At 60.3% G+C, this 105667-nt stretch carries 92 protein-coding genes and 4 tRNA genes; 55 read left to right on the forward strand and 41 right to left on the reverse strand.

Annotated features, from left to right (window positions below; translation table 11 throughout):
• Positions 1-777, forward strand: a 777-nt coding sequence (locus tag QK296_RS17470) for a M10 family metallopeptidase C-terminal domain-containing protein (protein WP_282391127.1), incomplete at its 5' end; no start/stop codon positions are given.
• 110 nt (positions 778-887) lie between these two features.
• Here the strand turns inward: QK296_RS17470 and QK296_RS17475 are convergent.
• The 9 genes from QK296_RS17475 to gcl form a co-directional block, all read right to left on the reverse strand.
• Positions 888-2093, reverse strand: coding sequence for an MFS transporter (locus QK296_RS17475; protein ID WP_057711605.1), 1206 nt, complete (start codon positions 2091-2093; stop codon positions 888-890).
• Between the two features lie 582 nt (positions 2094-2675).
• Positions 2676-3677, reverse strand: coding sequence for a sulfate ABC transporter substrate-binding protein (locus QK296_RS17480; RefSeq protein WP_169855549.1), 1002 nt, complete (start codon positions 3675-3677; stop codon positions 2676-2678).
• A 94-nt stretch (positions 3678-3771) separates the two neighbouring features.
• Positions 3772-4596, reverse strand: a complete 825-nt coding sequence (locus QK296_RS17485) for an ion transporter (RefSeq protein WP_003189978.1) — start codon at positions 4594-4596, stop codon at positions 3772-3774.
• Between the two features lie 31 nt (positions 4597-4627).
• Complete coding sequence (locus QK296_RS17490; RefSeq protein ID WP_034135174.1) at positions 4628-5503, reverse strand: urea transporter; 876 nt, start codon at positions 5501-5503, stop codon at positions 4628-4630.
• Between the two features lie 131 nt (positions 5504-5634).
• On the reverse strand, positions 5635-7050 hold the full coding sequence (gene pyk / locus QK296_RS17495) for a pyruvate kinase (protein WP_057711602.1): 1416 nt from the start codon (positions 7048-7050) through the stop codon (positions 5635-5637).
• Positions 7040-8320: a glycerate kinase gene (locus tag QK296_RS17500; protein WP_003189983.1), complete on the reverse strand. Its 1281-nt coding sequence runs from the start codon at positions 8318-8320 to the stop codon at positions 7040-7042. The genes pyk and QK296_RS17500 overlap by 11 nt, the downstream gene beginning before the upstream one ends.
• A gap of 176 nt (positions 8321-8496) precedes the next feature.
• Entirely contained in the window at positions 8497-9387 is an 891-nt protein-coding gene (locus tag QK296_RS17505) for a 2-hydroxy-3-oxopropionate reductase (RefSeq protein ID WP_094774993.1), read from the reverse strand.
• 69 nt (positions 9388-9456) lie between these two features.
• Positions 9457-10239 (reverse strand): hydroxypyruvate isomerase, encoded by a 783-nt coding sequence (gene hyi, locus QK296_RS17510; protein ID WP_003189985.1) that lies wholly within the window; start codon positions 10237-10239, stop codon positions 9457-9459.
• A 10-nt stretch (positions 10240-10249) separates the two neighbouring features.
• Positions 10250-12025, reverse strand: a complete 1776-nt coding sequence (gene gcl / locus QK296_RS17515; protein WP_003189987.1) for a glyoxylate carboligase — start codon at positions 12023-12025, stop codon at positions 10250-10252.
• A 256-nt stretch (positions 12026-12281) separates the two neighbouring features.
• Here gcl and QK296_RS17520 point away from each other — a divergent pair, with 256 nt between their 5' ends.
• A complete protein-coding gene (locus QK296_RS17520) occupies positions 12282-12722 on the forward strand; it encodes a heme-binding protein (protein ID WP_003189988.1) in 441 nt (146 codons plus the stop codon).
• 110 nt (positions 12723-12832) lie between these two features.
• Here QK296_RS17520 and QK296_RS17525 read toward each other — a convergent pair whose 3' ends face one another.
• Both QK296_RS17525 and QK296_RS17530 read right to left on the reverse strand, forming a co-directional pair.
• The gene (locus QK296_RS17525; protein ID WP_094774996.1) at positions 12833-13291 is read right to left on the reverse strand and encodes a transposase; all 459 of its coding nucleotides are present in this window, start codon (positions 13289-13291) and stop codon (positions 12833-12835) included.
• Between the two features lie 204 nt (positions 13292-13495).
• Positions 13496-14101: a TetR/AcrR family transcriptional regulator gene (locus tag QK296_RS17530; RefSeq protein WP_003189991.1), complete on the reverse strand. Its 606-nt coding sequence runs from the start codon at positions 14099-14101 to the stop codon at positions 13496-13498.
• A 134-nt stretch (positions 14102-14235) separates the two neighbouring features.
• Here QK296_RS17530 and QK296_RS17535 point away from each other — a divergent pair, with 134 nt between their 5' ends.
• Positions 14236-15150 (forward strand): DUF808 domain-containing protein, encoded by a 915-nt coding sequence (locus QK296_RS17535; RefSeq protein ID WP_282391128.1) that lies wholly within the window; start codon positions 14236-14238, stop codon positions 15148-15150.
• A gap of 56 nt (positions 15151-15206) precedes the next feature.
• On the opposite strand, the gene QK296_RS17540 is transcribed toward QK296_RS17535, so the two are convergent.
• Positions 15207-15995 (reverse strand): VacJ family lipoprotein, encoded by a 789-nt coding sequence (locus tag QK296_RS17540; RefSeq protein WP_003189993.1) that lies wholly within the window; start codon positions 15993-15995, stop codon positions 15207-15209.
• Positions 15988-17286 (reverse strand): serine/threonine protein kinase, encoded by a 1299-nt coding sequence (locus QK296_RS17545; RefSeq protein WP_034135177.1) that lies wholly within the window; start codon positions 17284-17286, stop codon positions 15988-15990. The genes QK296_RS17540 and QK296_RS17545 overlap by 8 nt, the downstream gene beginning before the upstream one ends.
• Positions 17287-17520: 234 nt before the next feature.
• On the opposite strand from QK296_RS17545, the gene QK296_RS17550 reads away from it, so the two are divergent.
• Positions 17521-17889, forward strand: coding sequence for a hypothetical protein (locus QK296_RS17550; protein WP_014717724.1), 369 nt, complete (start codon positions 17521-17523; stop codon positions 17887-17889).
• A 106-nt stretch (positions 17890-17995) separates the two neighbouring features.
• Here the strand turns inward: QK296_RS17550 and QK296_RS17555 are convergent, their stop codons facing one another.
• A complete protein-coding gene (locus tag QK296_RS17555; protein ID WP_282391129.1) occupies positions 17996-19549 on the reverse strand; it encodes a glycosyl hydrolase family 17 protein in 1554 nt (517 codons plus the stop codon).
• Positions 19550-19881: 332 nt separating this feature from the next.
• Here QK296_RS17555 and QK296_RS17560 point away from each other — a divergent pair, with 332 nt between their 5' ends.
• The 3 genes from QK296_RS17560 (at position 19882) to QK296_RS17570 (ending at position 22932) form a co-directional block, all read left to right on the forward strand.
• Complete coding sequence (locus QK296_RS17560) at positions 19882-20733, forward strand: glycine betaine ABC transporter substrate-binding protein (RefSeq protein ID WP_003189999.1); 852 nt, start codon at positions 19882-19884, stop codon at positions 20731-20733.
• Between the two features lie 232 nt (positions 20734-20965).
• Positions 20966-21277: a DUF485 domain-containing protein gene (locus tag QK296_RS17565; protein ID WP_003190001.1), complete on the forward strand. Its 312-nt coding sequence runs from the start codon at positions 20966-20968 to the stop codon at positions 21275-21277.
• A complete protein-coding gene (locus tag QK296_RS17570) occupies positions 21274-22932 on the forward strand; it encodes a cation acetate symporter (protein ID WP_003190002.1) in 1659 nt (552 codons plus the stop codon). Before QK296_RS17565 ends, QK296_RS17570 begins: the two co-directional genes overlap by 4 nt.
• A 237-nt stretch (positions 22933-23169) precedes the next feature.
• Here QK296_RS17570 and gltA read toward each other — a convergent pair whose 3' ends face one another.
• Complete coding sequence (gene gltA, locus QK296_RS17575) at positions 23170-24459, reverse strand: citrate synthase (protein ID WP_003190003.1); 1290 nt, start codon at positions 24457-24459, stop codon at positions 23170-23172.
• 365 nt (positions 24460-24824) lie between these two features.
• Here gltA and sdhC point away from each other — a divergent pair, with 365 nt between their 5' ends.
• The 11 genes from sdhC to QK296_RS17630 all read left to right on the forward strand — a co-directional run bounded on the left by sdhC (position 24825) and on the right by QK296_RS17630 (position 38939).
• The gene (gene sdhC, locus QK296_RS17580; protein WP_003190005.1) at positions 24825-25199 is read left to right on the forward strand and encodes a succinate dehydrogenase, cytochrome b556 subunit; all 375 of its coding nucleotides are present in this window, start codon (positions 24825-24827) and stop codon (positions 25197-25199) included.
• Complete coding sequence (gene sdhD / locus QK296_RS17585) at positions 25193-25561, forward strand: succinate dehydrogenase, hydrophobic membrane anchor protein (RefSeq protein WP_003172805.1); 369 nt, start codon at positions 25193-25195, stop codon at positions 25559-25561. Before sdhC ends, sdhD begins: the two co-directional genes overlap by 7 nt.
• A 3-nt stretch (positions 25562-25564) precedes the next feature.
• Positions 25565-27337: a succinate dehydrogenase flavoprotein subunit gene (gene sdhA / locus QK296_RS17590; protein WP_034135179.1), complete on the forward strand. Its 1773-nt coding sequence runs from the start codon at positions 25565-25567 to the stop codon at positions 27335-27337.
• An 11-nt stretch (positions 27338-27348) separates the two neighbouring features.
• Positions 27349-28053 (forward strand): succinate dehydrogenase iron-sulfur subunit, encoded by a 705-nt coding sequence (locus QK296_RS17595; protein ID WP_003172807.1) that lies wholly within the window; start codon positions 27349-27351, stop codon positions 28051-28053.
• A gap of 261 nt (positions 28054-28314) precedes the next feature.
• Positions 28315-31146 carry a 2-oxoglutarate dehydrogenase E1 component gene (locus QK296_RS17600; protein ID WP_003190008.1) on the forward strand — a complete coding sequence of 944 codons (2832 nt, stop codon included), beginning with the start codon at positions 28315-28317 and terminating at the stop codon, positions 31144-31146.
• A 44-nt stretch (positions 31147-31190) separates the two neighbouring features.
• Positions 31191-32411 (forward strand): 2-oxoglutarate dehydrogenase complex dihydrolipoyllysine-residue succinyltransferase, encoded by a 1221-nt coding sequence (gene odhB, locus QK296_RS17605; RefSeq protein ID WP_003190009.1) that lies wholly within the window; start codon positions 31191-31193, stop codon positions 32409-32411.
• A 99-nt stretch (positions 32412-32510) separates the two neighbouring features.
• Positions 32511-33947 (forward strand): dihydrolipoyl dehydrogenase, encoded by a 1437-nt coding sequence (gene lpdA, locus QK296_RS17610; RefSeq protein ID WP_003190010.1) that lies wholly within the window; start codon positions 32511-32513, stop codon positions 33945-33947.
• Positions 33948-34151: 204 nt separating this feature from the next.
• On the forward strand, positions 34152-35318 hold the full coding sequence (gene sucC / locus QK296_RS17615; RefSeq protein WP_003190011.1) for an ADP-forming succinate--CoA ligase subunit beta: 1167 nt from the start codon (positions 34152-34154) through the stop codon (positions 35316-35318).
• Positions 35318-36199, forward strand: a complete 882-nt coding sequence (gene sucD / locus QK296_RS17620; RefSeq protein ID WP_003190013.1) for a succinate--CoA ligase subunit alpha — start codon at positions 35318-35320, stop codon at positions 36197-36199. Before sucC ends, sucD begins: the two co-directional genes overlap by 1 nt.
• 428 nt (positions 36200-36627) lie before the next feature.
• Positions 36628-37941: a branched-chain amino acid transport system II carrier protein gene (brnQ, locus tag QK296_RS17625; RefSeq protein ID WP_003190014.1), complete on the forward strand. Its 1314-nt coding sequence runs from the start codon at positions 36628-36630 to the stop codon at positions 37939-37941.
• 257 nt (positions 37942-38198) lie between these two features.
• Positions 38199-38939, forward strand: a complete 741-nt coding sequence (locus tag QK296_RS17630; RefSeq protein ID WP_137205078.1) for a DUF599 family protein — start codon at positions 38199-38201, stop codon at positions 38937-38939.
• 84 nt (positions 38940-39023) lie between these two features.
• On the opposite strand, the gene QK296_RS17635 is transcribed toward QK296_RS17630, so the two are convergent.
• Complete coding sequence (locus QK296_RS17635) at positions 39024-39281, reverse strand: hypothetical protein (protein ID WP_003190018.1); 258 nt, start codon at positions 39279-39281, stop codon at positions 39024-39026.
• 157 nt (positions 39282-39438) lie between these two features.
• On the opposite strand from QK296_RS17635, the gene QK296_RS17640 reads away from it, so the two are divergent.
• From QK296_RS17640 to QK296_RS17655, 4 genes are all read left to right on the forward strand, one after another.
• The gene (locus QK296_RS17640; protein ID WP_003190020.1) at positions 39439-39915 is read left to right on the forward strand and encodes a PaaI family thioesterase; all 477 of its coding nucleotides are present in this window, start codon (positions 39439-39441) and stop codon (positions 39913-39915) included.
• On the forward strand, positions 39912-40364 hold the full coding sequence (locus tag QK296_RS17645) for a PaaI family thioesterase (protein ID WP_137205077.1): 453 nt from the start codon (positions 39912-39914) through the stop codon (positions 40362-40364). Before QK296_RS17640 ends, QK296_RS17645 begins: the two co-directional genes overlap by 4 nt.
• Positions 40365-40453: 89 nt before the next feature.
• A complete protein-coding gene (gene htpG, locus QK296_RS17650) occupies positions 40454-42358 on the forward strand; it encodes a molecular chaperone HtpG (RefSeq protein WP_003190023.1) in 1905 nt (634 codons plus the stop codon).
• Positions 42359-42544: 186 nt separating this feature from the next.
• Complete coding sequence (locus tag QK296_RS17655) at positions 42545-43273, forward strand: dienelactone hydrolase family protein (protein ID WP_169855555.1); 729 nt, start codon at positions 42545-42547, stop codon at positions 43271-43273.
• Between the two features lie 99 nt (positions 43274-43372).
• Here the strand turns inward: QK296_RS17655 and QK296_RS17660 are convergent, their stop codons facing one another.
• Together QK296_RS17660 and QK296_RS17665 are read right to left on the reverse strand one after the other, a co-directional pair.
• The gene (locus QK296_RS17660) at positions 43373-44239 is read right to left on the reverse strand and encodes a pirin family protein (RefSeq protein ID WP_282391130.1); all 867 of its coding nucleotides are present in this window, start codon (positions 44237-44239) and stop codon (positions 43373-43375) included.
• A 63-nt stretch (positions 44240-44302) separates the two neighbouring features.
• Positions 44303-44719, reverse strand: a complete 417-nt coding sequence (locus QK296_RS17665; protein WP_003190027.1) for an OsmC family protein — start codon at positions 44717-44719, stop codon at positions 44303-44305.
• Between the two features lie 138 nt (positions 44720-44857).
• Here QK296_RS17665 and QK296_RS17670 point away from each other — a divergent pair, with 138 nt between their 5' ends.
• Positions 44858-45880 (forward strand): amidohydrolase family protein, encoded by a 1023-nt coding sequence (locus tag QK296_RS17670; protein WP_169912228.1) that lies wholly within the window; start codon positions 44858-44860, stop codon positions 45878-45880.
• Positions 45881-45976: 96 nt separating this feature from the next.
• Entirely contained in the window at positions 45977-47602 is a 1626-nt protein-coding gene (locus QK296_RS17675; protein ID WP_282391131.1) for a methyl-accepting chemotaxis protein, read from the forward strand.
• Between the two features lie 174 nt (positions 47603-47776).
• Here QK296_RS17675 and fabB read toward each other — a convergent pair whose 3' ends face one another.
• From fabB to QK296_RS17700, 5 genes are all read right to left on the reverse strand, one after another.
• Positions 47777-48997 carry a beta-ketoacyl-ACP synthase I gene (fabB, locus tag QK296_RS17680; RefSeq protein WP_003190033.1) on the reverse strand — a complete coding sequence of 407 codons (1221 nt, stop codon included), beginning with the start codon at positions 48995-48997 and terminating at the stop codon, positions 47777-47779.
• 11 nt (positions 48998-49008) lie between these two features.
• Positions 49009-49524 carry a 3-hydroxyacyl-[acyl-carrier-protein] dehydratase FabA gene (gene fabA, locus QK296_RS17685; protein WP_003190035.1) on the reverse strand — a complete coding sequence of 172 codons (516 nt, stop codon included), beginning with the start codon at positions 49522-49524 and terminating at the stop codon, positions 49009-49011.
• A 249-nt stretch (positions 49525-49773) separates the two neighbouring features.
• Entirely contained in the window at positions 49774-51675 is a 1902-nt protein-coding gene (locus QK296_RS17690; RefSeq protein ID WP_094775003.1) for an ATP-binding protein, read from the reverse strand.
• Positions 51672-52601: an ABC transporter substrate binding protein gene (locus QK296_RS17695; RefSeq protein WP_120247735.1), complete on the reverse strand. Its 930-nt coding sequence runs from the start codon at positions 52599-52601 to the stop codon at positions 51672-51674. The genes QK296_RS17690 and QK296_RS17695 overlap by 4 nt, the downstream gene beginning before the upstream one ends.
• Before the next feature lies 1 nt (position 52602).
• Complete coding sequence (locus QK296_RS17700) at positions 52603-54723, reverse strand: TonB-dependent receptor (RefSeq protein ID WP_144401865.1); 2121 nt, start codon at positions 54721-54723, stop codon at positions 52603-52605.
• Between the two features lie 195 nt (positions 54724-54918).
• On the opposite strand from QK296_RS17700, the gene QK296_RS17705 reads away from it, so the two are divergent.
• The 9 genes from QK296_RS17705 (at position 54919) to QK296_RS17745 (ending at position 63060) form a co-directional block, all read left to right on the forward strand.
• Positions 54919-55944 carry an NAD(P)H-dependent glycerol-3-phosphate dehydrogenase gene (locus tag QK296_RS17705; RefSeq protein ID WP_003190045.1) on the forward strand — a complete coding sequence of 342 codons (1026 nt, stop codon included), beginning with the start codon at positions 54919-54921 and terminating at the stop codon, positions 55942-55944.
• A gap of 10 nt (positions 55945-55954) precedes the next feature.
• Positions 55955-56302, forward strand: a complete 348-nt coding sequence (locus QK296_RS17710; RefSeq protein ID WP_003190047.1) for a DUF4389 domain-containing protein — start codon at positions 55955-55957, stop codon at positions 56300-56302.
• Positions 56299-56748, forward strand: a complete 450-nt coding sequence (gene sixA, locus QK296_RS17715; protein WP_169912224.1) for a phosphohistidine phosphatase SixA — start codon at positions 56299-56301, stop codon at positions 56746-56748. The genes QK296_RS17710 and sixA overlap by 4 nt, the downstream gene beginning before the upstream one ends.
• A gap of 378 nt (positions 56749-57126) precedes the next feature.
• Complete coding sequence (locus QK296_RS17720; RefSeq protein WP_282391132.1) at positions 57127-58776, forward strand: AMP-binding protein; 1650 nt, start codon at positions 57127-57129, stop codon at positions 58774-58776.
• Positions 58777-58806: 30 nt separating this feature from the next.
• The gene (locus tag QK296_RS17725) at positions 58807-59250 is read left to right on the forward strand and encodes a hotdog fold thioesterase (protein ID WP_014717751.1); all 444 of its coding nucleotides are present in this window, start codon (positions 58807-58809) and stop codon (positions 59248-59250) included.
• Between the two features lie 97 nt (positions 59251-59347).
• The gene (locus tag QK296_RS17730) at positions 59348-60151 is read left to right on the forward strand and encodes an alpha/beta hydrolase (protein WP_137205073.1); all 804 of its coding nucleotides are present in this window, start codon (positions 59348-59350) and stop codon (positions 60149-60151) included.
• A complete protein-coding gene (locus QK296_RS17735; protein WP_034135192.1) occupies positions 60148-61002 on the forward strand; it encodes an alpha/beta hydrolase in 855 nt (284 codons plus the stop codon). The genes QK296_RS17730 and QK296_RS17735 overlap by 4 nt, the downstream gene beginning before the upstream one ends.
• 102 nt (positions 61003-61104) lie before the next feature.
• Positions 61105-61923 carry a DUF4892 domain-containing protein gene (locus tag QK296_RS17740; RefSeq protein ID WP_034135193.1) on the forward strand — a complete coding sequence of 273 codons (819 nt, stop codon included), beginning with the start codon at positions 61105-61107 and terminating at the stop codon, positions 61921-61923.
• 72 nt (positions 61924-61995) lie between these two features.
• On the forward strand, positions 61996-63060 hold the full coding sequence (locus tag QK296_RS17745; RefSeq protein ID WP_003190063.1) for an AI-2E family transporter: 1065 nt from the start codon (positions 61996-61998) through the stop codon (positions 63058-63060).
• Between the two features lie 147 nt (positions 63061-63207).
• Here QK296_RS17745 and QK296_RS17750 read toward each other — a convergent pair whose 3' ends face one another.
• Both QK296_RS17750 and QK296_RS17755 read right to left on the reverse strand, forming a co-directional pair.
• Positions 63208-64239 carry a HAMP domain-containing sensor histidine kinase gene (locus QK296_RS17750; protein ID WP_003190064.1) on the reverse strand — a complete coding sequence of 344 codons (1032 nt, stop codon included), beginning with the start codon at positions 64237-64239 and terminating at the stop codon, positions 63208-63210.
• Positions 64239-65003, reverse strand: a complete 765-nt coding sequence (locus tag QK296_RS17755; RefSeq protein WP_003190066.1) for a response regulator — start codon at positions 65001-65003, stop codon at positions 64239-64241. Before QK296_RS17755 ends, QK296_RS17750 begins: the two co-directional genes overlap by 1 nt.
• A gap of 259 nt (positions 65004-65262) precedes the next feature.
• On the opposite strand from QK296_RS17755, the gene pyrF reads away from it, so the two are divergent.
• A complete protein-coding gene (gene pyrF / locus QK296_RS17760; RefSeq protein ID WP_003190068.1) occupies positions 65263-65961 on the forward strand; it encodes an orotidine-5'-phosphate decarboxylase in 699 nt (232 codons plus the stop codon).
• Between the two features lie 124 nt (positions 65962-66085).
• On the opposite strand, the gene QK296_RS17765 is transcribed toward pyrF, so the two are convergent.
• On the reverse strand, positions 66086-67093 hold the full coding sequence (locus QK296_RS17765; RefSeq protein ID WP_047710438.1) for an NADP-dependent oxidoreductase: 1008 nt from the start codon (positions 67091-67093) through the stop codon (positions 66086-66088).
• 228 nt (positions 67094-67321) lie between these two features.
• On the opposite strand from QK296_RS17765, the gene QK296_RS17770 reads away from it, so the two are divergent.
• The 3 genes from QK296_RS17770 (at position 67322) to QK296_RS17780 (ending at position 71777) form a co-directional block, all read left to right on the forward strand.
• The gene (locus QK296_RS17770; protein WP_003190072.1) at positions 67322-68083 is read left to right on the forward strand and encodes an SDR family oxidoreductase; all 762 of its coding nucleotides are present in this window, start codon (positions 67322-67324) and stop codon (positions 68081-68083) included.
• Positions 68084-68283: 200 nt separating this feature from the next.
• Entirely contained in the window at positions 68284-69696 is a 1413-nt protein-coding gene (locus QK296_RS17775) for a PLP-dependent aminotransferase family protein (protein ID WP_137205072.1), read from the forward strand.
• A 113-nt stretch (positions 69697-69809) separates the two neighbouring features.
• Positions 69810-71777 carry a methyl-accepting chemotaxis protein gene (locus QK296_RS17780; RefSeq protein ID WP_192001928.1) on the forward strand — a complete coding sequence of 656 codons (1968 nt, stop codon included), beginning with the start codon at positions 69810-69812 and terminating at the stop codon, positions 71775-71777.
• 36 nt (positions 71778-71813) lie between these two features.
• On the opposite strand, the gene QK296_RS17785 is transcribed toward QK296_RS17780, so the two are convergent.
• Together QK296_RS17785 and QK296_RS17790 are read right to left on the reverse strand one after the other, a co-directional pair.
• Positions 71814-72626, reverse strand: coding sequence for an alpha/beta fold hydrolase (locus QK296_RS17785; protein WP_094775071.1), 813 nt, complete (start codon positions 72624-72626; stop codon positions 71814-71816).
• Positions 72627-72996: 370 nt separating this feature from the next.
• Positions 72997-73767 carry a hypothetical protein gene (locus QK296_RS17790; protein WP_032900506.1) on the reverse strand — a complete coding sequence of 257 codons (771 nt, stop codon included), beginning with the start codon at positions 73765-73767 and terminating at the stop codon, positions 72997-72999.
• 359 nt (positions 73768-74126) lie between these two features.
• Here QK296_RS17790 and QK296_RS17795 point away from each other — a divergent pair.
• The 4 genes from QK296_RS17795 (at position 74127) to QK296_RS17810 (ending at position 74541) form a co-directional block, all read left to right on the forward strand.
• Positions 74127-74202, forward strand: a tRNA-Glu gene (locus QK296_RS17795).
• 3 nt (positions 74203-74205) lie between these two features.
• Positions 74206-74281 (forward strand) — tRNA-Gly (locus tag QK296_RS17800).
• Between the two features lie 105 nt (positions 74282-74386).
• Positions 74387-74462 (forward strand) — tRNA-Glu (locus tag QK296_RS17805).
• Between the two features lie 3 nt (positions 74463-74465).
• Positions 74466-74541, forward strand: a tRNA-Gly gene (locus QK296_RS17810).
• 79 nt (positions 74542-74620) lie between these two features.
• On the opposite strand, the gene QK296_RS17815 is transcribed toward QK296_RS17810, so the two are convergent.
• Positions 74621-75412: a LuxR C-terminal-related transcriptional regulator gene (locus QK296_RS17815; protein WP_120247743.1), complete on the reverse strand. Its 792-nt coding sequence runs from the start codon at positions 75410-75412 to the stop codon at positions 74621-74623.
• A 137-nt stretch (positions 75413-75549) separates the two neighbouring features.
• On the opposite strand from QK296_RS17815, the gene QK296_RS17820 reads away from it, so the two are divergent.
• The 3 genes from QK296_RS17820 to gltS all read left to right on the forward strand — a co-directional run bounded on the left by QK296_RS17820 (position 75550) and on the right by gltS (position 78561).
• Complete coding sequence (locus tag QK296_RS17820) at positions 75550-76653, forward strand: polyamine ABC transporter substrate-binding protein (protein WP_003190082.1); 1104 nt, start codon at positions 75550-75552, stop codon at positions 76651-76653.
• 28 nt (positions 76654-76681) lie between these two features.
• Positions 76682-76969: a hypothetical protein gene (locus tag QK296_RS17825; RefSeq protein WP_032892595.1), complete on the forward strand. Its 288-nt coding sequence runs from the start codon at positions 76682-76684 to the stop codon at positions 76967-76969.
• Between the two features lie 380 nt (positions 76970-77349).
• Positions 77350-78561: a sodium/glutamate symporter gene (gene gltS / locus QK296_RS17830; RefSeq protein ID WP_003190086.1), complete on the forward strand. Its 1212-nt coding sequence runs from the start codon at positions 77350-77352 to the stop codon at positions 78559-78561.
• 5 nt (positions 78562-78566) lie between these two features.
• Here the strand turns inward: gltS and QK296_RS17835 are convergent, their stop codons facing one another.
• Positions 78567-80057 carry a PLP-dependent aminotransferase family protein gene (locus QK296_RS17835; protein WP_003190087.1) on the reverse strand — a complete coding sequence of 497 codons (1491 nt, stop codon included), beginning with the start codon at positions 80055-80057 and terminating at the stop codon, positions 78567-78569.
• Positions 80058-80134: 77 nt separating this feature from the next.
• On the opposite strand from QK296_RS17835, the gene QK296_RS17840 reads away from it, so the two are divergent.
• Positions 80135-81796, forward strand: coding sequence for a M24 family metallopeptidase (locus QK296_RS17840; RefSeq protein ID WP_282391133.1), 1662 nt, complete (start codon positions 80135-80137; stop codon positions 81794-81796).
• Positions 81797-81981: 185 nt separating this feature from the next.
• Here QK296_RS17840 and QK296_RS17845 read toward each other — a convergent pair whose 3' ends face one another.
• From QK296_RS17845 to QK296_RS17875, 7 genes are all read right to left on the reverse strand, one after another.
• Positions 81982-83721 carry a dipeptidase gene (locus tag QK296_RS17845; protein WP_003190089.1) on the reverse strand — a complete coding sequence of 580 codons (1740 nt, stop codon included), beginning with the start codon at positions 83719-83721 and terminating at the stop codon, positions 81982-81984.
• Positions 83722-83887: 166 nt separating this feature from the next.
• Positions 83888-84316, reverse strand: coding sequence for a hypothetical protein (locus QK296_RS17850; protein ID WP_232964720.1), 429 nt, complete (start codon positions 84314-84316; stop codon positions 83888-83890).
• A 155-nt stretch (positions 84317-84471) separates the two neighbouring features.
• Positions 84472-85689 (reverse strand): phospholipase D-like domain-containing protein, encoded by a 1218-nt coding sequence (locus QK296_RS17855; protein ID WP_003190093.1) that lies wholly within the window; start codon positions 85687-85689, stop codon positions 84472-84474.
• Between the two features lie 56 nt (positions 85690-85745).
• Entirely contained in the window at positions 85746-86393 is a 648-nt protein-coding gene (locus QK296_RS17860; protein WP_094775077.1) for a MotA/TolQ/ExbB proton channel family protein, read from the reverse strand.
• 25 nt (positions 86394-86418) lie between these two features.
• Positions 86419-88698: a TonB-dependent receptor gene (locus QK296_RS17865; protein WP_003190098.1), complete on the reverse strand. Its 2280-nt coding sequence runs from the start codon at positions 88696-88698 to the stop codon at positions 86419-86421.
• Between the two features lie 24 nt (positions 88699-88722).
• The gene (locus tag QK296_RS17870; RefSeq protein ID WP_003190100.1) at positions 88723-89451 is read right to left on the reverse strand and encodes an energy transducer TonB; all 729 of its coding nucleotides are present in this window, start codon (positions 89449-89451) and stop codon (positions 88723-88725) included.
• Between the two features lie 2 nt (positions 89452-89453).
• Positions 89454-89861: a biopolymer transporter ExbD gene (locus QK296_RS17875; RefSeq protein WP_034135199.1), complete on the reverse strand. Its 408-nt coding sequence runs from the start codon at positions 89859-89861 to the stop codon at positions 89454-89456.
• A gap of 190 nt (positions 89862-90051) precedes the next feature.
• Between QK296_RS17875 and QK296_RS17880 the strand changes: the two genes are divergently transcribed.
• Positions 90052-90606: a GNAT family protein gene (locus QK296_RS17880; RefSeq protein WP_282391134.1), complete on the forward strand. Its 555-nt coding sequence runs from the start codon at positions 90052-90054 to the stop codon at positions 90604-90606.
• Positions 90603-92174: an alkaline phosphatase D family protein gene (locus tag QK296_RS17885; protein ID WP_282391135.1), complete on the forward strand. Its 1572-nt coding sequence runs from the start codon at positions 90603-90605 to the stop codon at positions 92172-92174. The genes QK296_RS17880 and QK296_RS17885 overlap by 4 nt, the downstream gene beginning before the upstream one ends.
• Positions 92175-92264: 90 nt before the next feature.
• Here QK296_RS17885 and QK296_RS17890 read toward each other — a convergent pair whose 3' ends face one another.
• Positions 92265-92906 (reverse strand): serine-tRNA(Ala) deacylase AlaX, encoded by a 642-nt coding sequence (locus QK296_RS17890; RefSeq protein WP_047712126.1) that lies wholly within the window; start codon positions 92904-92906, stop codon positions 92265-92267.
• A gap of 89 nt (positions 92907-92995) precedes the next feature.
• Here QK296_RS17890 and QK296_RS17895 point away from each other — a divergent pair, with 89 nt between their 5' ends.
• Positions 92996-93928, forward strand: a complete 933-nt coding sequence (locus QK296_RS17895; protein WP_282391136.1) for a LysR family transcriptional regulator — start codon at positions 92996-92998, stop codon at positions 93926-93928.
• A 139-nt stretch (positions 93929-94067) separates the two neighbouring features.
• Here the strand turns inward: QK296_RS17895 and QK296_RS17900 are convergent, their stop codons facing one another.
• Complete coding sequence (locus QK296_RS17900; RefSeq protein WP_003190109.1) at positions 94068-94475, reverse strand: PA2817 family protein; 408 nt, start codon at positions 94473-94475, stop codon at positions 94068-94070.
• A gap of 75 nt (positions 94476-94550) precedes the next feature.
• Positions 94551-96998: an acyl-CoA dehydrogenase gene (locus tag QK296_RS17905; RefSeq protein WP_282391137.1), complete on the reverse strand. Its 2448-nt coding sequence runs from the start codon at positions 96996-96998 to the stop codon at positions 94551-94553.
• A 190-nt stretch (positions 96999-97188) separates the two neighbouring features.
• On the opposite strand from QK296_RS17905, the gene QK296_RS17910 reads away from it, so the two are divergent.
• From QK296_RS17910 to QK296_RS17925, 4 genes are all read left to right on the forward strand, one after another.
• A complete protein-coding gene (locus QK296_RS17910) occupies positions 97189-97848 on the forward strand; it encodes a transglutaminase family protein (protein ID WP_003190111.1) in 660 nt (219 codons plus the stop codon).
• A 56-nt stretch (positions 97849-97904) separates the two neighbouring features.
• Positions 97905-98522, forward strand: coding sequence for a glutathione S-transferase (locus QK296_RS17915; protein ID WP_003190113.1), 618 nt, complete (start codon positions 97905-97907; stop codon positions 98520-98522).
• A gap of 135 nt (positions 98523-98657) precedes the next feature.
• The gene (locus QK296_RS17920) at positions 98658-99590 is read left to right on the forward strand and encodes an ABC transporter ATP-binding protein (protein ID WP_282391138.1); all 933 of its coding nucleotides are present in this window, start codon (positions 98658-98660) and stop codon (positions 99588-99590) included.
• Positions 99587-100366 (forward strand): ABC transporter permease, encoded by a 780-nt coding sequence (locus QK296_RS17925; protein ID WP_003190115.1) that lies wholly within the window; start codon positions 99587-99589, stop codon positions 100364-100366. Before QK296_RS17920 ends, QK296_RS17925 begins: the two co-directional genes overlap by 4 nt.
• Positions 100367-100498: 132 nt before the next feature.
• Here QK296_RS17925 and QK296_RS17930 read toward each other — a convergent pair whose 3' ends face one another.
• The gene (locus QK296_RS17930) at positions 100499-101038 is read right to left on the reverse strand and encodes a TetR/AcrR family transcriptional regulator (RefSeq protein ID WP_034135205.1); all 540 of its coding nucleotides are present in this window, start codon (positions 101036-101038) and stop codon (positions 100499-100501) included.
• Positions 101039-101129: 91 nt separating this feature from the next.
• Here QK296_RS17930 and QK296_RS17935 point away from each other — a divergent pair, with 91 nt between their 5' ends.
• From QK296_RS17935 to QK296_RS17945, 3 genes are all read left to right on the forward strand, one after another.
• Positions 101130-102317: an MFS transporter gene (locus QK296_RS17935; RefSeq protein ID WP_282391139.1), complete on the forward strand. Its 1188-nt coding sequence runs from the start codon at positions 101130-101132 to the stop codon at positions 102315-102317.
• 112 nt (positions 102318-102429) lie between these two features.
• A complete protein-coding gene (locus QK296_RS17940) occupies positions 102430-103578 on the forward strand; it encodes a TDT family transporter (RefSeq protein WP_034135207.1) in 1149 nt (382 codons plus the stop codon).
• Positions 103579-103637: 59 nt separating this feature from the next.
• On the forward strand, positions 103638-105512 hold the full coding sequence (locus tag QK296_RS17945; RefSeq protein ID WP_057711562.1) for an MFS transporter: 1875 nt from the start codon (positions 103638-103640) through the stop codon (positions 105510-105512).
• Positions 105513-105667 lie beyond the last annotated feature (155 nt).

Consider the following 105667-nt stretch of genomic DNA (forward strand, 5'->3'; position numbering starts at 1 on the left):
GGCACCAAGCAGCCAGTGGTAGATCAGCCCAAGCCAGAAGGCACCAAGCAGCCAGTGGTAGATCAGCCCAAGCCAGAAGGCACCAAGCAGCCAGTCGTTGACCGGCCCAGGCCAGGCGGCGACCCCCGGACCGATGACACCACCTACGGATTCAATTCAAATACTGGCAAGCGGGAAACCACCCTGACGTCCGCGTCCGATAAGCCAGAGTTCAACATCTGGGATGAGCGTGGGAACGATACGTTTGATTTCTCTGGCTTCAAGCAGGATCAAATCATCAACTTGCGTGGCGGTGCGTTTTCCAGTGTAGGAGGGATGAGGGAAAACGTTCGCATCGGTGAGAAGACGGTGATCGAAAATGCCGTGGGTGGCCACGGTAACGACCGCATCATAGGTAACAGTGCCGATAACGTGCTTACCGGTGGCGCGGGAGCCGATACGTTGGTGGGCGGCGGCGGCTGGAATACCTTCAAGTTCAATGCCTTTAGTGATTCAACCCGCGCCAATGCCGACTTGCTGTTGGACTTCAACACAGGGCAAGACAAGATCGACCTCTCGCAGATGGCGCTCGACGGCAAGGTATCGTTGAACTTCGTCGATAACTACACGGGGAAGGCGGGCGACACCATCATCAAGTTTAACCCGCTGTCTGGCCGTTATTTACTGGCGATAGACTTGGACGGAGATGGCAAGACCGACTTCCTGATCAAGAGTACCCGAATGATCAGTCCGGAAGATGTCATAGGGCTCAACATTAAAGATGGCGGTTATCTTTGAGGGTTTGATCCACTGTACTAAGTAAGGCTGGGCGGGACTTATTCAACGGTTGATTAAGTCCCGCCCCTTTTTGCGTTGTGAAACCCCGTGATGTGCGGCTCAAGGGCCTGTCAGGGCGCGTGGAGGGCGGCCGACGAGGCTTTACGTGACACAGTCCAAAAGCGCAACAGAGCGACCAGTGCAAACGCACTGCCCACCAGCATTACACCCAACCAGCCGCCGTGTTCATACACGCTGCTGGCAATCGCCGAACCGAATGCTCCGCCAATGAAGATGCTGGTCATGTACAGCGCGTTCAGACGGCTGCGGCTGTGGGCGTCGAGGGCGTAGATGGCGCGTTGGCCGAGGACCATGTTCATCTGCACGCAGAAATCCAGGACCACCCCGGTGATTGCCAGGCCGATCACGCTGTAGAGCGGGTGCACCAACGCCGGCAGGAAGCTCAGCGCACCAAACAGCATCGCCAGCAGCGAGGCGCGGTGGGTATGGCCGGCATCGGCCAGGCGACCGGCCATGGGTGCAGCGATGGCACCGAGGGCACCGACCAGGGCAAACAGTGCGATTTCGCTTTGGCTCAGGCCGTGGTTACGTGCCAGTTCCAATGGCACGGCGGTCCAGAACAGGCTGAAGGCGGCGAACATGCAACCCTGGTAGAACGCCCGCTGGCGCAACAGTGGTTGCTCACGCAGCAGAGTGCCCAGGGAGCGCAGCAACTGGCCGTAGCTGGCACTGTGATCGGGTTGGCGCTTGGGGATGGTCAGCATCAGCACCACGCTGATAAACGCCATCAGCGCCGCGGCCGCCATGAACATCGCCCGCCAGCCGAAGTGGTCGGCCACCACGCTCGACACCGGCCGTGCCAGCAGGATGCCCAGCAGCAGGCCGCCCATGATACTGCCGACCACCCGGCCACGAGACTCGGCCGGCGCCAGGTGTGCGGCCAGCGGAATCAGGATCTGCACCGAGACGGAACTGAAACCGATCAGTAACGACACCAGCAGGAACAGGTTCGGCTGTTCGATAAACGCCGCACCCAACAGGCTGGCGATCGCCACGACGGTGGTGGCAATCATCAGCTTGCGGTTTTCCAGCAGGTCGCCCAGGGGCACCAGAAAGAACAGGCCCAGGGCATAGCCGATTTGCGTGAGGGACACGATCAGGCTGGCCATTGCCGGCGTCAGGCCAATGTCTGGGGCAATCAGCTCGATGATCGGTTGCGCGTAGTAGATGTTGGCGACGATGGCGCCGCAGCAAAACGCGAACAGCATGACCATGCCCCGGGTCATGGTGCCAGCAGCGGGAGAGGTTGCGTTCATGGTGTACTCATAAAGGCGAAGGACGATGAGGTGGGGAGAGTAAAGACAAGGCCTGCAAGTGAGTAGGTTGCTTGTGGTGATATCACTTATGTCGGCTGATGATACATTCAGACACATCTGCTTCGCGCAAAAAAGTGGGAGCTGGCTTGCCTGCGATGACAGCCTGGCAGCCGCCCCCTATCTACCTGACACCCCACGATCCAACTGTGGGAGCGGGCTTGCTCGCGAAGGTGGTCTGGCAGGCGACACAGTTGGACCGGGTACATATCCGTTATTTAGGTAACGGCCACTTAGGGTTCCGCCCTGACGGCGGCTCACCCGGCGTCCTGCCGGGTTACCCACGAATTCAAGCCTGCGTTCGGCCAGTGTGGTTTAACGGGGCGCCTAAGATCAAAAGCCAGATCAAGATCAAGAGCGGCTCGCTTCGCATCGTGGTTAGCGTTGGCTGCTGCAACCTACAAAGTTGTGTAGATACCTATGCTGCGATGGCGGGGGATCAGCCGCTCATGTGCAAGCTGACTCGCCGTCATCGCAGGCAAGCCAGCTCCCACAGGTTTGACCGAGTTGATTCAGTCAGATGGGTTATTGGCCAGAGTAGATCTGGTCGAACACGCCGCCATCATTGAAGTGGGTCTTTTGCACCGTGCGCCAGTCGCCGAAGGTCTTCTCCACCGACAGGAAGTCCACCTTCGGGAACCGGTCGGTGTACTTGGCCAGTACCTTCGGGTCCCGTGGGCGCAGGTAATTGTTGGCCGCAATTTCCTGGCCTTCGGGCGACCACAGATACTTGAGGTAGTCCTCGGCCGCAGCACGGGTGCCTTTTTTCTCGACCACTTTATCCACCACTGACACCGGCGGTTCGGCTTCGGCGGAGACGCTTGGGTAGACCACTTCGAACTGATCACGGCCAAATTCACGGGCGATCATTTCGGCTTCGTTTTCAAAGGTCACCAGCACGTCGCCAATCTGGTTGGTCATGAAGGTGGTGGTGGCGGCGCGGCCACCGGTGTCCAGTACTGGCGCTTGCTTGAACAACTTGCCAACGAAGGTCTTGGCCTTATCTTCATCGCCACCGTTCTTCAACACGTAGCCCCAGGCCGAGAGGTATGTGTAGCGGCCGTTACCCGAGGTTTTCGGGTTGGGGACGATTACCTGCACGCCGTCCTTGAGCAGGTCGGGCCAGTCTTTCAACGCCTTGGGGTTGCCTTTGCGCACGATAAACACCGTGGCGGAGGTGAACGGCGCACTGTTGTTCGGCAAGCGCGTTACCCAGTTGTCCGGCACCAGTTTGCCGTTGTCGACCAAGGCATTGATGTCGGTGGCCATGTTCATGGTGATCACGTCGGCGGGCAGGCCGTCGATCACCGAGCGCGCTTGTTTGCTGGAGCCGCCGAAGGACATCTGCAATGTCAGCTTGTCGTCTGGGTGCTCGGCTGCCCAGTGCTTCTGGAAGGCGGCGTTGTAGTCCTTGTAGAAATCGCGCATCACGTCGTAGGAGACGTTGAGCAGGGTGGTCGCTGCCTGGGCGGAGCCCGCCAGGGCCAGGCCGGCGGCCAGTAGGGAGGCGCTGAGGATTTTTTTCACTGCTCATTCCTTGTTGTTCGAGAAGAGGGGAGGCAATTTGCCAGCGACTATAGCCGGGCCCGCATAGAGCTTTAAAGATTAAAAAGAACTTTGCTTATTCCAGTTTGCGAAACAGATTGCTGCCACAGCGCGCGCAAAATGCGGCGTTGGGTTCATGGCTGTCCTTCTTGCACGCTGGGCATTCAGTGTGCAGCTGTTCGCCGCGCATGGCACTGGCCAGCTCGGCGGTAAAAATACCTGTTGGCACGGCGATGATCGAGTAACCGGTGATCATCACCAGCGACGAAATCACCTGGCCCAAGGGCGTCTTGGGCACGATATCGCCGAAGCCCACGGTAGTCAGGGTGACGATGGCCCAGTAGATGCCCTTGGGAATACTGGTGAAGCCATGTTCCGGGCCTTCGATCACGTACATCAAGGTGCCGAACACCGTCACCAGGGTGCACACGCTGACCAGGAACACCACGATCTTCTGCTTGCTGCCGCGCAGCGCGGCCATCAGGTAGTTGGCCTGCTTGAGGTACGGGCTGAGCTTGAGCACGCGGAAGATACGCAGCATGCGGATGATGCGGATGATCAGCAGATACTGGGCGTCGCTGTAGTACAGCGCGAGGATGCCGGGGACGATGGCGAGCAGGTCCACCAAGCCATAAAAACTGAAGGCATAGCGCAGCGGCTTGGGCGAGCAATACAGGCGCAGGCCGTACTCGATGGCGAAGATCAGCGTGAAGCCCCACTCGATATAGGCCAGCACGTCGGCGTAGTTCTGATGGATTGTGTCGATGCTGTCGAGCATCACGATCACCAGGCTGGCGAGGATGATCAGCAGCAGGATGCCGTCAAAGCGCCGCCCGGCGACGGTGTCGCTTTGGAACACCATGATGTAGAGGCGCTGGCGCCAGTCGTTGTTGCTGTCCATAAACCCTGCCTGAAACGAATATCGAGCAAGCCTAGGGCGATTCGAACGGGCTGTCCATGTGAGGCTTGTGCAGCATTCGCTGACCGGCGCGCACCAGCCAGCACGCGAGGATAAACGGCGCGGTCAGCGCGGGCAGGTGTAGGCCGGCAAAGCCCGGGGTGAGCAGGATGGCCAGGCCAATGCCCAGCAGTGGCAACCAGGGCTGGCGACGTGACGAGCACAGGGCCAGGGCGGCCAGCGCGGGGTTATAACTGTGCAGGCCGAGCAGGGCGCCAGTGGGGTCATTCAGCCACCAGCCGGCCAGCATGCCGAGAGTGGCGCCGCCCAAGGCCCACGCGGCGGCGCGGCGGTCGGCCAGCAGCAAGCCCAGGGCGATCAGTACACCCGCCAGGGGCTGGTCCAGCAGCATGATTTGCCCAAGGCCGGCGAAGGGCGCGGCCACTACAGCGACAGTGTCGGGCTCGATCAGTGCAAGGGTGTTTTCAGGACTCTGGCCGAGCAGCAACCAACCCAGACCCACAAAGGGCGCGGTATAGGCCGGTAAATCCTGGGGCTGGGTCGCGTGTTTCAACCAGTGCCGGGTGAGGATGGCACTCAAGCCGCCGCACGCCAGGATCAGCGGCGGCACCAGCGCCGACCAGGCAAAGTGCTGGCTGATCAACAGGCCCAGCAGTACGCCGTTGTAACTATACAGCCCGGCCTGGCGCTCGGCCTTGGGATACCCCCGGCGCTGGGCCGTGAGCAACCCTGCGACTCCCCCCAGCAAGGCCCCGCCAAGCAAGGCCGGGGCGCCGATCAGAATCGCCAGCAGACACAGCAGTCCGCACAGCGGATGGCGCTGCAGGAAGATTTGGCTGAAGCCGTTGAGCAGGGCTTCGGCCCAGTCGGGGCAGGTTGGGTTGTGCATTTGGGTTGAGTCAATAAGACCGAGTTGCCCTCATCGCAGGCAAGCCAGCTCCCACATTTGATTGATGTTCGACATGCAAACTCGATCAAATGTGGGAGCCGGGCTTGCCCGCGATGAGGCCCTGACAGGCGCTAAATCAGCGTCTCTATGCGCAGCGAGTTGGTCGACCCCGGCTGCCCGAACGGCACCCCCGCGGTAATCACCAAGGTATCGCCACGCTGCGCCATGCCCTGGGCCTGGGCAATTTCCAGCGCGGTGGAACACACCTCATCCACCTGGCGCAGCCGATCATTGACCACCGAGTGCACGCCCCACGCCACGCTCAGGCGTCGCGCCGTGGACAAGTTGGGCGTGAGGTTGAGGATCGGCGCAACCGGCCGTTCCCGCGCCGCGCGTAAGCTGGAACTGCCGGACTCGCTGTAGTTCACCAGCACCGCCACCGGCAGGATGCTGCTGATGCGGCGGATCGCACAGCTGATGGCGTCCGACACCGTGGCATCCGCCTTGGGCCGGCTGACATCCAGCTGCGCCTGGTAGTCCGGGCCGTTTTCCACTTGGCGGATGATCTTGCTCATCATCTGCACCGCTTCCAGCGGGTACTCGCCCGAGGCGGTTTCCGCTGACAGCATCACCGCATCTGCACCTTCGGCCACCGCGTTGGCGACATCGGTGACTTCGGCGCGGGTGGGTGCCGGCGAGAAGCGCATGGATTCGAGCATCTGCGTGGCCACCACCACCGGCTTACCCAGTTGGCGGCAGGTGCTGATGATGTCTTTCTGGATCTGCGGCACGCTCTCGGCCGGCACTTCCACACCCAAATCACCCCGGGCCACCATGATCGCGTCGCTCAGTTCGGCGATTTCTTGCAGCCGCTGCACCGCCGAAGGTTTCTCGATCTTGGCCATCAGAAACGCTTTATCGCCGATCAGTTCGCGGGCTTCGCGAATGTCTTCCGGGCGCTGCACAAACGACAGCGCCACCCAGTCCACACCCAGCTCCAGGCCGAAGCTCAGGTCGCGACGGTCCTTGGCGGTGAGTGGGCTCAGTTCCAACAGCGCTTGTGGGACGTTCACACCTTTGCGGTCAGACAGTTCGCCGCCATTGAGCACGGTGGTGTCGATGGCGTCGGCATGCTTGGTGATCACGCGCAGGCGCAGCTTGCCGTCGTCGAGCAGCAGGTCCATGCCCGGCTCCAGGGCCGCGATGATTTCCGGGTGGGGCAGGTTGACCCGGCGTTGGTCGCCCAGGGTTTCATCCAGGTCCAGGCGCAGGGCCTGGCCGCGCACCAGTTGCACCTTGCCCTCGGCAAAGCGTCCCACCCGCAGCTTCGGCCCTTGCAGGTCCATGAGGATACCGAGCGGGTAGTTGAGCTGGCGCTCGACCTGGCGAATCCACTGGTAGCGCTGGGCATGGTCGGCGTGGTCGCCGTGGCTGAAGTTGAGGCGGAAGATATTCACCCCGGCCTCCACCAGCTCAAGGATGTCGTCGATACCGTCGGTGGCCGGGCCCAGGGTGGCGAGGATTTTGACCTTCTTGTCAGGCGTCATGGTTGGCAGTCTCAAGGATCAGGATGGCGCGCAAGTCGTTGACGTTGGTGCGCGTCGGCTCGGTGACGATCAAGTCGCCCAGGGCGGCGAAATAGCCGTAGCCGTTGTTGTTGTCCAGCTCATCACTGGCCGACAAGCCCAGGGCTTCGGCACGGCGGTAGCTGCAGGGGGTCATGATCGCGCCGGCGTTGTCTTCTGAACCGTCGATGCCATCGGTATCGCCGGCCAGGGCGTACACGCCGGGCAGGCCCTTGAGGCTGTCGGTGAGGCTCAAGAGGAATTCCGCATTGCGCCCGCCACGGCCGTCGCCGCGTACGGTGACGGTGGTTTCGCCCCCCGAAAGAATCACGCACGGCGCCGCCAATGGCTGGCCGTGCTGCACGATCTGCCGGGCGATGCCGGCGTGTACCTTGGCCACATCGCGGGCTTCGCCTTCAAGGTCACCGAGGATCAGCGGGCTGAAACCGGACTGGCGTACTTTGACCGCCACCGCTTCAAGCGATTGCTGCGGGCGGGCGATCAATTGGAAGTGGCTGCGAGCAAGCACCGGGTCGCCGGGCTTGACGGTTTCCGAGGCGGGGTTGTTAAGCCAACTGCGCACCGAAGCGGGGGCGTCGATGTGGTAGCGCTTGAGGATCGCCAGGGCCTGTTGCGAGGTGCTCGGGTCGCCGACCGTCGGGCCCGAGGCAATCACCGTGGCCTGGTCACCCGGCACGTCGGAGATCGCGTAGGTGTACACCGTGGCCGGCCACGCGGCCTTGGCCAAGCGCCCGCCCTTGATCGCCGAGAGGTGCTTGCGCACGCAATTCATCTCGCCAATGGTGGCGCCGGATTTAAGCAGGGCTTTGTTGATGGCTTGCTTGTCCGCCAGGGTGATGCCCTCGGCGGGCAGGGCGAGTAGTGCCGAGCCACCGCCGGAGAGCAGGAAGATCACGCGGTCGTTTTCGCCCAGATGGCTGATCAGTTCCAGCACGCGCTGGGCCACGGCAAGGCCGGCTGCATCCGGAACCGGGTGGGCGGCTTCGACTACTTCGATTTTTTTGCATGGCGCGCCGTGGCCATAGCGGGTGACCACCAGGCCCGAGACTTCGCCCTGCCAACAGTCTTCGACAACCAGCGCCATGGCGGCCGCGGCTTTGCCGGCGCCGATCACGATCACACGGCCACTGCGGTCGGCAGGCAGGTAGGGTTCGAGGACTTGCCGGGGGTGGGCGGCGTCGATGGCTGTGGCAAACAGCTCGCGAAGCAGGTGTTGCGGATCGACCGACATAAGCGGGCTCCCGGGGGATTCTTGTTATTAGAGGTGCAGCGATCGTTCCCACGCTCTGCGATCGTTCCCACGCTCTGCGTGGGAATGCAGTCCGGGACGCTCTGCGCCCAAAGCGTGACGCGAAGCGTCACAAGAGGCATTCCCACGCGGAACGTGGGAACGATCAGCGGTGTGGGTTATTTATCGCGAATCGAGAAGTTCGCCATATGCTCCAGGCCCTTGATCAGTGCCGAGTGGTCCCAGTTGCCGCCGCCAATTGCGGTGCAGGTGCTGAACACTTGCTGGGTGCCGGCGGTGTTCGGCAGGTTGATCCCCAGTTCCTTGGCGCCGGCCAATGCCAGGTTCAGGTCCTTCTGGTGCAGGTTGATGCGGAAACCCGGGTCGAAGGTGCCCTTGATCATGCGCTCGCCGTGCACTTCCAGGATCTTGGACGATGCAAAGCCACCCATCAGCGCTTCACGCACCTTGGCTGGGTCGGCGCCGTTTTTGGAGGCGAACAACAACGCTTCGGCCACCGCCTGGATGTTCAGGGCAACGATGATCTGGTTGGCCACCTTGGCGGTCTGGCCATCGCCATTGCCGCCCACCAGGGTGATGTTCTTGCCCATGCTCTGGAACAGCGGCAGTGCGCGTTCAAAAGTCTGCGGCTCGCCGCCGACCATGATGCTCAAGGTGCCGGCCTTGGCGCCGACTTCACCACCGGACACCGGGGCGTCCAGGTACTGCGCGCCGGCCTGGTTGACCTTGGCGGCGAACGCTTTGGTGGCGGTCGGGGAGATCGAGCTCATGTCGATTACCACCTTCTTCGGTGACAGGCCCGCAGCCACGCCGTCGGCGCGAAACAGCACGTCATCGACTTGTGGGGTGTCGGGCACCATGACGATGATGAACTCGGCTTCCTGGGCCACTTGTTGCGGGTTGGCCAGGGCCACGGCGCCGGCGCTGATCAGTTCAGCCGGTGCCTTGCCGTGATGTTCGGAGAGAAACAGTTGATGGCCTGCTTTCTGCAGGTTGGCGGCCATGGGTTGGCCCATGATGCCGGTGCCGATAAATCCGATTTTAGCCATGATCAAAATCCTCTTTTAATGTGGGAGCTGGCTTGCCAGCTCCCACATTGTTTGGTGTCGTGTCTGTTGTCAGATGGCGTTATGGGTCTTGAGCCAACCCAAACCCGCCTCGGTGGTGGTCAACGGCTTGTACTCACAGCCGACCCAACCCGCGTAACCAATGCGGTCCAGATGCTCGAACAGGAAGCGGTAGTTGATCTCACCGGTCCCTGGCTCGTTGCGCCCTGGGTTGTCCGCCAGTTGGATGTGGTTGATCTCGCCCAGGTGCGTCGCCATGGTCCGCGCCAGGTCGCCTTCCATGATTTGCATGTGGTAGATGTCGTATTGCAGGAACAGGTTGGCGCTGCCCACTTGCTCGCGAATCGACAGGGCCTGCGCCGTGTTGTTGAGGTAGAAGCCCGGAATGTCGCGGGTGTTGATCATCTCCATCACCAGCTTGATACCCGCTGCCTGCAGCTTTTCGGCGGCGTACTTGAGGTTGGCGACGAAGGTCTTTTCTACGGTCTCGTCATCAACGCCTTGTGGCCGGATACCCGCCAGGCAGTTGACCTGGGTGTTGCCCAATACCTGGGCATAGGCGATAGCCAGCTTGACCCCGGCACGGAACTCCTCGACCCGGTCCGGGTGGCAAGCCAGGCCGCGTTCGCCCTTGGCCCAGTCACCGGCTGGCAGGTTGAACAGCACCTGGGTCAGGCCGTTGGCGTCCAGCTGCGCCTTGATGTCGGCAGAGCTGAATTCATACGGGAACAGGTACTCCACGCCTTGGAAACCGGCATCGGCAGCCGCTTTGAAGCGAGCAAGGAAATCCTGTTCGGTAAACAGCATGGACAGGTTGGCAGCAAAGCGCGGCATAGGGTTCTCCTTAATCGAGCAGGGAAATGGCAGTCGGCGCATCGTTGCCGACCAGGGCCAGATCTTCGAATTCATTGACGGCGTTGATCTCGGTGCCCATGGAAATATTGGTCACCCGTTCCAGAATAATCTCAACGATCACCGGCACCTTGAATTCTTCGATCATCTCTTGGGCGCGGCGCAAGGCCGGTTGGATCTGGCCTGGCTCGAACACACGCAGCGCCTTGCAGCCCAGGCCCTCGGCAACCGCCACATGGTCGACGCCATAGCCGTTGAGTTCCGGGGCGTTGAGGTTGTCGAAGGACAGCTGCACGCAGTAGTCCATCTCGAACCCACGCTGGGCTTGGCGGATCAGGCCCAGGTAAGAGTTGTTTACCACCACGTGGATGTACGGCAGCTTGAACTGCGCGCCCACCGCCAGTTCTTCGATCATGAACTGGAAGTCATAGTCGCCCGACAAGGCCACCACTTTGCGGCTCGGGTCGGCCTTGACCACGCCCAGCGCTGCCGGAATGGTCCAGCCCAATGGGCCGGCTTGGCCGCAGTTGATCCAGTGACGTGGCTTGTACACATGCAGAAATTGCGCGCCGGCAATCTGCGACAGGCCGATGGTGCTGACGTAGCAGGTGTCTTTGCCGAACACCTGGTTCATCTCTTCGTACACGCGCTGCGGCTTGACCGGCACGTTGTCGAAGTGAGTCTTGCGGTGCAGGGTGGCCTTGCGCTGTTGGCAGTCATGCAACCAGGCACTGCGGTCCTTGAGCTTGCCGGCGGCTTTCCACTCGCGGGCCACTTCGATGAACATTGTCAGCGCGGAGCCGGCGTCGGAAACGATGCCCAGGTCCGGCGTGAACACGCGGCCAATCTGGGTCGGCTCGATGTCGACGTGAATGAATTTACGGCCCTCGGTGTACACCTCGACCGAACCGGTGTGACGGTTGGCCCAGCGGTTGCCGATGCCCAGCACCACGTCCGACTTGAGCATCGTGGCGTTGCCGTAGCGGTGCGAGGTTTGCAGGCCGACCATGCCCACCATCAGCGGGTGGTCGTCCGGGATCGTGCCCCAACCCATCAGGGTCGGGATCACCGGGATGCCGGTCAACTCAGCGAACTCCACCAGCAACTCGCTGGCGTCGGCGTTGATCACGCCGCCACCGCTCACCAGCAGTGGGCGTTCGGCTGCATCGAGCAGGGCCAGGGCTTTTTCCACCTGCACACGGGTCGCCAGCGGCTTGGCCAGAGGCAGCGGCTGGTAGGCGTCGATGTCGAATTCGATCTCGGCCATCTGTACGTCGAACGGCAGGTCGATCAGCACCGGGCCCGGGCGGCCGGAGCGCATTTCATAGAAGGCTTTCTGGAACGCGTAAGGCACTTGGCCGGGTTCCAGCACCGTGGTTGCCCACTTGGTCACCGGTTTGACGATGCTGGTGATGTCCACGGCCTGGAAGTCTTCCTTGTGCATCCGGGCGCGAGGGGCTTGGCCGGTGATGCACAGGATCGGGATCGAGTCGGCCGAGGCGCTGTACAGGCCGGTGACCATGTCGGTACCTGCCGGGCCGGATGTGCCGATGCACACGCCGATATTGCCGGCCTTGGTGCGGGTGTAGCCCTCGGCCATGTGCGAGGCGCCTTCAACGTGGCGAGCAAGGACGTGATCGATGCCACCCACCTTCTGCAAGGCCGAATACAGCGGGTTGATCGCGGCGCCTGGGATGCCGAAGGCGGTATCCACACCTTCACGGCGCATCACCAGGACGGCGGCTTCGATTGCTCTCATTTTGCTCATGGTTTTGGTGCCTCTTGCGTTTTGTAATTGTATACAAGTGGTGTCTGTCCAAAGTGTATTCACGGCGAGCGGCGTTGGTCAATGCCTTTCGTAAACTGACCTTTGCATTCGTCGGAAGCGCTTTTTTCGACGTATGGAGCCTTTGTTGGAAAATATTGTATACAAAAACAAATATCATTGTGTTCTATTTGTGTGATCGAGCATCTGATCAAACAGACCTCACCGCGTTACCCATAACAAGATAAGGACGGCACCTATGAGCGCTTTAACCTTGAAACTCGCCACCCAACTGGCCACCCAGGCCCTCACCGCAGGCCGCACCATTTCGGCTGCGCCACTGACCATCGCCGTGCTCGACAGCGGCGGCCACCTGGTCGCCCTGCAGCGCGAAGACGGCGCCAGCCTGCTACGCCCGCAAATCGCCATCGGCAAGGCCTGGGGCGCCATCGCCCTGGGCAAGGGTTCACGTTTGCTGGCGCTGGACGCCCAACAGCGCCCGGCGTTTATCGCGGCGTTGAACAGCCTGGGGCAGGGCAGCGTCGTGCCGGCGCCGGGTGGGGTGTTGATTCGGGATCAGAGCGGCATGGTGCTGGGCGCAATCGGAATCAGCGGGGACACGTCCGATATTGACGAGCAGTGTGCGATCACGGCGATAGAGGGAGTGGGGTTGATGGCGGATGCGGGGGTGTCGGCTTGAATCTGGGCTGATGGATAGGGCCTCTTCGCGAGCAAGCCCGCTCCCACAGGTGAATGCATTCCAAATGTGGGAGCGGGCTTGCTCGCGAAAGGGGCGCCTCGGTCTTGACCCTATACCCAAACAGCATCCCACAGCGGATAGTCGCCAATCCGCTTCACCAGCCCAGCTCTCAGCGGGTTAGCAACCACATACCTGGCCATTTTCACCAAGTCATCGTCCTTGCGCAGAGCCCGGTCATGAAAGCTGGTTTGCCATAGCCGCCCCTTGCGGCCAGTAGCACCGTTTACGCTCCGGGTACTTTTGGATTTCACCTGACACATCAGATCTCCCAGCGAACCTTGTTGCAGTTCGATCAGCCAGTGGAAGTGGTCGGGCATCACCACCCAAGCCAGAGAATGTGCCAGCCCTTGGTATTGGGCGAGTCTGAATTGCCAGACGACCAAGCGACCCAGATGAAAGTCATTGAACATCGGCACACGTTCATGAGTGTTGGTGGTGATCAGATAGATGCGGTTGGACTCGCTGAATCTGCCGATACGCAGGCGGTGCGATGTAGCTCGATCAGGCATTCCTTGGCCTCTCTTCAGATGGGGTTCTGAGAGGCTAGATCTCGGTGGCTGAGGCTGTTCTGTGAGCTTTTGGCAGGATGTTTCTGGGAGGGCGCTATCGCGGGCAGCCCGCTCCCACAGGGGCTTTGCGGTGTTCATACATAGTGTGTACGACGCTGGACGATGTGGGAGCTGGCTTGCCTGCGATAGCCTCTGCGCGGTCTATCAATCCGGCTCACACCCCTTGAGCACCAACCGAATAATCGTCTGCGCCGCCGCCTCATAATCGGCTTCATCCAGCTTGGCCTTGCCGGTCACTGCCGAGATCTGCCAGTCGAAATCGGCATAGGTCTGGGTGGCTGCCCAGATGCTGAACATCAGGTGGTTGGGGTCTATCGCTGCGATCAGGCCACGGTCAACCCAGCTCTGGATGCAGTCGATATTGTGCTTGGCCTGGGCATTGAGCTGTTCAACCTGGTCGGCGCTCAGGTGTGGGGCGCCGTGCATGATTTCGCTGGCGAACACCTTGGAGGCGAACGGCAGGTCGCGGGAGATGCGGATTTTGGAGCGGATGTAGTTGCTCAACACCTCCTTGGGCTCACCGTCGGGATTGAACGGCGTAGAGGCGGCCAGGATCGGCTCGATAATGCTTTCGAGCACCTCGCGGTAGAGGTTGTCCTTGGACTTGAAGTAGTAATAGACGTTGGGCTTGGGCAGCCCGGCCTTGGCGGCGATGTCGCTGGTTTTGGTCGCGGCGAAGCCCTTGTCGGCAAACTCCTCGCTCGCCGCCCGCAGGATTTTTTCTTTGTTGCGCTCGCGAATGCTGCTCATAAACCAGACGTTTCCTTGCCATGACAGGCGGTTGCGCATGGTAGCACCGGCCATCCGCAGGCCTCAACAATCTGCCCACAAGGCCTTGCGCCGCGTTATGCTCGCGCCATCTCTCTCTAATGGAAGTCCGGTTCATGGCAGGAAGCAGCTTGTTGGTGTTGATCGACGATATCGCCGCGGTACTCGATGACGTCGCGCTGATGACAAAAATGGCCGCCAAGAAGACATCGGGCGTGCTCGGCGATGACCTTGCGCTGAATGCCCAGCAGGTCTCCGGCGTGCGCGCCGAGCGGGAAATCCCCGTGGTGTGGGCGGTGGCCAAGGGCTCGTTTATCAACAAATTGATCCTGGTGCCGATGGCCCTGTTGATCAGCGCCTTTGCACCCTGGGCGGTGATACCGCTGTTGATGCTCGGCGGCGCCTATCTGTGTTTCGAGGGCTTCGAAAAACTCGCCCACAAATTCTTGCACAGCAAGGCAGAAGACCAGGCCGAACACGCACAATTGACTGAGGCGGTAGCCGACCCGGCAACCGATCTGGTGGCGTTCGAGAAGGACAAGATCAAGGGCGCGATCCGTACCGACTTTATTCTGTCGGCCGAAATCATTGCCATCACCCTCGGCATCGTCGCCGACGCGCAGCTCACGCAGCAGGTGATCGTGCTGTCGGGTATCGCCATTGTCATGACCATCGGCGTATATGGATTGGTGGCCGGTATCGTCAAGCTCGACGACCTGGGGCTGTGGTTGACGCAGAAGCCGGGTCAGGTGGCGCGAAGTATTGGCGGCGCGATCCTGAGCGCGGCCCCCTACATGATGAAGAGCCTGTCAGTGATCGGCACCGCGGCGATGTTCATGGTCGGTGGCGGCATCCTCACCCATGGCGTGCCTGCGGTGCATCATTGGATCGAAACCGTGAGCCAGAGCACCGGCGCGTTCGCGTGGCTGATGCCGACGCTGCTTAATGCGGTAGCGGGGATCATTGCCGGCGCTGTCGTCCTTGCAGTGGTCAGCGTGGCAGGTAAAGGTTGGAAAGCACTGCGAGGGTGAAACCGCAGGCATAAAAAAGGCCATTCAATCGAATGGCCTTTTTTTATCGCTGCTGTTTACTCGGCGATCTGCAACTTGCGCGATTCGGTGTAGATATACCGCACCTTCTCATACTCGAATGGCGAGTTCATCTGGCCGTAGCGGAAGCTGGTCTGGTAGCGCTTGTCCACGGCGCGCAGGGCCCAGACTTCCGGGTGGTTGGAGCTGACTTCAGACACGTTGAGGAAGTTGATCTGCGATTCGGCGCTGTAGTCCACCAGCAGGCCGCCGGTGTCACGCAGGTTCGACGGGCCGAAGATCGGCAGCATCAGGTAAGCACCCCCCGGTACACCGTAGAAGCCCAGGGTCTGGCCGAAGTCTTCGCTCTGGCGCGGCAGGCCCATGGCGGTGGCCGGGTCCCACAGGCCCGCGATGCCAATGGTGGTGTTGACCAGCAGGCGCCCGGTGGTTTCCAGGGAGCGGTGGCCCTTGAGCTGCAACAAGCTGTTCATCAGGTTAGGCACATCGCCCAGGTTGTTGAAGAAGTTGCTCACGCCGGTGCGCAGAAAGCTCGGCGTGACATAGCGGTAACCGTTCACCACCGGCAGGAACACCCACTGGTCGAAGCGATAGTTGAAGTGGTACACGCGGCGGTTCCACGACTCCAGTGGGTCGTAGACGTTGAGCGCGGTGAGCGTGGAACGCTCGAATTCGCGCTGGTCCAAGCCTGGGTTGAACTTGAGCTTGGTCAGCGGCTCCTTGAAGCCGTCGGCATCGACCTTGACGGGTTCTTGGGCCTTGCTGTTGTCGGCATTGGCCACGCCTGCGCACATCAGTGCGGCGAGCAGCAGAAGATATTTAGCCACGGAAGAACTCCAGCATGGCGTCGGCGTTGACGCGGTAATTAAGGTTGCCGCAGTGGCCGCCCAGCGGGTAGACGGTCAAGCGATCGCCGAAAGTTTTACGCAGGAAGCCCAGGTCGCCAGGGCCGAGGATCACGTCGTCGGCGTTATGCATCACGGCGATTTTCGGGCTGTCGCGCAGGTAGTCCTTGAGGGCGTAGAGGCTGACCTGGTCGATCAGTTGCAGCAGGCTGCCGCCATCGGAACGCGCGCGCCACATTGGGATCACTTGTTCGGTGAGGTAGCAGTCGAAGTCGCACTGCAGGGCACGCTTGAGGAACGGCGTGAGGCTGGTGCCTTCGGTAATCGGGTACTTGGGCGGAATAATCAGGCCACGTCGGTTGATCAAGTCCGAAGTGAAGGCAATGTCGGCGGCCGAGAAGCGGAACGAGGTGCCGATCAGCATGGCCATCTGTTCATTGGTCAGGTGCTGCTTGGACTGCTGGAAGTCATAAAGCAGGGCATCGTTAAGGTCGATATAGCCTTTTTGCTGGAAGTAACGTGTCAGTTTGCTCAGCACCAACTCATAGAAAGTGGTGCTGTTGTTGATGCCCTTGACCTCGGTCTGTACCAGCTTGTCGAGGTTGGTGATCGAGGTGTAGAGGTTGACCGGCGGGTTGAGCAGCAGCACTTTCTTGAAGTTGAAGCTGCGGCGGGTCTCGTCCAGCTTGCTGACAAACGCCGCATCCAGGGCGCCCAGGCTGTAGCCGGTGAGGTAGAAATCGGTCACGGGCAACGAGGCGTTCTGTGCGCGCACGGCCTGCATCACGCGGTACATGTCTTCGGCGTCTTCCTGGGTGATGCCCGGGGTGGCGAAGCGCGAAGCGGCGCTGATGAAGTCGAAGCTGGTCGGCGAGGACAGCTGCACCACATGGTAGCCGGCCTGGTAATACAGTTTTTTCAGGTATTCGTTGATGCTGCTGTCAAAGCGTGCACCGGTGCCGGCGATGAGGAAGATCAAAGGCGCGGCGCGGTCCTGCTTGGCAATGCGGTAGGTGAGTTTCTTCACCGCCCAGAAATTGTCCGGCAGGCTGAACTCGCGCTCGGGGCGCATCGTCAGGGTGTAGTCGGACTGGTTGATCTCGTCATCGGTCGGCAGGGTTGGCCGCAGATCGGGAGGTGTGGTGGCGATGGTCGCTTCGAACGGGTTGGTCAAAGGGTAGCCATAGCTGGCTTGGTCGATATCGACGGCCAGTGCTGACGCACTCAAAAATAGGCTGCCCAGCAAGGCAGCACAGCGCAAGGAACGGAGCATGACTTAATCCCTAAGAGGAACGGGCTGAATGAAGTTCGCAGGCTATGACCACCGCCTTGTCACCGAAGTGCCAGCACTCGGCACGAAAAGTCGGAAAAAAACGTCGGAATCGGGGTAATAGTAGCGAGACGATACACTTTGCCATGCTTTGTTGAACAGATATCTGTGCGAACACCTTGCTAACGGCCGCCGTGGGATTAAGCTGGGCGCCGTTTTTGCCTATCGGAGTGCCCCATGTCCCGTCGTTTGCCGTTGATCCTGCTGCTTATTGCCCTGCCGTTATGGCTGGCCGCCAGTTATGCCGCACGCTATGGCTTTATGGAGGATGGGCAATGGGTTGGCATCTGTGCGGATGAGGCCAGCCGCTGGGAGTGCCAGGTGCGTTCGAATTTGGGTTTGATGATTCATTTCAAGCTGCTGGGGTGGGCGGCGTTGATCACCTCGGTGCTGGGCTTTTTTGTACCGGGGCGTGCGGGGTGGGCGTTGGCGGTGGTGGGGTTGGTGTTCGGGTTGCCGGCGCTGGCGTTGTACAACACGACGTTTGCGGTGTTTGCAGTGGTGATTGCGGGGTTGCGGTTGGTCAGGAAGCCGCGCGGGGCCTGATGTGGCCTCATCGCAGGCAAGCCAGCTCCCACAGTTGACCGTGCTCACAGATAGAAATGTGTGAACCCAATCAACGGTGGGAGCTGGCTTGCCTGCGATAGCGGTGTCAAGCCTTGCGCACCCGCAAGCAACGCCACAAAGCCGCAACCATCAGCACGCTGACCACTGCCCAACCCCAGGCCTGCTGGTTCAACAGCCCTTCACGGTACAACTGCGGCGCAATGCCGGCACCGATGATAAAGGCCAGCAATGCAATCTCCCGACGCGGCCCGGTTACCGGGCGTACCAGGTACACCAGGGCCGGCAGCACCAGCGCTGCGCTTGGGAAGCTGCGATAGCGCGGGTCAAACACCAGCGCCAGCATCATCACCGCACCGGCAAACCCGGCGATTGCCACCAGCCAGCCGGCGCGCTGCTCCAGCCAGTGGAACCCGCGCTCACGCCAGCCTTCCCGGGCGCTGAGGGCCAGGGCGGCGTGCGCCAGCACCAGCAGGTTCAACACCACCAGCAAGCCTGCCCATACCCATTCATCGTTGAAGCGCGCGGTAACGCGGGTCAGTTCGGCCCAACTGCCGATGGAACATGCCGCCACGGCACCGAGCAATGGCAGTATTAACGCAGAGCGCGGGCTGCGAACGCGGCCGCCGAGCACCAGGGTGCCAAGCAGGATGAGCCCGCCGACGCCCAGCCACAGCGGCCAGTACGGCACATTGGTCACAGGGCCTGCGAGAACGCCTTTGTCCTGACGGTCTGCATCGAACAGCCCCCAGTAACCGCCCACAGCCCCTTCACTGGCGCGCTTCCATGGCTGGTCAAAGGCTTCGATCAGGTTGTAGCGCCAGCCATTGGCTTCGGCCATGGCCACGAAGCCACGCATGAACCTGGCTTCATTGACCCGGCTGGGCACGGCGGTTTCGCGCTGGCGACCCTCGCTGGGCCAGCCGGTTTCGCCGATCACGATGTCCTTGGGCGCGAATTTATGGCCGAAGGTCTGGCGCACATCGCCCACGTGCTTGAGCGCCTGGTCGATGCCGGATGGCTCATCTTCCCAATACGGCAGCAGGTGAATGGTCAGGAAGTCCACCGCCGGCTCGATTTCCGGGTGTTGCAACCAAAATTCCCAGACATCGGCATAGGTGGCGGGCTGCTTGATCTGGCTTTTAACCTGATGGATCAGCGCCACCAGTTGCTTGGCAGTGACTTCCTTGCGCAGCAGGGCTTCGTTGCCGACGATCACCGAGGTCACCACGTCCGGGCTGGCGTTGGCCGCCGCGATCAACTCGTTGATCTCTTTTTGAGTCGCCACGGGGTCACTGCTGACCCAGGCCCCGGCCATCACCTTCAACCCATGCTTGCGCGCCATGTCCGGCAGGGCTTCCAGGCCGGTCATGGAATAGGTGCGAATGCACTCAAAACGCGTGGCGAGCAGCGCCAGGTCGGCGTCCATGCGCTCGGGGCGCAGCGCGAACGGTTGGTCGAATGGGGATTGGTCTTTGTCGAACGGCGTGTAGGACGCACATTGCAGCTTATGGCTGGCGCTGGCGACGTCCGGCAATACCACGGGCCGGCCGAGGCCGTACCAGTAGCCGGCAAGGGCAAGCACGCCGAGGATCAAGGCAAAGAAATAGGGCAGGGCAGGGAAGCGGGCAGTCGCGGGCATGGTCGGCTTATCTGGGGGAGCAAAGGCGCGCATCTTACCCGGATTTGCCGCAGCCCAGTGCGGCTGCATAATTTTGACATGCAAACTTCGGGCGGGATTCTGGCGATAACGCCTACAAAGCGTCCTACTGGCGATGTGATGTCGTTTCTTGCTCAACCAAGGTCGCTGACAGAGCAGGGCAAATGCCTACGCAGGTTGAAGATAAAACTGTCAGTACTCCACTGATGCCTCAGCAACCGGATCGATGCGCGTGAAGGGGGCGCGGTGCACCCTATAACAACAGTTTGACGTCGCTCGGCATCCGTCGGGCGCAGCACTTTCGGGGAAGTACTATGAAGATGCGACGACTCTTGGGCGCAGCTGCCACTCTGGTAGTTGCGATGGGCTCCTCACTGGCCAGTGCCGACAGCAAGACCCTGAGCATCGGCTACGTGGACGGCTGGTCCGACAGCGTGGCCACCACTCATGTGGCGGCAGAGGTGATCAAGCAAAAGCTCGGCTACGACGTAAAACTGCAAGCGGTTGCCACCGGGATCATGTGGCAGGGCGTCGCCACCGGCAAACTCGATGCCATGCTCTCCGCCTGGCTACCTGTAACCCACGGTGAATACTGGACCAAGAACAAGGACAAGGTGGTCGACTACGGCCCCAACTTCAAGGACGCCAAGATCGGCTTGATCGTGCCGGAGTACGTCAAGGCCAAGTCCATCGAAGACCTCAAGACCGATACCACCTTCAAGAACAAGATCGTCGGCATCGACGCCGGTTCAGGCGTAATGCTCAAGACCGACGAAGCCATCAAGCAATATGGCCTGGACTACAAACTGCAAGCCAGCTCGGGTGCGGCGATGATTGCCGAACTGACCCGTGCCGAAGACAAGCAGGAGTCGATTGCGGTCACCGGTTGGGTGCCGCACTGGATGTTCGCCAAGTGGAAACTGCGTTTCCTGGACGACCCAAAAGGGATTTATGGTGCTGCTGAAACGGTCAACAGCATCGGCAGCAAGGGCCTGGAGAAGAAAGCGCCGGAAGTCGCGGCCTTCCTGAAGAAATTCCAGTGGGCCTCCAAGGATGAAATCGGTGAAGTCATGCTGGCGATTCAAGAAGGCGCCAAGCCGGACGCCGCGGCCAAGGACTGGGTAGCCAAGCACCCCGAGCGCGTCGCCGAATGGACCGCTAAATAACCCCGCCCCAATTGTAGGAGCGAGCTTGCTCGCGAAGAACGCATAGGCACCGCGATCATCCAGAATGAACGCGTTATCGTTGACGTTTTTCGCGAGCAAGCTCGCTCCTACATTTTTTACAAATCCTCGCTAAGCTCGATCTACTACTAAGGTCGTCTGGAACCCATTGCGCAGCCGCATACAGTGGATACGTTCCAAAATAATAAAAAGCTGTGCTGCGAGGATAAAAACAATGAACGACAGCATTTACCTCTCGATTCAAAACAGCCCGCGTTTCAAGGAGCTGGTCAGGAAAAGGGAAAGGTTCGCCTGGATTCTCTCGGCGATCATGCTAGGGCTTTACTCCGCTTTCATCCTGTTGATTGCCTACGGGCCACAAGTACTGGGGGCCAAGATCAGCCCCGGTTCCTCGATTACCTGGGGCATTCCCCTGGGCGTCGGGCTGATTGTGTCGGCCTTCATTCTCACCGGCATCTACGTGCGTCGGGCCAACGGCGAATTTGACGACCTGAACAATGCGATTCTCAAGGAGGCTGCGCAATGATCCGGCGTCTATTGGCTCTATTCGGTGCTTCGCTGTTGGCTCCGGCCGTTTGGGCGGCGGACGCATTGACCGGTGAAGTGCACAAGCAACCGCTGAACATCTCGGCCATTGTGATGTTCGTCGCGTTTGTCGGCGCCACCCTGTGCATCACTTACTGGGCGTCCAAGCGCAACAAATCGGCGGCGGACTACTATGCGGCGGGCGGCAAGATCACCGGTTTCCAGAACGGTCTGGCGATTGCCGGTGACTACATGTCGGCGGCGTCCTTCCTGGGGATTTCCGCGCTGGTGTTCACCTCCGGCTACGACGGCTTGATCTACTCGATCGGCTTCCTGGTGGGCTGGCCGATCATTCTGTTCCTGATCGCCGAGCGCTTGCGTAACCTGGGCAAATACACCTTTGCCGACGTGGCGTCCTATCGCCTGGGGCAAACCCAGATCCGCAGCCTGTCGGCCTGTGGCTCGCTGGTGGTGGTGGCGTTCTACCTGATCGCGCAGATGGTCGGCGCGGGCAAGCTGATCCAACTGCTGTTTGGCCTTGATTACCATGTGGCGGTGATCCTGGTGGGTATCCTGATGTGCATGTACGTGCTGTTCGGCGGTATGTTGGCGACCACCTGGGTGCAGATCATCAAGGCGGTACTGTTGCTGTCCGGTGCCTCGTTCATGGCGCTGATGGTGATGAAGCACGTCAACTTCGACTTCAACATGCTGTTCTCCGAGGCGATCAAGGTTCACCCCAAAGGTGAGGCGATCATGAGCCCCGGCGGCCTGGTGAAAGACCCGATCTCGGCATTCTCCCTGGGCCTGGCACTGATGTTCGGTACCGCTGGCCTGCCGCACATCCTGATGCGCTTCTTCACGGTGAGCGACGCCAAGGAAGCGCGTAAGAGCGTGCTGTACGCAACCGGCTTCATCGGCTACTTCTATATCCTGACCTTCATCATCGGCTTCGGCGCGATCCTGCTGGTCAGCACCAACCCGGCGTTCAAGGACGCAGCGGGCGCCTTGCTCGGTGGCAACAACATGGCGGCGGTGCACCTGGCCAACGCGGTGGGCGGCAGTATCTTCCTGGGCTTCATCTCGGCTGTGGCGTTTGCCACCATCCTGGCGGTGGTTGCCGGCTTGACCCTGGCGGGTGCTTCGGCGGTGTCCCATGACCTGTATGCCAGCGTGATCAAGAAAGGCAAGGCCAACGAGAAGGACGAGATTCGCGTGTCGAAGATCACCACCGTAGCCTTGGGGGTATTGGCCATCGGCCTGGGTATCCTGTTCGAAAGCCAGAACATTGCGTTCATGGTCGGCCTGGCGTTCTCCATCGCCGCCAGCTGTAACTTCCCGGTGCTGCTGCTTTCCATGTACTGGAAAAACCTCACCACCCGTGGCGCCATGATTGGCGGCTGGCTGGGCTTGATCAGCGCCGTGGGCCTGATGATCCTCGGCCCGACCATCTGGGTCTCGATCCTGCACCATGAAAAGGCGATCTTCCCGTACGAGTACCCGGCGCTGTTCTCGATGATCATTGCGTTCGTCGGCATCTGGTTCTTCTCCATCACCGACAAGTCGGCGGCGGCAGAGAAAGAGCGCGCGCTGTACTTCCCACAGTTTGTGCGTTCGCAGACTGGCCTGGGGGCGAGCGGGGCGGTTAATCACTGAGTTGTCAGTTGCATAAGAGATACCCCGGTCGCAAGGCCGGGGTATTTTTTTGCCTGGGTCTTTTGTGTTGCCTGGGCTGGCCTCATCGCGGGCAAGCCCGGCTCCCACAGGTTGACTGTGTGAACCCGATCGACTGTGGGAGCTGGCTTGCCTGCGATGACGGTAGATCAGGCCACACAAACAAAAACGGCCTCCACTAAGGGAGGCCGTTCTCATTACAAACATACAATCAAGTGCTTACTTGCGATCTTCCAGCTTGGTGATGTCACGCGACTCGTAGCCGGTGTACAGCTGGCGCGGGCGACCAATCTTGTACGGGCTGGAGAGCATTTCTTTCCAGTGGGAGATCCAGCCCACGGTCCGCGCCAGGGCGAAGATCACGGTGAACATGCTGGTTGGAATGCCGATCGCCTTGAGGATGATCCCCGAGTAGAAGTCGACGTTCGGGTACAGCGAGCGTTCGATGAAGTACGGGTCGGTCAGGGCGATCTCTTCCAGGCGCATGGCCAGTTCGAGTTGCGGATCGTTCTTGATGCCCAGTTCCTTCAACACTTCGTCGCAGGTCTGCTTCATGACGGTGGCGCGCGGGTCGCGGTTCTTGTAGACCCGGTGACCGAAGCCCATCAACTTGAACGAGTCGTTCTTGTCCTTGGCCTTGGCGATGAATTTGTCGATGTTGGACACATCGCCGATTTCATCGAGCATGGTCAATACGGCTTCGTTCGCACCGCCGTGGGCAGGGCCCCACAGTGCGGCGATGCCGGCGGCAATACAGGCGAACGGGTTGGCACCCGAAGAGCCCGCCAGGCGCACGGTGGAGGTGGAAGCGTTCTGCTCGTGGTCCGCGTGGAGGATGAAGATCCGGTCCATGGCCTTGGCGAGCACCGGGCTGATCGGTTTGATCTCGCACGGGGTGTTGAACATCATGTGCAGGAAGTTTTCCGCGTACGTCAGGTCGTTGCGCGGGTACATCATGGGTTGGCCCATGGAGTACTTGTAAACCATTGCGGCCAGGGTCGGCATCTTGGCAACCAGGCGGATCGCGGAAATTTCGCGATGCTGCGGGTTATTGATGTCCAGGGAGTCGTGATAGAAGGCCGACAGGGCGCCTACTACACCGCACATGACGGCCATCGGGTGGGCGTCGCGACGGAAGCCGTTGAAGAAGGTCTTCAACTGCTCGTGAACCATGGTGTGGTTCTTCACGGTGCTGACGAACTGGGCTTTCTGCTCGGCTGTTGGCAATTCGCCATTTAGCAGCAGGTAGCAGGTTTCCAGGTAGTCCGACTTTTCAGCCAGTTGCTCGATCGGGTAGCCGCGATGAAGCAGAATGCCATTATCACCATCGATATAGGTGATCTTCGACTCGCAGGAAGCGGTCGACATGAAGCCTGGGTCGAAAGTAAAACGGCCCGTGGCCGTCAGGCCCCGTACGTCGATAACATCGGGACCAACGGTGCCGGTTAAAATGGGCAGCTCGACGGGGGCTGCGCCCTCGATGATCAACTGCGCTTTTTTGTCAGCCATGTGGCCTCCTATTTATGCTTCAAATCATCAGACAGACCCCCCACGCAGGGCCCGCACCACTATATTGATATAAATCCAGATGTCAATTTGCCTAAAGTCTTGCGCCAGAAGGCTTTAACCGTACTTTTTCGTCGAAATTGCCTGCCATTTACGCCTTTTATCCCGCCAGCGCAATCAGCTATTAGGGTGAGGTGTGCGCGTTGTCATTAGTAACCTAACTGTCTATACTCGGCCACCGACCGCCAAGGGCTTTTGGGCTTGCTTTCATTGGGGGTCGCACTCCCTGGGTGGTGCTTACCTGACCAGTCGCACTCCCCAACAACTTTGCCCTGATTGTTAGGGGCTCTTCAGTGTGAAAAAAAGCCGTGAATAGCCAACGACCTGTAAACCTAGACCTAAGGACCATCAAACTCCCCATCACCGGCGTTACGTCGTTCCTGCACCGTGTTTCCGGCATCATCCTGTTCCTGGGCTTGGGCATCATGCTTTATGCATTGAGCAAATCCCTGGGTTCCGAGGAAGGATACGCCGAGGTGAAGGCATGCTTGACCAGCCCGCTGGCCAAGTTCGTAGCATGGGGCCTCCTGTCCTCTCTTCTGTATCACCTGGTAGCCGGTGTGCGCCACTTGATCATGGACATGGGCATCGGTGAGACGCTGGAAGGCGGCCGCCTGGGCTCGAAAATCATCATCGCCATTTCCGTGGTGCTGATCGTTCTGGCAGGAGTTTGGATATGGTAACCAGCGTAACGAATCTGTCGCGTTCGGGCCTCTATGACTGGATGGCACAGCGTGTGTCTGCGGTCGTTCTCGCGGCTTATTTCATTTTCCTGATCGGATACCTCGTCGCAAACCCGGGCATCGGCTATGAGCAATGGCACGGCCTGTTTTCCCACAATGCGATGCGAATCTTCAGTCTGCTGGCCCTTGTAGCCCTGGGCGCTCACGCCTGGGTTGGCATGTGGACCATCGCGACTGACTACCTGACGCCGATGGCGCTGGGCAAGTCCGCGACTGCAGTACGTTTCCTCTTCCAGGCAGTATGCGGCGTCGCGATGTTCGCTTACTTCGTCTGGGGTGTGCAGATTCTTTGGGGTATCTGATTCATGGCTAACATTCCAACTATTTCATTCGACGCCATCATTATTGGTGGCGGCGGTGCTGGCATGCGCGCTGCGCTGCAGCTGGCCCAGGGCGGTCACAAGACTGCCGTGATCACCAAAGTGTTCCCGACGCGCTCCCACACCGTATCGGCCCAGGGTGGCATCACCTGCGCCATCGCCTCCGCCGACCCGAACGATGACTGGCGCTGGCACATGTACGATACCGTCAAGGGTTCCGACTATATCGGTGACCAGGACGCTATCGAATACATGTGTCAGGAAGGCCCGGCCGCGGTGTTCGAGCTGGACCACATGGGTCTGCCGTTCTCCCGTACCGAGCAAGGCCGTATCTACCAGCGCCCATTCGGTGGCCAGTCCAAGGATTACGGTAAAGGCGGGCAGGCTGCCCGTACTTGCGCTGCGTCCGACCGTACTGGTCATGCGCTGCTGCATACCCTTTACCAAGGCAACCTGAAAGCCGGTACCACGTTCCTGAACGAGTACTACGCGGTTGACCTAGTGAAGAACGGCAAGGGCGAGTTCGTCGGCGTGATCGCCATCTGCATCGAAACCGGTGAAACCACTTACATCCGCGCCAAGGCTACTGTGCTGGCGACCGGTGGTGCAGGTCGTATCTACGCTTCTACCACCAACGCCCTGATCAACACCGGTGACGGCGTCGGCATGGCCCTGCGTGCTGGCGTACCGGTACAAGACATCGAAATGTGGCAGTTCCACCCGACCGGCATCGCCGGCGCCGGTGTACTGGTGACCGAAGGTTGCCGTGGTGAAGGTGGTTACCTGATCAACAAGCACGGCGAGCGTTTCATGGAGCGTTATGCTCCGAACGCCAAAGACTTGGCTGGCCGTGACGTTGTGGCTCGTTCGATGGTTAAAGAGATCATCGCCGGTAACGGCTGTGGCCCGAATGGCGACCACGTACTGCTCAAGCTCGATCACCTGGGTGAAGAAGTGCTGCACAGCCGCCTGCCTGGTATCTGCGAGCTGTCCAAGACCTTCGCCCACGTTGACCCGGTAGTTGCTCCGGTTCCGGTGGTTCCAACTTGCCACTATATGATGGGCGGCGTGCCGACCAACATTCATGGCCAGGCAATCACCCAGAACGCCGACGGCCAGGACGAGATCATCCATGGTCTGTTCGCAGTAGGTGAAGTGGCTTGCGTATCGGTTCACGGTGCCAACCGCCTGGGCGGTAACTCGCTGCTTGACCTGGTGGTATTCGGTCGCGCGGCCGGCCTGCACCTGGAGAAGGCGCTGACCGACGGCATCGAATACGATGACGCCACCGACGCCAACATTGAAGCCGCCCTGGCGCGCCTGAACGCTCTGAACGAGCGCACAGATGGCGAAGACGTAGCGACCCTGCGTCGCGAGCTGCAAAACTGCATGCAGAACTACTTCGGTGTGTTCCGTACCGGCGAATACATGCAGAAGGGTATTGCCCAACTGGCTGACCTGCGCAAGCGCATCGCCAACGTCAAGATCAACGATAAGAGCCAGGCGTTCAACACCGCTCGTATCGAAGCCCTTGAGCTGCAAAACCTGCTGGAAGTGGCTGAAGCGACGGCGATCGCCGCCGAGGTTCGTAAAGAGTCCCGTGGTGCTCACGCTCGTGAAGACTTTGAAGATCGCGACGACGAAAACTGGTTGTGCCACACCCTGTACTTCCCGGGTGACAAGCGCGTAACCAAGCGTGCCGTGAACTTCTCGCCGAAGACGGTGCCGACGTTTGAACCGAAGATTCGGACTTACTAAGGGTGGCTGCCATGTTGAAAGTCAGTGTTTATCGCTACAACCCTGATCAGGACGCTGCGCCGTTCATGCAGGAGTTCCAGGTCGATACCGGTGGTAAAGACCTGATGGTGCTGGATGTACTGGCACTGATCAAAGAGCAGGACGAGGGTTTCTCCTATCGTCGCTCTTGCCGTGAAGGTGTGTGCGGTTCCGACGGCATGAACATCAACGGCAAAAACGGCCTGGCGTGCATCACGCCGCTGTCCGCCGTGGTCAAAGGCAACAAGCTGATCGTTCGTCCACTGCCAGGTTTGCCGGTTATCCGTGACCTGGTCGTCGATATGAGCATCTTCTACAAGCAATACGAGAAAGTTAAGCCGTTCCTGCAGAACGACACGCCGGCTCCGGCCATCGAGCGTCTGCAGTCCCCGGAAGAACGTGAAAAGCTCGATGGCCTGTACGAGTGCATCCTGTGCGCTTGCTGCTCGACATCCTGCCCGTCCTTCTGGTGGAACCCGGACAAGTTCCTGGGTCCAGCTGCCCTGCTGCAAGCCTACCGCTTCCTGGCAGACAGCCGTGATACCAAGACGTCCGAGCGTCTGGCTTCGCTGGATGACCCGTTCAGCGTATTCCGCTGCCGCGGGATCATGAACTGCGTCAACGTATGTCCTAAAGGCCTGAACCCGACTAAGGCCATTGGTCACATCCGTAACATGCTGCTGCAAAGCGGCGTGTAACTGACGTTGTAGTAAAGCAGGACCGTTGTGCCCGTAAATGCTGCGGCGCAGGCTTCAACCGGCGCCGTAGTTTTAACTTGAGCAGCGACTTACAAAGCCGCGGCTCTTATTTTGAAGAAATGAGACAAGCAGGGGCATTCGGGTTGGTACCCGAACTATCAGCGTGATCCTAAGTGGCTTGTTTTGGTCGCTGCACTTGGCCTTTTGCAAGCAAACTCGGTGTTTTCGCCGGTGGTGTCCCCAAATCGAGGGTGACCAAGCATGCAAGAAAGCGTGATGCAGCGCATGTGGAACAGCGGCTATCTTTCAGGTGGTAACGCTGCCTATGTGGAAGAGCTTTATGAGCTCTACCTGCACGACCCTAACGCTGTGCCAGAAGAATGGCGCACCAAATTTCAGACGTTGTCTTCAGACGGCAACGCTGCCACCGATGTATCGCACGCAACAATTCGCGATCAGTTCGTGCTGCTGGCAAAGAACCAGCGCCGCGCCCAACCGGTTTCCGCCGGCAGCGTGAGCAGTGAGCACGAGAAGAAGCAAGTTGAAGTACTGCGACTGATCCAGGCCTACCGTATGCGTGGCCACCAGGCAGCCCAGCTTGACCCGCTGGGGCTGTGGCAGCGTCCTGCACCTGCAGACCTGTCGATCAATCATTACGGCTTGACCAATGCCGATCTTGATACGACCTTCCGTGCCGGCGACCTGTTCATCGGCAAAGAGGAAGCGAGCCTACGCGAAATTCACGAAGCGTTGCAGCAGACATATTGCCGCACCATCGGCGCTGAATTCACGCACATCACCGATTCCGAGCAGCGCCACTGGTTCCAGCACCGCCTGGAAGGCGTGCGTGGCCGTCCGGTATTGTCCGCCGATGTGCGCGGCCACCTGCTGGAGCGCGTGACCGCGGCCGAAGGCCTCGAGAAATACCTGGGCACCAAATACCCAGGCACCAAGCGTTTCGGCCTGGAAGGCGGCGAAAGCCTGATTCCGATGCTCGACGAGCTGATCCAGCGTTCCGGTTCCTATGGCACCAAGGAAATCGTGATCGGCATGGCTCACCGTGGTCGCCTGAACGTGTTGGTCAACACCTTCGGCAAGAACCCGCGTGAGCTGTTCGACGAGTTCGAAGGCAAGAAGAAGGTCGAGCTGGGTTCCGGTGACGTTAAATACCACCAGGGCTTCTCGTCCAACGTGATGACCACCGGCGGTGAAGTTCACCTGGCCATGGCCTTCAACCCCTCCCACCTGGAAATCGTTTCGCCAGTGGTCGAGGGTTCGGTACGTGCTCGCCAGGATCGTCGTAACGACGCCACCGGTGAGAAAGTGCTGCCGATTTCCATCCACGGTGACGCGGCATTCGCCGGTCAAGGCGTGGTCCTGGAAACGTTCCAGATGTCGCAGACCCGCGGCTTCAAGACCGGCGGTACCGTTCACATCGTCATCAACAACCAGGTGGGTTTCACCATCAGCAACCCGTTGGATGCGCGCTCCACCGAGTACGCCACCGACGTTGCCAAGATGATCCAGGCGCCGATCCTCCATGTGAATGGCGATGATCCGGAAGCCGTGCTGTTCGTGACCCAACTGGCTGTCGACTACCGCATGCAGTTCAAGCGCGACGTGGTCATCGACCTGGTTTGCTACCGCCGTCGCGGTCACAACGAAGCGGACGAGCCAAGCGGCACCCAGCCGTTGATGTACCAGCAGATCACCAAGCAGCGCACCACCCGTGAGCTGTACGCCGAAAGCCTGACCAAGGCCGGCGTGGTTGACGAAGCGCGTGTTCAGGCGAAAGTCGACGAATACCGCAACGCGCTGGACAACGGCCTGCATGTAGTGAAAAGCCTGGTCAAGGAACCGAACAAAGAGCTGTTCGTTGACTGGCGCCCCTACCTGGGTCACACCTGGACTGCACGTCACGATACCTCGTTCGATTTGAAGACGTTGCAGGAACTGTCCGCCAAGCTGCTGGAAATTCCCGAAGGCTTCGTCGTACAGCGCCAGGTTGCAAAGATCTACGAAGACCGTCAGAAGATGCAAGCCGGCGGCCTGCCGATCAACTGGGGTTACGCCGAAACCATGGCGTACGCGACCCTGGCGTTCGAAGGTCACCCGATCCGCATGACCGGCCAGGACATCGGCCGCGGTACGTTCTCGCACCGTCATGCTGTATTGCACAACCAGAAAGACGCGGGCACCTACATCCCGTTGCAGAACCTGTACGAAGGCCAGCCACGTTTCGACCTGTACGATTCGTTCCTGTCCGAAGAAGCCGTACTGGCGTTCGAATACGGTTACTCGACCACCACGCCTAATGCGCTGGTGATCTGGGAAGCCCAGTTCGGCGACTTCGCCAACGGTGCCCAAGTGGTGATCGACCAGTTCATCACCAGCGGCGAGCACAAGTGGGGCCGTCTGTGCGGTCTGACCATGCTGCTGCCACACGGTTATGAAGGCCAGGGCCCGGAGCACTCCTCGGCCCGTCTGGAGCGTTACCTGCAACTGTGCGCCGAGCACAACATTCAGGTGTGCGTGCCGACGACCCCGGCCCAGATCTACCACTTGCTGCGCCGCCAGGTGATCCGTCCGCTGCGCAAGCCGCTGGTGGTGCTCACGCCGAAGTCGCTGTTGCGTCACAAACTGGCCGTTTCGACCCTGGAAGATCTGGCCCAAGGTTCGTTCCAGACCGTGATTCCAGAGATCGACACGCTGGACGCCGCCAAGGTCACTCGCCTGATCCTGTGCAGCGGCAAGGTCTACTACGATCTGCTGGAAAAACGCCGTGCCGAAGGCCGCGAAGACATCGCCATCGTGCGTATCGAGCAGCTTTATCCGTTCCCGGAAGATGACCTCATGGAGATCATCGCGCCTTACACCAACCTCACGAACGTTGTGTGGTGTCAGGAAGAACCGATGAACCAGGGCGCCTGGTACAGCAGCCAGCATCATCTGCGTCGCAGCATCGGCAACCACAACAAGGCATTGGTCCTTGAGTATGCCGGTCGTGATGCTTCTGCTGCACCTGCCTGTGGTTATGCGTCGATGCACGCCGAGCAGCAGGAAAAACTGCTGCAAGATGCTTTCACTGTTTAACGCCTTCGCGCTGACTGAAACCGAATTTTAAGGACCTACAGATAATGGCTATCGAAATCAAAGCCCCGTCATTCCCGGAATCGGTTGCCGATGGCACCGTTGCCACCTGGCACAAGAAACCAGGCGAGGCCGTCAAGCGTGACGACCTGATCGTCGACATCGAGACCGACAAAGTCGTTCTGGAAGTGTTGGCCGAAGCTGACGGCGTGCTGGGCGCGATCGTTGCTGAAGAGGGCGCTACCGTTCTGTCGAACCAGGTACTGGGTTCGATCGAAGAGGGCAGCGCTGCTGCCGCTCCTGCTCCTGCCGCCGCTGCACCGGCTGCTTCTGCCCCTGCTGCACCGGCTGCGGGTGGCGAAGACCCAATCGCTGCACCGGCTGCACGTCAACTGGCGGAAGAAAACGGCATCAACCTGGCTTCCATCAAGGGCACCGGCAAAGATGGCCGTGTGACCAAGGAAGACGTGGTTGCCGCCGTTGAAGCCAAGAAGAACGCTCCGGCTGCCGCACCTGCCAAGGCTGCAGCGCCTGCTGCCGCTGCGCCTGTGTTTGCCGCTGGCGACCGCACCGAGAAGCGCGTACCGATGACTCGCGTACGTGCCACCGTGGCCAAGCGCCTGGTTGAAGCTCAGTCGAACATGGCGATGCTGACCACCTTCAACGAAGTCGACATGACCGAAGTCATGGCCCTGCGTTCGAAGTACAAGGACCTGTTCGAGAAGTCCCACAACGGCGTGCGCCTGGGCTTCATGTCGTTCTTCGTGAAAGCGGCCACCGAAGCGCTGAAGCGCTTCCCGGCAGTCAACGCTTCCATCGACGGCGGCGACATCGTTTACCACGGCTACTCGGATATCGGCGTTGCCGTCTCCAGCGACCGCGGCCTGGTGGTTCCAGTCCTGCGTAACGCCGAGCTGATGAGCCTGGCCGAAATCGAAGGCGGCATCGCTGGCTTCGGCAAGAAAGCCCGTGACGGCAAGCTGACCATCGACGAGATGACCGGCGGTACCTTCACCATCACCAACGGTGGTACCTTCGGTTCGATGATGTCGACGCCGATCGTCAACCCACCGCAAGCCGCGATCCTGGGCATGCACAACATCATCCAGCGTCCGATGGCCATCAACGGCCAAGTCGTGATCCGCCCAATGATGTACCTGGCACTGTCTTACGATCACCGCCTGATCGACGGTAAAGAAGCCGTGACGTTCCTGGTGACCATCAAGAACCTGCTGGAAGACCCGGCTCGCCTGCTCCTGGACATCTGATAGAAGCAGTTGCACGTTGCGAGCTGCAAGCTGTAGGAAAAAGCAGCTTGGCTTGCAACGTGTGACTAGAAGCTTGTCGCAAATAGAGGATCTATTTTCATGACACAGAAATTTGACGTTGTAGTGATTGGTGCAGGCCCTGGCGGCTATGTTGCCGCCATCAAGGCCGCGCAACTGGGCCTTTCCACTGCTTGCATCGAAAAATACACCGACAAGGAAGGCAAACTGGCGTTGGGCGGTACTTGCCTGAACGTAGGTTGCATTCCGTCCAAGGCGCTGCTGGACAGCTCCTGGAAATTCCACGAAGCCCAAGACGGCTTCGCGATCCACGGCATCAACCATGCTGGCGTGACCATGGACGTGCCAGCCATGGTCGGCCGTAAAGCCAACATCGTCAAAGGCCTGACTTCCGGCGTTGCCACCTTGTTCAAGGCCAACGGCGTGACTTCGATTCAAGGCCACGGCAAGCTGCTGGCCGGCAAGAAAGTTGAAGTCACCAAGCCAGACGGTTCGGTTGAAGTCATCGAAGCCGAAAACGTGATCCTGGCCCCAGGTTCGCGTCCAATCGACATTCCACCTGCACCTGTTGATAACAACGTGATCGTTGATTCGACCGGCGCCCTGGAATTCCAAGCCGTACCTAAGCGCCTGGGCGTGATCGGCGCTGGCGTGATCGGTCTGGAGCTGGGTTCGGTATGGTCGCGTCTGGGCGCTGAAGTCACCGTGCTGGAAGCCCTGGACACGTTCCTGCTGGCTGCCGACACCGCGGTGTCCAAGGAAGCGCTGAAAACCCTGACCAAACAAGGTCTGGACATCAAGCTCGGCGCCCGTGTGACCGGTTCGAAGGTCAACGGCGAAGAAGTCGTAGTGACCTACACCGATAAAGACGGCGAGCAGACCATCACTTTCGACAAGCTGATCGTTGCCGTGGGCCGCCGCCCAGTGACCAACGACCTGCTGGCTTCCGACAGCGGCGTGAACATCGACGAACGTGGTTTCATCCACGTTGACGATCATTGCGCTACCACCGTGCCTGGCGTCTATGCCATTGGCGACGTGGTTCGTGGCATGATGCTGGCCCACAAGGCTTCCGAAGAGGGCATCATGGTCGTTGAGCGCATCAAGGGTCACAAGACCCAGATGAACTACGACCTGATCCCATCGGTTATCTACACCCACCCGGAAATTGCATGGGTCGGCAAGAACGAACAGCAGTTGAAAGCTGAAGGCGTTGAAGTTAACGTCGGCACCTTCCCGTTTGCCGCTTCTGGCCGTGCCATGGCAGCTAACGACACCGGTGGTTTTGTCAAAGTCATCGCTGATGCCAAGACTGACCGCGTATTGGGCGTCCACGTGATTGGCCCAAGCGCTGCAGAACTGGTTCAGCAAGGCGCAATCGGCATGGAATTCGGCACCAGTGCCGAGGACCTGGGCATGATGGTCTTCTCCCATCCGACCCTGTCCGAAGCGTTGCACGAAGCCGCGTTGGCAGTGAATGGCGGCGCCATCCACATCGCCAACCGCAAGAAGCGCTAAGCGAGATAATAAGAAACCACGGCGGAGTTGCCCGTCGTGAGCCTTGCGCGCAAGACTCACCGCGGAATATCCGCTGGACGCAGCCTTGTGCAGCTTTACGGGCCATAAGCCCCGCAAGTTGCGCAAGCAGCAGTCACAGGTGGCGCGGCACTCATAATGAGCGCAGCGCCGAATGCGCAGTACCTAACGAAGACGGTAAAAAGCATGAATCTTCACGAGTATCAGGGTAAGCAGCTGTTCGCTGAATACGGCCTGCCAGTTTCCAAGGGCTACGCAGTAGACACCCCGGAAGCAGCAGCAGAAGCTTGCGACAAAATCGGCGGCAGCGAGTGGGTTGTCAAAGCCCAGGTCCACGCCGGTGGTCGCGGTAAAGCGGGCGGCGTCAAGCTGGTTCGCAGCAAAGAAGACGCCAAGGCCTTCGCACAGCAGTGGCTGGGCAAGCGTCTGGTGACTTACCAGACTGATGCCAATGGCCAACCAGTCACCAAGATCCTGGTTGAATCGTGCACTGATATCGCTAAAGAGCTGTACCTGGGCGCTGTCGTTGACCGTTCGAGCCGTCGCATCGTGTTCATGGCTTCCACCGAAGGTGGCGTGGACATCGAGAAAATCGCTCACGAAACCCCAGAAAAAATTCTGAAGGCCACTATCGATCCACTGGTTGGCGCACAGCCATTCCAGGGTCGCGAGCTGGCTTTCCAGCTGGGCCTGGAAGGCAAGCAAGTTGCCCAGTTCGCCAAAATCTTCGTTGGTCTGGCCAAACTGTTCCAGGATCACGATCTGGCCCTGCTGGAAGTGAACCCGCTGGTGATCAAGGCTGACGGCGATCTGCACTGCCTCGACGCCAAGATCAACATCGACGCCAACGCCATGTACCGTCAGCCTAAGCTGAAGACTTTCCACGATCCGTCGCAAGACGATCCGCGCGAAGCGCACGCTGCCAAGTTCGAACTGAACTATGTAGCCCTGGAAGGTAACATCGGCTGCATGGTCAACGGTGCTGGCCTGGCCATGGGTACCATGGACATCGTCAACCTGCATGGCGGCAAGCCAGCCAACTTCCTCGACGTAGGGGGTGGCGCTACCAAGGAACGCGTTACCGAAGCGTTCAAGATCATCCTGTCCGACTCCAACGTCGCTGCAGTACTGGTCAACATCTTCGGCGGCATCGTTCGTTGCGACATGATTGCCGAAGGCATCATCGGTGCAGTGAAAGAAGTCGGCGTTAAAATCCCGGTTGTTGTTCGCCTCGAAGGTAACAACGCTGAACTGGGCGCTAAAGTACTGGCAGAAAGCGGTTTGAACATCATCGCGGCTACCAGCCTGACCGACGCTGCTCAACAAGTTGTCAAAGCTGCGGAGGGCAAGTAATGAGCGTCCTGATCAATAAAGACACCAAAGTTATCTGCCAGGGTATTACCGGTTCGCAAGGTAGTTTCCACACCCAGCAAGCCATCGAGTACGGCACCCAGATGGTTGGCGGCGTAACTCCTGGCAAAGGCGGCACCGAGCACCTGGGCCTGCCCGTGTTCAACACCGTGAAAGAAGCCGTAGAAGCCACTGGCGCCACCGCCAGCGTGATCTACGTTCCAGCTCCTTTCTGCAAGGACTCGATCCTGGAAGCAGCATTCGGCGGCATCAAGCTGATCGTCTGCATCACCGAAGGCATTCCTACCCTGGACATGCTGGACGCTAAAGTTAAGTGCGACGAGCTGGGCGTAGTCCTGATCGGCCCTAACTGCCCAGGCGTGATCACTCCAGGCGAATGCAAGATCGGCATCATGCCAGGTCACATTCACTTGCCAGGTAAAGTCGGTATCGTTTCCCGTTCCGGCACCCTGACCTACGAAGCTGTGAAGCAGACCACTGACGCCGGTTTCGGTCAGTCGACTTGCGTCGGCATCGGCGGTGACCCGATCCCAGGCTCCAACTTCATCGACATCCTGAAGCTGTTCCAGGAAGACCCGAAGACCGAAGCGATCGTAATGATCGGTGAGATCGGCGGTTCGGCTGAAGAAGAAGCGGCTGCCTACATCAAGGCCCACGTGACCAAGCCGGTTGTTTCCTACATCGCTGGTGTGACTGCCCCTGCGGGCAAGCGCATGGGCCATGCTGGCGCAATCATCTCTGGCGGCAAAGGCACTGCAGACGAGAAATTCGCTGCACTGCAAGACGCAGGCGTTAAAACCGTGCGTTCGCTGGCAGACATCGGCAAGGCCCTGGCTGAGCTGACTGGTTGGGCTGTCAAGTAAGCCTCGCGCTTAGCTGACGCTTCACCCCACAAAGGCCACCTTCGGGTGGCCTTTGTGCATTCTGGGTATACGCAGATTTGGGGATGTACTCGGTTCAATGTGGGAGCTGGCTTGCCTGCGATGCAGACACCTCGGTGCATCAGCCAAACCGAGTCGATGCTATCGCAGGCAAGCCAGCTCCCACAGGGTTGTGTGTTGCCCAATTAAGTATGAAAACGCGACATTGAAATGTCGCTTATCGGACAGTCCGCCCCGCAACAGTGCGTTTGTCAGGCTAATTCTGTACTCTAGCCGCCTCTTTATGCGTCCGCGTCCCAAAAGGATGCTGCGCGCTAGACCGGTCGGTCCCCACAAGGGCCGGCAGCATTTCCCTCATCCATAGGGAAGCCCTCTCTAAATTCCGATTCAGTAGTGTGGTATTTCCTCAAATGAAAGTGTTGAAAAGCCAGGATATCCTGGCGCTGGGCTTTATGACCTTTGCCCTGTTCGTGGGCGCTGGCAACATCATCTTCCCGCCTATCGTTGGTTTGCAGTCCGGGCCGCATGTGTGGATGGCGGCGCTGGGCTTTCTGATCACCGCAGTCGGTCTGCCGGTGGTCACCGTGATCGCCCTGGCCAAGGTCGGTGGTGGCATGGATGCGCTGAGCAGCCCGATTGGCAAGATCGCCGGTGGCCTGTTGGCGGCAGCGGCCTACCTGGCCGTGGGCCCGCTGTTTGCGACCCCGCGCACCGCAACCGTGTCGTTTGAAGTGGGCTTGGCGCCCTTGACCGGTGAAAGCCCGTTGGCGCTGTTCCTCTACAGTTCGGTGTATTTCTTGGTGGTGTTCTTTGTCTCCCTGTACCCAGGTCGATTGCTGGACACCGTGGGCCGTTTCCTGGCGCCGCTGAAAATCATCGCCCTGGCCATTCTCGGCATCGCTGCGTTTGCATTGCCTGCGGGTGAGGTAGGGGTTGCCACGCCGGAATACGTTGCCGCGCCATTCTCCCAAGGCTTTATCAATGGTTACCTGACCATGGATACCCTGGGCGCGCTGGTGTTCGGCATTGTGATCGTCAACGCGATCCGCTCCCGTGGCGTCGAGTCGCCCAAGCTGATCACCCGCTACGCGATCATTGCCGGGCTGATTGCCGGTGTGGGCCTGGCGCTGGTGTACGTCAGCCTGTTCCGCCTGGGTTCGGGCAGCCATGCTGTCGCTGCGGGTGCCAGCAATGGCGCGGCAGTACTGCACGCCTACGTGCAATACACGTTCGGCTCCCTGGGCAGTGGTTTCCTCGCCGTGCTGATTTCCCTGGCATGCCTGGTGACTGCCGTGGGCCTGACCTGCGCCTGCGCCGAATACTTCAGCAAGATCCTACCGCTGTCCTACAAGACCCTGGTGGTGATCCTGGCGCTGTTCTCGCTGTTTGTGTCCAACCTGGGCCTGACCAAACTGATTGCCTTCTCGATCCCGGTGCTGACCGCGATCTACCCGCCGTGCATCGTGTTGGTGGCCCTGAGCTTCTGCAAAGGGTTCTGGCAGGAACAGGGCCGTATTGTCGGCCCGGTGATGCTGGTGTCGTTCATCTTTGGCTGCATCGACGCACTCAAGGGCGCGGGCCTGGCGGGTTGGATGCCTACGCAACTGGTAAACCTGCCGTTGAGCGAACAAGGCTTGGCGTGGCTGGTGCCGTCGGTGATGACGCTGGTGGTGGCCGTGGTGATTGACCGTATGCTGGGCAAGCGCAGCGAAGCTATCGCGTAACACGCGGTTCGTGCTGTGCTGAAATGCCCCGTATCAAACGATACGGGGCATTTTTTTTGAGTCGATGGCAGTGTCTTTTTTTTGGGGATGGCGTCAAAAATCTCAAGTTGAAAACACTGGTCGGTGTGGGAGCTGGCTTGCCTGCGATGGCGGCACATCGGTTGTGCGCGGTGGTGACTGCAAAGACGCTATCGCAGGCAAGCCAGCTCCCACATTTGGACCGTGTCGGCCCTATCATCCTGTGTACAAGGACCCGCATGTCGTTCGTTGAAGCCAATTGGATCCACCTGCTTGCCGCGCTCTGGTTTGTCATCTGCTGGGGCGGCTACACCCGTTACGCATCGTGGAAAGCCCGGGACACGGCGTGCCTGGCCAGCGTGTTGCACCTGTACCGTGAAGACTGGATGCGCCGCATGCTGCTGCGCGACAACCGTATCGCCGACGCCAGTGTGATCGGTAACCTGGAGCGCAATGCCTCCTTCTTCGCCTCCAGCACTTTGATCATCCTCGCCGGTATTCTCACGGTGCTGGGGGCTTCGGAACGCGCAGTGTCATTGCTGGCGGACATTCCCATGGTGCAGCAGGCATCCCAGGGTATGTCGGAGATCAAATTGCTGTGCCTGGCATTGGTGTTCGTCTACGCCTTTTTTACCTTCAGCTGGTGCATGCGCCAGTACAACTTCGCGGCGGTACTGGTGGGCTCGGCGCCTATGATCGGTGAACGGCACGTGTCGGAGCAGGAGCGCAAGGCGTTTGCTTTGCGGGCGGCGCGAGTGATTTCGATGGCGGCCAACCAGTTCAACTTTGGCCTGCGCGCCTATTACTTCGGCATGACCATGCTGGCCTGGTTTGTCAGCCCCTGGTTGTTCATGTTGATGAGTAGCGGGGTGGTGCTGGTGCTGTACCGCCGCGAGTTCCATTCCGATGTATTGCAGGTGATGGTGTATACCCCGACCGATATGCCAGCAGTCGAGGCTGCAAAAGAGGGTGCATCGTAGCGCTGGCAGTAAATCGCAGACAAAGAAAAGCCCGCTTAGTCAGCGGGCTTTCTTTTTGCTGCAATACAGCTTTAAACCCAGCGATTACTGCTTGGCAGGTTCTGCTGGTGCGGCAGGTGCAGCTTCTTTTGCAGCAGCTTCGTTCGATTCGGCTTGAGCTTTGGCAGCTTCGGCGTTTTCTTTCGCAGCGTCGTTCACTTTATCCTGTGCTTTAGCCATATCTTGCTGAGCTTGCTCAGAATGTGCAGCAGCGTCTTGGGCTTTGTCTTCGGATTTCTTGTCGCAGGCAGCCAGACCGAGAGCAGCGGCCAGCATCATGGAAATAGCTAATGTCTTACGCATGGGGTGTTTCTCCTTATTGAAGATATCTACTGGCCTTTCGAACCCAAGGGGCCAGCATTAGTTCCTTATGTCCCACAGATATATAGCATGTTTCGTACAGGAACTTTACCCAGCCATTCCCATCCGCCGAATTCACACTAATAAGAGTCTAAAAACAATGACCGAAAACCCGTTGTTAGAGCGTGCCACGCGCTTTGTTTCGGCCCTGCGCCATTGCCAGGTGCTGGGGGTGAGTGTTCATCAAGCCAGCGAGGAGGGCATGACCCTCGTACTGCCGTATGGGCCGCATATCGTCGGTGACCCCCTGAGCGGGGTGATCCATGGCGGCGCGCTCACCTCGTTGATGGACACCGCCTGTGGCATGGCGACCTTGTGCGTACTGCCCGAGTTCGAAGTGTGCCCCACCCTGGACCTGCGCATCGACTACATGCATCCCGCCGAACCCCATAAGCCGGTGTATGGCTTCGCGCAATGCTACCGGGTGACCACCGACGTGATCTTCACCCGTGGCGTCGCCTATCAGGATGACCCGCAACAACCTATTGCCCATGTGGTGGGCACGTTCATGCGCATGGGCAAGCGCCTCAAAGGCACCCAAGGCTTGGGCACGGTCATCAAGGGAGAGCAGGCATGACGCATCGGTTCAAGACCCGTCTGGAGCAAGCCCACGATCGTGGCAACTATGACGCGCTGCTCGAGTTGGTGCCCTATGCCAGGCTGATCGGCATCGAATGCACCCGTCTGGGGGATGAGTTGCTGTTTCGCCTGCCGGCCAACAAGGACAATATTGGTAACCCCATATTGCCAGCGTTGCATGGCGGGGTGATCGCCGGCTTCATGGAGTTGGCAGCCGCCCTGCATCTGATGGTGTTTACGGGCGCTCCGGGCCTGCCGAAAATCATCGACTTCTCCCTGGATTACCTGCGCGCCGGCCAGTTTCGTGACACCTATGCCAAGTGCCAGGTATGGCGCCAGGGCCGGCGCGTGGCCAACGTTGCGATTACCGCCTGGCAGAGCACTGCGGCCGAACCGATTGCCACCGCCCGGGCACATTTCAAGATTGAGGAATTGGCCCACCCTTGAAATCCTGGCCTGAGCCCCCAACTTTGATGACAACCCGCCGCCAACCCTTTCGGGCGCGGCCACTGCCATCCAATTGGAGTTTGATGACCATGAGTGTGGAAACTCAAAAGGAAACCCTGGGCTTCCAGACCGAGGTGAAGCAACTGCTGCACCTCATGATCCATTCGCTGTATTCCAACAAGGAAATTTTCCTTCGCGAATTGATCTCGAACGCCTCTGACGCTGTCGACAAATTACGTTTCGAAGCCCTGTCCAAGCCTGAGTTGCTGGAAGGCGGCGCGGAACTGAAGATCCGTGTGAGCTACGACAAAGACGCCAAAACCGTCACCCTCGAAGACAACGGTATCGGCATGAGCCGTGACGATGCGATCACCCACCTGGGGACCATCGCCAAATCCGGCACTGCAGATTTCATGAAGAACCTGTCGGGCGACCAGAAAAAAGACTCTCACCTGATCGGCCAATTCGGCGTGGGCTTCTATTCGGCCTTCATCGTCGCCGACAAGGTTGAAGTCTTCAGCCGCCGCGCCGGCCTCGACGCCAGCGAAGGCGTGCACTGGGCCTCCAAGGGCGAAGGCGAATTCGAAATCGCCACGATCGACAAGGCTGACCGCGGCACGCGCATCGTGCTGCACCTGAAAGCCGGTGAAGACGAATTCGCCGATGGCTGGCGCCTGCGCAACATCATCAAGAAGTACTCCGACCACATCGCGTTGCCGATCGAGTTGCCCAAGGAACAGACCGTTGCCGAAGGCGAAGAAGCCCCGGCGGCGGAGTGGGAAACCGTCAACCGCGCCAGCGCCCTGTGGACCCGTCCGCGTACCGAGATCAAGGACGAGGAATACCAGGAGTTCTACAAGCACATCGGGCACGATTACGAGAACCCGCTGAGCTGGAGCCACAACAAGGTTGAAGGCAAGCTCGAATACAGCTCGCTGCTCTACGTCCCGGCCCGTGCTCCGTTCGACCTGTACCAGCGTGAAGCGCCAAAAGGCCTGAAGCTCTACGTACAGCGCGTGTTCGTGATGGACCAGGCGGAATCCTTCCTGCCGCTGTACCTGCGCTTTATCAAAGGTGTGGTCGACTCCAACGACCTGTCGCTGAACGTGTCGCGGGAAATACTGCAGAAAGACCCGATTATCGACTCCATGAAGTCGGCGCTGACCAAGCGCGTGCTCGACATGCTGGAAAAGCTGGCGAAGAACGAGCCTGAGCAATACAAGAGCTTCTGGAAAAACTTCGGCCAGGTCATGAAAGAAGGCCCGGCAGAAGATTTTGCCAACAAGGAAAAGATTGCCGGTTTGCTGCGTTTTGCCTCGACTCAAGGCGAAGATGGCGAGCAGGTTGTGTCCCTGGCTGATTACCTGGCACGTGCCAAGGAAGGTCAGGACAAGATCTACTACCTGACCGGCGAAACCTACGCTCAGGTCAAGAACAGCCCGCACCTGGAAGTGTTCCGCAAGAAAGGCATCGAAGTGCTGCTGCTGACCGACCGTATCGATGAGTGGCTGATGAGCTACCTCACCGAGTTCGACGGCAAAACCTTCGTCGACGTGGCCCGTGGTGACCTGGACCTGGGTAACCTGGACTCCGAAGAAGAGAAGAAAGAAGCCGAAGAAGTCGCCAAGTCTAAAGAGGGCCTGGTTGAGCGCATCAAGGCTTCCCTGGGCGAAGCGGTGAGTGAAGTGCGGGTTTCCCACCGCCTGACCGACTCTCCTGCGATCCTGGCCATCGGCGAGCAGGACCTGGGCATGCAGATGCGCCAGATCCTGGAAGCCAGCGGCCAGAAAGTGCCGGATTCCAAGCCGATCTTCGAATTCAACCCGTCTCACCCGCTGATCGAGAAACTCGATGGCGAGCAGAGCGAAGAGCGGTTTGGTGACCTGTCGCACATCCTCTTCGACCAGGCCGCCCTGGCAGCCGGCGACAGCTTGAAGGACCCGGCCGCGTATGTGCGCCGACTGAACAAGCTGTTGGTTGAATTGTCGGTTTAACACCGTTGTAGAAAAACCCGCTTCGGCGGGTTTTTTCGTTCTGGCTCTACTGTAGGAGCGAGCTTGCTCGCGAAAAACGTGAGATCACCGCGTTCATTCAGCATTTGCGCGTTATCGTTGACGTTCTTCGCGAGCAAGCTCGCTCCTACAGGGAGCATCGTCAATCCATCTGAATTGGGGAAAATGATGAGCCAAGTCACTGTACGTTCCGTGGTCTATCAGATTGATGGCCAGTCTTATGAAAGCCGTCTGGCGTTCGATGCCAGCCACAAAGGCCCGCTTCCGGGCTTGCTGATGGCGCCGAACTGGATGGGCGTGAGTGCGGGGGCCGAAGAGATCGCCAAGGCCGTTGCCGGCAAAGGCTACGTGGTGTTGATTGCCGACCTCTACGGGCAAAACGTACGTCCTTCAAATGGCGATGAAGCGGGCGCGGCGATGATGCCGTTGAAGAATGATCGCCCGTTGCTGAACAAGCGCATGCAAGCAGCGTTAGAGCAACTGCAAGGCCAGACTGAGGCAGCAGTGGACACCTCGAAACTGGCCACCTTCGGCTTCTGCTTTGGCGGTTGCTGCTCCCTGGAGCTGGCCCGTACCGGCGCGCCGCTGAAGGCTGCCGTGTCGTTCCATGGCACCCTGGATACACCGAACCCGGCGGATGCGAAGAACATCAAGGGGTCAGTGCTGGTGCTGCATGGCGCCTCGGACCCGTTGGTGCCCAAAGAGCAACTGCCGGCGTTCGAAGATGAAATGAACGCGGCGGGTGTGGATTGGCAGTTGCTGAGCTACGGCGGTGCGGTGCATTCCTTCACCGACCCCCATGCCAATGTGCCAGGCAAGATGATGTACGACGCCAAGACCGCTGCGCGGGCTTTCCAGTCGATGCATAACTTGTTGGATGAAGTGTTCAAGGGCTGATTTCTCAGCGCCTGATCGGACGCCATCGCAGGCAAGCCAGCTCCTACATTCTAAAATGTGTATACCCATCAAATGTTGGAGCTGGCTTGCCTGCGATAGCTATTTCACCGGCAACTCGATTCTTTCTGACTCCCCCGGCACAGTGGGCCAATCCCCAACCGCCCAACGCTGTCTCGCCTGCTCGATCACCGCCGGATCACTCGCCACAAAATTCCAGTTGATCCGCCGTGGCCCATCCAGCGGCGCCCCGCCAAATACCATCAGGTGGCAATCACTCTCGGCATACAGGGTCATCTCCTGCCCAGTCGGCAATACCACCAAGCTGTTGACCTCCAGGGCTTCACCGTCCAACTGCACCTCGCCCTCCAGCACATACACCGCACGTTCCTCATGTTCATCAGGAATCAACAGGGTGGTGGCGGTTTGCATCTGTACCTCGGCATACAGCGTCGGCGACAGTACCGGCACCGGCGACCTGAGGCAAAAACCATCACCGGCGATCAAACGCACCTGCACGCCGAGGTTATCGCTTATCGGCAAGCTCGCCGCTGGGTGATGGCTGTAGTGTCCCGGCCCGGTCTCGTGGTCCTTGGGCGAGGCCAGCCATACCTGCAGGCCATGCAGGCTGAAACCCCTGGCCTTGACCGCTTCCGGTGTGCGCTCGACGTGGGCAATCGCACTGCCGGCGGTCATCCAGCTGACATCGCCGGCTTGCACCACCTGGTCCGAGCCGAGGCTGTCCTTATGCTGCAAGGCGCCTTCAAACAGGTAGGTGAGGGTGGACAGGCCGATGTGCGGATGCTGGCGGATATTCATGCCGGTACCCGGCGCGTAGCGGGTCGCCAGCATATGGTCGAAAAACACAAAGGGCCCGACGCTGCGGCATTCACGCGAGGGCAGGGGGCGCAGGATGGGCTGGCCTTCTACATCTTCGGGGCGAGGGCGGATCACGGTGAGGGTGGTCATGGGCATCCCAGTCTGAGCGGGTTGGATGCAACCAAGCATAACCCGCTCGATGGGAAGTTGGGGCTATTGGCTGAAGGCGCCTTCCGACAGTTTCGTTTCGATGGTGACTTCGGCAGTGGTCATCAGCTTGTGTACCGGGCACTTATCGGCGACGCGGTGCAGTTCATCGCGCTGGGCATCGGTGAGTACGCCCTTGAGGGTCAGCTTGACGTTGAGCTTGTATTTACCCTTCTGCTCCTCGGTGCTGTCATGGGTGACCTCCACGGTCACGCCGGTCAGCGGGATATCTTTTTTCTGCGCGTAGAGCCTTACGGTCAAGGCTTTGCACGACGCCAGCGCAGCATCGAAATAATCGTGGGGGGAGGGGGCCGAATCGTCACCGCCCAGGCTCTTGGGCAGGTCGGTAAACAGCTCGTGATTATTGATATTCACGCTGTGACGGAAGTTTTCAGCGTTCAGCGTATTAACGGTAACAGGCATGGCAAACCTCGTAAGGGGCAGGATGAAGGTCATGCAGTTATAGAGCATGCTGGCACTCCAGTGTTCCGGTTTTTTCCGTGCTGAACCCTGAAGGTTGGCGCAAGGTCTACCCGTATCAACCCTTATTGAGGTTTTACCGTGTCTGGAGCCCGCCTGAGTCTTGCCTTGTTGCTCGCCGCCAGCAGCCTTGCCGCGCAGGCCCGTGACTATGCCTACAGCGACGCGCACCTGCATTACGTGGATTTTTTTCAGGAAACCGCCGGCATGGACAAGCTGCTCAAGGCCATGGCGGACAACCGCGTAGAGCACGTCATGATTTCCGGGATCCCCGTGGCCAAGAAATGGCACGAAGACGAACCCAAGCGCCCGCGCTACTACGCCGGTGACGACGCCGATGCCTATTGGTACAGCGCCACGGATGTGATCGTCGCGGCGGCGGTCAATAAACTTACCCCCGAGCAACGCCAGCACTTTCATCCGTTCCTGGCCGGTTTCAATCCCAACGACAAGAACTCTGCGGCCCATATCCAGCGCATGCTCGACCTCAACCCAGGGCTGTGGCAGGGCATTGGGGAAGTGTTCACCCGTCATGATGACCTTACCGCCCTGACCTCCGGCGACACGCCGCGTGCCAATAACGAAGCCATGACGCGCATCTACCACCTGGCGGCCGAAAACGACCTGCCGGTGATGCTGCACTCCAACATCACCTCCAAGCGTGAGCGCAACCCGCTGTACCTGGCGGAAGTCGAGCAGCCGTTACGCAACCACCCGCACACGCGTTTTATCTGGGCCCATGCGGGTACCAGCAAGGAAATCCACCGTCATCAGGTGCAAATGGATTTTTTGCTGCCCACCTTGAATCGTCTGCTTGAGGCGTATCCCAACCTGTATATCGACTTGTCCTGGAGCATGCTCACGCCGTATCTGCTGGATGAGGCGGGTAAACCTCGGCCTGAGTGGGTAAAGCTGGTGGAGCGCTTCCCGGATCGTTTCATGCTCGGCTCCGACGTGGTGGGGCGCTTCAATAAGCTGGGCAAGGAAATGCGCCGTTTCGATCCTTTCCTCGATGCCTTGCCTGAAGACGTTGCCCACAAGGTCGCGCGCGACAATTTCCTGGCCATCCTGCCCAAGCCGCCTCGCGATGGCGACGCGCGTTGATATCGCGTTTTGGTCTTATGCCAATGCCCTGAGGTGCCGATAACGTCCAAGAGACCCGCTGCAGGTGGATGCAGTACTTTTGGAAGGAACCCTGGCATGAATATCCGCAGTTTGAATATCGCCCCTCGCGCCGGCCTGGGCTTTGGTGTGCTGGCGTTGATGGTGTTCGTCTTGGGCGGCTTTGCCCTGTTGCAGATGGCCAACATGCGCCAGCAGTCGGACCAGGTGGAGACCAACTGGCTGCCCAGCGTGATGGCGGTAGGGGAGATGAACCAGGATGTGTTGCGTATTCGGGCGCTGACGTTGCGCTTGCTGGTCAACCGCGACCCCCAGGCGGTGGCGCAGAACGAGCAGAAAATCGCCGAGATCAAAACCGATTTGCACCACGCTGAAGGCGTGTACGAGGCGTTGATCGTCTTGCCGCAGGAGCGCGTACTGTTTGATCGCTTCAAGGTCGAGGAGCAACAGTACCTGCAACGCCAGGAGCAGGTGGTGGGCCTATCCAAGGCCAATCGGCTGGAGGAGGCCATTGCGGTGGTCAATGGCGAAATGAATCAGATGGCCGACCAAATGGCTGTCACCCTGCGTGAGCTGGTCAATCTGAACAAGTCCAGCGCCAACGAGGCCGCCCGGCTGGCACAGCAGGTGTTCAGCCAGTCGCGGGTCTGGGTGATGGTCATGATTGGCGTCACAGCGTTGATCACGATCGGCCTGGCGGTGTGGCTGACGCGCAGCATCGTGCTACCACTGGCGCAGTCGTTGAAAGTAGCCCAAGGCGTTGCCAGCGGCGATTTAACTGGCGAGATCAAGCTCAGTGGCAGCGACGAGCCGGCGCGCTTGCAGCAGGCGCTCAAGCGCATGCAGGAGAGCCTGCGCGACACTATCCGGCGAATATCGGAATCGTCGAACCAATTGGCGTCGGCTTCCGAAGAGCTCAGTTGCGTCACTGAGGATGCGACCCGCGGTTTGCACCAGCAGAACCAGGAAATCGAACAGGCGGCCACGGCGGTCAATCAGATGACGGTGGCGGTGGAGGAGGTGGCGAGCAATGCCGTGGCCACTTCCCAGGCGTCTCGCGAATCCGACCGCATTGCCCAGCAAGGGCGTGAACAGGTGCAGCAGACGGTGGTGTCGATTGAAGCCCTCGCGACCGATGTGACCGCCAATGTGACCCAGGTCGAAGCGCTGGCGCAAAAGGTCTATGGCATCAGCACAGTGCTGGATGTGATTCGCTCGATTGCCGAACAAACCAACTTGCTGGCGCTGAACGCGGCGATTGAAGCGGCGCGAGCGGGAGATGCCGGGCGCGGGTTTGCGGTGGTGGCCGATGAGGTGCGGGCCTTGGCCCATCGCACGCAACAGTCGACCCAGGAAATCGAACAGATGATCAGCGGCATTCAGCAGGGCACCGACCAGGCTGTCAGCTCGATGCAGCAGAGCAACACGCGGGCGCGGTCCACGTTGGACATCGCCAAATCGGCGGGCATGGCCCTGGAAGAGATTGCCTCGGCATTCACCTTGATCAACGAACGCAACCTGGTGATTGCCAGTGCCTCGGAGGAGCAGGCGGCGGTGGCGCGGGAGGTGGATCGTAACCTGATGAATATCCGCGACCTGGCGCACCAGACATCGACCGGGGCCAACCAGACCAGTGCAGCGAGCCAGGAGTTGTCGCGGTTGGCGGTGGATTTGAATTCGATGGTGGCGCGGTTTTCGGTGTAGGGCGGGGAACCGGGTTGGCCCATTCGCAGGCAAGCCAGCTCCCACATTTGACTGTATTCACAATTCAAAGGTGGGAGCTGGCTTGCCTGCGATGAAGGCGACGCGGTTTCAAATCAAAGCACAAAAAAAGCCCCGAACCAGTCGGGGCTTTTTCATGTGATCAACCTGCGGGGCTTACTTGCCCTGCCAGCGCTTCAGTACCAGGGTGGCATTGGTGCCACCGAAGCCAAAGCTGTTGCTCATCACGGTGTCGATCTTGGCGTTTTCAACGGTCTTGGTCAGGATCGGCATATCGGCCACAACCGGATCAATTTCGTCGATGTTGGCCGAGCCGGCCATGAAGTTGCCTTCCATCATCAGCAGGCAGTAGATCGCTTCGTGAACGCCAGCGGCGCCCAGGGAGTGACCCGACAGGCTCTTGGTGGAGCTGATCTTCGGAGCCTTGTCGCCGAATACCGCGCGCACGCCTTCCATTTCCTTGGCATCGCCGACCGGGGTCGAGGTGCCGTGGGTGTTGAGGTAGTCGATTGGGGTGTCGACGGTGGACATTGCCATCTGCATGCAGCGGATGGCGCCTTCACCGCTTGGCGCAACCATGTCGTAGCCGTCGGACGTCGCGCCGTAGCCAACGATTTCCGCGTAGATCTTGGCGCCACGGGCCAGGGCGTGTTCCAGCTCCTCGACCACCACCATGCCGCCACCGCCGGCGATGACGAAACCGTCACGCTTGGCGTCGTAAGCGCGGGAAGCTTTTTCTGGGGTTTCGTTGTACTGGGTGGACAATGCACCCATGGCGTCGAACAGGAACGACTGGCTCCAATGCTCTTCTTCACCGCCGCCGGCAAATACGATGTCCTGCTTGCCCAGTTGGATCTGCTCAACGGCAGTCCCGATGCAGTGGGCGCTGGTGGCGCATGCGGAGGAGATCGAGTAGTTCACGCCCTTGATCTGGAATGGCGTAGCCAGGCAAGCGGAAACGGTGCTGCCCATGGTCCGCGTGACACGGTACGGGCCGACGCGCTTCACGCCTTTTTCGCGCAGGATGTCCAGCGCTTCCATCTGGTTGAGGGTCGATGCGCCGCCGGAGCCGGCGATCAGGCCGGTGCGTACGTTCGAAACCTGGTCTTCGCTCAGGCCGGAGTCGGCGATCGCGTCTTTCATGGCCAGGTAGGCGTAGGCGGCAGCATGGCCGACGAAGCGATAGATCTTGCGATCGATCAGTTCTTCGAGGGGCAGGTCAATGGAGCCGGAAACCTGGCTACGCAGACCCATTTCGGCATATTCCGGGTTGAAGCGGATGCCAGGGCGACTTGCACGCAGGTTAGCGGTGACGGTCTCTTTGTCATTGCCCAGGCAAGAAACGATGCCCAGACCAGTGATAACGACGCGGCGCATGCGGATAACCCTTAAAAGTTGTCAGTGGAAGTGAATACGCCGACCCGAAGGCCTTCGGCAGTATAGATCTCGCGACCGTCGACAGTCACCGAACCGTCGGCGATGGCCAGGTTCAGCTTGCCCTTGAGGACGCGCTTGATTTGAATGTTGTAGGTGACTTTCTTGGCGCTCGGCAGTACCTGGCCAAAGAACTTCACTTCGCCCGAACCCAGGGCGCGACCGCGGCCCGGCAGGCCTTGCCAGCCCAGGTAGAAACCGACCAGCTGCCACATGGCATCAAGACCCAGGCAGCCTGGCATCACAGGGTCGCCTTCGAAGTGGCACGCGAAGAACCACAGGTCAGGGGTGATATCCAGCTCGGCGACCAATTCACCTTTGCCGTACTTGCCACCCTCTTCGCTGATATGGGTGATGCGATCCACCATCAGCATGTTCGGGGCGGGCAGTTGCGCGTTACCTGGGCCGAACAGCTCACCGCGACTGCAGCGCAGCAGGTCTTCCCGAGTAAAGGCGTTTTGTTTGGTCATGCGAGCTCCTCAATAATCCCATGCGGCAGGGTAGGGCAAATCTTCCCGAACCGAATGAAGCGTTCATGCCTCATAGCGGCAGCCTACACATAGACTATTGCGTTGTAGTGAAAGTCACAGCGGCAAGGCACTGAATGTACACTTGTTCACTGAAATTTTAAACCGGGCCTGTTTATCGGCCCGTTCGGGTGCCTAAGACTGCCGCACTTTCGTCTTTCACGCCAGTCGCAGTTGGCTGATGGCGCGGCGCTACTGCACCCAACGCTGTAGGATTTGCTGCAAATCCGTGCGTTTGAACGGCTTGGCCAGGTAATCGTTCATTCCGGCTGCCAGGCACGCTTCGCGGTCGCCCTGCAAGGCGTTGGCCGTCAAGGCGATGATCGGCAGGTCGGCGCAGCCGGGCAGTTGGCGAATCTGCCGCGTGGCTTCGTAGCCATCGATCAAGGGCAGGCGGCAATCCATCAGGATGGCGGTGAAAATCAGGCTCTCGGCGCTGCGGATCGCCTCGGCGCCGTCCGTGGCCAGGCTGACTTCATAGCCCAGGCTGCGCAGCATCGCTTCGACCACGGTGCGGTTGACCGGGTTGTCTTCCACCAGCAGCACGTGGCGCCCGTCGCCGGCGCTGGCTTTGCCGAGTGCGTCAGGAGCGGCCACCGGCACATGCTGCTGGTCGATGGCCAGCGGAATTTCTAGGGTGAACACCGAGCCTCGATCCTCTTCGCTCTGGGCGCGCAAGGTACCTCCCATGCGCTCGGCCAGGGTGCGCGCAATCGGCAGGCCCAGGCCTGTTCCACCGTAACGCCTGGAAATCGAACTGTCGGCTTGCTGGAATGCATCGAACATCAATTCCAGGCGTTCAGCGGAAATGCCAATGCCGCTATCGCGCACGGTGCAGGTGAACCACACCAACTCATGGTCCAGGGTTTGCCAGTGGGGCTCGACGGTCACGCTGCCTCGTTCGGTAAATTTCAGTGCGTTGCCGATCAGGTTCACCAGGATCTGGCGGATCCGTGTCGGGTCGCCGCGCACCCGCAGGGCTTCCAGGCCCATGGGGATGGGCAACTCCAGGCTCAGCCCGCGCTGCTGGGCACTGTGCTGGAACGCCTGGGCGCAGCTGTTGATCAGGTCCGCCAGGTTGAACGGAATATGTTCCAGTTCCAGTGCGGCGCGTTCAATGCGTGAGAAGTCGAGGATGTCATTGATCACCTTGAGCAAGTGCTCGGTAGACTCCGAAGCCAGCGCCGCATACTCGGTCTGCTCCTCGGTCATCTCGGTGGTTTCCAGCAGTTGCAGCATGCCCAGCACGCCATTCATGGGCGTGCGCAGTTCATGGCTCATCATCGCCAGGAAATCCGACTTGGCGTTGTTCGCCCGTTCGGCTTCTTCACGGGTCTGGATCAACTGGGCCATGGCTTGTTGCTGTTCGCGACTGGCCTGGTGAAGGCCCTCCGCCAGGTTGTTGATATGCCGCGAGAGGTCGCCCAGTTCCGAGTCATCGACGATGGGCAGTGGCGTCTTGTAATCGCCTTGCTGGATGGCCTTGACCGCATGCCCCATGGCGCTGATCGGCTTTGACAGGCTCGCCGACAAGCGCCGCGCCAGCAGGAAGGTAAACAGCAGGGCGAACAACGCCAGGATCCCGGCCTTGAACAGGATCTCCTGCTGGCGCTGGCTGAACGCATCATTGGACATGCCCACGATCACCCGCCCCAGGTAGTCCGCGCGGGGGGCCTTGGGTTCGTTGAGGTTGTCCTGGAAAAAGTCATTGTTGAGCTGGATGTGTTGCAGGCGGATCGGTGCCTGGAACACTTTCACTGACAGCGAGCGATCATGTCGCTCGGACGGCTGCTCCACGTACACCAGGATGTTCTCGGCGCTGTCCTGGATCTCGAGGAAGCGTACATGGGGCGTGGCCAGGGTTGCACGCAGCAGGGATTCAAGCACGTCGTTGTTGCCGGAAATCACGCCGTACTCAGTGGCGGGCGCCAGCTGGTTGGCGATCAATTGACCGGTGTGGTCCAGTTCCTGGCGCAAATCCTGGATGCGCACAAAGGTGAAGAAGGTGATGAGCAGCAGGGTCAACAGCAGCGCGGGGCCCAGGGTGATGAGCTGGGTGCGGGTGTTGATATCCCAACGACGACGCAAGGTCATGGACGTTGTTCTCCTTCGGCCAAGCGGGCGGCAACGGCGACTTCATCGACCTGTTCGATGCCCAGTGAGCGTGCGACTTGCGGGTTGCCCACGACTTTGAAGTGTTCAGGGTAGAGCGTGTGCGGCCAATTGGCCGGCGGCTGGTCCAGCAGGTGGCCCAGCACGGCGAGCCAGTCGGCCTGATCGCTGTAGGTGCTGGCCAGGCTGCCGGCCCGCACAAACCCGGCGTTGGGCCCCACCAACGGCAGTTGTTGGGCGTAACTGCTCAGCAACAGGTTTTTTACGGTCTTGGGGTTGTACAGGTTCGGGTCGTCCAGGCCCAGTAACACGTCGCTGTTCTTGAACAGGTTTTGCAGCGGGCGGCTGTCACTGGTGTTGTCCCAGAGCTGGGGCACGATTTGCAGGCCGATGGGCTTGGCGGCCTGCATCAGTTCGCGCAGCAGGAACTCACTGCCGGCATCGTAAAGCACGCCAACGCGCTGGGCCTGGGGCAGGATATGGGCGATCAGGCGCAACTGACGCTCCAGCGGCGGGTCGCTCCAGAGCAGGCTGATTTTCGCCGGGTGCGTGCTGCCCAGGCGTTGCCGGGCCTGGAGGCGGCTGATGCGCAGCACCAGAGTGGGCGGCCCCTGGGCATCCTGCAGGCGCCAGTCGAGGCCGGGCAGGTCGAGGAGGATCAAACGGGTGCTGGCAGGCAAGTCCCTGGGCGCCGGCAACTCGTTGAGGGGGGTAAAGCTGACCTGGTCGTTGGGGCGCTGTTGGGCAAGGGCCTGGGTAAAGGCGCGCACACCGGCACCGTCCTCGGCGGCCGTGAGCAGGATGCTGGCACTCCAGGCCGGCGCTGCCAGCAGCAGGCACGCCAGCAGCAGGCCGCGACGCCACAATCGTGAAAGCAGGAAGCGTGTCATCCGTGACTGATCGGCCATGTCAGAAGTCCAGCTCGGCGCTGAAGTAGAGAACGTGGCGATGGTCGTAGTTGTTGTCCGCCCAGGTGGTGGGCTGGTTGTCCAGGCGTTGTTGCAACATGCCCGCCAGCTCCACATTGGTTTTGCCTACGGCGATGCGTTTGGCCACCCGCAGGTCGACCCGCTGGAAGCGATATTGGTTGAGTGCGTCGTCGCCATAGTAGAACAAGGCGCTGGACCACCCCTGGCCCCATTCACGCAGCCAACCGGCCGAGCCGCTGTTACGCGCGGTTTGCGCTTTGTCCAGCGGGTTGCTGGAGGTGGCGTCTACATAAGCATAGGTCAGGCGCAGGCGGTCGGCGTTACTCACGCGCCAGTCGAACTGTGACTCGGCACCGGTGAAGCGCGAGCTGTTGGCGTTACTGGCGATGTACTGGTTGTTGCGCAGCGGCGAGCTGATCATGTCGGTGATTTCGTCATAGAACAGCTTCACGTCGACATTCAGCCCCAGCTCGGCAAAGAAGCCGTTGTAGCCCAGCTCGCGTGAGCGCATCAACTCTTTGTCGAGGTTGCCGGGGCCGCGCGTCACGACAAAATATTGCCCGGCGTTTTGCCCGTAGGTCGGGGAGCTGAGATTGGTGACACGGTAGCTCCAGTTGACGTTGTTCTCGAACATGTCGGGCGAGCGGATCGCCTCGGAGTAAACCGCGCGCAAGCCGTGGCGGGGGTTGATCAGGTAATTGACCGCCACACGTGGGGTCAGCGAGTTGCCGCTCAGGTGGGTGTCTTCGTACATGGCGCCACCTTGTAGCAGCCAGTGCTCGCTGGCGCGCCATTCCAAGTGCCCGAACAGGCGCCAGGTGGTGTCGTCCAGGGTGCCATTGAAGTAGGTCTCGGAATCGGCGCGGTCGTAGCGGTAATTCACGCCGCTGACCAGGCGCAGGCTGTCGGAGAGGCTGAGCGTGTCCTGGATCTCCAGGTCGTAGCGGCTTTCACGGGTGCTCTGGTCGATATCGCCGCATACGCTCTGGTTGGCGCCGTTGCGCCACTGGTCCAGCACCTGGTTGGCCAAGGCCTGTTCGGCGGCGTTACCTGGTGGGGCGGAGCCTTGGCTGTAAGTGTCCATGTGCCGCGCCAGCAATTCGGCATAGTTGGGGTTGAGCTGCCATAGCTGGGTCAATTCAGGGCTGAACGAGACCTTGGCGTCACAGGCTTTCCAGATTTGCTTGCGGTCCCATTGCTGTGCCGAGCCCTGGATATACAGGCTGTGATCGGGGTTGAAGTCAAAGTTCCAGCGCAGGGAGCCCGCGTAGTCTTTGGCGGTGACGTCGGAATTGCTGCCGCCTTCGGTAATCCCGGCAAACACTGGGGTGTAGGTGTATGGGCGTTGGTTGGTGCCTTCCTTGACGTTCAGTTGCCAGTCGAGGCTTTGTTGCGCGTTCAAGGTCTGGCTCACCGCCAGGCTGAAACGGTTGAGACGACGCCCGTCACGGCGGTCGGCGCCGGCCGCGTCGCTGTCAAAACCATCGTCCTGTTGCCCGGACAGGGACAAGCGCAAATCGCCGGTCTCCCAGCCCACACCCTGGCTGGCATAGAAGTCATTGATGCCACGCTCGCCACGGATGACCTTTACCCGCGAGCCGTGGCTGTTGGCCGGCGAGCGGGTGAGGATATTCACCACCGCCATCAGCGCATTGGCACCGTAGCTGACCGTGTTGGGGCCGCGAAACACCTCGATGCGCTCGATATCCTCCATGGCCACCGGGATATCGCTCCAATCCACCGTGGCCAGGCCGGCGCGGTAGACCGAGCGCCCATCGATCAGCACCTGCATGCGCCGTGCATCGCTGGCGCTGGTGCCGTGGTAATTCACTGAGGCCTGGTTACCGCTGGTGTAGCCGACCATCATCCCCGGGACCAGCCGCAGCAGTTCCGAAATGTCCCGGGCGCCGCTGGCCTTGATCAGCTCACTGTCGATCACCGTCATGCTGCCGGGCACGGCGGCGGCCGATTGCTTGAGGCGCGTGGCGGTCAAGACCTGCGGCAGCGGCTGGCTGTCGAGGAATAGATCGTCGGCTTGCGCGCAGGTAGCGCACGCCAGCATCAATAACAGTGATGAGCGAGGAGGGGGGCCTAGATACACGGCACGGCCTTGTTAATTGCGGATAGCCGCCCATGTTAACCGAGGCGCGGCTATTTGCCAGTCGTAGGACTTGCAATTACTTCGCACCTCCATGGCATTTTCCGACAACCCCGCGAATTGATACGGGGGCTGGCCGCAAGCCGGGCGCCCCGTATAATGCCGCCATCGCCACTGGTATGGATTAACGGATTGCATATGACTGAACAGCGCCCTATTGCGGTCCTGGGAGGCGGAAGTTTTGGTACCGCCGTGGCTAACCTGCTGGCCGAGAACGGCCACGCGGTGCGCCAGTGGATGCGCGACCCCGAGCAGGCCGAAGCCATTCGCGTGCATCGCGAAAACCCCCGTTACCTTAAAGGTATCAAGATTCATCCTGCCGTCGAGCCGGTGACCGACCTGCTGGAAACCCTCACGGCCTGCGACCTGTGCTTCGTCGCGCTGCCTTCCAGCGCCTTGCGCTCGGTATTGGCGCCCCACGCCGAACGCCTGGCCGGCAAACTGCTGGTCAGCCTGACCAAGGGCATCGAGGCCCACACCTTCAAGTTGATGAGTGAAATCCTCACCGAAATCGCCCCTCAGGCGCGCATTGGCGTGCTGTCCGGGCCGAACCTGGCGCGGGAAGTTGCCGAGCACGCATTGACCGCCACCGTGGTCGCCAGTGAAGACGAAGCCTTGTGCGAGCGCGTCCAGGCGGTGCTGCATGGCCGTACCTTCCGGGTCTACGCCAGCGGCGATCGCTTCGGCGTCGAATTGGGCGGGGCGTTGAAAAACGTCTACGCGATCATTGCCGGCATGGCCGTGGCCCTGGGCATGGGCGAAAACACCAAGAGCATGCTGATCACCCGGGCTCTGGCCGAAATGACGCGTTTTGCGGTGAACCAGGGGGCCAACCCCATGACCTTCCTCGGCCTGGCGGGCGTGGGTGACTTGATCGTCACCTGCTCATCGCCTAAAAGCCGCAACTATCAGGTCGGGTTTGCCTTGGGCCAAGGGCTGAGCCTGGACGAGGCGGTGACCCGTCTGGGCGAAGTGGCCGAAGGGGTCAACACCCTCAAGGTCTTGAAGGCCAAGGCCCAGGAAGTGGGCGTATATATGCCGCTGGTCGCCGGGCTGCACGCGATCCTGTTCGAAGGGCGCACCTTGAACCAGGTCATCGAGTTGCTGATGCGGGCCGAGCCCAAGACCGATGTCGACTTTATTTCCACCAGTGGTTTCAACTGAGGAACGCGTCATGAACGATCCCAAAGCTGCCCCTCCTTACGAGTCGATTGTCTTGCGCATCCTGTGGATGCTGGTGTTTGCGCTGGTATGGCAGGTGGCGCAATTCCTGCTCGGCGCGCTGGTGGTGGTGCAATTGATTTACCGGCTGATTTACGGCGCACCGAACCTGGGCCTGATGAATTTTGGCGACAGCCTCAGCCAGTTCCTGGCGCAGATCGGCCGCTTCGGCAGCTTCCACACCGAGCAAAAGCCCTGGCCGTTCGCCGATTGGCCAACCCCACGTGCGCCCGAAGGCGAAGCGGCCCACAGCGTACCGCCGGCACCGCACCCGGTGCGTGATGAAGAGCCGAAGCTATGAAGGTATGGATTCTGCGTCACGGTGAAGCTGAAGGGCACGCACCCACGGACGCCGAGCGCAACCTTACCGAGCATGGGCGTGCCGAAGTCTCGCGCAGTGCTGCGCACCTGATTGGCCAGCCCTTGGGCGCCATCATTGCCAGCCCTTATGTAAGGGCGCAACAGACGGCGCAGTTGGTGCGCGATGTGCTGGGGTTTCAGCCCGAAATCCGTACTGTGCCGTGGCTGACGCCCGATGGGGATGTTCAGCGAGTGCTGGAGAAACTCGACAGCGATGACGACGTGCTGTTGGTCAGCCACCAACCGCTGGTGGGCAGCCTGATCAGTTTTTTGCAGCATGGGCATCAGCGTCAGCCACAGCCGATGTACACGGCCAGCCTGGCGGAGCTTGAGGGTGATTTTCCGTTGGCGGGGTTGATGAGTCTGGTGGGTGTGAAGAATCCCTAGGCATCGTGCGACGCTGTGGCGAGGGCGCTTGCTCCCGCGACGGCCTGCCGCCGACGCCTATCTCGCTGACACCCCGCGATCCAACTGTGGGAGCTGGCTTGCCTGCGATGACGACCTGACAGGCGACACTGTTATACCGAGTACATATCCATTCCTGCGGTAACGGCCACTTAGAGTTCCGCCCTGACTTTTGGAAAAGGACCCGGAATTCCGGCCAGCGTGGTTCGACAGGGCGCCTGAGATCAAGATCAAGAGCAGATCAAGAGCGGCTCGCTTCGCATCGTGGTTAGCGACAAGCCATTTCCTTTACCTGTGCTATACCGTCAACCAAGCAAGTGCTTGGTCGGCTGTATCTCGGATCACAAAGGAGCGCGTCCCATGCCTGTCGCTTTTCGTTTGCCGTTGCAGGTCTTCTTCGAGCGTGAAGCGCGGCACCCGCGCAAAGTCTTCCTCGTTCAGCCCATCGGCGGCGGTGAGGTGCAGGCCCTCACCTGGGGCGATGTCGGCCACCAGGCCCGTTGCGCCGCGCACTGGCTGCGCGCGCGGGAGTTGCCCCAGGGTTCGCACATTGCCTTGATTTCAAAAAACTGCGCCCACTGGATCATCGCCGACCTGGCGATCTGGATGGCCGGGCATGTGTCGGTGCCGCTTTATCCCAACCTCACCGCTGAGTCCGTCGCCCATGTGCTGACCCACTCGCAGGCGCGATTGGCGTTGATCGGTAAACTCGATGACTGGCCGGCGATGGCGCCTGGCGTTCCTGAGGGGGTGCCGACTATCAGCCTGCCGCTGTGTCCGGAGGGGACTTTCGATTTCTGTTGGGCGGACCTGCAAGCCTGTTCACCGATCCAGGACAACCCGCTACCGGATGCCGCCAGCCTGGCCACTATTATCTACACCTCCGGTACTACTGGCCTGCCCAAGGGGGTGATGCACAGTTTCGGCGCCTTGGGGTTTGCTGCCACGCGCGGTACTGAGTTGTTCGGCCTGGGGGAGGGTGACCGGTTGCTGTCGTACCTGCCGCTGTGCCATGTGGCGGAGCGGATGTTTGTCGAAATGGCGTCGATCTATACCGGGCAAACCGTTTTTTTCGCCGAGAGCCTGGAGACCTTCCTCACCGATCTGCGCAGGGCGCGGCCGACGGCCTTGTTTGGCGTGCCGCGCATCTGGACCAAATTCCAACTGGGCGTCTACGCCAAAATCCCGGAAAAAAGGCTCGATATGCTGTTAAGCCTGCCTTTTATCGGCAAGCGCGTCGGCCATAAAGTCCTCGCCGGCCTGGGGCTGGATGCGTTGCGCATCGCCCTGTCCGGCGCGGCGCCGGTGCCCGAGGCGTTGCTGCGTTGGTATCAGCGCCTGGGCCTGGATGTGCTGGAGGTGTATGGCATGACCGAAAACTGCGGCTATTCCCATGTGTGTCGCCCTGGTGGGCAAAGGCTCGGTTGGATCGGCCAGTCCTGCCCAGGTGTGCAAGTGCGCATCGACCCGTCAGGCGAAGTGCAGGTACACAGTGGCGCGACCATGCTGGGCTATTTCAAGGACCCGCAGAAAACCGCGGATACGCTCACCGCAGATGGCTTCCTGCGCACGGGTGACAAGGGCGAGCAGGACGCTGACGGTCGTCTGCGCCTGACCGGGCGCCTCAAGGAGATCTTCAAGACCAGCAAAGGCAAATACGTGGCCCCGGCGCCGATTGAAAACCGCCTGGCCGAACATGCGCGTATTGAACAGGTGTGTGTGGTCGGCGAGGGGCTCAGCGCACCGATCGGGCTGTGCGTGTTGTCGGCGCCGGGCGAGGACCGCCACGCCCTGGGCAGTGGCCTTCAGCGTTGGCTGGCACAGGTGAATGCCGGCCTGGATAAGCATGAGCGCATGGGGCAACTGGTGGTGGTGAAAGATCACTGGGCAGTGGAAAACGGTTTTCTCACGCCGACCTTGAAGATCAAACGCAACGTGATCGAGTCGACGTACGGGCCACAATTGCAAGCATGGAGCGCGCGCGCCGAAACCGTTCTGTGGCAGGATTAGGGTCGTAATAAAACCAACAAGGACAACCGTATGAGCCTGTGGCGTACCCAACCGAATATCGAACACCTCAACGCGATCCAGAAAAACACCATCGGTGAAATGCTGGATATTCGTTTCGAAAGCTTCGACGACGAATCCCTTACCGCCAGTATGGTGGTCGACCACCGCACCCATCAGCCCTACGGCCTGCTGCACGGCGGCGCCTCGGTGGTGCTGGCCGAAAGTGTCGGCTCCATGGCCGCCTATTTGTGCATTGATGCAAGCAAGTTCTATTGCGTGGGCCTGGAGGTCAACGCCAACCATCTGCGCGGTGTGCGCAGCGGTCGGGTGACGGCGGTGGCCAAGGCTATCCATATCGGGCGCACTACCCAGGTGTGGGATATCCGCTTGAGCAGCGACGAGGGCAAGGCCAGTTGTGTCTCACGCTTGACCATGGCCGTGGTGCCGCTGGGTGAACAACCGCCGGCGCGATAGGCGTGGCGTGAGTGTCATCATTCCTGGCAGTTACAGTCATTGCTGTAGGGGCCGGGCATGGTGACAATCCCCCTCTGTTTTTGTTGATGGAACCTGTATGCCGCAGCATGTGTTTTTTACCCACGCCAATGGCTTCCCTTCGGCCACCTACGGCAAGCTGTTTGCCGCCCTGGCCCCGGAATATGCGGTGGCGCATCTGCCGCAGCACGGCCACGACCCCAGGTTCCCGGTGGATGATAACTGGCAGAACCTGGTGGACGAGCTGATCCACCATCTGGAGCAGCAGTCAGAGCCGGTATGGGGCGTGGGCCATTCCCTGGGCGGCGTGCTGCATTTGCACGCGGCCATGCGTTGCCCGCACCTGTACCGGGGCGTGGTGATGTTGGATTCGCCGGTGCTCACCCGCGCAGACCGCTGGGTGATCCGCGCTGCCAAGCGCTTTGGCTTTATCGACCGCCTCACCCCAGCCGGGCGCACGCTTGGCCGGCGCGAAGAATTCACCGACCTGGACACCGCGCGCAGCTACTTCGCCGGCAAGACCCTGTTCCGTGGCTTCGACCCCGATTGCTTTGACGCGTACCTGCAACATGGCCTGCAGCAAGTGGGCGACCGCCTGCGCCTGCGGTTCGACCCGGCCACCGAAATCAGCATCTATCGCGGCGTGCCGCACACCAGCCCGGGCCAGGTGCGCCAACTGAAGGTGCCGCTGGCCGTGGTGCGTGGCCGCCAGAGCCGGGTGGTGATGCGTCACCATGCCAGCGGCGTCGACCGCTTGCCCATGGGTGAAATGCTCACCATGCCCGGCGGCCATATGTTCCCCCTCGAACGCCCCCAGGACACCGCTGCCTTGATCAAGAACCTGTTCGCTCGCTGGCAAGCCCGTGAGCGCAATTGCGCATGAGCACGCCTGTCGAAGAGGTTCGCCTGAGCCTGCCGCATATCGAACTGGCCGCGCATCTGTTCGGGCCTGAGGACGGCCTGCCGGTGATTGCCCTGCATGGCTGGCTGGACAACGCCAACAGCTTTGCGCGCCTGGCGCCCAAGCTGCACGGCTTGCGCATCGTTGCCCTGGACATGGCCGGGCATGGGCATTCGGCGCACCGCCCGGCAGGCGCCGGTTATGCCTTGTGGGATTACGTCTACGACGTGCTGCAGGTGGCCGAGCAACTGGGCTGGAAACGTTTTGCATTACTTGGTCACTCCCTGGGCGCCATCGTCTCCCTGGTGTTGGCCGGGGCCTTGCCGGAGCGGGTGACGCACCTGGGCCTGATCGACGGTGTGATCCCGCCGACCGCCAGCGGCGAGAACGCGGCCGAGCGCCTGGGCATGGCCTTGCAGGCGCAATTGAGCCTGCAAGACAAGCGCAAGCCGGTCTACAACAGCCTTGATCGAGCGGTTGAGGCGCGGATGAAAGGCGTAGTGGCGGTCAGTCGTGAAGCGGCGCAGCTCCTGGCCCAGCGCGGTTTGATGCCGGTACCGGGCGGTTACACCTGGCGCAGCGATAGCCGCCTGACCCTGGCGTCGCCGATGCGCCTGACCGACGAACAAGCCATGGCCTTCGTGCGACGGGTAGGGTGCCCTACGCAGTTGGTGGTCGCGGCTGACGGCATGCTGGCGAAACATCCCGAATTGCTTTCTCAGCTACCCTTCACGGTTACCACGCTGCCAGGCGGCCATCATTTACACCTGAATGACGAGCCCGGCGCGGCTCTTGTTGCAGACTGTTTCAATCGGTTCTTCTCCACGCCTTGACTTGGCGGGGTCAACTGCCGAGGCTGGGCGGATTGAAAGGGAGTCAACCATGAACACACTCAATATCGCTGTGACCAACATTGGCCAGGGCTCACTGATCCGATGAGCCTGGGCAAAGGATGTATCCGTGCCCTTGGCATTTGCTGTTTCAGCCCCCTGGTATTTGCCGCCGACCTGCCCGGCAGCCAGGATTTACCGGCGGTAGCCCGCCAGGTTGATGCGCAAATCGTCGATTACCGCCCCGCTGAAGACAAGGAACGCATCTACCCCATGGGCGCGATTCGCAAGATCAGCGGCCAGTTGCGCTACGAAGGCCAGGCCATCGCACGCGGCCCAGCCACTGCAATCACCTATGAACTACCCGCCGAACACAGCTCCAGCGCTGCCTTTACTGCAACGCGCGAAGCCTTGCAGGCCAAGGGCGCGCAGTTGTTGTTCTGGTGCAAGGCCCGCGATTGTGGCGAAAGCAGCCTGTGGGCCAACGAGGTGTTCGGCAACGCCAAGCTGGTGGGCGCCGACGGCCAACAGGAATACCTGCTGCTACGCCTGGCCGCCCCGCAGGACAATTCCCTGGTCGCGCTGTACGGCATCACCCGTGGTAACCGCCGCGCCTACCTGCATGTGGAGCAACTCGACGCCAGCGCGCCCTTGGGCGACCTGCTGCCCACCTCGGCCACCCTGCTGCGTGAACTTAAAAGCACCGGCGAGCTGGATTTTCCCGCGCTGGGCGCCGAACCGGATGACACCTGGCTGACCCTGATATCCCGCGCCTTGAACCTCGATACCACCCTGCGCGTCAGCCTGAGCGGGCCAAAGGCCGAGTCCTGGCGCCAGGCGCTGGTTGAGAAGGGCGTGCGCACCGCCCGTCTGGAAACCGGCAGCGGTGAAACCCAAGGACTGCACCTGCATCTGATACGCTAAGCACCACAGGGCGAACGGACCCGCGCCGTTCGCCTAAGCTCTCTTCCTACAGCCTTCTTCTCGAGATACCCGATGCTCAATAACGATCGCCTGCTGGTGCAAATCCTGCTGCTGGTGCTGTTTGGTGCCAGCTTCTGGGTCATGGCGCCGTTCTGGTCGGCGCTGTTCTGGGGCGCGGTGCTGGCCTTTGCCAGCTGGCCGCTGATGCGTTTGCTCACCCGTTGGCTCGGTGGCCGGGAATCCCTGGCCGCTGGCATCCTGACGTTGGGCTGGATGTTGCTGGTGGCGGTGCCATTGGTATGGCTGGGGTTCAACCTGGCTGACCATGTGCGTGATGCGGTGGCGCTGATCAAGGACATCCAGGTCGACGGCTTGCCCGAGGCGCCGACATGGTTGGGGTCGATACCCTTTGTCGGCGAGCGCCTGGTGGCGACATGGGACAGCATTGATCAGCAAGGCGCGGCGCTGATGGTGAGCATCAAGCCGTACCTGGGCCAGGTCGGCAATTGGTTGTTGGCGCGCAGTGCGCAAATTGGCGGCGGTATTCTTGAGCTGACCCTGAGCCTGGTCTTCGTGTTCTTTTTCTACCGTGACGGGCCGCGCCTGGCGATGTTTGTGCATCGCCTGTTGGAGCGCCTGATCGGCGAACGCGCGGGCTATTACATCGAACTGGTGGCCGGCACGGTGCAGCGAGTGGTCAATGGTGTGATCGGCACCGCTGCGGCCCAGGCGCTGCTGGCGCTGATCGGCTTTCTGATCGCCGGCGTACCGGGCGCGCTGGTGCTGGGTATCGTGACTTTCCTGCTCAGCCTGATTCCCATGGGACCGCCGCTGGTGTGGATCCCGGCCACGGCGTGGCTGGCGTGGAAGGGCGATTACACCTATGCGGTATTCCTGGGCGTGTGGGGCACGTTCGTGATCAGCGGCGTGGATAACGTGCTCAAGCCGTACCTGATCAGCCGTGGCGGCAACTTGCCGTTGGTTATCGTATTGTTGGGCGTGTTTGGCGGGTTGATAGCGTTCGGCTTTATTGGCCTGTTTATCGGCCCGACGTTGTTGGCGGTGGCTTACAGCCTGCTGACAGACTGGAGCGCGAGCCAGGCCCAGGTGCGCCGCGAAGACAAACCGTGTAACTGATGGGTGTAGGTGAGACGCCGTACCTGTGGGAGCTGGCTTGCCTGCGATAGCGTTGGGCCAGCCAACACCTCATCGACTGACACTACGCAATCGCAGGCAAGCCAGCTCCCACATTTGGATCGCGGCGCGTCAGGCAGGTGGGAGTTCTCAAACCCTCGGCAACCACATCACCGCCGTCAAACCACCGCCCGGTGTCTCCTCTAGGCTCAGGTGGCCGCCGAGTCGCTCGACGGCTTCCCTGGCAATGGTCATGCCCAAACCGACCCCTCCAGAATTGCGGTTGCGCGACCCTTCCAGGCGAAAGAACGGCTCGAACACCGCTTCGCGCTTATCGGCGGCGATTCCCGGGCCGTGGTCGATCACCCGTATCACCAGGGCGCCGCGGCTGTCGGCCAGTTCTACTCGGGCGGTGCCGGCATAGCGCAGGGCGTTGTCGATCAGGTTGTTCAGGCAGGAACGCAGGGCCATCGGCTGTACCTGCAACGGCGCACAGGTTCCAGAAAATTGCACGTCGCGGCCTTGGTCCTGGGCGTTTTCACTCAAAGATTCCACTAATGCCTGCACATCGAGCCAATGCCGTGTCTCGCTGGTGCGCTGTTCGTGCAGGTAACTCAAGGTGGCATCGAGCATGCCGATCATGTCGTCCAGGTCCTGGCGCATCTGGCCTTGCAGCTTGGGGTCTTCAATCTGTTCCAGGCGCAGCTTGAGGCGCGAGAGCGGGGTGCGCAGGTCGTGGGAGACCGCGCCGAGCATGCGGGCGCGCTGGCTGACCTGTTCGCGGATGCGCTTTTGCATCAGGTTGAAGGTGGAGGCCGCCTGGCGTGCCTCGCGAGGGCCGGACTCCACCAGGGGCGGGCTGTCGAGGTCGACGCTCAGGCGCTCGGCCGCTGCGCTCAGGCGCTGGATCGGCCGGCTCAGCAGTTTGGCGCCGTACCAGGCGGCGATGATCAGCGAGATAAATTGAAACGTCAGGGGCACCACCGGGCCGCCGAACCAGGGGCGAGGCGCCTTGCGCAAGGGCGTGAGGCTGCCGTCCGGTTGTTCGACGAACGCCGCGCGGGGCGGTGGCGGCGGGCCGTAGTGGTGAAACCAGAAGAACGCCAGCACATGGGCCAGCACAATCGCCACCAGCAACAGGCCGAACAGTCGCCCGAACAGCGTGTTGAAGGGGGCGCGCATCAACCGATATCCCGGGCGTCGAACAGGTAGCCTTCGCCGCGTACGGTCTTGATCAGTTGCGGAGCCTTGGGGTCATCCCCCAGTTTCTGACGCAGGCGCGACACCAGCAAGTCGATGCTGCGGTCGAAAGCCTCGATGGAACGCCCACGGGCCGCGTCCAGCAGCTGTTCGCGGCTCAGCACACGCCGCGGGCGTTCGATAAACACCCACAACAAACGAAACTCGGCGTTGGACAGCGGCACCACCAGGCCGTCATCGGCCACCAGCTGGCGCAGTACGCTGTTCAGGCGCCAAGTGTCGAAACGGATATTGGCCCGCTGTTCGGTGCGGTCATCACGCACCCGGCGCAGGATGGTCTGGATACGCGCGACCAGTTCCCGGGGTTCGAACGGCTTGGACATATAGTCGTCTGCCCCCAGTTCCAGGCCGATGATGCGGTCGGTGGGTTCGCAGCGGGCGGTGAGCATCAGGATCGGAATGTCCGATTCGGCGCGCAGCCAGCGGCACAATGTCAGCCCGTCTTCGCCCGGCAGCATCAGGTCGAGCACCACCACATCGAAGGTCTCCGCTTGCATGGCCTGGCGCATGGCGATGCCGTCGGTGACGCCTGAGGCGAGAATATTGAAGCGTGCCAGGTAGTCGATCAGCAGTTCGCGGATCGGCACGTCGTCGTCGACAATCAGCGCGCGGGTGTTCCAGCGCTTGTCTTCGGCGATCACCGCGTCTTTTGGCGCTTCGTTTACAGGGTCGCAAGGGGTATGCATAGCGAGGTCATCTGCCTGGTTGTGGCTGTCAGCATAGGCGCCCAGTTCCAGGGCTGGAAGTGCTGGGCGGGCGGTCATGTGCGCGAGGCTAGCCGGGCGGCGTATTGGGGGCGTGTCGTGAATGTATCGGGCTTGAAACAATTGCCTTGAATCGCCGGTATTGGGCGCTTGATCGGTATTTACCGATCATCGGATCCCGCAACGGCGCTGCTTGCGCTACAATCCGCGCCGATTTCGACTTGCCTGAGAGCCCATTCCAATGTCCGTCTGCCAGACTCCTATCATCGTCGCCCTGGATTACCCCACCCGTGACGCCGCACTGAAGCTGGCTGACCAGTTGGACCCCAAGCTTTGCCGGGTCAAGGTCGGCAAGGAATTGTTCACCAGTTGCGCGGCGGAAATCGTCGGTACCCTGCGGGACAAAGGCTTCGAAGTGTTCCTCGACCTCAAATTCCATGACATCCCCAACACCACGGCGATGGCCGTCAAAGCCGCGGCCGAGATGGGCGTGTGGATGGTCAATGTGCACTGCTCCGGTGGCCTGCGCATGATGAGCGCCTGCCGCGAAGTGCTGGAACAGCGCAGCGGCCCCAAACCGTTGTTGATCGGCGTGACCGTGCTCACCAGCATGGAGCGCGAAGACCTGGCGGGCATTGGCCTGGATATCGAGCCGCAGGTGCAAGTGTTGCGCCTGGCAGCCCTGGCGCAGAAAGCCGGCCTCGACGGCCTGGTGTGCTCAGCCCTGGAAGCCCAGGCCCTGAAAAACGCACATCCGTCGCTGCAACTGGTGACACCGGGTATCCGTCCTACCGGCAGCGCCCAGGATGACCAGCGCCGTATCCTGACCCCGCGCCAGGCCCTGGATGCGGGCTCTGACTACCTGGTGATCGGCCGGCCGATCAGCCAGGCGGCGGATCCTGCAAAAGCGTTGGCAGCGGTCGTCGCCGAGATCGCCTGATTTTTAGAGTGAGCAAAAAATGTGGGAGCTGGCTTGCCTGCGATAGTATCAACTCGGTATCACTTAGAAACCGAGTTGCTTGCATCGCAGGCAAGCCAGCTCCCACATTTGTTTTTGTGGTGTGTCAGCTGACTTTGAGCACCAACTTCCCGAAGTTCTCGCCGTTGAACAGCTTCATCAGCGTTTCCGGGAATGTCTCCAGCCCTTCGACAATATCTTCCTTGCTCTTGAGCTTGCCCTGGGCCATCCAGCCGGCCATTTCCTGACCCGCCGCCGCGAAGTTCGCCGCGTGGTCCATCACCACAAAGCCTTCCATACGCGCACGGTTGACCAGCAATGACAGGTAGTTCGCCGGGCCTTTGACCGCTTCCTTGTTGTTGTACTGGCTGATTGCACCGCAAATCACCACGCGGGCTTTGAGCGCCAGGCGGCTGAGCACCGCGTCGAGAATATCGCCGCCGACGTTATCGAAATACACGTCCACGCCTTTGGGGCACTCGCGCTTGAGGGCGGCGGGCACGTCTTCGCTTTTGTAGTCGATGGCGGCGTCGAAGCCCAGCTCATCGACCAGGAACTTGCACTTCTCGGCGCCACCGGCGATCCCCACTACGCGACAGCCTTTGAGCTTAGCGATCTGCCCGGCGATGCTGCCCACGGCACCGGCGGCGCCGGAGATCACCACGGTGTCACCGGCTTTCGGTGCGCCGGTCTCCAGCAGAGCAAAGTAGGCCGTCATGCCGGTCATGCCCAGGGCGGACAGGTAGCGGGGCAGGGGCGCCAGCTTGGGGTCCACCTTATAGAAACCACGGGGCTCGCCAAGGAAGTAATCCTGCACGCCCAGTGCACCGTTCACGTAGTCCCCCACCGCGAAGTTCGGATGCTTCGAGGCAATCACCTTGCCTACGCCAAGGGCGCGCATCACTTCGCCGATGCCTACCGGTGGGATGTAGGACTTGCCTTCATTCATCCAGCCACGCATGGCCGGGTCGAGGGACAGGTATTCGTTGCGCACCAGCACCTGGCCGTCCTGGGGCTCGCCCACCGACACTTCCTGGTAGGTGAAGGTCTCTCGCGTGGCGGCACCGACCGGGCGTTTGGCGAGTAGAAATTGGCGGTTGGTCTGGGCGGTCATGGCAAGGACTCTTTAGAAATGGAACATGAGTGATAGACCCTCAGGGGCAGAAGGGCAAGGGTATGCGGCGCAGGCGAATGCCCGGCAATAGGCCTCGCTGATAATCAGCCGGGCGGCTTTATCACTACGATTCATGCAGCGCCAACCGGCCTTCTGATAGTGCTGATGCGCGGCTGCCAGCGTTGGCTAGACTCGCCTCACCGCAATTAACCCCACAGGACAGTTCCCATGAGCATGACGTTTTCTGGCCAAGTCGCCTTGGTGACCGGCGCCGCCGCTGGTATTGGCCGCGCCACCGCGCTGGCATTCGCCGCCGAAGGCTTGAAGGTGGTAGTCGCGGACCTTGATGTGGCAGGAGGCGAGGGCACTGTGGCACTGATCCACCAGGCCGGTGGCGAAGGGATATTTGTACGCTGCAACGTCACCCTCGACACGGACGTGCAGCAATTGATGGCACAGACCGTCGCCACCTATGGGCGCCTGGACTACGCCTTCAACAACGCCGGCATCGAGATCGAGAAGGGCAAGCTGGCAGACGGCAGTCTTGATGAGTTCGATGCCATCATGGGGGTTAACGTCAAAGGCGTGTGGCTGTGCATGAAGTATCAGTTGCCTTTGCTATTGGCCCAGGGTGGCGGGGCCATCGTCAATACCGCATCGGTGGCGGGGTTGGGGGCGGCGCCGAAGATGAGCATTTATGCGGCGTCCAAGCATGCGGTGATCGGCCTGACCAAATCAGCGGCCATCGAGTACGCGAAGAAGAAAATCCGCGTGAATGCCGTCTGCCCGGCCGTGATTGATACCGACATGTTTCGCCGCGCCTATGAGGCCGACCCACGCAAGGCTGAGTTTGCCGCAGCCATGCACCCGGTCGGACGCATTGGCAAGGTTGAGGAAATCGCCAGCGCCGTGTTGTACCTGTGCAGCGATGGCGCAGCATTTACCACCGGTCAGGCCCTCGCGGTGGACGGCGGCGCGACGGCGATCTAGGACGGCAGGTCGCGGGGCATTCGAAAACAGGGCCAGGTGCTGTGGGGCGTTTCCATGGCGGGCAGTGGGCTGTGCTCGAATATGTTTCACTAGGTAAATAACCCAATAAAATCAATACTTTAATAAAAGTTGGCGACCGGTTTTACCGGGCTTCTGTGCTTAACTGTTAGGGGTTAACAGACAGTTGAAGTGAGTGGCTCATGGATTTAGGGATCGATCGACAAGCCCTGGTACCGGTTGTTCAGCAGATCGTCAGCGCGGTGGCAGAATGGATTCGCAAGGAGGGGGTGAGCCCTGGCACACGCTTGCCGTCCATTCGCCAATTGGCCCTCGATAACCTGCTGAGCCAGGCCAGCGTGATCGAGGCATTCGAACGATTGGCGGCCCAGGGGTTGCTGGCCCCCCGACATGGCTCGGGGTTTGTGGTGGCGTCACCCACAACGGTCCACGAAAACCATTGGTATGAAGGGGCCGAACAGGGCTGGGGTGCATTCACCGATGGCCCACTGGGCCAGCTGAAGCTGGGCTGCGGCTGGCTACCCGACACCTGGCGCGAAAGCGATGACATCAACTACGCGATCCGCGAACTGAGCCGTACCGACACCGGCGGCCTGTTCAACTACAGCACACCCTTGGGGTTGCCGACGTTGCGCGAACAACTGCTCAAGCGCCTGACCCAGATACACGTGCCCGCTAGCCTGGAACGTATCCTCACCACCCACGGCGCCAGCCATGCCCAGGACCTGTTGATACGCACGCTGCTCAAGCCCGGTGATGAGGTGGTGGTCGAGACACCCGGGTATGGCAATCTCTATCGCCAACTGGCCTTTCAGGGGGTTACGCTGCTGCAAGTGCCGCGCACCCGTGGTGGCCCGGATATCCCGGCATTGGAAGCGCTGCTGCACACCCACCGGCCCAAGTGCCTGTTCATCAACAGCCTGTATCACAACCCCACAGGGACCAGTTTGATCCGTCCGGTGGCGGAGCGCTTGTTGGAGTTGGCACGCGAGCGCGACTTCCTGATTATCGAAGAGGACGTTTACGGTGACCTGCAACATGCCAGTTGCACACGCTTGTCAGCGCTGGCCCATGATGACCGGGTGATCTATGTGTCGAGCTTTTCCAAGACACTGAGCGGTGCCCTGCGCGTGGGTTACCTGTGTGCCAATGCCGCGATCATCACGCAATTGGCCCAGCTCAAGACCCTGACAGGCATCGGCACCTCACGTTTTGCCGAAGCCATGGTGGCGACGTTGTTGAGTAACGGCACTTACCGTAAGTGGGTGCAGCGCCTGCGCAAGCGCCTGAACGCGCAGATGGCCGCGACGTTGCAGGTGCTGGAGGATGAAGAGTGGCAGGTATTTGCCGCACCCGCAGGTGGCATGTTCCTGTGGGCGCGACCGGGCTTGGCCGACCCTTTGCGATTGCAAGCCTGCGCCCAGCGCCTCGGTGTGTTGCTGTCGCCGGGGGCGTTGTTCAGCCCCACGGGTGAGCGCAGCGAATGGCTGCGCATCAATGTGGCCTACGCGGCTGACCAGCGCGCATTGACGCTGTTCCGCGCCATGGGCGCGGCAAGATCGACCTCGACCATTCTGAAAACGACGCACATGTAGCTTTTTGCCATTATTGCGGCGCCAGCGGCTTGTGCTCAGTGCCTCGGGGTTGCGAATCTCGCTGCTTGTAAACCTGGCTTATGGCATTTGCCATTGCAAGAGGATCAAGTGCAATGATTTCGGGCGTGCAACGACATTTCGCCAACCTCGGTATGGCAAAAAAACTCGGCTTGGGTTTTACCCTGGTACTGCTGCTGACGGCCCTGGTGGCGGCCATCGGTGTATGGTCCCTGCAGACCATCGGCCAGCGCTTCGAAGGCCTCACGTCGATGTCGACGCTTAACAGTGACCTGCTCAAGGTGCGCTTGATCGAACAAGACTATGCGCTGCACGCCGACCCCAAGGCCGTTGATGCCCTGCATGTCAGTGTCGATGCGCTGCTGGCCCAGGCCACGCGTCTCAAGGCTCGGTCCGCCAGCAACGAGCGAGTGATGGGCGACGTTGAACAAGCCTTGGTCGCCTATCGCCAGGCATTCGATGAGTTCGTCGAGTTGACCCAGACCAAAGACCTCGCCCTGGAAATGGCCAGTTGGTCGGTGTCCAGCGTGGCCAATAACCTGGATGTGCTGCAAGCCGGGCTGGCGGATGACGGTGCCTATGGCCTTAAGGAAAGCCAAGGCAAGGAGGGCGCGGAGTTTATCGAGCAGGCCGGGCAGGTCAGCCAGGTGTCGCGCCTGATGTTGCAGGCCATGAACGAGGCGCGGGTACGCCTGGACCAGAGCCGCAGGGCAGACGCAGAGGACGCCGGGCAGGGCAAGATCGAGCAAGCCGACCAGGCCCTGGCTGAAGTCGAGAAACTCAAAACCACGGTCAAGGACCCCGGCTACCAGACCGTGCTCAATGAAGTCGCCGGGCATATCGCTTCGTTCAGTGAAAAGCTCGGCGAATACACCGCGCTGCTGGCCCAGGAAAAAGTGGTCTACACGCAATTGCATGACCGCGCCGAGCAAGTGGTCAGCCGGGTCAACCAGGCGTATGCCGCCGAAGACCAGTCCATGCAAACACAGTTGCAGCACAGCACGCTGTTGATCATCGGTTCATCTGCTCTGGCACTGCTGGTGGGTTTGATCGCTGCGTGGGTGATCACCCGCTTGATTGTTGCGCCGTTGCGTGCGGTGATCGCCGTGGCCCAGCAGATCGCCTCGGGTGACCTGAGTGGGCGCATGGAGGTCAGCCGGCGTGATGAAATCGGCCAGTTGATGCAGGCGATGCAGCAGATGGGCAACAGCTTGAGCCAGATGGTCAGTGGGTTGCAGGCGGGGATCGAACAACTCGCCAGTTCCGCGCATTCGCTGTCCAGCGTCACCGAGCAAACCACCGCCGAAGTCAGCAGTCAGAAAGACGAAACCGAGCAGGTCGCCACGGCGATGAACCAGATGACCGCCACCGTGCACGATGTGGCACGCAATGCCGAGCAGGCGGCCCAAGCCGCGCAGACCGCGGATGCCAAAGTCGATAGCGGCCAGCAGGTGGTACGCATGAGCCTGCAGCGTATCGAATTGCTGGCCACGTCCAGCAACAGTGCCAGCGCCAGCATCGAAAGCCTCAGCGCGCAAATCCAGAATATCGGTACCGTGTTGAGTGTGATCCAGAGCGTGGCCGAACAGACCAATTTACTGGCCTTGAACGCTGCGATTGAGGCAGCGCGTGCCGGTGAGCAGGGGCGTGGCTTTGCGGTGGTGGCCGATGAGGTGCGGGCACTGGCCAAGCGCACCCAGCAATCGACCGAGGAAATTGAACGGCTGGTCAGCACCTTGCGCAGTGCGGCGCAGTCCTCGGTGCAGCAGATCCAGCAGAGCGGCGAGCTGGTGAAGCTGGCGGTCAGTGATGCGCTGGAAACCGAAGGGGCCCTGGGCGGCATTGCGGCGGCCGTTTCATTGATCCAGCAGATGAACCAACAGATCGCCGCAGCCGCCGAGGAGCAAAGCTCGGTGGCCGAAGAGATCAACCGCAGCGTTACCAGTATTCGGGCGAGTGCCGATCATTCGGCGTTGAGCATGCAAGGCAATGCCGCCTCGAGCATCCAGTTGGCGCAGTTGGGCGCGCAACTCAAGGGGATGGTGGGGCATTTCCGCCTTTGATCGCAGCCAAGGCGCTGCGATCTGAGGGCAGGGCAATCAGCCGTGGTTGGCGAGGAAGGTCAGCAGCGCCTCGTTGACGAAATCCGGGTTCTCGCGACTGGAGATATGCCCGGCTTCAGGGATCAGGATCAGGCTGCAGCCGATCAGCTCGGCCATTTCCTCGGATTCTGCCGGTGGCCGGGGTTTGTCCTGCTCGCCGCACATCACCAAGGTGGTGTCGGAGTCCAATCCAGGTAATTGCGCCAGGATGTCTTCGCGGCTGAAGATCAGGCGGCCCAGCGGCACGATACTGTCCAGCAAGCGTTCTTTGGGGAAGCTTTGCAGTGACTGGCGAAAATCCTGGTACAGCGCGGATTCGCGGTCGATGCCCGGGCGGAAGAAGATCGGTGCGATCACATCCAGCAAGGGTTCGGGGATCGCCCCGGCGTCTTCAATCATCTTGAACAGCGAGAAATAGTACTGGCGCGTTGCTTCGGGTTCGGCCCCGAGGTAGGTGTCCATCAGCACCACGCTGTTGATGCGCTGGGGAGCCAGCAGCGCCAGGCGTGCGCCCCACATGCCGCCGACCGAGAGGCCCACCAGGTTGGCCTGTGCGATGTCCAGGTGATCCAGCAGTGCCAGGGCCTGGCGGGCAAGGTCATCCAGGGAATGGGTGAGTGCTGGCAACGGGCCGGACTCCCCGTGGCCCCACAATTCGGGGACGATTACGCGGTATTGCTGCGACAGCGCTTCAATCTGCGGCGCCCACATGTCGCTGGCCCATAGGTAACTCGAACCCAGTAGCACGACGGGGCCGGCGCCCTGGTCGATATAGTGCAGCGGTTGTCCATCAATCACGGCGACAGGCATAACAGGCCTCTAGTTTCACGGAGTGAGGGGCACTTTTTTACGCTAGTCGGAGGCGGGGGGATAGGTGCACATTGATGGCATGTGATGATTTGGGCGCTGTGGCAAGCAAGCTTACTCCCGCGACGGCCCGCCAGCCGCCGCTTATCTTCCGAACATCCCCTCACTTCAAATGTGGGAGCTGGCTTGCCTGCGATGACGGCCTGCCAGCCGATGCTTGCCTACCTGGCACCCCACAATCGAACTGTGGGAGCGGGCTTGCTCGCGAAAGCGGTGGGTCAGCAACATCAATGTTGCTGGGCCGACGTCTTCGCAGGCAAGCCAGCTCCCACCTTTGATCTTCGTTGCTTTGAGCATTGCGCTCGCGTTGCCATCAATCGTAAATAGCTTTCTTCTTCCACTCGGCGTCAGCGTCAACAACTTTCAAGCCCTCGGTCAACTCGTTGACTTCGTCCTCGGCAGGCTGGCTGTTGGTCAGCACTGTGGAGTTGGCGCGCGCCAATTGGGACTCCAGCAGTTGCAACTGGGCGCTGTAGAGCACCGGCTCCGGCTGTTTGCGCAAGTACTGCACGCCGCGCTCGAACGCCAGGCGAGCCTGGCCGGGTTGGCCTTGCAGCAGGGCGTGCTGGCCGAGGTTGTTGAAAAACTCGATGTGCAGCAGCACCAGGATATGCCGGATTTCCTTGATCCAATGCTTGGCCTCGTTGGTCGGCAGGAAGCCGTCCTGGGCGGCGCGGGTGACTTGGCCGTGCAGGGCTTCGAGCAAAAAGCGCACGTCCTTGGCCTTGGCTTCGGTCTGGATCGGTGCCGGCGGGTTGGCCACTGGAATCGACTCGCCTTGGGCGATCAGCGCATTCAGTTCGGTGATACGCGCCTTGAGTGGTGCGCTGGACTTGTTCAGGTTCAACAGGCGCTGGTTGACGTTCAGCTCCAGGCGAGCCAGCAACAGCTTGAGTGCTGGGGTCATCAGTTGGCCGGGGAAGGTCTCGGTGATTTCACCGCAGCGACGCAGCCGATCGTTAAGCTCGATCTCGGTGCGCTTCTTTTCCAGCTTGTTGTTTTCCACCACGTGGTTCATGTAGCCAATGGCGATCAGTATTACGATCCCGGCTATTACCAGCAGGGTGATCATGAGTGGTGTCACCGGTGTGACCTCTTTAATAGGGTGTGCTGTGGAGTGTAGTGACTGGGTCATCCGGCGGATAGGACCGATCGACCAGTTGCCCAGGTGATTTCTTCTATATAGGCAGGCGTTGTCTGAATGGATGCACATTGCCATCATTTGCCTGGGTGAACTATAGCGCCTTGTCGAACGCCAGAATATAGGCGCCAAGGCTCGGACGGTACCAATGCCCGCGAAGGCCGTGAAACCATGGCGAAGTCATTGATTTAAATAAATTTATCCTTGGGGGTTGACGACCTTTCAATCCATCCATAGAATGCGCGCCACTTACAGCGTAAAGCACACAGCGAAACGCGGTAGGGAGTGAATGTTGTACGTGTGTCCCCTTCGTCTAGTGGCCTAGGACACCGCCCTTTCACGGCGGTAACAGGGGTTCGAGTCCCCTAGGGGACGCCATATGCGGGAATAGCTCAGTTGGTAGAGCACGACCTTGCCAAGGTCGGGGTCGCGAGTTCGAGTCTCGTTTCCCGCTCCAATTTACAAGCAGTGTGGCCCTCGGGCGGCATTGAGTGAAACCAGGACCAAGTCTTCGGACAAGGCCTCTGGGCACTGGAACACACACCATGTGTTTCAGTAGCGTGTCCCCTTCGTCTAGTGGCCTAGGACACCGCCCTTTCACGGCGGTAACAGGGGTTCGAGTCCCCTAGGGGACGCCATATGCGGGAATAGCTCAGTTGGTAGAGCACGACCTTGCCAAGGTCGGGGTCGCGAGTTCGAGTCTCGTTTCCCGCTCCATATTTAACGAAAACGCCGATCAGTGATGATCGGCGTTTTTGTTTGTGCGCAATTTACCTCGCCAGCGCACCGCCCCCCTTCAACGCGTCGATGTAATCTCCTGCCGTGGCATAAAAAACCGCGCAAACAGCTCCGACTGAGATTTGATATTCAGCTTGCTGTAGATATTGCGGCGGTGAACCTTGATGGTTTCCGTCGACAGCGACAGCTTGCCGGCGATCTCTTTGTTGGAGAACCCACTGAGCAGTAACTTGAGCACGTCTTTTTCACGCGTCGTTACGTGTGTTTCCAACTGAGTAAGTGCCTCGGCCCATGGGGTCGGCTCGGTGAGGTTTTTTGCCGGGTCAGTTTCAAAGCCCATGCGTTGATGCATCATTGCTGTTACCCACGGCTTGATCATGTCCAATACCGTTATCTGAGCCTGGGTGAAGCGCAGGTTGCTGCCAAATGACATGCACAACGTTCTGTCGGCATCGAGCCGTACGTTGTATTGCGCCTCATCGACCGAGATGTACTGCGCAAAATATTGTTGGTAGTACTCGGTTTCCCGGAAGTGTTCCGGCGCAATATCGAGCAGATGGAAGAACCCGCTCTGCGGGTTTTCTCGATCAGCGATATAGAACGGGTCCAGCAGATACAGGCCTTTCACATAGCGATGAATAAAGGCGTCGATTTCTTCGCTATCGGCCACCTCGGGCAGGCTGATCACACGCACTGCGTGGTCACCGAAAACCAGCACCACCCAATTGTCTATCTGCACATATTCATTCAGTACCCGAATCAGCGAACTCCAGAACTCCGGGCGATTGAGCTGCATGATCAGTTTTCCAACTGATCGGTGCCAAGCCAGGCTATGAAGGTCAAGCGACATGTTCTACCCCTTTAGGGTTAGGGCTTTGCAGGCCAGAGCTAAGTACTTGTAGGTATTTACTATTCGTCGAGGCTCGGTATATTCACCCCGAGCTTACGATAGCCATGAAGGCGCGTCGTGTGGACAGGGATAGTCATATGAGTCGAGCACACTTGCGAGCTATTTTTTTAGCGTCGTTTATGGGCGCTGCAATCAGCACGCCCGCAGCCGCCGCTGAAAATTCGGTGTATCTGTATAACTGGTTCGGCTTTCTTGAGCCGCAGACGCCCAAGCAATTCCAGCAGGAGAGCGGCATCAAGCTGCATATGGATGCTTTCGACAGCGCCGAAACCATGCAGAGCAAGGTCATGGCTGGGCGCACCGGTTATGACCTGGTGGTGGCCACCTCCAATGTATTGCCCGGCTTGATCAAGGCCGGGGTGCTGCAGCCGTTGGATCGTGCGCAGTTGAGTAATCTGTCGCACATCGACCCTGACATCCTGTCCCTGCTGGCGGTCAATGACCCCGGTAACCGCTACGCCGTGCCCTATGTCTGGGGTACCACCGGCATTGGCTACGACGTGGATAAGGTCAAGGCGGCACTGGGTGATGACGCTCCGGTGGACAGCTGGGACCTGATCTTCAAAGAAGAAAACATCAGCAAGCTCAAGTCCTGTGGCGTGGCCATGCTCGACTCCCCCAGCGAGATCATTTCCATTGCCTTGCACTATCTGGGGCTGCCCAGTAACAGCACTGACCCAGAGGATTACCAGAAGGCCCAGGCGCTGTTGTTGAAAATCCGTCCCTATGTACTCTATTTCGACTCTTCCAGAATCGACACCGACCTGGCAGACGGCAATATCTGTGCGGTCGTCGGCTGGGCCAATGGTGCACTGGCGGCGCAGGCGATTAATGAAAAGTCCAACAGTGGCCGCAAGATTGCCTACAGCCTGCCGCGGGAAGGGGCGTTGGTCTGGTCTGAAAACTGGGTGTTGCTCAAGGACGCTCGCCACCCCAAGGCCGCTCTGGCGTTCATCAACTACATGCTGCGGCCACAGGTGATAGCCAAGACGTCCAACTACATGCTTTATCCCAACGCCAACAAAGATGCCACTGAGTTTGTCGAGCAAAAATTGCGGGATAACCCTTGGATCTATCCCGATAAAAAGACCATGGCGACATTGGTTCCGCTTGAGCCCTTGCCGCTGAAGGCCGAGCGTATTCGCACGCGGGTCTGGACCAAGGTTAAAAGCGGTACGTGATGGGGATGGGGCCGGGGAGGGAGACAGCATGCGCCAGGGCGGTGATCAGCGCTATTTAGAGTCAGACGACTACAAGGCCTACAAAGAGATTGAAGAGCAGATCGGCCTGTGTACGCCAGAGCAGGCCTGGGCTATGTACTACGTTTCGACGGGCATGGTGCGGGAAAACATTACCCTGGCGGTGATGGAGCATATTGGCCGGGGCAATCGAGCTTTGCTGCTTGAGTTTCCAGACCTGGTGCGAGTTGCCGGGCGTGACGCTGAGCCGGGGGCGCTCGCCTCCAACTGGCCTTTGCTGCGCAGGCGTCGTCGATAACTCTGCTGGGTGTACCTCTCGAGGGGCGATACGCAACATCGATACGAAACTGAACCCGTGACGGACTGACAGCCGGCGCTGATCTAACTGACACACCACGATCCAAATGTGGGAGCTGGCTTGCCTGCGAAGACGGCCTGACAGCCGACGCCTATCTCCCTGACACCCCGCGATCAAACTGTGGGAGCTGGCTTGCTCGCGAAGGCGGCCTATAGAGTTGTATAGATACCTATGCCTATGGGGAGGCGTAGCTCGGTTGTAGGTTATTATTGTGAGGCTTGTAGGGAAAGTCTGCATTTTTTGTAGGGTCGATGCCTTTTCGCCCTGTGTTCTCTACTCTGGCCACCCATTCTCCCTGCCCACTTCAGAGAACTGACCGGATGCTTCAACTCGATTTTTATTCAACCCTCGTTGCCGCTTCACTGGTGCTATTGCTGGGACGCGGGCTTGTGGCCCGTATCGGCTTTTTGCGTACTTACAATATTCCTGAACCGGTAGCCGGTGGCCTGTTGGTCGCCATGCTGCTCCTGGCGTTGCGCGGGTTTGCCGATATCGAAGTACGCTTCGATCCTTCATTGCAAACCCCGTTGATGCTGGCGTTCTTTGCCACGATCGGTTTGAACGCCGATTTTGCCAGCCTGAAGAAAGGCGGACGTATCCTGGCAGTGTTTTTGCTGGTGGTAACGGGCTTGCTGGTGGTGCAAAACGCCATGGGTATCGCGCTGGCGTCGGCACTCGGGCTTGACCCATTGATGGGCTTGCTGGCGGGTTCGGTGACCTTGTCCGGTGGGCATGGCACCGGCGCGGCCTGGGGGGCGGTGTTCAGTGAGCAGTATGGCGTGGCTTCGGCGTCTGAATTGGCGATTGCCTCGGCGACCTTTGGCCTGGTGCTCGGCGGCCTGATCGGCGGGCCTGTGGCGCGTTTTCTGATCAAGCGGGTCGAGGTGCCAGGTATTGGGCAACCGCAGTCGAGCCTGGCCAAGGGGTTTGAACAACCGAATGAAGAGCGCCTGATCACGGCGTTTTCGTTTATCGAGACCCTGGCATTGGTCGCGATCAGCCTACAGGGCGGCAACTTGCTGAATGCCGCCATCCAAGGCACCGCTTTCGAATTGCCGACGTTCGTGTGTGTACTGTTCGTGGGTGTCGTACTGCGCAATGGGCTGTCGATGCTCGGCTGGCATCAGGTGTTCGAGCGCGAAGTCTCGGTGCTGGGCAATGTCAGTTTGTCGCTGTTCCTGGCGATGGCGCTGATGTCGCTCAAGCTCTGGGACCTGGCGGCACTCGCCTTGCCGATCGTCATTCTGCTGGCCGCGCAGGCATTGCTGATGGCGCTGTTCGCGATTTTCGTGACGTTCCGGGTGATGGGCCGCAACTATGATGCGGCGGTGCTGGCGGCAGGCCATTGCGGTTTCGGGCTTGGTGCAACGCCCACGGCGATTGCCAATATGCAGGCGGTGACGCAGCGCTTTGGGCCTTCGCAGATCGCGTTTTTGGTGGTGCCGATGGTGGGCGCGTTCTTCATCGATATCGCAAACGCCGTGGTGATCAAGTTGTACCTGGCGCTGCCTTTCCTGGGCACTGCTGGGTAAGTTTTTCAGCGCCTGCCCACGGTGTTCATCGCCTGGGCCAGGCGCTGCGTGGCTTGCTGGATTTCGTCCCGGTCGAGAGAGGCAAAGCCCAGGCGCAGAGCGTTTACCGGCTGGTCGTTGGGTGAAAACTGACGACCGCTGCGCACCACGACGCCGTGGTCCAGTGCGGCGTTTGCCAACTTATCGACGTCTATTTCTTCCTCGAAACGTACCCATAACGCCAAGCCCCCCTCGGGCTCGCGCACCTGTATGCGAGCGCCAAACGCCTGGTCCAGGCAGTCTCGCAATACGGTGCGGCGCGCCCGATATTCTTTCGACACGCGGCGCAAGTGTTTTTTCAACTCCCCGTCATTGATCAGGTCTGCCAGCATGGCTTGAGCGACCGCATCGGCATCGCCCAGCATCAGCGCGGCATTGCGCTGCAGGGCTTCAATCACAGAGGTGGGCGCGACGATATAACTGCAGCGGAACGTCGAGCCTAGCACCTTGGACAACGAGCCGATGTACAGCACATGGCGTTGGGCGCGGTCACTGGCCAGTGGTAGGTAAGGGCGGCCACTGAAATGATATTCGTGGTCGTAGTCCTCTTCGATAATGCAGAAGTCATGTAGCGCGGCCAACGTCAGCAAGTGCTGCCGGCGTGCAGCGTGCAAGCTCACGGTGGTGGGAAACTGGTGATGGGGTGTGAGGTAAATCATGCGCACCTTGTGCTCACGGCATAAGCGCTCGACCTGATCGGTGCGGCAACCTTCATCGTCGATGTCGACCGTGACCAACTGCGCGCCGAGCTTGCGGAAAATTTCCCACGCTGGCGGGTAGCTCAGGCGCTCCACCAGTACCACGTCGCCAGGCTTGAGCAGTAGGCTGGCACTCAGGTACAGGGACATCTGGGTGCCCTGGGTCAGGCAGATATTTTCGGCAGTGACCGTCAGCCCACGGTTGTTGCGCAGCATCTCGGCCAGGGCGCAGCGCAAGTGATAGCCGGTGCCTTCGCTGCCGTAGCGCACGGTATTGGAGGCGAAGCTGTTGCGCAATGCATGGCGATAGTAACGGTGCAAAACGGCTTGGGGCAGCAGGCGGTGGTCGCTGGTGCCGTTGTCGAAAAACAGCGCGTCGTGGCGATGCTCAAGCGCGACCACTTGGGCGTTATGGGTGAAATAGGGTACCCGTGGTTGCTCCAGCAACGGCGGCGCGAAAGACGGTTGGGTAACGCCGGGCAGCTGCTTGGGTGTCAGCTGCGCATTGACGAAGGTGCCACGGCGCGGCTCGCTGACCAGCCAGCCCTTGGTCATGGCTTCTTCGTAAGCCAGGATCACCGTCTTGCGGTTGACGTCGAGCAACTGCGCCATTTCCCGCGTGCCTGGCAGCAATGTTCCAGGTGGCAGGCGGCCCTCGAGGATGGCATTGACCAAGCCTTCGGCAATCTTGCGGTAGGACGCCTGGCCGGTGCCTTCTTCAAGCCGCAGCAAGGGGCGCCATTTACGCATCTGGACCATCTGAAGTATCCAAATCTGGAGGTTTTAATGGGCCTAGTCTAGCGCAACAATCAGGTCTCACTCATCCCGAGGTCTTTATGAATACACGTCATGTCATCGAACTCTCTCCCTCGGGGAAAACCTTTGACGCGGGCGACGAACTCTTGCTCGACGCCATGCTCGCCAGTGGCCTGGCCGTGCCGTTCTCTTGTCGCCGTGGCGCCTGCGGTTCGTGCAAGGTAGTGGTCGCTGAAGGTGCGTACCGGGCCAAGCGCCTGGCGCCGGGCGCGCCGCAGCCTTCTTATCCTTTGGCAGCCAATGAGATGTTGTTATGCCAGAGCCACGCCTGTGGCGACATGCGCCTGCATATTCCCGGCTGGTCGCTGGATACGCCCGCGCTGGTAGTGGCGGCGCAAGTGCACAGCAAGCGTGCGCTGGGGCCCGATGTGATCGAGTTGATATTGACGCCCGAAACCCCAGTGGCGGTGCGGGCTGGCCAATACCTCAAGTTCCGCCTGGCGGACGGTGACACGCGCTGCTTTTCGGTTGCCAACCTGCCCGCCGATGATGAAGGGCGGTTGGTCTTCCAGATTCGCCGGGTGAGTGGCGGGTACTTTTCCGAGGGGATCCTGGGTGGTCTCGTCGTGGGTGAGCGTCTGCACGTGGAAGGGCCGTTTGGTGCCTGTACCTGGCAGGACGATGATGCGGCGCCTGTGGTGTTATTCGCCACGGGCACTGGTTATGCGGGCATCAAGCCTATCCTGCTGACCGCGCTCAAGCGCGATGTCGACGTGACGTTGTACTGGGGCGGCGCGCAATCGGTGGATTTTTATGACAGCGCATTTCTCGACCACCTGATGCTTGAGCATCCTCGTTTTCGCTGGCATTGCGTGCGGTCATCCGAGGGCAGAGTGCAAGAGGTTGCAATGAGTCATGGGCATCAGTGGGAACAGGCCCAGGTTTATGCGTGCGGCAACGGTGCAATGCTCGGCCAGGTGCGCACCCATTGCCTTGAAGCGGGGTTGCCGAGCCACCGGTTTATCGCGGAGGCGTTTGTCGCCAGTGGGCGGTCAAGTGCGCAAGCAGTCTCCCTGTCGTTCGACGCGGTCTGGGAGAAAGTCGGTCCGCGTTATTCCTTGGACGGCATGTTGGCGGCGCGGGAAAAATCCAAGCGTGCCTTGGCGGCCATTGCCAGCCAGTTGAAGGTCGGCATGACCACCGGTGAGGCCCTTGAGATGGCCGCGAGGCAACTGCAGGCCATGGGCGCTTCGCACACTTGGCATCCGACGTACATTCGTTTTGGCGCCGACACTGTGCGCCCACCGCGCGAGGGCATAGATCGTCAGCGCAGGCTGCGCGCTAATGATATTGCCGTGGTCGATCTTGGCCCGGTGTGGGATGGCTACGAAGGGGACTATGGCGATACGTTTGTGTTTGGCGATGCGCCGTTGCATCAGGCCTGTACAACGGCCTTGCACGAAGTGTTCGATGAAACACGCCAAGCTTGGCTGCGTGGCCTGACCGGGCGTGAACTCTACGACTTCGCCGAGCAGAGCGCTGCGTCAAAGGGCTGGAGGCTGGCGCGCAACCTGGCGGGGCACCGCCTTGCGGATTTTCCCCATGCATTGTTCGAGAGCAAAGAGTTGGCTGACCTGGAGATCTCGCCCAGTGAAATGGCCTGGGTATTGGAGATCCAGCTGTGCCATCCCACCGAGCCGGTCGGTGGGTTCTTTGAAGACATGCTGATGTTGCAAGGCTGAAGAGCCTGCCATTGTTGCCGAGAATTGCGCTTATCTCGATTGCCCTGCAAAGCGAGATCTCGCCCACACAACCGATCCCCTGTGGGAGCTGTCGAGCTTTAGCGAGGCTGCGAAAGCGGTGGGTCAGGCGCTGAAGATTCTGCCTGTGCCGCCGCCATCGCAGCCTCGCCGGGGCTCCAGCTGCGTCAGAGCTTCGGCAACTGCCCGACGCGGCCCATCATTTCGGTGACGATCTGCAGGTCCAGCAAGAACTGCTCAACCGTCTTGAACTCGCTGTCCGTGTGCCCGGTGTACTTCTCTTCCGGGCGCGCCAGGCCGAATTGCACGCCGTTGGGCAGGTCATGCACGGAGGTTGCGCCGGCTGAAGTGCCGAACTTGTGTGCCATCCCCAGGTTTTCCGTGGCCACCGCCAACAAGGCCTTGACCCACTCGCCTTCAGGGTTGCGGTACATCGGCGTGTCGAGCGAGTACGTGAAGTTCACCTTGACCTTGGCATCCTGGTTCCAGGCAGTGAGCTTCTGCTCAATCTGCGCCTTGAGTGAATCAGGGGTTTTACCTTTCGGCGCGCGCAGGTTCACTGCCAGTTTGAAGGCTTTGTCATCTTGGCCCACAAAGGTCAGCGAGGTGGTCAGCGGGCCCATGAAATCATCCGCGTAGCCCACACCCAATTTGCCGCCCAGGTAATCCAGGCCCCAGTTGTCGGCGGCATACCGCGCGGCGTCGGTGATGTGGTTGTGCTTGAGGGCGACCTTGCCATCCAGGCTATGGATCAGCTCCAGCATGCGCGCCACCGGGTTGACTCCGGTTTCGGGCTCGGAGGAGTGCGCGGACACGCCGGTCACCGTGAGTTTGACGTCCTTGCCATCGACCTTGGCCGTCACCTGGAAATTGCCACCGTTGCGCTTGGCATAGTCGGCACCGGCCTGTTGCAGGCTGGCGGCCAATTCGGCGGGTGTATCGCTGACCAGCGTGGCCACCGAGGCCGATGGGATCTGGTTGTTCGCCTTGCCGCCGGTCATCGCGATGATCTCTGCGCCTTTGCCTTCGCCTTTGCGCACCGGGAAGGTGGCCATGACCGTCCCCGAGCCTTTCTCGGCAATCACCACCGGGTAACCGCCATCCAGCGCCAGGTTGTATTGCGGCACGGGATTGCGCTCGAAATAGTAAGGAATAGCCTCACCGGAAGTTTCTTCGGTGGTGTCCACCAGCAGCTTGAACGTGCGCGCCAGTGGCAGCTTTTCTTCCTTGATCACCTTCATGGCGTACATCGTCACCACGATGCCGTTCTTGTCATCCTCGGTACCGCGGCCATACATGCGGTCGCCGATCAGCGTGACTTTGAACGGGTCGAGTTTGGTGCCGTCTTGCAGCACCCAGTTTTCCGGGGTGACCGGCACCACGTCGGCGTGAGCATGCACCCCCACGACTTCATCACCGCTGCCTTCCAGGGAGATTTCGTAGACGCGGTTATCGACGTTACGGAAGTTCAGGTTGAAGGACTTGGCCAGGGCCTCGATCTTCGCGGCGATCTTGAGGAATTCCGGGTTATTGTATTGCGGCAGGCCGTCTACGTTAAACGTAGGGATCTCCACCAGTTCACGCAGGGTTTCGAGCGCGGCTTTGCCATATTTAACGCGGGTGTAAATGCCCAGCAGGCGATTGATCTCGTTCTGCTGCTCGGCGCTCAGGGTTTTGTTGCCCAGAAACGCGCTGATAGCAGTGCCGGTGTCAGCCGATTTGCCGAACTCGCCCTTAGCCAGGGTGCCGAGGAAACTGCGAAAATCGGTGACCGAGGTCTCGCTGAACTGCTTCAAGATGGCTGCGCTTTGGTCTGCGGTGATGTTAGCGGATGCGGGAGTGGCAACTGCCGACAGGCTCGCGGCGAACAAGGTGGCAGCCACCAGTTTTTTCAGTGGAAAGTGCATGGTTAAAGGCATTCCTTTGCAAAGTGAATGTAGGAAATATTCTGATCGTTATGTCAGAAACAATTTCACACACTAACACTGCAAAGGAACAGTAGGGGAGACCTTGAACAAGGAAAAATCCTACTTTAATAAACGCACCGTTCATTAGTCGCTGGCTTTTTCAGAGTTAGGGCCGAACCAAATACAAGGTCTGAGTGAAGGTACCATCGGGGTTGGGTTCGGAGCTCATTTCGCCGGTGGAACCGGCATAGGTGCCTGTGCTGCCGACGACGGCGACCACGGATTTTCCGGCTTCCAGTTCCTGGCCGGCGACTACCACGGTACCTGTAACAGCGCCACCTGAGCCGAAGAACAGTAACGTCCATTGGCATTGGCTGTGAACGCCTGGCCGTGTGCTGACACAGTAGCCACTGTTGCTGCCGATATCACGGCGGTCCTGATCCATCAGTGGTTGGTCGAACACGAACAGATCGCCCTGGGAAGGGCCAGGAGGGCCAATATCAACCGCGCTCTTCAAACCGCGGGTGCCGTCGGCGAGGGTGACCAGCGTGATGGGCTGACGGCTGTTGATGCAAGCTGCGAGGGAGATAAGCATAAGCAGCGTACAAGTGGTGCGAAGCAAAGCGGTTTTCATGGCTGTGGTCTCGTGGCAAGTGGACTCCGGACGCAGCACCGCTAAAGCTGCAGCCGGAAAATGCTAAGACTAGCGGCCAATCAGGAAAACACAACGCCGTGCCTGCGCGCCGTCACTTACCGCGTACCTGGGTGGGGAGGCGCATAGTCGGCCGACACATCCAGCGCTTTGGCATAGGGCCCATCCCACAGCTGTTCATGCAACTGGCCTACGCGCTTGGCCATCGCCTCACTGCGCATCACCACCTCCAGATTGCGCGAATTATCCAGGTAGCCGCCCAACCAATTGCTGGTGCCAACCCACGCCACCTGGCCGTCGACCTCCATGGTTTTACTGTGGATCACCCGCGCATAAGGGATAAAGCCTTGCTTGGCTTCGGGCAGGGTGACGATCTTGATCTCGACATTCGGCAGCACCGCCAGGCTCTTGAGATAAGGCAGCTCCAGTGGGTCGGTGTTCCAGTTGGACACCATCAGCTTGATCGACACGCCACGGGCAGCGGCGGCGCGCACGGCGTTGTCGATCACGGCGTAGTACGGCCGGGTGCGATCCGGTCCGTAGGACAGCGGCGCGTAGTCGAGCAATTGCACGCGCACTTCTTTTTTGGCTTCGCCCAGCAGGCGCGGCAGTTCCAGCTGTGAGTCGCCCACGCCGGGCGGGTTGTAGCGTTGCGGGCTGGCCACCAAGTAGTTGCCGGTACGTGCAGGTGCCTGGCCGCTGGCGGGTAGCGGCACCGGGTGTTTCCCCGCCAGCGCGGCCTGAGCTTGCCAGTCTTGCTCGAAGATCGCCTGCACCTGGCCCGCCACCGTTTCGTCAGTGATCCGCAGCCCGGTTTCGTGGATGTGTTCCAGGGCGCGCCAGTCGAAATTCTGACTGCCGACAAACGCTTGCTTGCCATCCACCAGCAGGTACTTGGCGTGGATGATTCCGCCGCTCAGTTGCCCGTAAGGCAGCACGCGTAAGGTCAGGTTGGGAATGGCGCGCAAGCGTTCCAGGGTGGCGGCGTCCGACAGCTTGATGCCTTTTTCTTCGAGCAGGAAACGAATCTTCACGCCGCGTTTGCCGGCGGCTTCCAGGTGATCAAGCACCTTGTTCATCACCGAACCTGGGTGGTCCGCGGCGTAGAACTGGCCGATATCAATGCGGCTTTTGGCGCCGTCGAACAGCTCGATCCATACCGGGCCGGGCTGGCGTAAATCGTCGGTGCTAAGGGCGGTGTCCACGGGCACGGTGTGCACCAGTTCAAAGCCTGGAATGGAAAAGTCCGCCTGGGCCAGCGGACTGAGGAGCAAGCCGGTCAGGCCGGCGATACGCAACTTTATCGAAAGGGACATAAGCGTCTCATCGCACCAAAGGAAAAGGCGAGCGCCCAAGGCGCCCGCCCTGCAGGTCAGGCCGTGCGGCTGTGCAGCGGGGTCGGCGCGCGATGGGGCACTTCATCCTGTGCGCGGGCGCCGGTGGCGGCGCGGATCAACAGAATCTTCAACTGGTCGTTGATGCGCTCCAGGCTGTCCTGGAAAAAGTTGTGAAACACCACGCAAAACAGCGCGATGGCGATACCTAATCCCGTGGCAAACAGGGCCGTCCCGATACCCCCGGAAATCTGCCCTGGGTCCGACACGCCCGCGGTGGCCAGCGCCTTGAAGGTGTCTATGATGCCGAGAATGGTACCCAGCAGGCCCAGCAGCGGGGCGGCGGTGGTGATGGTCTCGATGATCCACAGGCTGCGGGCCAGTGGGGCGCGGGTCTTCAGGTACTGGGTATCGATTTCGTCGTCCAAGTCTTTGCGCGAACCGTGGGTTGCCTTCTGGGCCAGCACCGGCAAGATCATGTTCAGCGGCAGGCTGTCGCGACGGGTCAGGTTTTCCGGCAGGTCGCGCTCGCTGTGTACGTTGGCGCCCAGGGCGTCGATCAATGCGCGAGCCTGGCGGCGTACGTAGGCGAAGTAGATACCGCGTTCGATGGCGATGAAGATCGCAATGGCCATCGCCGCGTACATCACATAGAAGGTGACGTCGTGGAGCAGGTTCATATCCATGATGGTGTTCCTCTTGAGGTGAGTCTTAGAAATTCGCTTCCAGCGAAACCGTGACGGTACGGTCCAGGCCGACGATGTATGCCGGGTCGCCATCGCGGAAACCGCTGTAGCTGGCCGCGTTGGTCTTGGTGGTGTACACGCCGTCCAGGTATTTCTTGTCGAACAGGTTGTCGACGTTCAGGCGCAGGGTCGCGTCCTTGACCACCTTCTTGTCCACCGGCAGGTAAATACCGGCGCCGAGGTTGAACACGGTGCGGCCGGAAATCGCCTCGTCGTTGGTCAGGTCACCGTAGAGCTTGCTGGTGTACTTGCCGCCGAAGGTGCCGTAGAAGCGACCGTCGTCATACCCGATGTTGGCCGCCAGCATGTTCTTGGGCACGTTGGCGAACTGCTTGCCACTGGTGGGCAGCACGATGGGTTTGCCGGCGTTGTAGACGGTCAGGTCATCCTGCTGCTCGGCCTTGGTGTAGGTGTAGGAGGTGTAGTAATTGAAGTGGTGGGGCAACTGGCCGCTCCACTCCAGCTCCAGGCCTTTGTTGACCACGGAGCCGGCGTTGATGTCGGCAAAGTCACCGTTGATGTCCCGGGACGACACCTGGCGGTTCTTGAAGTCCATGTAGAACAGGGTGGCGGCCAGGTTCATGTCGTCGCCGCTGTAGCGCCAGCCCAGTTCATGGTTCCAGCTGGTTTCCGGTTCGGCGTCGATCGAGCCGGCGCCTTTGTCGTAGAGCACGTAGTTCTGCGGCACGCGCATGTTGCGCGACAGGCTGTAGAACAACTGGTCACGCTCGTCCAGCTGGTATTTGAGGCCGGCGTTGGGCAGCAGTTTGTTGTAGGTCTGGTTACGTTTTTCCGGGCGTTCGTTGAGGCTGCCGTGGTTGGTGCCTTCACGCTCGACGTTCATGTAGGCCAGGCCTGCGATGAAGGTCCAGTCCGGGTTGATGTACCAGGTGTCCTGGGCCCAGACCTTTTGCGCAGGCGTCACGGTGAAACGGTCGCGACCCTGCACGGTGTTGCCGTTGGCATCGACGATGGCGCTGTTGGAATCAGGCCAGGTGTCCACCGGCTTGCCGTTGCTCTTGAGCGGAATGAACGGCTGGGTCTGGCTCTGGCGTGCGCGCTCGTACCAGTAACCGAATTGCAGGCTATGATCGCCCAAGTCCCAGGTCAGCTTGGTGGTGATGCCCGGACGCCAGGTTTGCGTACGTGAAGGGCGGTAGTACACGCCGCTGTTGGGTGTGCCGTCGGCGTTGTATTGGGCGGCGGTGGGCAGGTTGCCGAGGTCGAACACACCGCCCTGGTTGGAGCCACGGTTGAGGGCATAGCTGGATGAACCGACGCCGCTGCCATTGCCCCAGTAGTAATACGGGATCACCGACAGCGCGAGGTTATCGGCCAGTTTGAACTGGGTGTTGAGCACGGCGGTGAACGTCTGGAACGGGTTCTGCGCCAGGGCGTAATAGCTGTTGTACTTGCCGTTGCTGCCCACGCTGGGTGTTGCCGGATAAGGGTCGTACTTGCGGCCATATTGCTGGAACTGCGCCTTGGTCAACTGGCTGTAACTGTTGTTGTCCTGCTCGTGGTACTTGAGGATCAGGTTGGCGGTGTTGCCATTGCCAGCGTCGAAAAAGCTGTTCCACTCCACCTTGTCCGCGCGTACCGCGCCCGAACCGCGCCACATCTCTCCTTCGGTATGGGACACCGACAGCCAGTTGCTCAAGCCGTTGATTTCGCCGGTATTGAGGCGGGCAAAGGTCTTGCGTGTGGCATTGCTGCCGACGACCTGTTTGACGAAGGCGCCGGTTTCCTTGGTCGGGCGAATGGTCACGATGCCAATGTTGCCGCCGCTGGAACCAATGTGCGGGCCGTCGGACTCCGAAGCGCCTTGGGTAACGAAGATCTGGTCGATGTTTTCCGGGTCGCCCAGCAGGTTGGAATACAGCGCGTAGTTGCCCGAATCATTGATCGGCATGCCGTCCACCGACATGCCCACCTGGTCGGAGTTCATGCCGCGCATGGTGAAGCGAAAGCCCGACAAGCCGGTGTTGTCTTCGCTGGAGATGTTCAAGCCCGGGGTGTACTTGAGCTTGTCGATGGCATTGCCGGTGGCCGCCTGTTTATCCAGCGCTTCCTTGGTCACCGTGGAGCGGCCCTTGATGCTTTCCTCCGGCACCATGTAACCGCCCCCGGCGGTCGCCTTGCCTTGTACCCCAATGGTGCCGACGTCGCTGGTCTCTGCCATGACCATTCCCTGGGTCATGCTGGTCGCGGCCACAAGTGCCAGATGAATACGGGTGAACTTCATCACTGTCGTCCTGGTGTCGGGTGCTTATTGCACGCTGTAGTTGAAGGTGGCGGTGAAGCGCTGCTCATTGCGCCCCCCGAAGGCTTGCTCGGGGAACGGTTTGACTTGCTTGATGCGACGCAAGCTGTTGGTGGCTGCCCGGTTGAGCAACATGCTCGAGGCCTGAGTTTGTAACCCTGAGTCGAGTACCCGGCCTTGGCGGTCTACCAGCAACCACACCACCACTTCGCCGCTCGGGCGTTCGAGGGACGCCTGGCGCCCGGTGGGGTACTGCTTGTAGGTGTCCAGTTCGTTGCGCAAGCCTTTGAGATAACCGCTTTCCAGGGCCTGGCCATCGACTTTCGGTGGCGCCGGTGGGGCGGGTGTAGGTGCCGCTTGGGCCACCGGAGCCGGGGCTGGTTTGGCGGCCACCGGTGGCGGTGTCGGCGATGGCTTGGCGACCACGGGCGCAGGCTTGGGCACAGGTTTTGGCTTGGGCTTGGGTTCGGGTTTTGGCAGCGGCTTGGGCGGTGGCGGCGGGGGAGCAGGCTCGGCCTCTTCCTCTTCGATCACCGGCGGTGGCGGTTCTTGCTCCACCACCGGTTCCGGTATGACCTCCGGTTCCGGCTCGACCAAGGCCAATTCGACCGCCGACTCGTCATACACCGGCTCGACTTTCAATGTCTGGGACTGGATACCCAGTGCAATCAGCACCAGGGCGATCAGGGCCGGGACACTGCCCAGCAGCTGACGCGCACGAAACAGAACGTACATGATCAGGACTTACGCGTGGCGATGGACACGGAGGTGAAGCCACCCAGGCGCAGGGTGTCCATCACTTCCACCAGGCGCGAAACCTCCACGCCTTTGTCGCTGTTGACGATGATCGTCGACTTGGTATCGGGCTTTTCGGCAGCCTTCAGCGCCGGCACCAGGGCATCCACCGTCACGTCCTTGCCGTCCAGTTGCAACTGGCCTTCCAGGCCCAAAGTGAGGATGAATTTGTTCTGCGGCTTGAGCTGTTGCGAGCTGCTGGCGCTGGGCAATTGGGTCTTCATGCCGAGCGCGGGAATCACGTTCAGGCTCACCAGTACGAAAAACACCAGGAGGAACATCATCACGTCGATCATCGGGATCAGCTCGATGTGCGCCTTACGTTTCTTGGGTTCGTCCCAGGTTCTCATTCCGTTACCCCGTCATTGAATTAGGGGCAAAACGCTAACAGCCAAAAATGACCGATTGGTTAACTTTAATTGACCGTTTAGAGGCTCTAGGACGCGTCTTTCAGAAAACTTACCGGTCAGTTTTCGGGCGTAATGAAACTGACACTCGGGGCATCCATGCTTGAGAAATTTATCTTGAGAGCCGGCCTCCATGCCTACTGCATTGCCTCAATTGACGACCCCGCGACTGTTGTTGCGCGCCCTGCAAATGCACCAGGCGCAGGTGCTTTTCACGCTTGCCAACGGGCCGAAAATTGCCGACAACACGGCGAACATTCCATCGCCCTACACCTTGGAAACCGCGCAGGATTTTATTGCCGGGATCGCTGACAAGTACCGCACCGGTGAGCTGCTGAATCTGGGGATGCATGTGCGCGGCACCGATGAATTGGTCGGCATGGTCAGCCTGCGTATCAATGCTCGCCATCGCTATGGGCACTTGGGTGGCTGGGTGGCGGCGCACTGCCGTAATCGGGGTTACGCGGCGGAAGCGGCGAGTGCGGTGATGGACTTCGGCTTCGAGGCGCTAGGGTTGCAGCGCGTGGGCAGCCAGTGTTTCGCGCGCAACAAGGAGTCGGCGCGGGTCATGGAGAAGATCGGCCTGCGCTATGAAGGCTGCATGCGCCAGGCGTTTTTAAAGAACGGCGTGTATGAGGACATGCTCGGGTTTGCCACCGTGCGTGACGACTGGGAGCGCTGCCTGTGAGCGGCGAAGTCGACCACGGCCGGCGCCGGGTCCTCGGCGGGCTGGCGGTCGCTACGGCGTTTTCTATTCTCAGCCCGTTTGCGCGCAGTGCCGGGGTGGATTATCCGTTCCCCCTTGGCGTGGCGTCCGGCGACCCGCTGCCAGATGGCTTTGTGATCTGGACGCGCCTGGCGCCGTTGTTCAATGCGGCGGATGGCCGTGGCGGCTTGAGCCGCACGGTGCCGGTGCGTTGGCGGGTGGCCAGCGATGCGGCGATGACGCGCATTGTGAAGCAGGGCGAAGTACTGGCGACGCCGCGTTTTGCTCACGCCGTGCATGTCGAAGTGGCGGGGCTGGCGGCGGATCGGCCGTATTGGTACCAGTTTGAAGGGCTCGGCGCGCAGAGCCCGGTGGGGCAGTCGCGCACGATGCCGCCGCTGCAGGCGATGGCCACGGCCCGGCTGGGGTTCGTGTCCTGCTCGCACTGGGAGCGCGGTTACTTCAGCGCCTACCGACACCTTGCCGCCGAGCAGCCGGACCTGGTGTTTTTTCTCGGTGATTATATTTACGACAGTTCCTATGCGGCGGAGTCGGGCAAGGTGTTTCGCTCTCACGGCAGTGGCAACGCACAAAGCCTGAGCGATTACCGCAACCGCTACGCGCTGTACAAGACTGATCCAGACCTGCAGGCCCTTCACGCCGCGGCCCCCAGCGTCGTGACCTGGGACGATCACGAAGTACAGAATGACTACGCCAACCGCTGGTCCCAGGACCCGAAGGTGGCGGTGGCGCAGTTTCTCAAGCAACGGGCCGCGGCGTACCAGGCGTTTTACGAACACATGCCCCTGCGTGCCAGCAGCGTGCCAAAGGGGTCGGATATGCGCATCTACCGGCGCCTGGATTACGGCCGGCTTGCGCGTTTCCATGTGCTCGACGGTCGCCAGTACCGTTCCGAGCAACCGTGCATCGCGGCCAATGGCAGCCACCAAGGGCATATTGTCACCACCCCTTGCAGCGACCTGCGTGACCCTGGCCGCACGTTGCTCGGCTGGCAGCAAGAGTCTTGGCTGGACCAGGGGTTTGCCCAGTCCAGGGCGCAGTGGAATATCATCGCCCAGGATTTGCTGGTGGCGCCGCTGATGCAGCGTGACTTGACCAACCATAAGCTTGGCCGCTGGACCGATGGTTGGGATGGCTACATGGCGAACCGCTCACGGATGCTGGCGTCGATCGTGCGTAACCGGGTGAAGAACCCGGTGTTCTGGGGTGGGGATATTCATTCGTTCTGGGCCACCGACCTGCATGCCGACGCCGAAAGGCCAGACTCGGCGGTGGTCGCCACCGAGTTTGTCGGCTCGTCGGTCACCTCCGACGGCCCGCCCTATGACGCGTTCATGAAGATCATGCCGCTCAACTCCCATGTGAAGTTCTTCGACAGCCGTCAGCGTGGCTATGTGTCGGTGGAGTTGGCGGCCAATAGCATGTTGACGAATTTTCGTGCGATCAGCGACCCGCGTGACCCGGCGGCGACGGTGTCGACGTTGAAGTCGTTCGTCAATGAATCGGGTCAGCCGAGCGTGGCCCTGTAGGAGCGAGCTTGCTCGCGAAAAACCAAAGGGCGCCGATGGGAATCAGGTACCCCGCGTTATCGTTAACGTTCTTCGCGAGCAAGCTCGCTCCTACAGGGCCAAGGTGTCAGCGAGGCTGTAGCGTACTGACAGCGCGCCTTTTTTCTCCGATAGCGCCAGGATCGTCACCTGGCCCAGTTCGCTCAACGCTTGAACATGCGTGCCGCCACAGGCGTAAGCCGGCAACTCACCGAAGCCGACTTCACGGGTGCCGTCTTCCAGCGTCATATGGCGGGGATAGTCGGCGGCGATCCATGTGTTGACCCACTGCTGGAGCGTCTGCGCATCCATGTCTTGCGCGGCCTGGCCACGGATAAAGGTGATCTTGCCTTCGCCCGGCCAATGGTGGGCTTTGATCGGCATCCAGCCCAGGCGTTCGCCCGCATTGCCGATCAAATGCCCTGCCGAATGCAGACGTGTGTGCAAGGCGCGCCGCTCTGCGTCGACGCGTGCAATGACAGGTCCAGGTTCCAGAGGTTGGTCGACGTAGTGCACCACCCGTTCGGCTTCCTGCATGACTCGCAGTACCTGGCTGTCGCCGAGCCAGCCGGTGTCGAATGGCTGGCCGCCGCCTTGGGGATGGAAAATCGTCGATTGCACAATTACGGCGAATTGCTCTTCGTACGGGGTGCAACTGAGCACTTCCAGCTCGGCCGTCAGGTGATCGTGGGTAAAAAACAGGCGCTCGGTCATCATCTACATCCGCATCAGGGTTCTGTGGGCAGTATAAGTAGTGCGCAAATGAGTGATAATCCGCTCAATTATCAATGGACCTGTGCGTCATGAGCATCAATCTTCCTTTGCCGTTGTTGGGTGAAATGGCGATTTTCGTCAAGGTCGTCGAAACCGGCAGCTTTTCCGAAGCGGCGCGGCAACTCAGCGTTTCACCTTCGGCGGTGAGCCGCAGTATCTCGCGCCTGGAGCACGCCCTGGCCACGCGCCTGCTGCAACGAACCACACGCAAGCTGCGCCTGAGCGAGGGCGGCGAGGAGGTGTTCAAGCGTTGCCAGGAGATGGTCAACGCAGCGCGCTCGGTGATGGAAATCAGTGGGCAATTCACCCATGAAGCCGAGGGCCTTGTGCGGGTCAGTGTGCCCAAGGCGGTGGGGCGATTCGTGGTGCACCCGCACATGCCGGAATTCTTGCGGCGCTACCCCAAGGTTGATGTGCAATTGATTTTGGAAGATCGGCATGTGGACTTGATCGACGACAACGTCGACTTGAGCATCCGCATCACCGATAGCCCGCCGCCAGGCTTGGTCGGGCGCCAGCTGTTGCCCATCGAACATTTGCTGTGCGCGACGCCGCAGTACCTGGCCGAGCACGGTACACCGAGCCATCCCCATGATCTGCTCGGGCACAGTTGCATCTATCTGGGTGAGACACCGGGAGATTCACGCTGGAAGTTTCGCAAGGCTGGCAAGGCGGTAACGGTCGGCGTACGCGGCCGGTATGCGGCGAACCACACCGGGGTGCGACTGGAGGCGGCGTTGCAGCATGTCGGGATTGCTAGCTTGCCGTATTTCACCGCGCGGCACGCGTTGGAAGCGGGGGATTTGGTGCAGGTGTTGCCGGGGTGGGATTTTATTGCCTCGTACCATGGCGAGGCGTGGTTGCTGCATTCGCCCACACGGTACCTGCCGCCGAAGTTGCGGGTGTTTATCGATTATCTGGTGGAGTGCATGGCCAGGGAGCCCACGCTGCACCGACGGTAGGAACGCGGTTGCTCGTTCCCACGCTCTGCGTGGGAATGCCACCTTGGACGCTCCGCGTCCTGCCTTTATGCCTGTGCGCGGGTGACGCAGAGCGTCACAGGATAGGTTCCCACGCAGAGCGTGGGAACGAGCATAGTTGTCAGTGCTTGCTCTGGTCCTGAGGCATGGCCAGCAGTTGTTTTTCCTGGTTCCAGTCGAACGGTTCGTCGTTCTGTTCGGCTTCATAGCGACGTTCTTCCAGGGCCTGGTACAGGTCCAGTTCTTCGTCGGGCATGAAGTGCAGGCAGTCGCCGCCAAAGAACCACAGCAGGTCGCGGGGCACTAGGTGGGCGATTTGCGGGTAGCGCAGGATGACCTGGCTCATCAGGTCCTGGCCCAGGTACTGGCTTTCGATCGGGTCGATTGGCAACAGGGCGCGCAGTTCGTCGAAACGCTCCAGGAACAGCGAGTGGCTTTCCTCGGGTACCTGTTCGGCTTCGCCGACGGCAACCAGGATGCTGCGCAAGTGGTCGAGCAAGACGAGATGATCGGCAACGACGTTGGACACGAGATAAGGCCTCTAAAGCAAAAACGGGCGCGAGAGTATAAGCCTCTCGCGCCCGTTTTTATATGACCGCTCGACTCAGCGGACTTTACCCTCTGCCTGCATCAGGTCTTCCTTGCTGAAATCATCCACGTCGATCACCTTGCGTCGCGCCGCCTCGGCATCGCGCAGGGTTTGCGCCTCGGCCGGTTGCAGCACGCCGGCCTGCAAGGCCGCGTCGATGGCGTGCTCGCCGGCCACCGGCTTGACCTGGCCGCTTTTGAGCGCGCTGTGGAGTTTTTTCTGCAAGGGGTGGCTGGCACCGAGCAGGTCGTAGGCATGTTGCAGGGCGCCCACGGGATCTTCTGCCGATTGCGGGCGATAACAGCCGGCCAGCAACTCTTCCAGGGTCGGGTCGCCTTTGGCGCGGCCGATCACGGCTGCCACTTCGGCATCCAGAGCGTCGGACGGCCCGGTATGACGACGCCCGAATGGGAACACGATCACCCGCAACAGACAGCCCAGCACCTTGTTCGGGAAGTTGCTCAGCAGCTCATCCAGTGCGCGTTCCGATTCACCCAGGCTTTCTTCCATGGCCCAGGCAAACAGCGGCTCCAGGTGGTCCGGCGAGTCCAGGTCGTGGTAACGCTTGAGCGCCGCCGAGGCCAGGTACATGTGGCTCAGCACATCACCCAGGCGAGCGGACAGGCGTTCGCGGCGCTTGAGCTCGCCACCCAGCAACATCATGCTCAGGTCCGCCAGCAGGGCAAACGCAGCCGCCTGGCGGTTCAGGGCACGGAAGTAGCCCTGGCTCAACCGGTTGCCCGGGGCTTTTTCGAAGTGCCCCAAGCCCAGGTTCAGCACCAGGGTGCTGGCGGCATTGCTCACGGCAAAGCCGATGTGTTGCATCAGCAGGCCATCGAATTCCTTCAACGCCTGGTCATGGTCTTCGCGACCGGCCAGGGCCATTTCCTTGAGCACGAAGGGATGGCAACGAATCGCGCCCTGGCCGAAGATCATCAGGTTACGCGAAAGGATATTGGCGCCTTCCACGGTGATGAAGATCGGTGCGCCCTGCCAGTTGCGGCCCAGGTAGTTGTTGGGCCCCATGATGATGCCTTTGCCGCCGTGCACATCCATGGCGTGGCTGATGCACTCGCGGCCGCGCTCGGTCAGGTGGTACTTGAGGATCGCCGACAGCACCGACGGCTTCTCGCCCAGGTCCACGGCGTTGGCGGTGAGCATGCGCGCGCTGTCCATCAGCCAGGCGTTGCCACCGATGCGCGCCAGGGCTTCCTGAATGCCTTCGAAGGCCGACAGCGGTACGTTGAACTGTTCGCGCACCTGGGCATATTGCCCGGTCACCAGGCTGGTGAACTTGGCGGCGCCGGTGCCGACGGCGGGCAGCGAGATCGAACGGCCGACCGACAGGCAGTTCATCAGCATCATCCAGCCCTTGCCGAGCATTTCCTGGCCACCGATCAGGTACTCCAGCGGGATGAACACATCCTTGCCTGAGTTGGGGCCGTTCATGAAGGCGGCGCCGAGCGGCAGGTGCCGACGGCCGATTTCCACGCCAGGGGTGTCGGTAGGAATCAACGCGAGGCTGATGCCCAGGTCTTCTTCTTCGCCCAGCAGGTGGTCCGGGTCATGGGCCTTGAAGGCCAGGCCGAGCAAGGTCGCGACCGGGCCTAGGGTGATGTAGCGCTTTTCCCAGTTCAGGCGCAGGCCGAGGGTTTCCTTGCCTTCCCATTCGCCTTTGCAGATCACGCCGGTGTCGGGCATGGCGCCCGCATCGGAGCCGGCCAGCGGGCCGGTGAGGGCGAAGCACGGGATGTCGTCGCCACGGGCCAGGCGCGGCAGGTAGTGGTTGCGTTGTTCCTCGGTGCCGTAGTGCAGCAGCAGTTCGGCGGGGCCCAGGGAGTTGGGAACCATCACGGTGGAGGCCAGGTCACCGCTGCGGGTCGCGAGCTTCATGGCAACCTGGGAGTGGGCATAGGCGGAGAAGCCTTTGCCGCCGTACTCCTTGGGAATGATCAGGGCGAAGAAACCATGGGTCTTGATGTGTTCCCAGGCTTGCGGCGGCAGGTCCATGGCCTGGCCGATTTCCCAGTCGCTGACCATGGCGCAGAGTTCTTCGGTGGGGCCGTCGATGAATGCCTGCTCTTCCTCGGTCAATTGCGCCTTGGGGTAGGCCAACAATTTGTCCCAGTCGGGGCGGCCACTGAACAGTTCGCCGTCCCACCACACGGTACCGGCATCGATCGCATCGCGCTCGGTCTCGGACATCGGCGGCAGCACTTTCTGGAACCAGCTGAACAGCGGCTTGGTGAAGTATTGGCGGCGCAGGTCAGGCAGCAACAAGGGCGCGGCCACCACGGCCAGGAGCACCCAGAAGATCAGCAGCAGCCAACCCGGTGCGTGGCTCCAGGCGCCCATCGCCAGCAGGTAGACGGCGACCACGCCCAGGGCGGGCAGGGGGGCAGTACGGCGGTGTGCCAGGTAGGCAATGCCGACCACCAGCACCAGTATCCACAACAACAGCATATTCAATCCTCCGTGAACCAGGGGCGAAACCACCAGGGAGCTTAGTCGGCATCCGAACAAGCCGGGTGATCAGGGTGTAACAAGGTGTACTGGGCAACCCATCAGCCGGCGCCGGCATTTGGCCGAATCGTCGTTATCTCTCGGGCAGGCCTGGTGGTTAAACTCCAGGCTCCCCTCGGAGATCAAGCTCATGAATACGTACTTGAGTCCCAGCCGCTTCATCGATAGTGACCACCCTGTGGTGGTGGAGTTCGCCGAGAAACATCGCGGAACCCGCCCGGATTTAAGTGACCAGGCAGTCAGTCTTTACTACGCGGTGCGTGAGGCCATTCGCTACAACCCCTATACCTTCAGCCGTGACCCTAACACCTTGAACGCCAGCTTCGCCCTGGCGGCTGGCGAAAGCTACTGTGTGCCCAAAGCCACGTTGCTGGCAGCTTGCGCACGTCACTGTGGTATCCCTGCGCGCATTGGTTTGGCGGACGTACGCAACCACCTGTCCACACCGCGGCTGCTCGCCCTGCTCAAAAGTGACGTGTTCGCCATGCACGGTTATACCGAGCTTTACCTGAACGGCCGCTGGGTCAAGGCCACTCCGGCGTTCAATCAGCAACTGTGCGAAGTGTTCGACGTGCCGCCGCTGGAATTCGATGGGCTGCACGACAGCGTGTTCCACGCGTTCAATCGCCAGGGCCAGCGTTCGATGGAGTACGTGGTGGACCATGGGCAGTTTGCTGACGTGCCCGAAGCATTTTTCTTCGCGCATATCCGCCAGTGTTACCCGCACTTGTTTGGCGACGATGCGCCCACCTTGCTCGGTGATATGCAGGGCGATTTAAGCCGCGGCTGAACCGGCGTATGCTGCTGCCTTCATCAAGCCATGTTCATCAACGATAAGGCGCGGTCATGCTGAAGATCTGGGGTCGTAAAAATTCATCAAACGTCAGGAAAGCACTGTGGTGCGCCGAGGAACTCGGCCTGGACTATGAAGCAATTGATGCGGGCGGGGCTTTTGGTGTGGTCGATACCCCGCAATACCGGGCCATGAACCCCAATGGCCGGGTGCCGGTGATCGAAGATGGCGACTTTGTGCTGTGGGAATCCAACACCATCGTGCGTTACCTGTGCGCCAAGCAGGCATCGGACTTTTACCCCAGCGACTTGCAAGCCCGGGCCAACGCCGAAAAGTGGATGGACTGGACCACTTCCACGCTCGCCGATCCGTTCAAAGCGGTGTTCTGGGGCATCGTGCGCACCCCGGCTGACCAGCAAAACTGGGACAGCATCAATGCCGGGCGCCAAGCCTGTATCGACGCGCTCAAAACCGTCGAACAAGCCCTCGCCGAGCAACCCTACCTGTCCGGTCAGGCGTTCGGCATGGGCGATATTCCCTTGGGCTGCTTCATCTACGCCTGGTTCGAGATGCCCATCGAACGCCCGGCAATGCCGAATCTGGAGGCCTGGTACCAGCGTTTGCAACAGCGCCCGGCCTACCGCAAGGCGGTGATGACCGCGTTGACTTAATACACACTATTAATACGGGTGACTGTACTTGTGCGGCATGGGCACGCACCATGCTCGCACTGCATCGCAGGTTGAACTACCTGGGGTGTGCCTTCATCTATTCTTTCTATTCCCTTCTTTGGTGCGTACTTCCATATGAGTTCCGCTCTGTCCATCCGGCAGCTAACCAAAACCTACGGCAACGGTTTCCAGGCCCTGAGTGGTATCGATCTGGACGTTGCCGAAGGTGACTTCTTCGCCTTGCTCGGCCCCAACGGTGCCGGCAAATCCACCACCATCGGCATTCTCTCCACCCTGGTCAACAAGACCAGCGGCACGGTGAATATCTTCGGGCATGACCTGGACAAATCGCCGGCGGCGCTCAAGCGCTCCATTGGCGTGGTGCCCCAGGAATTCAATTTCAACCAGTTCGAAAAGACCTTCGATATTGTCGTGACCCAGGCTGGCTACTACGGCATTCCGGCGAAAGTCGCCAAGGAACGCGCCGAGCAGTACCTGACCCAACTGGGCCTTTGGGACAAGCGTGACGTGCCTTCGCGCTCGCTGTCCGGTGGCATGAAGCGCCGCCTGATGATCGCCCGCGCCCTAGTGCACGAGCCGCGCCTGTTGATCCTCGACGAACCCACCGCCGGCGTGGACATCGAACTGCGCCGCTCGATGTGGACCTTCCTCACCGAACTGAACGAGAAGGGCATCACCATCATCCTCACCACCCATTACCTGGAAGAGGCTGAGCAGTTGTGCCGCAACATCGGCATCATCGACCACGGCACCATTGTCGAGAACACCAGCATGCGCAACCTGCTGGGCCAATTGCATGTGGAAACCTTCCTGCTCGACCTGAAGAACAATCTGTCGCTGGCCCCGCAGTTGTTCGGCTACCCGAGCCGGCTGGTGGACAGCCACACCCTGGAGGTGCAGGTGGATAAAGCCATGGGCATCACCGCGTTGTTCACCCAGTTGGCGACTCAGAACATCGAAGTGCTGAGCCTGCGTAATAAAACCAATCGCCTTGAGGAGTTGTTCGTGTCCCTGGTGGAGAAAAATCTGGCGAAGGTGGCGGTATGAGTTCCGAACTGCAACCCAACCTTGTCGCGCTGCAAACCATCGTCTATCGCGAAGTGAAGCGCTTTACCCGGATCTGGCCGCAGACCCTGCTGCCACCGGCGATCACCATGGTCCTGTACTTCGTGATCTTCGGTAACCTGATCGGCCGGCAGATCGGCGACATGGGTGGTTTCACCTACATGGAGTACATCGTGCCGGGCCTGATCATGATGTCGGTGATCACCAACTCCTACGGCAACGTAGTGTCGAGTTTCTTTGGCAGCAAGTTCCAGCGCTCCATCGAAGAACTGATGGTCTCGCCGGTGTCACCGCACACCATCCTGATCGGCTACACCTTGGGCGGCGTGTTGCGTGGGCTGATGGTGGGGGTGATCGTGACGCTGCTGTCGCTGTTCTTTACCCATCTGCAGGTGCATCACCTTGGGGTCACCATTCTGGTGGTCGTGCTGACGGCGACGATCTTCTCGCTGCTGGGCTTTATCAACGCCGTATTTGCACGCAACTTCGATGATATTTCCATTATCCCGACCTTCGTGCTGACGCCGCTGACCTACCTGGGCGGGGTGTTTTACTCCATCACCTTGTTGCCGCCGTTCTGGCAGACGGTGTCCCTGGCCAACCCGGTGCTGCACATGGTCAACGCCTTCCGCTACGGTATTCTGGGCGTGTCGGATATCAAGATCAGTGTGGCGATCACTTTTATGATCGTTGCCACCATCGTCTTGTATATCGGCTGTGCGCGGTTGCTGGTGAGTGGGCGTGGGATGCGTACCTAGCCACTGAGGTCACGCGGTAAAAAAATGTGGGAGCGGGCTTGCTCGCGAAGGCGGTAGATCAGTTGCTGATGCACTGACTGACACGACGCCTTCGCGAGCAAGCCCGCTCCCACATTTGCTATGTGCAGGGCTTTAAACCTTCAGTGCCAGTTCGATCAGGGCATGCAGCTCTTCTACCGCCAACGGCTGGGCCGAAAACAGAATACGAAACACCGTCGGTGCGGCGAGCAGGTTGATCAGATGGTCAACGCTCGGCGGCTGTTCCTGCGGGTAGCGGTCCACGATCACCTGCAACTGCCCGCTCAGGATGCTCACGCAATACCCAGGCGTGGGGCTGCTTTGCACGTCGCGCATCATGTTGCGCCCCACTTCCGAACTCATCTCGTCCAGGTATTGCTCGGCCCAGGCTTGCAGGTCGCCGCGCAGGCTGCCGGTGTTGGCCGGCTCGCAGTCTGGACGCATGCGCGCCAAGGCCACATCGGCCAGCAGCACGGAGAGGTCGCCCCACCGGCGGTAGACAGTAGAAGGCGTGACGCCTGCGCGCGCCGCAATCATCGGCACGGTGACGCTGGACCGCTCATGGGTTTCCAGCAGTTCGCGCACCGCTCCGTGGACGGATTCTTGTACCCGGGCACTACGGCCCCCCGGGCGGAGGCCTTCTTTGATCGCCATGGGCAAGACCTTAACACAAAGAATTTGCTTTAAGCGCCAGCGAGTAGCACACTGCACAAAAGCAAAATATTAGCTTTAGCGGAGCGTGCCCATGTCCAGTGTCATCTCTCAGCGGTCCAGCCTGGCGTTTCTGGTGATCACCGTGCTGACCTTTCTCGCTGCCTCCAGCGCGCCGACGCCGTTGTATCAGGTGTATCAAGACCACCTGCATTTTTCTGCGGCGATGCTCACGGCGATTTTCGGCGTGTATGCCGTGAGCCTGCTCGCGGCGCTGCTCACCCTGGGCTCGCTTTCGGATTACCTGGGGCGCAAGCCAGTGATCTTCGCCGCGCTGCTGCTCAATAGTGTGGCGATGCTGCTGTTTATCGTTGCTGACAGCACCGCCTGCCTGCTGGCCGCCCGCGCCTTGCAGGGTTTCGCGACCGGCACGGCGACCGCGGTATTGGGGGCGACGCTGCTCGACACCGACCGCATGCGCGGCCCGATGCTCAACAGCCTTGCACCGATGCTCGGCATGGCCAGTGGTGGCCTGGGCAGTGGGCTGCTGGTGGAGTTCGCGCCATGGCCGACCCAATTGATCTATTACGCCCTGCTGGGCTTGATGGTGTTGCAGGCTCTGTATGTGTGGCGCCTGCCTGAAACGGTCAGTCGCATACCGGGCGCCTTGAAGTCCCTGGCGCCAACCCTGCATGTGCCACCGCAAGCGCGCCGCGCGTTGTGGTTGGCGATGCCATTGAATGTGGCCGTGTGGGCGCTGGGTGGGTTCTTTTCCTCGTTGGCGCCGTCGTTGGTGCGCGTCGCCACGGGTTCGACCTCGCACTTGATCGGCGGCGGGCTGGTGGCGGTGGTGACCTTGAGCGGTGCGGTGATGATCTACAGCCTGCGCAACCACGCGGGTGACAGGGTGATGCGCTTGTCGGCGGCACTGCTAGCCGTGGGCGTGGGGTTGTTGCTGGTTGCCGTAAACACCGCCAGCCTGTGGCTGTTCTTTATCGCCAGTGTGATCGCAGGCCTGGGCTTCGGCGGCGGTTTCATGGGCAGTGTGCGCAGTATCGTGGGCCTGGCGTTGCCCCATGAGCGGGCGGGCCTGATGTCGGCGTTCTACGTATTGAGCTACCTGGCGTTCTGCGTGCCGGCACTGTTGGCGGGTAACCTGAGCCGCGTGTTTGGCCTGATCGCGACTACGGACGGCTACGGTGCGGTGCTTATTTTGCTGTCTCTCGGCGCGCTTGTTGGGTTGTTGTGGCGGGACACGGCGCAGGCAAGGGCAAGCGCATGATTGCGATTAATATAGGTAAAATAGATAACAGTTAGAGATATTACCCGTTATATAGATATTCGATCAGGTTCTATCATGGTTTCAACCTCAAATGAGGAAGAGGATTTACCCCATGACCTGCTCGACCACTCACCGCTACAAACCCTTCAGTCACCTGACCCGTCCCCGGGAAGTGATTCGTCAGTTCACCCCGAACTGGTTCGCCGCGACCATGGGCACCGGTGTGCTGGCGCTGGCCTTGGCTCAGTTGCCAGTCAACTTGCCAGGTTTGCACGCTGTCGCCGAGGGCCTGTGGCTGTTCACCATCGGCTTGTTTGTGCTGTTCAGCGTGCTGTATGCCGCCCGCTGGGTGATGTTTTTCCACGAGGCGCGACGCATCTTCGGGCACTCAACGGTCTCGATGTTTTTCGGCACCATCCCCATGGGGCTGGCGACCATTCTCAACGGTTTGCTGCTGTTCGGCCTGCCGCGATGGGGCGGTGATGTGATCCCGTTGGCCGAGGCCTTGTGGTGGCTGGACGTGGCCATGTCCCTGGCCTGCGGCGTACTGATCCCGTTCATGATGTTCACCCGCCAGGAGCACAGCATCGACCAGATGACCGCTGTCTGGCTGTTGCCTGTAGTGGCTGCCGAAGTGGCGGCGGCCAGCGGCGGCTTACTCGCGCCGCACCTGTTAGACGCCCATTCGCAACTGGTGATGCTGGTGACCAGCTACGTGCTGTGGGCGTTTTCCCTGCCGGTGGCGTTCAGCATACTGACCATCCTGATGCTGCGCATGGCCTTGCATAAGTTGCCTCACGCCAATATGGCAGCGTCGAGCTGGTTGGCGCTGGGCCCCATCGGTACCGGTGCTCTGGGCATGTTGTTGCTCGGTACGGATGCCCCTGCGATCTTCGCCGCCAATGGCCTGGCCAGTGTCGGTGAAATGGCCCACGGCCTGGGCCTGATTGCGGGCATCACCCTGTGGGGGTTCGGCTTGTGGTGGATGTTGATTGCGGTGTTGATCACCCTGCGCTATCTGCGTGCCGGTATCCCGTTCAACCTGGGCTGGTGGGGGTTCACCTTCCCATTGGGGGTTTACGCCCTGGCCACGCTGAAATTGGCGAGCCTGCTGCAGCTGGAATTTTTCAGTGTGTTTGGCAGTGTGCTGGTGGTTGCGCTGGCGCTGATGTGGCTGATCGTGGCCAAGCGCACCGTGCAGGGCGCTTATAAAGGCGAGCTTTTTGTTTCGCCTTGTATTGCCGGGCTAGCGAATAAGTAAGCAGGATTAGGTAAAGTCGTGGCCTGATAAATAAAGGCCACGCAGGAACACGGACGACGATGAGCCATCCTTCCCAATTCACCTTGCTGCGCACGCGGCGCTTCTTGCCGTTTTTCATCACCCAATTGCTGGGCGCGTTCAACGACAACATCTTCAAGCAGTCGCTGATCCTGGCCATCCTTTACAAGCTCACCATCGAGGGCGACCGCTCCATTTGGGTCAACCTGTGCGCCTTGTTGTTTATCCTGCCGTTCTTCCTGTTCTCGGCGTTGGCCGGGCAGTTTGGCGAGAAATTCAACAAGGACGCGTTGATCCGCGCGATCAAGATCGGCGAGATCGTGATCATGGCGGTGGGCGCGGCGGGCTTTTTGACCAATCATCTTGAGCTGATGCTGCTGGCGCTGTTTGCCATGGGCACTCACTCGGCACTGTTCGGCCCGGTGAAGTACTCGATCATGCCTCAGGCGTTGCACGACGATGAGTTGGTCGGTGGCAACGGCCTGGTAGAGATGGGCACGTTCCTGGCGATTCTGGCCGGCACCATCGGCGCCGGGATCATGATGTCTTCCACTCATTACGCGCCGGTGGTGGCGGTGGCGATTGTGGCCGTGGCGGTGCTGGGCTATTTGGCCAGCCGCAGCATCCCGCGCGCGGCGGCGTCGACACCGCAACTGCGCCTGGACTGGAATATCTTCACTCAGTCGTGGGCGACGTTGCGCATGGGCCTGGGGCAGACGCCAGCAGTGTCGCGCTCGATTGTCGGCAACTCATGGTTCTGGTTTGTGGGTGCGATTTACCTCACGCAAATCCCGGCCTATGCCAAGGAATGGTTGTACGGCGACGAAACCGTGGTGACCTTGATCCTAACGGTGTTCTCGGTGGGCATCGCCCTGGGCTCGATGCTGTGCGAAAAGCTCTCCGGGCGTAAGGTGGAAATTGGCCTGGTGCCGTTTGGTTCGTTTGGCCTGACCGTGTTCGGCCTGCTGCTGTGGTGGCACTCCGGCGGCTTCCCGCAGAACGTGCAACCCAACGATTGGCTCGCGGTGCTCAGCTACGGCCAGGCGTGGTGGGTGCTGCTCGATATCCTCGGCCTGGGTGTGTTCGGCGGCTTTTACATCGTGCCGCTGTATGCGCTGATCCAGTCGCGCACCGCCGAGAACGAACGGGCTCGGGTGATCGCGGCCAACAACATTCTTAATGCACTGTTCATGGTGGTCTCGGCCATCGTCTCCATCCTGCTGTTGAGCGTGGCCAAGCTGTCGATCCCCGAGTTGTTCCTGGTGGTGTCGCTGCTCAACATCGCGGTTAACACTTACATCTTTAAAATCGTCCCCGAGTTCACCATGCGCTTCATGATCTGGCTGCTCAGCCATTCCATGTACCGCGTGGAGCATCGCAACCTGCAAGCCATTCCGGATGAAGGCGCGGCGTTGCTGGTGTGCAACCATGTGTCGTTTGTCGATGCGCTGTTGATTGGCGGCGCAGTACGTCGGCCGATTCGCTTTGTCATGTACTACAAGATCTATCGTTTGCCGGTGCTCAACTTTATCTTCCGCACCGCCGGGGCGATTCCGATTGCCGGGCGCCATGAAGACATTCAGATCTACGAACAGGCGTTCGCGCGGATTGCCCAGTACCTCAAGGATGGCGAGTTGGTCTGCATCTTCCCGGAAGGCAAGCTGACCGCCGATGGCGAGATGAATGAGTTCCGGGGTGGGGTGACGCGCATCCTGGAGGAGACGCCAGTGCCGGTGATCCCGATGGCATTGCAGGGGTTGTGGGGGAGTTTCTTCAGCCGCGATCCTAACAAGGGCTTTTTCCATCGGATCTGGTCGCGGGTGGTGTTGGTGGCGGGTGAGCCGGTGGCTGTGGAGGCGGCGACGCCTGAGCAGTTGCAGGCTGTGGTGGGTGGTTTGCGGGGGAGTGTCAGGTAGTTTGTGGTTGTTTGTCGGGACTTCATCGCAGGCAAGCCATAGGTATCTACATAACTTTGTGGGCTGTAGCAGCAGACGGTAACCACGATGCGAAGCGAGTCGCTCTTGATCTTGATCTGCTTTTGATCTCAGGCGCCCCGTCAAACCACGCTGGC

The organism is Pseudomonas sp. AL10, assembly GCF_029960685.1.
Lineage (GTDB): Bacteria > Pseudomonadota > Gammaproteobacteria > Pseudomonadales > Pseudomonadaceae > Aquipseudomonas > Aquipseudomonas lactis.

Bases quoted from the DNA above. Each gene is read 5' to 3' on its own strand.
- QK296_RS17915 (WP_003190113.1), top strand. From the start codon at position 97,905: ATGCTGAAGATCTGGGGTCGTAAAAATTCATCAAACGTCAGGAAAGCA.
- QK296_RS17820 (WP_003190082.1), top strand. From the start codon at position 75,550: ATGAGTCGAGCACACTTGCGAGCTATTTTTTTAGCGTCGTTTATGGGC.
- odhB (WP_003190009.1), top strand. From the start codon at position 31,191: ATGGCTATCGAAATCAAAGCCCCGTCATTCCCGGAATCGGTTGCCGAT.
- QK296_RS17505 (WP_094774993.1), bottom strand. From the start codon at position 9,387: ATGGCTAAAATCGGATTTATCGGCACCGGCATCATGGGCCAACCCATG.
- QK296_RS17855 (WP_003190093.1), bottom strand. From the start codon at position 85,689: ATGTCCCTTTCGATAAAGTTGCGTATCGCCGGCCTGACCGGCTTGCTC.
- QK296_RS17935 (WP_282391139.1), top strand. From the start codon at position 101,130: ATGTCCAGTGTCATCTCTCAGCGGTCCAGCCTGGCGTTTCTGGTGATC.
- QK296_RS17920 (WP_282391138.1), top strand. From the start codon at position 98,658: ATGAGTTCCGCTCTGTCCATCCGGCAGCTAACCAAAACCTACGGCAAC.
- QK296_RS17865 (WP_003190098.1), bottom strand. From the start codon at position 88,698: ATGAAGTTCACCCGTATTCATCTGGCACTTGTGGCCGCGACCAGCATG.
- sucC (WP_003190011.1), top strand. From the start codon at position 34,152: ATGAATCTTCACGAGTATCAGGGTAAGCAGCTGTTCGCTGAATACGGC.
- sucD (WP_003190013.1), top strand. From the start codon at position 35,318: ATGAGCGTCCTGATCAATAAAGACACCAAAGTTATCTGCCAGGGTATT.
- QK296_RS17825 (WP_032892595.1), top strand. From the start codon at position 76,682: ATGCGCCAGGGCGGTGATCAGCGCTATTTAGAGTCAGACGACTACAAG.
- QK296_RS17840 (WP_282391133.1), top strand. From the start codon at position 80,135: ATGAATACACGTCATGTCATCGAACTCTCTCCCTCGGGGAAAACCTTT.
- QK296_RS17880 (WP_282391134.1), top strand. From the start codon at position 90,052: ATGCCTACTGCATTGCCTCAATTGACGACCCCGCGACTGTTGTTGCGC.
- QK296_RS17710 (WP_003190047.1), top strand. From the start codon at position 55,955: ATGAACGATCCCAAAGCTGCCCCTCCTTACGAGTCGATTGTCTTGCGC.
- gltA (WP_003190003.1), bottom strand. From the start codon at position 24,459: ATGGCTGACAAAAAAGCGCAGTTGATCATCGAGGGCGCAGCCCCCGTC.
- QK296_RS17750 (WP_003190064.1), bottom strand. From the start codon at position 64,239: ATGCGCGCCCCCTTCAACACGCTGTTCGGGCGACTGTTCGGCCTGTTG.
- QK296_RS17655 (WP_169855555.1), top strand. From the start codon at position 42,545: ATGAGCCAAGTCACTGTACGTTCCGTGGTCTATCAGATTGATGGCCAG.
- QK296_RS17560 (WP_003189999.1), top strand. From the start codon at position 19,882: ATGAAGATGCGACGACTCTTGGGCGCAGCTGCCACTCTGGTAGTTGCG.
- QK296_RS17535 (WP_282391128.1), top strand. From the start codon at position 14,236: ATGGCAGGAAGCAGCTTGTTGGTGTTGATCGACGATATCGCCGCGGTA.
- QK296_RS17815 (WP_120247743.1), bottom strand. From the start codon at position 75,412: ATGTCGCTTGACCTTCATAGCCTGGCTTGGCACCGATCAGTTGGAAAA.
- QK296_RS17565 (WP_003190001.1), top strand. From the start codon at position 20,966: ATGAACGACAGCATTTACCTCTCGATTCAAAACAGCCCGCGTTTCAAG.
- QK296_RS17640 (WP_003190020.1), top strand. From the start codon at position 39,439: ATGACCGAAAACCCGTTGTTAGAGCGTGCCACGCGCTTTGTTTCGGCC.
- QK296_RS17870 (WP_003190100.1), bottom strand. From the start codon at position 89,451: ATGTACGTTCTGTTTCGTGCGCGTCAGCTGCTGGGCAGTGTCCCGGCC.
- QK296_RS17875 (WP_034135199.1), bottom strand. From the start codon at position 89,861: ATGAGAACCTGGGACGAACCCAAGAAACGTAAGGCGCACATCGAGCTG.
- QK296_RS17550 (WP_014717724.1), top strand. From the start codon at position 17,521: ATGTCCCGTCGTTTGCCGTTGATCCTGCTGCTTATTGCCCTGCCGTTA.
- QK296_RS17525 (WP_094774996.1), bottom strand. From the start codon at position 13,291: ATGCCTGATCGAGCTACATCGCACCGCCTGCGTATCGGCAGATTCAGC.
- QK296_RS17945 (WP_057711562.1), top strand. From the start codon at position 103,638: ATGAGCCATCCTTCCCAATTCACCTTGCTGCGCACGCGGCGCTTCTTG.
- QK296_RS17755 (WP_003190066.1), bottom strand. From the start codon at position 65,003: ATGCATACCCCTTGCGACCCTGTAAACGAAGCGCCAAAAGACGCGGTG.
- QK296_RS17475 (WP_057711605.1), bottom strand. From the start codon at position 2,093: ATGAACGCAACCTCTCCCGCTGCTGGCACCATGACCCGGGGCATGGTC.
- QK296_RS17930 (WP_034135205.1), bottom strand. From the start codon at position 101,038: ATGGCGATCAAAGAAGGCCTCCGCCCGGGGGGCCGTAGTGCCCGGGTA.
- QK296_RS17730 (WP_137205073.1), top strand. From the start codon at position 59,348: ATGCCGCAGCATGTGTTTTTTACCCACGCCAATGGCTTCCCTTCGGCC.
- QK296_RS17890 (WP_047712126.1), bottom strand. From the start codon at position 92,906: ATGACCGAGCGCCTGTTTTTTACCCACGATCACCTGACGGCCGAGCTG.
- QK296_RS17595 (WP_003172807.1), top strand. From the start codon at position 27,349: ATGTTGAAAGTCAGTGTTTATCGCTACAACCCTGATCAGGACGCTGCG.
- QK296_RS17705 (WP_003190045.1), top strand. From the start codon at position 54,919: ATGACTGAACAGCGCCCTATTGCGGTCCTGGGAGGCGGAAGTTTTGGT.
- QK296_RS17895 (WP_282391136.1), top strand. From the start codon at position 92,996: ATGAGCATCAATCTTCCTTTGCCGTTGTTGGGTGAAATGGCGATTTTC.
- gcl (WP_003189987.1), bottom strand. From the start codon at position 12,025: ATGAGCAAAATGAGAGCAATCGAAGCCGCCGTCCTGGTGATGCGCCGT.
- QK296_RS17570 (WP_003190002.1), top strand. From the start codon at position 21,274: ATGATCCGGCGTCTATTGGCTCTATTCGGTGCTTCGCTGTTGGCTCCG.
- lpdA (WP_003190010.1), top strand. From the start codon at position 32,511: ATGACACAGAAATTTGACGTTGTAGTGATTGGTGCAGGCCCTGGCGGC.
- QK296_RS17725 (WP_014717751.1), top strand. From the start codon at position 58,807: ATGAGCCTGTGGCGTACCCAACCGAATATCGAACACCTCAACGCGATC.
- htpG (WP_003190023.1), top strand. From the start codon at position 40,454: ATGAGTGTGGAAACTCAAAAGGAAACCCTGGGCTTCCAGACCGAGGTG.
- QK296_RS17785 (WP_094775071.1), bottom strand. From the start codon at position 72,626: ATGCCTGTCGCCGTGATTGATGGACAACCGCTGCACTATATCGACCAG.
- QK296_RS17660 (WP_282391130.1), bottom strand. From the start codon at position 44,239: ATGACCACCCTCACCGTGATCCGCCCTCGCCCCGAAGATGTAGAAGGC.
- pyrF (WP_003190068.1), top strand. From the start codon at position 65,263: ATGTCCGTCTGCCAGACTCCTATCATCGTCGCCCTGGATTACCCCACC.
- QK296_RS17695 (WP_120247735.1), bottom strand. From the start codon at position 52,601: ATGGCCGATCAGTCACGGATGACACGCTTCCTGCTTTCACGATTGTGG.
- QK296_RS17630 (WP_137205078.1), top strand. From the start codon at position 38,199: ATGTCGTTCGTTGAAGCCAATTGGATCCACCTGCTTGCCGCGCTCTGG.
- QK296_RS17735 (WP_034135192.1), top strand. From the start codon at position 60,148: ATGAGCACGCCTGTCGAAGAGGTTCGCCTGAGCCTGCCGCATATCGAA.
- QK296_RS17835 (WP_003190087.1), bottom strand. From the start codon at position 80,057: ATGGTCCAGATGCGTAAATGGCGCCCCTTGCTGCGGCTTGAAGAAGGC.
- sdhA (WP_034135179.1), top strand. From the start codon at position 25,565: ATGGCTAACATTCCAACTATTTCATTCGACGCCATCATTATTGGTGGC.
- QK296_RS17635 (WP_003190018.1), bottom strand. From the start codon at position 39,281: ATGCGTAAGACATTAGCTATTTCCATGATGCTGGCCGCTGCTCTCGGT.
- QK296_RS17850 (WP_232964720.1), bottom strand. From the start codon at position 84,316: ATGCTTATCTCCCTCGCAGCTTGCATCAACAGCCGTCAGCCCATCACG.
- QK296_RS17500 (WP_003189983.1), bottom strand. From the start codon at position 8,320: ATGTCGGTCGATCCGCAACACCTGCTTCGCGAGCTGTTTGCCACAGCC.
- QK296_RS17925 (WP_003190115.1), top strand. From the start codon at position 99,587: ATGAGTTCCGAACTGCAACCCAACCTTGTCGCGCTGCAAACCATCGTC.
- QK296_RS17905 (WP_282391137.1), bottom strand. From the start codon at position 96,998: ATGCTGTTGTTGTGGATACTGGTGCTGGTGGTCGGCATTGCCTACCTG.
- QK296_RS17780 (WP_192001928.1), top strand. From the start codon at position 69,810: ATGATTTCGGGCGTGCAACGACATTTCGCCAACCTCGGTATGGCAAAA.
- QK296_RS17745 (WP_003190063.1), top strand. From the start codon at position 61,996: ATGCTCAATAACGATCGCCTGCTGGTGCAAATCCTGCTGCTGGTGCTG.
- QK296_RS17520 (WP_003189988.1), top strand. From the start codon at position 12,282: ATGAGCGCTTTAACCTTGAAACTCGCCACCCAACTGGCCACCCAGGCC.
- QK296_RS17600 (WP_003190008.1), top strand. From the start codon at position 28,315: ATGCAAGAAAGCGTGATGCAGCGCATGTGGAACAGCGGCTATCTTTCA.
- QK296_RS17485 (WP_003189978.1), bottom strand. From the start codon at position 4,596: ATGGACAGCAACAACGACTGGCGCCAGCGCCTCTACATCATGGTGTTC.
- fabB (WP_003190033.1), bottom strand. From the start codon at position 48,997: ATGCGCCGCGTCGTTATCACTGGTCTGGGCATCGTTTCTTGCCTGGGC.
- QK296_RS17490 (WP_034135174.1), bottom strand. From the start codon at position 5,503: ATGCACAACCCAACCTGCCCCGACTGGGCCGAAGCCCTGCTCAACGGC.
- QK296_RS17860 (WP_094775077.1), bottom strand. From the start codon at position 86,393: ATGGATATGAACCTGCTCCACGACGTCACCTTCTATGTGATGTACGCG.
- QK296_RS17740 (WP_034135193.1), top strand. From the start codon at position 61,105: ATGAGCCTGGGCAAAGGATGTATCCGTGCCCTTGGCATTTGCTGTTTC.
- QK296_RS17530 (WP_003189991.1), bottom strand. From the start codon at position 14,101: ATGAGCAGCATTCGCGAGCGCAACAAAGAAAAAATCCTGCGGGCGGCG.
- hyi (WP_003189985.1), bottom strand. From the start codon at position 10,239: ATGCCGCGCTTTGCTGCCAACCTGTCCATGCTGTTTACCGAACAGGAT.
- QK296_RS17770 (WP_003190072.1), top strand. From the start codon at position 67,322: ATGAGCATGACGTTTTCTGGCCAAGTCGCCTTGGTGACCGGCGCCGCC.
- QK296_RS17665 (WP_003190027.1), bottom strand. From the start codon at position 44,719: ATGCCTGTTACCGTTAATACGCTGAACGCTGAAAACTTCCGTCACAGC.
- sixA (WP_169912224.1), top strand. From the start codon at position 56,299: ATGAAGGTATGGATTCTGCGTCACGGTGAAGCTGAAGGGCACGCACCC.
- QK296_RS17775 (WP_137205072.1), top strand. From the start codon at position 68,284: ATGGATTTAGGGATCGATCGACAAGCCCTGGTACCGGTTGTTCAGCAG.
- sdhD (WP_003172805.1), top strand. From the start codon at position 25,193: ATGGTAACCAGCGTAACGAATCTGTCGCGTTCGGGCCTCTATGACTGG.
- QK296_RS17675 (WP_282391131.1), top strand. From the start codon at position 45,977: ATGAATATCCGCAGTTTGAATATCGCCCCTCGCGCCGGCCTGGGCTTT.
- brnQ (WP_003190014.1), top strand. From the start codon at position 36,628: ATGAAAGTGTTGAAAAGCCAGGATATCCTGGCGCTGGGCTTTATGACC.
- QK296_RS17555 (WP_282391129.1), bottom strand. From the start codon at position 19,549: ATGCCCGCGACTGCCCGCTTCCCTGCCCTGCCCTATTTCTTTGCCTTG.
- QK296_RS17720 (WP_282391132.1), top strand. From the start codon at position 57,127: ATGCCTGTCGCTTTTCGTTTGCCGTTGCAGGTCTTCTTCGAGCGTGAA.
- QK296_RS17940 (WP_034135207.1), top strand. From the start codon at position 102,430: ATGACCTGCTCGACCACTCACCGCTACAAACCCTTCAGTCACCTGACC.
- QK296_RS17690 (WP_094775003.1), bottom strand. From the start codon at position 51,675: ATGACCTTGCGTCGTCGTTGGGATATCAACACCCGCACCCAGCTCATC.
- QK296_RS17545 (WP_034135177.1), bottom strand. From the start codon at position 17,286: ATGCTCCGTTCCTTGCGCTGTGCTGCCTTGCTGGGCAGCCTATTTTTG.
- QK296_RS17910 (WP_003190111.1), top strand. From the start codon at position 97,189: ATGAATACGTACTTGAGTCCCAGCCGCTTCATCGATAGTGACCACCCT.
- QK296_RS17645 (WP_137205077.1), top strand. From the start codon at position 39,912: ATGACGCATCGGTTCAAGACCCGTCTGGAGCAAGCCCACGATCGTGGC.
- QK296_RS17845 (WP_003190089.1), bottom strand. From the start codon at position 83,721: ATGCACTTTCCACTGAAAAAACTGGTGGCTGCCACCTTGTTCGCCGCG.
- gltS (WP_003190086.1), top strand. From the start codon at position 77,350: ATGCTTCAACTCGATTTTTATTCAACCCTCGTTGCCGCTTCACTGGTG.
- fabA (WP_003190035.1), bottom strand. From the start codon at position 49,524: ATGACCAAACAAAACGCCTTTACTCGGGAAGACCTGCTGCGCTGCAGT.
- QK296_RS17765 (WP_047710438.1), bottom strand. From the start codon at position 67,093: ATGACCGCCCAGACCAACCGCCAATTTCTACTCGCCAAACGCCCGGTC.
- pyk (WP_057711602.1), bottom strand. From the start codon at position 7,050: ATGACGCCTGACAAGAAGGTCAAAATCCTCGCCACCCTGGGCCCGGCC.